Source organism: Bacillus sp. 3255, assembly GCF_031456485.1.
Taxonomy (GTDB): Bacteria; Bacillota; Bacilli; order Paenibacillales; family NBRC-103111; genus Paenibacillus_E.
Genome location: NZ_JAVDUS010000007.1, coordinates 288,358 through 377,571 on the forward strand (window position 1 = coordinate 288,358; position 89,214 = coordinate 377,571).

Annotated in this window: 66 protein-coding genes and 1 riboswitch (1 of these 67 only partly in view); of the genes, 59 read left to right on the forward strand and 7 right to left on the reverse strand. The window is 49.6% G+C overall.

The annotated features are described in order from the left end of the window. The 8 genes from J2X61_RS13350 to J2X61_RS13385 form a co-directional block, all read left to right on the forward strand. Positions 1-853, forward strand: the 3' portion of a protein-coding gene (locus tag J2X61_RS13350; protein ID WP_274470215.1) for an ABC transporter permease. Its footprint begins 59 nt before the window's first position; 853 of the gene's 912 nt are visible here — the last part of the coding sequence; its start codon lies off the left edge, out of view; the stop codon is at positions 851-853. Between the two features lie 14 nt (positions 854-867). Then, the gene (locus tag J2X61_RS13355) at positions 868-1,743 is read left to right on the forward strand and encodes a carbohydrate ABC transporter permease (RefSeq protein ID WP_310188278.1); all 876 of its coding nucleotides are present in this window, start codon (positions 868-870) and stop codon (positions 1,741-1,743) included. A gap of 64 nt (positions 1,744-1,807) precedes the next feature. Continuing rightward, positions 1,808-2,755: a dihydrodipicolinate synthase family protein gene (locus tag J2X61_RS13360; protein ID WP_310188279.1), complete on the forward strand. Its 948-nt coding sequence runs from the start codon at positions 1,808-1,810 to the stop codon at positions 2,753-2,755. A gap of 236 nt (positions 2,756-2,991) precedes the next feature. Beyond that, positions 2,992-5,331, forward strand: a complete 2,340-nt coding sequence (locus J2X61_RS13365; protein WP_310188280.1) for a helix-turn-helix transcriptional regulator — start codon at positions 2,992-2,994, stop codon at positions 5,329-5,331. Between the two features lie 60 nt (positions 5,332-5,391). Continuing rightward, positions 5,392-6,981, forward strand: a complete 1,590-nt coding sequence (locus tag J2X61_RS13370; RefSeq protein ID WP_310188281.1) for an extracellular solute-binding protein — start codon at positions 5,392-5,394, stop codon at positions 6,979-6,981. 20 nt (positions 6,982-7,001) lie between these two features. Beyond that, positions 7,002-8,681 carry a ribulokinase gene (locus J2X61_RS13375; RefSeq protein WP_310188282.1) on the forward strand — a complete coding sequence of 560 codons (1,680 nt, stop codon included), beginning with the start codon at positions 7,002-7,004 and terminating at the stop codon, positions 8,679-8,681. Positions 8,682-8,798: 117 nt separating this feature from the next. Then, positions 8,799-9,005: a hypothetical protein gene (locus J2X61_RS13380; RefSeq protein ID WP_274470206.1), complete on the forward strand. Its 207-nt coding sequence runs from the start codon at positions 8,799-8,801 to the stop codon at positions 9,003-9,005. Between the two features lie 227 nt (positions 9,006-9,232). Then, the gene (locus tag J2X61_RS13385; RefSeq protein ID WP_310188283.1) at positions 9,233-10,240 is read left to right on the forward strand and encodes an ABC transporter substrate-binding protein; all 1,008 of its coding nucleotides are present in this window, start codon (positions 9,233-9,235) and stop codon (positions 10,238-10,240) included. 49 nt (positions 10,241-10,289) lie between these two features. On the opposite strand, the gene J2X61_RS13390 is transcribed toward J2X61_RS13385, so the two are convergent. Further along, complete coding sequence (locus J2X61_RS13390; RefSeq protein WP_274470204.1) at positions 10,290-11,009, reverse strand: response regulator; 720 nt, start codon at positions 11,007-11,009, stop codon at positions 10,290-10,292. Next, positions 10,978-12,615 (reverse strand): ATP-binding protein, encoded by a 1,638-nt coding sequence (locus tag J2X61_RS13395; protein ID WP_274470203.1) that lies wholly within the window; start codon positions 12,613-12,615, stop codon positions 10,978-10,980. The genes J2X61_RS13390 and J2X61_RS13395 overlap by 32 nt, the downstream gene beginning before the upstream one ends. Before the next feature lie 219 nt (positions 12,616-12,834). On the opposite strand from J2X61_RS13395, the gene J2X61_RS13400 reads away from it, so the two are divergent. The 10 genes from J2X61_RS13400 to J2X61_RS13445 all read left to right on the forward strand — a co-directional run bounded on the left by J2X61_RS13400 (position 12,835) and on the right by J2X61_RS13445 (position 22,903). Next, complete coding sequence (locus J2X61_RS13400) at positions 12,835-13,908, forward strand: Bug family tripartite tricarboxylate transporter substrate binding protein (RefSeq protein ID WP_310188284.1); 1,074 nt, start codon at positions 12,835-12,837, stop codon at positions 13,906-13,908. 56 nt (positions 13,909-13,964) lie between these two features. Beyond that, a complete protein-coding gene (locus tag J2X61_RS13405) occupies positions 13,965-14,426 on the forward strand; it encodes a tripartite tricarboxylate transporter TctB family protein (RefSeq protein ID WP_274470201.1) in 462 nt (153 codons plus the stop codon). Between the two features lies 1 nt (position 14,427). Next, positions 14,428-15,954: a tripartite tricarboxylate transporter permease gene (locus J2X61_RS13410; RefSeq protein ID WP_274470200.1), complete on the forward strand. Its 1,527-nt coding sequence runs from the start codon at positions 14,428-14,430 to the stop codon at positions 15,952-15,954. Positions 15,955-16,027: 73 nt separating this feature from the next. After that, on the forward strand, positions 16,028-16,951 hold the full coding sequence (locus J2X61_RS13415) for an AEC family transporter (RefSeq protein ID WP_274470198.1): 924 nt from the start codon (positions 16,028-16,030) through the stop codon (positions 16,949-16,951). 56 nt (positions 16,952-17,007) lie between these two features. Beyond that, complete coding sequence (locus J2X61_RS13420; RefSeq protein WP_274470197.1) at positions 17,008-18,462, forward strand: NAD-dependent malic enzyme; 1,455 nt, start codon at positions 17,008-17,010, stop codon at positions 18,460-18,462. A gap of 173 nt (positions 18,463-18,635) precedes the next feature. Continuing rightward, positions 18,636-19,643 carry a DUF3231 family protein gene (locus J2X61_RS13425; protein WP_310188285.1) on the forward strand — a complete coding sequence of 336 codons (1,008 nt, stop codon included), beginning with the start codon at positions 18,636-18,638 and terminating at the stop codon, positions 19,641-19,643. Positions 19,644-19,666: 23 nt separating this feature from the next. Next, on the forward strand, positions 19,667-20,131 hold the full coding sequence (locus J2X61_RS13430) for a hypothetical protein (protein WP_274470195.1): 465 nt from the start codon (positions 19,667-19,669) through the stop codon (positions 20,129-20,131). A gap of 187 nt (positions 20,132-20,318) precedes the next feature. After that, positions 20,319-21,383, forward strand: coding sequence for an LLM class flavin-dependent oxidoreductase (locus J2X61_RS13435; RefSeq protein ID WP_310188286.1), 1,065 nt, complete (start codon positions 20,319-20,321; stop codon positions 21,381-21,383). A gap of 124 nt (positions 21,384-21,507) precedes the next feature. After that, positions 21,508-22,419, forward strand: coding sequence for an acetamidase/formamidase family protein (locus tag J2X61_RS13440; RefSeq protein ID WP_274470193.1), 912 nt, complete (start codon positions 21,508-21,510; stop codon positions 22,417-22,419). 286 nt (positions 22,420-22,705) lie between these two features. Further along, on the forward strand, positions 22,706-22,903 hold the full coding sequence (locus J2X61_RS13445; RefSeq protein ID WP_274470192.1) for a hypothetical protein: 198 nt from the start codon (positions 22,706-22,708) through the stop codon (positions 22,901-22,903). Here J2X61_RS13445 and pdxR read toward each other — a convergent pair. After that, positions 22,872-24,293 (reverse strand): MocR-like pyridoxine biosynthesis transcription factor PdxR, encoded by a 1,422-nt coding sequence (gene pdxR, locus J2X61_RS13450; protein ID WP_310188287.1) that lies wholly within the window; start codon positions 24,291-24,293, stop codon positions 22,872-22,874. The two genes, J2X61_RS13445 and pdxR, sit on opposite strands and share 32 nt — an antisense overlap. A 96-nt stretch (positions 24,294-24,389) precedes the next feature. On the opposite strand from pdxR, the gene J2X61_RS13455 reads away from it, so the two are divergent. From J2X61_RS13455 to J2X61_RS13500, 10 genes are all read left to right on the forward strand, one after another. Continuing rightward, complete coding sequence (locus tag J2X61_RS13455) at positions 24,390-24,935, forward strand: pyridoxamine 5'-phosphate oxidase family protein (protein WP_310188288.1); 546 nt, start codon at positions 24,390-24,392, stop codon at positions 24,933-24,935. 225 nt (positions 24,936-25,160) lie between these two features. Next, positions 25,161-26,240 carry a sensor histidine kinase gene (locus J2X61_RS13460; protein WP_310188289.1) on the forward strand — a complete coding sequence of 360 codons (1,080 nt, stop codon included), beginning with the start codon at positions 25,161-25,163 and terminating at the stop codon, positions 26,238-26,240. Further along, positions 26,218-26,883: a response regulator gene (locus J2X61_RS13465; RefSeq protein ID WP_310188290.1), complete on the forward strand. Its 666-nt coding sequence runs from the start codon at positions 26,218-26,220 to the stop codon at positions 26,881-26,883. Before J2X61_RS13460 ends, J2X61_RS13465 begins: the two co-directional genes overlap by 23 nt. 423 nt (positions 26,884-27,306) lie before the next feature. Then, complete coding sequence (gene msrA / locus J2X61_RS13470) at positions 27,307-28,302, forward strand: peptide-methionine (S)-S-oxide reductase MsrA (protein WP_274470900.1); 996 nt, start codon at positions 27,307-27,309, stop codon at positions 28,300-28,302. A gap of 76 nt (positions 28,303-28,378) precedes the next feature. After that, on the forward strand, positions 28,379-28,861 hold the full coding sequence (locus tag J2X61_RS13475) for a DinB family protein (protein WP_310188291.1): 483 nt from the start codon (positions 28,379-28,381) through the stop codon (positions 28,859-28,861). Positions 28,862-29,046: 185 nt separating this feature from the next. Further along, entirely contained in the window at positions 29,047-30,252 is a 1,206-nt protein-coding gene (locus J2X61_RS13480) for an MFS transporter (protein ID WP_310188293.1), read from the forward strand. Positions 30,253-30,467: 215 nt separating this feature from the next. Further along, positions 30,468-30,881 carry a DoxX family protein gene (locus J2X61_RS13485; RefSeq protein WP_274470184.1) on the forward strand — a complete coding sequence of 138 codons (414 nt, stop codon included), beginning with the start codon at positions 30,468-30,470 and terminating at the stop codon, positions 30,879-30,881. Between the two features lie 52 nt (positions 30,882-30,933). Then, positions 30,934-31,071, forward strand: a riboswitch (cyclic di-AMP (ydaO/yuaA leader). Positions 31,072-31,299: 228 nt separating this feature from the next. Next, on the forward strand, positions 31,300-32,457 hold the full coding sequence (locus J2X61_RS13490) for a KamA family radical SAM protein (protein WP_310188295.1): 1,158 nt from the start codon (positions 31,300-31,302) through the stop codon (positions 32,455-32,457). Between the two features lie 476 nt (positions 32,458-32,933). Beyond that, positions 32,934-34,115 (forward strand): cation:proton antiporter, encoded by a 1,182-nt coding sequence (locus tag J2X61_RS13495; RefSeq protein WP_310188296.1) that lies wholly within the window; start codon positions 32,934-32,936, stop codon positions 34,113-34,115. Between the two features lie 121 nt (positions 34,116-34,236). Further along, positions 34,237-35,769 (forward strand): glycine betaine uptake BCCT transporter, encoded by a 1,533-nt coding sequence (locus J2X61_RS13500; RefSeq protein ID WP_310188351.1) that lies wholly within the window; start codon positions 34,237-34,239, stop codon positions 35,767-35,769. Between the two features lie 88 nt (positions 35,770-35,857). Here the strand turns inward: J2X61_RS13500 and J2X61_RS13505 are convergent, their stop codons facing one another. Then, a complete protein-coding gene (locus J2X61_RS13505) occupies positions 35,858-37,138 on the reverse strand; it encodes an ArsB/NhaD family transporter (RefSeq protein WP_379240117.1) in 1,281 nt (426 codons plus the stop codon). 539 nt (positions 37,139-37,677) lie between these two features. Between J2X61_RS13505 and J2X61_RS13510 the strand changes: the two genes are divergently transcribed. The 4 genes from J2X61_RS13510 to J2X61_RS13525 all read left to right on the forward strand — a co-directional run bounded on the left by J2X61_RS13510 (position 37,678) and on the right by J2X61_RS13525 (position 54,697). Next, entirely contained in the window at positions 37,678-46,341 is an 8,664-nt protein-coding gene (locus J2X61_RS13510; RefSeq protein WP_310188298.1) for a cadherin-like beta sandwich domain-containing protein, read from the forward strand. 287 nt (positions 46,342-46,628) lie between these two features. After that, positions 46,629-48,626: an efflux RND transporter periplasmic adaptor subunit gene (locus J2X61_RS13515; protein ID WP_310188299.1), complete on the forward strand. Its 1,998-nt coding sequence runs from the start codon at positions 46,629-46,631 to the stop codon at positions 48,624-48,626. Further along, positions 48,623-51,775, forward strand: a complete 3,153-nt coding sequence (locus J2X61_RS13520) for an efflux RND transporter permease subunit (RefSeq protein WP_310188300.1) — start codon at positions 48,623-48,625, stop codon at positions 51,773-51,775. Before J2X61_RS13515 ends, J2X61_RS13520 begins: the two co-directional genes overlap by 4 nt. A gap of 69 nt (positions 51,776-51,844) precedes the next feature. Further along, complete coding sequence (locus J2X61_RS13525; protein ID WP_310188301.1) at positions 51,845-54,697, forward strand: RCC1 domain-containing protein; 2,853 nt, start codon at positions 51,845-51,847, stop codon at positions 54,695-54,697. Between the two features lie 82 nt (positions 54,698-54,779). Here the strand turns inward: J2X61_RS13525 and J2X61_RS13530 are convergent, their stop codons facing one another. Continuing rightward, a complete protein-coding gene (locus J2X61_RS13530) occupies positions 54,780-56,135 on the reverse strand; it encodes an MATE family efflux transporter (RefSeq protein ID WP_310188304.1) in 1,356 nt (451 codons plus the stop codon). 330 nt (positions 56,136-56,465) lie between these two features. Here J2X61_RS13530 and J2X61_RS13535 point away from each other — a divergent pair, with 330 nt between their 5' ends. From J2X61_RS13535 to J2X61_RS13655, 25 genes are all read left to right on the forward strand, one after another. Then, entirely contained in the window at positions 56,466-56,681 is a 216-nt protein-coding gene (locus J2X61_RS13535) for a hypothetical protein (RefSeq protein ID WP_274470174.1), read from the forward strand. Positions 56,682-56,737: 56 nt separating this feature from the next. After that, the gene (locus J2X61_RS13540; RefSeq protein WP_310188305.1) at positions 56,738-57,652 is read left to right on the forward strand and encodes a helix-turn-helix domain-containing protein; all 915 of its coding nucleotides are present in this window, start codon (positions 56,738-56,740) and stop codon (positions 57,650-57,652) included. Between the two features lie 207 nt (positions 57,653-57,859). Continuing rightward, positions 57,860-59,356, forward strand: coding sequence for a type 2 periplasmic-binding domain-containing protein (locus tag J2X61_RS13545; RefSeq protein WP_310188306.1), 1,497 nt, complete (start codon positions 57,860-57,862; stop codon positions 59,354-59,356). A 17-nt stretch (positions 59,357-59,373) separates the two neighbouring features. Then, the gene (locus J2X61_RS13550; protein ID WP_310188308.1) at positions 59,374-60,357 is read left to right on the forward strand and encodes an ABC transporter permease; all 984 of its coding nucleotides are present in this window, start codon (positions 59,374-59,376) and stop codon (positions 60,355-60,357) included. Between the two features lie 29 nt (positions 60,358-60,386). Then, positions 60,387-61,256 carry a carbohydrate ABC transporter permease gene (locus J2X61_RS13555; protein ID WP_396135445.1) on the forward strand — a complete coding sequence of 290 codons (870 nt, stop codon included), beginning with the start codon at positions 60,387-60,389 and terminating at the stop codon, positions 61,254-61,256. A 25-nt stretch (positions 61,257-61,281) separates the two neighbouring features. Continuing rightward, a complete protein-coding gene (locus J2X61_RS13560) occupies positions 61,282-62,787 on the forward strand; it encodes a sulfatase family protein (protein WP_274470169.1) in 1,506 nt (501 codons plus the stop codon). A 400-nt stretch (positions 62,788-63,187) separates the two neighbouring features. After that, the gene (locus tag J2X61_RS13565; RefSeq protein WP_274470168.1) at positions 63,188-64,543 is read left to right on the forward strand and encodes an ABC transporter substrate-binding protein; all 1,356 of its coding nucleotides are present in this window, start codon (positions 63,188-63,190) and stop codon (positions 64,541-64,543) included. Between the two features lie 75 nt (positions 64,544-64,618). After that, positions 64,619-65,509: a carbohydrate ABC transporter permease gene (locus J2X61_RS13570; RefSeq protein WP_274470167.1), complete on the forward strand. Its 891-nt coding sequence runs from the start codon at positions 64,619-64,621 to the stop codon at positions 65,507-65,509. 74 nt (positions 65,510-65,583) lie between these two features. Beyond that, the gene (locus tag J2X61_RS13575; RefSeq protein ID WP_310188310.1) at positions 65,584-66,360 is read left to right on the forward strand and encodes a carbohydrate ABC transporter permease; all 777 of its coding nucleotides are present in this window, start codon (positions 65,584-65,586) and stop codon (positions 66,358-66,360) included. Between the two features lie 108 nt (positions 66,361-66,468). Beyond that, positions 66,469-67,176, forward strand: a complete 708-nt coding sequence (locus J2X61_RS13580; RefSeq protein WP_310188312.1) for an RraA family protein — start codon at positions 66,469-66,471, stop codon at positions 67,174-67,176. Positions 67,177-67,207: 31 nt separating this feature from the next. Further along, complete coding sequence (locus J2X61_RS13585; RefSeq protein ID WP_274470164.1) at positions 67,208-67,894, forward strand: RraA family protein; 687 nt, start codon at positions 67,208-67,210, stop codon at positions 67,892-67,894. Positions 67,895-68,064: 170 nt separating this feature from the next. Then, positions 68,065-69,084 (forward strand): LacI family DNA-binding transcriptional regulator, encoded by a 1,020-nt coding sequence (locus J2X61_RS13590; RefSeq protein WP_274470163.1) that lies wholly within the window; start codon positions 68,065-68,067, stop codon positions 69,082-69,084. A gap of 277 nt (positions 69,085-69,361) precedes the next feature. After that, positions 69,362-70,042, forward strand: a complete 681-nt coding sequence (locus J2X61_RS13595; RefSeq protein WP_310188313.1) for an RraA family protein — start codon at positions 69,362-69,364, stop codon at positions 70,040-70,042. Next, on the forward strand, positions 70,039-71,133 hold the full coding sequence (locus tag J2X61_RS13600; RefSeq protein WP_310188315.1) for an Ldh family oxidoreductase: 1,095 nt from the start codon (positions 70,039-70,041) through the stop codon (positions 71,131-71,133). The genes J2X61_RS13595 and J2X61_RS13600 overlap by 4 nt, the downstream gene beginning before the upstream one ends. Positions 71,134-71,251: 118 nt before the next feature. Continuing rightward, positions 71,252-72,658 (forward strand): ABC transporter substrate-binding protein, encoded by a 1,407-nt coding sequence (locus tag J2X61_RS13605; RefSeq protein ID WP_310188316.1) that lies wholly within the window; start codon positions 71,252-71,254, stop codon positions 72,656-72,658. 42 nt (positions 72,659-72,700) lie between these two features. Then, entirely contained in the window at positions 72,701-73,654 is a 954-nt protein-coding gene (locus J2X61_RS13610) for a carbohydrate ABC transporter permease (RefSeq protein ID WP_274470159.1), read from the forward strand. A gap of 16 nt (positions 73,655-73,670) precedes the next feature. After that, positions 73,671-74,504, forward strand: a complete 834-nt coding sequence (locus tag J2X61_RS13615; protein ID WP_274470158.1) for a carbohydrate ABC transporter permease — start codon at positions 73,671-73,673, stop codon at positions 74,502-74,504. 59 nt (positions 74,505-74,563) lie between these two features. After that, complete coding sequence (locus tag J2X61_RS13620; RefSeq protein WP_310188318.1) at positions 74,564-75,280, forward strand: RraA family protein; 717 nt, start codon at positions 74,564-74,566, stop codon at positions 75,278-75,280. A gap of 73 nt (positions 75,281-75,353) precedes the next feature. Continuing rightward, on the forward strand, positions 75,354-76,223 hold the full coding sequence (locus J2X61_RS13625; protein ID WP_310188319.1) for an NAD(P)-dependent oxidoreductase: 870 nt from the start codon (positions 75,354-75,356) through the stop codon (positions 76,221-76,223). Between the two features lie 160 nt (positions 76,224-76,383). Further along, positions 76,384-77,970 (forward strand): response regulator, encoded by a 1,587-nt coding sequence (locus J2X61_RS13630; RefSeq protein WP_310188321.1) that lies wholly within the window; start codon positions 76,384-76,386, stop codon positions 77,968-77,970. Then, a complete protein-coding gene (locus tag J2X61_RS13635; protein ID WP_310188322.1) occupies positions 77,967-79,760 on the forward strand; it encodes a cache domain-containing sensor histidine kinase in 1,794 nt (597 codons plus the stop codon). Before J2X61_RS13630 ends, J2X61_RS13635 begins: the two co-directional genes overlap by 4 nt. A gap of 19 nt (positions 79,761-79,779) precedes the next feature. Beyond that, the gene (locus tag J2X61_RS13640) at positions 79,780-80,964 is read left to right on the forward strand and encodes an iron-containing alcohol dehydrogenase (RefSeq protein ID WP_310188324.1); all 1,185 of its coding nucleotides are present in this window, start codon (positions 79,780-79,782) and stop codon (positions 80,962-80,964) included. Between the two features lie 19 nt (positions 80,965-80,983). Beyond that, positions 80,984-82,471: an aldehyde dehydrogenase family protein gene (locus J2X61_RS13645; protein WP_310188325.1), complete on the forward strand. Its 1,488-nt coding sequence runs from the start codon at positions 80,984-80,986 to the stop codon at positions 82,469-82,471. Between the two features lie 15 nt (positions 82,472-82,486). Continuing rightward, the gene (locus J2X61_RS13650) at positions 82,487-83,452 is read left to right on the forward strand and encodes a D-2-hydroxyacid dehydrogenase (protein ID WP_274470150.1); all 966 of its coding nucleotides are present in this window, start codon (positions 82,487-82,489) and stop codon (positions 83,450-83,452) included. 216 nt (positions 83,453-83,668) lie between these two features. Beyond that, positions 83,669-84,868, forward strand: coding sequence for a macrolide family glycosyltransferase (locus J2X61_RS13655; RefSeq protein WP_274470149.1), 1,200 nt, complete (start codon positions 83,669-83,671; stop codon positions 84,866-84,868). 33 nt (positions 84,869-84,901) lie between these two features. Here the strand turns inward: J2X61_RS13655 and J2X61_RS13660 are convergent, their stop codons facing one another. After that, positions 84,902-85,729 carry a sugar nucleotide-binding protein gene (locus J2X61_RS13660; protein ID WP_274470148.1) on the reverse strand — a complete coding sequence of 276 codons (828 nt, stop codon included), beginning with the start codon at positions 85,727-85,729 and terminating at the stop codon, positions 84,902-84,904. A 729-nt stretch (positions 85,730-86,458) separates the two neighbouring features. On the opposite strand from J2X61_RS13660, the gene J2X61_RS13665 reads away from it, so the two are divergent. Both J2X61_RS13665 and J2X61_RS13670 read left to right on the forward strand, forming a co-directional pair. Next, complete coding sequence (locus J2X61_RS13665; protein ID WP_269868936.1) at positions 86,459-87,364, forward strand: NAD(P)/FAD-dependent oxidoreductase; 906 nt, start codon at positions 86,459-86,461, stop codon at positions 87,362-87,364. A gap of 138 nt (positions 87,365-87,502) precedes the next feature. Further along, positions 87,503-87,976 carry a suppressor of fused domain protein gene (locus tag J2X61_RS13670; protein ID WP_310188327.1) on the forward strand — a complete coding sequence of 158 codons (474 nt, stop codon included), beginning with the start codon at positions 87,503-87,505 and terminating at the stop codon, positions 87,974-87,976. A gap of 302 nt (positions 87,977-88,278) precedes the next feature. Here J2X61_RS13670 and J2X61_RS13675 read toward each other — a convergent pair whose 3' ends face one another. Then, the gene (locus J2X61_RS13675; protein ID WP_310188328.1) at positions 88,279-89,013 is read right to left on the reverse strand and encodes an MFS transporter; all 735 of its coding nucleotides are present in this window, start codon (positions 89,011-89,013) and stop codon (positions 88,279-88,281) included. Positions 89,014-89,214 lie beyond the last annotated feature (201 nt).

Consider the following 89,214-nt stretch of genomic DNA (forward strand, 5'->3'; position numbering starts at 1 on the left):
GTTTTCATTGCCTTTTGCTTATTTTGTTATTTTCCATTATGCACCCATGGTTGGGAATTTGATGGCATTTGAAGATTATTCGATCGTCAAAGGTTTCTTCCATAGCCCGTGGGCAGGGACGAAGTATTTCCGCCAATTTCTGACGGATCCGTATTTTTGGCAAGTGGTTCGCAATACCGTGCTGATCAACTTGTATTCTCTCATTTTCTATTTCCCTTCCTCTCTCATATTCGCTTTATTGTTAAACGAGCTGCAGCAAAAAGTGTTCAAAAAGTTTATTCAAAGCATCACTTATATTCCGCATTTCTTGTCCACCGTTGTCGTCGTAGGCATGCTGGTTAACTTTCTCTCCATCGATGGGCTCATTAACGAAGTCGTGAAGCTTTTTGGCGGGGAAGCCAAGACCTTCATGTCCATGCCTCAGTGGTTCCGGACCATATATGTCGGCTCTGAAATCTGGCAAGGAATTGGCTGGAACTCGATCATTTATTTGGCGGCATTGACCACGATCGACCCGCAGCTCTATGAGGCGGCAACGATGGACGGGGCTAACCGCTGGCGTAAACTGCTGCACATTACACTGCCCGGGATTTCAACCGTTGTTACGATTATGCTGCTTTTAACTTTGGGCAAAATGCTCTCGGTCGGATTTGAGAAAATTCTATTGCTGTACAGCGGTCCCACCTATGAAACCGCGGATGTGATCCAAACCTTTGTTTATCGCAGAGGGCTGATTGACAGTGACTTCAGCTTCGCTGCGGCTGTGGGCATTTTCCAATCGGTATTGGCGTTTGCGCTTGTCATTTCAGCGAACCAAATATCCAAAAAAATCAACGGATCCAGGTTGTTCTAGCAGGAGGGATTGAAATGCGAGCTCGTAACTTTTCTATATTCGATACGGTGAACCTCATTTTTATGCTGGTTATGATCTTTATTACGCTATACCCGCTTTATTATATGGGAATTATATCCATCAGTTCCGGATCGTCGGCTAGCAGCGGTGAAGTGTTTTGGCGGCCTATCGATATTAATTTTAAAGCCTACAGCGTTATTTTTAATGATCCTGCTATTGTGCGCTCCTACCTCAATACCATTTTCTATACGGCCTTCGGAGTGCTGATCAATTTGGTGATGACGGCTCTCTGCGCGTACCCTTTGTCGCGTAAGCATATGTATGGACGTTCCATGCTTGCTCTGTTTGTCGTCTTCACCATGTTCTTCGACGGTGGTCTGATCCCGCGGTATATGGTGGTTCATGCGTTAGGGATGGTCAATACGATCTGGGCCATATTAATTCCGACTGCGATCAATGTTTTCAATATGATTCTGATGAGAACATTTTTTGAAGATATTCCAGAAGCGCTGCACGAGTCTGCGATTATGGACGGCGCCGGAGAATTTCGAGTTTTCACCAAAATTGTGCTGCCGCTTTCTTTGCCGGTCATGGCGACTATGTTTCTGTTCTACGCAGTGGCGCACTGGAACAGCTTCTTCCCTGCACTTATTTACTTAAACGAGAAGAATCTATATCCGATGCAAATCATCCTGCGGAATATCGTCATCTCGGGAGATATGGCTACGCAATCGGCGCAGCTTGGCGCAGCGGAGGCAGGGTTGGCCGTCATGACGGAAAATATCAAGTACGCCTGCGTATTCGTTGCCATCCTGCCCGTGCTTGCCATATACCCGTTCGTGCAAAAATACTTCGTACAAGGAGCAATGCTGGGCTCCGTCAAAGGTTAAGGTTTGCTCATAGCACAGTGTGATTTTATCGAGATGAAATCGATCCGGGAAAGAGAGATGTCGAATGAAAATTAATAACCCAGATGGCGTATGGCCAACCATGATTACCTTATATAAGGAGTCGGGAGACATTGACTTTGATGCGATGGAACGAATGATTGATTGGTTTATTCAAAATAAGGTTGATGGATTATTCGCTGTATGCCAGTCAAGCGAAATGTTCTTTCTGAGTTTGGAAGAGCGTGTGAAGCTTGCTGCATTCGTTGTCGAGAAGGCGGCAGGGCGCGTCCCGGTCATTGCTTCGGGACACATCTCGGATTCGCTGGAAGACCAGGTCCGGGAATTGACGGCGATATCGGAGACAGGCGTCGAAGCCGTCATCTTAATCTCGAACCGGATGGCGGCGCAGGAGGAGTCCGATGACGTGTGGAAGTCTAACGCCCAGCGGCTGCTGGATCAACTGCCGGAGCATGTCGCGCTTGGCATCTATGAGTGTCCTTTTCCATATAAAAGACTGCTATCCCCCTCTGAATTGAAATGGTGCGCGGATACCGGCCGATTTTTCTTTTTGAAGGATACTTCGTGTGACGTAGAGTTGATCAAAGAAAAGCTGGCAGTCATTCAAGGAACTCCTTTGAAGCTTTACAATGCGAATACAGCTACGCTTCTCGAATCATTGAAATTAGGAGTCAACGGTTATAGTGGAGTTATGGCGAACTTCCATCCGGATCTGTATGTATGGTTTTTGCACAATTGGGAGACGAAGCCTGAGGAAGCTGAATACTTAATGAGCATACTGGCTGTAGCGTCATTCATTGAGCGCCAGCTATATCCCGTTAACGCCAAATATGCTCAAATGATGGATGGGATCGCCAAGAGTTACTATTCACGGGCAAGAAATCACGAGGAATTTACAGCCACGAACCGGCTGGAGGTCGAGCATCTTTACCGTGTATCCAAACAGTTGTCCCAACAATTTCCGGCTGCATCGGCGCCGTATGCAGGGGATTGAGCAATAGTCAAACGAGGAGCATGTTTGAGCTGTAAACGTTCCGCATTTTCGGTCTAGTTCGCAGACAGGAAACGTAGGCATGCAAGAGCCCTGCGTTTCTTTTGTTTTACAATTTCAAATTTTTTCCTGCTCGGCAACAAATGAAAGAACAGGATTTTAAGTTCCCTTGGCGAAATTAACATAAATCAGAGTGAATGCGTTTCCAATTGAGTCGCATGGTAAATGGGGGATTAATCTTGGGCTGGAAGAATCTTAAGCAATCTTTGAATAAAAACAGACTATTCTTTAAGATTCTGCTGTATTTCTTCTCCTTGTTGATTCCAATTGTGATTATTGGAGTTATCGCTTACTATAACGCCGACCAATTAATTAAGAAGGATGTTTCAGAGAAGTTAACGGATAATTTGATCGCCTCCTCCAAAACAGTGGATATTTATTTAGGTATGGCGCAGGCCACCAATAATAATTTGCTGCTCAGCGATACGCTTCAGCAAAATTTACGGCCTTATCCGTTACTGACAGATGAAGAGAAAATTAAGATGCCGTCAATTGTAAAATCAATCGCCGGCAATCGGAATACAATCAGTCATTTTGTAGATAATATCTTCTTGTTCATTGACGACCAGCGCGTTTATTTGAGTGACGGTATTGTTGACTTTGATGTCTTCTTTGATAAATTTTATAAATTTAATGGGTACAATAAAGATTTTTGGCGCAAACGTTTATCTCAGAGCAGCCTATTCGAGCTGCTGACGCCTACGACAGTCATCAATGCCAATATGAATTCGAACCGCGATGTGATCCCGAGCATTACGACCCAATATTTGAATGGGCATTTGGCCACGATGGTAACGACAATTTCGATCCCGACCATTATGACAACCTTACAGAACAATTCGATCTACTCGGCCACCCAATATGTCGTGTTGGATAAAAATAACCAAACGATTCTGCAAAGCAGCGGGCTGGATAAAAAGGTTCTCGATCAAATCACAGCTAGTTCCTCAGCGGATCAGCGCGGTAACAAATGGGCGATTCAAATAGGCGACGAGCAGCATTGGATCGCTCAAGCCGTCTCGGAGTATGGTTGGAGATATCTGTCCATAACTCCTGTGAGCTCTTTTAATCAGGAATCCTCTAATATTTTCAGTTTGATTATCTGGATTTGCCTAAGTTTAATCATCATCAGCATCGTGTTCTCTTTCCTATTTAGTGTTCGCCTATATAATCCGATCAAAAATATTAAAGATATTTTACAAAAAACGGAAACCCCTGAGGAATGGGGCCATGTAACGGACCGCAGCGGTGAGCTTCAGCGGATCGGAGACAGTATCAATCATTTGGTTCAGCAGAATATGAATGCGAGTGTGAAGATAAGCACCTATTCGGACGAAATCCTTGAGCAGTTTTTCAAAAACTTAATTAAAGGGTTTCGCGTGGGGCAGGCCAATACGGTGCACCAAGTGTTAAATGAACTGGATTTTCATTCAGGTAGTTATCTATGCTGCTGTTTTATGTTTATGTTCAGGGATAAATTTTATCATGATATCTTGGAAGCAGACCGATTGCTAATATTGGAGAAAATGAAAAATGTTCTGTCGGGCACGATGAGAAAGTATGTGAACTGTTATTTGCTGGAATATGAGCCTTACTTATATGTCAGTATGGTCAATCTGAAAGATGAGGAAGACCGCAAAAAATTGTACCAGTCTTTGGAGATGATACAACGGACCTTCGCTTATGACATGATGTATTGTGAATTAGTGATTGGTTTAGGCAAAAAATACGAGAAGATTGATGACTTGTCGAAGTCGTATAGCGATGCGGTTACTGCTATTGATAAACGGACTGATGCGTCTACAATGGCTATTCTGGATGCGACCGATCTTGTTATTGATCAGAACTATTACTATTCATTTCTCGAGCAGAACAAAATTGTAAACGGACTGAAATCAGGCGATATGGATGCCTTGAAAGTAGAAGTGGAAGAAATTATTGCTTTGAATAAAACGAGAGGCGTCTCTTATCATTATCTTGGTGCTCTGCTAGTGGAGTTATTTCAAACAGGTAACCGTTACATGAAGGAAAAGAGACTTAATGTCTACGAGCTCCTTGATGCAGATGAATATGCTTCCTTGGATCATAAGGAGCTTTTACCCAATGAGTTTGATGGCAGACTGCAAATGATTTTTGAATTCTACGAGAAAATTATTGCAGTGACATTAGATAAGCCTGAAAGCAAATCAGGTGTTGTCGTTTCGTTGATTACGACTTATATCGAGAAGCATTATGAAAAAGATTTATACCTAGAGGTGATTGCTAACGAGATAGGCTTATCCGCCAAGTATGTATCGAGAATGTTTAAAGAGGCGACAGGGACGAATATTTCCGACTACATCAGCCTGATTCGAATTGAAAAAGCCAAGGAATTATTAGCGAACAGCGATATGAAAATTAGCGATATTTCCACACAGATCGGTATCTTTAGCCGTACGACCTTTCTGCGCTTATTCAAGAAATACGAAGGGATTTCACCGAACGAATACCGTAGTGCACATGGATTGAAGCAGAAATAGGTGGCGGATAGCCTGTAGAATGAAATGGCTGAGCAAATGCAGGTTCGTGAGGGGGACAACATGGTTAAAAAGATAAACTTACTAACCGTTTGCTGCTCACTGGCGGTAGCCGGAAGCTTACTGGCAGGCTGCAGCAGCTTAGTTAAGTCTATGGCTGCGGCGGACACTTCATCGGCAGCAGCTAAACTGAGAACGCTTTCTTGGATGAGATATGAGCATTCATCACAAGCGTTAGAAGCGAATTCGCTCGTTGTTCAAGAAATTCAAAAAAGAAAACATGTAAAGATTGATTTGCAAAGTGTCCCCCAGAGTAATTATGAGGATAAGAAGAAAACATTAATCGCGACGAACTCGATCCCGGATGTCATCATGGTGAATCAGAATGATCTTTCGAATTACGCAGATTCCGGTATTTTTCTAGACCTGACACCTTATCTGGATAAAATGCCTAATTTCCAAAAGATCGTGAATGAGAAGCCTGAAATCAACAAGACCAAAGTCGATGGCAAGCTGTATGGCTTTCCTCTTGTAACCAAGTGGAGCGCCCAATCCGGTCTGCTTCCTATGATGCGGACAGATCTGCTCAGCAAGCTGAACTTAAAAACCCCCACCACCTATGAGGAGCTCTATCAGGTGCTCAAAAAGCTTAAGGAGGCCTATCCGGATTCCTATCCTTTCACTAGCCGGGCAGCGAACGGCAAAACCGGAACGGAAAATTTGATCAATCCGATTGCCTTTGGATTTGGCAGTGGTTTTACCAATATTACGGGAACGAAAATTTATTTCGAGCCGTCTGCCAATCAATATAAATTCGGCCCATTCGCGCCGGAGTTTAAAGAGGCTATTACTTATCTGCATAAGCTCTACAAAGAAAAACTGCTGGATCCGGATTATGCGGTAGCCACTTCACAGATCTGGCAGGAGAAGTTAAGCGCGGGCAAGTCGTTCTTTTTCCAAGATAACAATGGATTCGGAGCCAACTTTAATAAAGTTCTTCAGTCTAAGGATGCGAATGCCAAGTTCGATATGCTGCCGGTATTGGCCAGTGATAAAGGGGTTAAACGGAATAACATTTATCAACAAGATCATCTGGGTGAGATGTATGCCGTTAGCTCAAAAGTGAAGAATCCCGAGGAAGTTATAAGGCTGATAGACTGGATGTATGGAGAAGAGGGGACGAATCTTACAAGCTTTGGAGTCGAGAATGTGGACTACACACTGGTGAACGGCGAGTATACGATGTCTGAAGCGACGAAAGTGAAGTATATGAATAAACAAGATCCGTTTCGTGCGATGCAGTCTGCACTCGGGACCGGCTATCTAGGTTTAGCGCTTCATTCTGACGATCATCCTCTCCTTCATTCTTCTGCCCCTGAATTAATGAAGTGGTCTGACAAGGCTCTGCAGGATCTTGCTGACGGTATTAACTATAAGGAAGTTAATGATCCGCCATTTAATCAAGAAGAAAGAGAACTGCTCAGGCGGATCCGCACCCAATTAGATGCCTATGTCACTCAGCATATGGACAGATTTATTGTGAGTGAGGGGGCCTTGACGGAATGGGATACTTTCATCCAAGCGTGCAAGGACAAAGGGGCCGTAGAGCTTGAGACTATTTATAATCGTGCACTAGCGAGAGTTAATCAATAACAGGCGGAGGGATAAACGCAATGGGGAAAAAGTATGCAATCGGCGTTGACTATGGTACGGGGTCAGGACGCGCAGTTTTAGTTGATCTGAGCAATGGAGAAGAGGTTGCTGATCATGTTACACCGTATGCACACAATGTTATTGATGAAGCATTGCCGGGATCGGGTGTCAGATTGGGACACGATTGGGCCTTGCAGCATCCTGGTGATTACCTCGAGGTTCTGAAGCAATCCATACCTGCGGTACTGAACCAGTCGAACGTCGATTCTTCCGATGTAGTGGGAATCGGCATTGATTTCACGGCCTGTACGATACTGCCTGTAGATGAGAAGTGCCATCCGTTATGTTTCTACCCGGACTTTAAGGACATGCCTCACAGCTGGGTCAAGCTATGGAAACATCATGCGGCCCAGCAAGAGGCCGATCGGATTAATGCTGCAGCTCTGGCTAACGGTGAAGATTTCCTTCCCAGATATGGCGGGAAAATTTCGTCGGAGTGGATGCTGGCTAAGGTATGGCAAATTTTGAATGAAGCGCCAGAGCTGTATGAGCGAACGGACCAATTCCTGGAAGCAGCCGATTGGGTTACTGCAATAATGACCGGGACTATTGCAAGAAACAGCTGCACAGCCGGGTATAAGTCGTTGTGGCACAAGCAAGACGGTTATCCGAGTCCGGCATTTCTTCAACAACTGGATCCGCGGCTGGAAACGCTCTATACGACGAAGCTGCGCGGACATGTGTTTCCGCTCGGAACCAAGGCCGGCGAACTGACCGCCGAGATGGCGGCAGCTCTCGGTCTCCAGCCAGGGACTGCCGTTGCGGTCGGTAATATAGATGCCCACGCAGCCGTGCCTGCAGTAGGTGTTGTAACGCCTGGCAAACTCGTCATGGCAATGGGAACTTCGGTCTGCCATTTGGTTCTTCATGCTGAAGAGAAGCAGGTTGAAGGCATGTGCGGTGTTGTAGAAGACGGAATCATACCGGGGTATTTTGGTTATGAAGCAGGACAAGCGGCCGTTGGCGATATTTTCGCTTGGTATGTGGAGCAGGGGGTACCCGCTTACGTGCATGAAGCAGCACATCACCGGGGAGTGAGCGTTCATCAATGGCTGGAGGAGCAGGCCGCCCAATACCAACCGGCTGAGACAGGGCTTATGGCGCTTGACTGGTGGAACGGGAACCGTTCCGTATTGGTTGACACGGATCTGACAGGCGTGATTCTGGGACTTCATTTGTTGACGAAGCCTGAGGAGATTTATCGAGCTTTACTGGAAGCAACCGCATTCGGGACAAGGAAGATTATCGATGCCTTCCAGAAGAGCGGTGTCCAAATCGAGGAGCTTTACGCATGTGGCGGTTTACCCCAGCGAAATCGATTGCTCATGCAGATTTATGCCGACGTTACCAATCGTGAAATCAAGGTGGCGGCCTCGAAACATACACCGGCCCTTGGTGCAGCGATGTTCGGCGCCGTGGCAGCCGGGGAAGCAAGAGGCGGCTATCGCACGATTGTCGAAGCTGCAGAACATATGGCGCGCGTTCGAGAAGAGACTTTCAAACCAATACCGGCAAACGTCCGGATATATAACCAGCTGTATGAAGAGTATTGCCTGCTGCACGATTACTTTGGCAGCGGCGTTAATGATGTGATGAAGAGATTGAAACAATTGAAGGTTCGTTCTCGCAGCGATGGTTAAATAAGCTTATCTTCGCTTGACCCTAACACTGAGGGCAGGGTTTATAATGGAATTATTCTCAGGCAGAAAGAGAAGCGCCAGTGAAAATTCGCTATTAGAAAGGGCGAAAGATGGGTTATGGATATTACCCTTCAAGAAGAAATCATGATTAAGGCTCTCCGTGAAGCTGCACTGCCTCCATTATACGTGCTTATACGAATTAGAAATGAGATTTCTAATGACATTGTCAATGTTGAAGAGGGCCGCAGAGTTGAAGTCGTAGAAACTTTAGAAAAATACATCGCCCCCCTATGGGAAGATTATCACGACGGGAAGAAATCATAAGCTTAAGAGGTGTTGAATCTATTTTTGGGAGCTGCCGGACGTTGGACCCGGCAGCTTTTGTTGCGTTACCAGACCATAGAATCTTCAACGGTTGGAAACAAAAGCCTCCTGAAATGTGAACAACTTATGAAGATACATGCCGTATACCTTGACACGCCTAGACTACTTAGATAGTATTAATGACAATGATAATTATTCTCATTTTATCGAGGGGGCTTTAACACATCATGCATGCATCACAAGTTTACCGACTCCGCACTTGGAGAAGTTCGCTGCTCGGACTCGTCACAGCGTGCGTCCTCCTTGTTGCCGGTTGCGGACAATCGGCCGCGACGGACAACAAGGCCGCTGCGCCTGCGCCAACAACCGCAGCAGCGTCTAACGCGCCCGCTGAATATACGGTCAAGCACGCGATGGGAGAGGCCAAAATCTCCGGTACGCCGAAGAGAATCGTCGTCCTCACCAACGAGGGTACGGAAGCTGTCTTAAGCTTGGGCGTCAAACCGGTTGGGGCCGTGAAATCTTTTACGAGTACAGGGGAATGGTACGACCATATTAAAAAAGACATGGAAGGCGTGCAAATCGTCGGGGATGAGAATCAGCCGAACCTGGAGCTTATCGCGTCCTTGAAGCCGGACCTCATTCTGGGTAACAAATTGCGGCAAGAAAAGGTATATCAGCAATTATCGGCTATCGCGCCAACGGTCTTCTCCGAGAAGCTTATGGGCGACTGGCAAGTGAACTACCGATTGTATGCAGAAGCGATGAACAAGAAAGCCGAAGGCGATAAGATAATCGGCGACTTCGAGAACCGCATCACGGCGTTCAAACAAAAAGCCGGCGATAAGCTGAACACGAAGGTATCGATCGTGCGATTCATGCCGGGCAAGGTCCGGATCTATATGAAGGACACCTTCTCCGGCGTCGTATTGAAGAAGCTCGGTTTACATCGTCCGGCTCCACAAGATCAGGAGAAGTTCGCGGACGATGTGCAGAAAGAGCGCATCCCGGATATGAACGGCGACATCCTGTTCTACTTCACCTATGATAACGATAAAGGCGAAGGCAACAAAATTGAGGAAGAATGGTTGAAGGATCCGCTTTGGAAAAATCTCGAGGTTGTCCAAAAAGGCAATGTTCACAAAGTGAGTGACGCGGTCTGGAATACAGCCGGCGGAATCCGCGCGGCTAACCTGCTGCTGGACGACCTGGAAGGCTATTTCCTCCAGAAATAAGAAAAATCAAGGCTCGGACACTAATGTCCGAGCCTTTGTTGTTCGGATTTCATGATCCCTTTTTGCGGTACACTCTTTCCGGACGTCCGACGAGGCCGTAGGAAAGATCCGCAAACACTTCGCCCGAGGAAACCAGATGCTCCAAATAACGGCGTCCTGTCGAGCGGCTGACGCCAATTTCTTTGGCAATTTGCTCGGCGGTCATGCCGTCGGCTGCCGTGGAAATCGCTTGAACGATTTTGACCAGCGTCAATTTGTCGATCCCTTTGGGGAGGAATGAAGCCTCGGAGCGGGGCTCCTTTTTGCCCGAACCGGCCAATAGGCGATCGACATCCCCTTGATTGATGGTGCTGCTGCTATTCAATCGATTCAGCTCGCGGTGAAAATCCAGATAACGCAGCAGCGTCTCCTGCAGCCGGTTGAAAATGAGCGGTTTCATAATATAGTCGAACGCTCCGCCGCGAACGGCTTCCTTGATGGTCTCGACTTCCTTGGCCGCGGTGATCATAATGACGTCGCTATCCCGGTAATGCTGGCGGATATATGAGAGCATATCCAATCCGCTGGCACCTGGGAAATAAACATCAAGAAGGACGAGGTCTGGCCGCAAGATGTCCAGCTGCTCTTTGGCCTGGACGTCGTCCGTAGCGATTCCGACTACGCGAAAGCCTTCCACCTTCTCAATGAATCGGCGATTAATTTCGGCGATTTTCACATCGTCCTCGATTATTAAAACTTCAATGGCTGGTTGTTGGCGGTCCGGGATCATCGATATGACTCCTTACTGAGGGATTGGGATGTTTCGGTATGGCGACGGTGAAGATGGTGCCCCCTGCGGGATTTCTATGATAAGTGATATAGCCGTTCAGCTTGTGTACGGCGTGCTGGACTAATGCCAGACCTATGCCCCGATGTTCGCCAGCCTTGGTCGAGAATCCTTTGGTGAACACGAACCCGCCTACGTCGTCAGAAATGCCGACACCGCGGTCCTCGCATTCAATAATCAAATCATCGCCGAGATCGGTTAAAAATAATTTGACCTGCGGGCTAGCAGGTTCCCCGCCTGCAAGTACGGCTTCCATGGCATTGTCCACCAAATTCCCGATAATCGTGACGAGCAGGTTTCGATCGATAGCCGGAGGAATATCCGCGAACGAACTTTCGTGGTCGAGCTCGAACTTCAGCTTAAGCTCTTGCGCATGATTGAATTTGCCGATCAATAGTCCCCCAATCATTGGATCAGGAATTTCCTGCATAATGAATTGTACCCAATTCTGATGTAAATCCGATTCCTTGGAGATGAGGTCGACGGCCTCTTGGTACGATTCCAGCTGGATAAGCCCGGAAATGACATAAAGTTTATTGGAAAATTCATGCGTCTGAGCACGCAGCGCTTCGGCGAAGCGTTTCACCTGCGAGAGCTCCTCGGCGAGACGATAGAGATCGGACTTGCTTCGAAAGCTGGAGACGGCACCTGTGACGCCATGCTTCTTGCTCACGATCGGCACCCGGTTCACGATGACGTCATGGTCTCCGATCAGCATTTCATGGTCGAATTCGGCTTCCCCCGTTCGTACCACCTCATACAGACGAGTGTTGGGGATGACGTCTTCAATGTGTCTGCCTGTAATTTTGGCGGTGGCGGGCAGTTCCAGAAGCTGCAAGGCATAGCGGTTCGCCATCGTAATGATGCCGTCGCGATTGATGGCGATAATGCCTTCGCGGATGGTTTGCAGAATAGCCTGCTTCTCCGTGTAGAGTTCGCCAATTTCCTTGGGCTCCAGGCCATGAATAGAGCTTCTGACGTTGCGCGCAATAAGGACGGAGCCAATAAGTCCAACAACCAGTACGATGAGAGAGATTAGTTCAATGCGCGATTGGTATGCGGTGGTAATGGTGGCAATGTCCTTGGTCAGGAAGCCAACGGATACGATACCGATGACGGCGCCGCGGTCATCGAGAACGGGAGCTTTCCCGCGGAGGGAGGGACCTAGGGAACCAACGGCTTTGGAAATAATCGAGTGTCCCTCCAGCACAGGACCGTTGTCGCCGCCGACCATTTCATGGCCGATTCGCTCGGGAAGCGGATGTGAATAGCGAATGCCTTCGCGATTCCCTACAACGATGTACTCGGCATCGATTTTCTCACGGACACTCTCGGCGATAGGCTGGATGATCCGGGGAGGATCGGCCGTTTGAAAGGCATGACGAATGTCGGGCATACTGGCAACGGTTTCTGCGACCTTGAGCGCCCGTGTTCCGATCTGGTCTTCAAGGGCACTTGTCATGATGTAATAAAAGATGCTGCCTAAACTGACAATGACCAAGAACAGGAGTGAGCAAATGACTAAAATTAGCTTCGTTTGCAGTTTCATTGCCGAGTAGGCCCTCCTTTTTTGCTTGTATTGTATCATAAAGCGCTATCATTTTGATGGTTATAGGGTGTCCGAATCCGTGAACAATATGAACAAAATGCTCAAATTAGCTTTAATACAACTAATCGTCAGAAACTTCCCAAGAAGCGCTAACGAATGGTATTCTGAAAACGCTTCAAAGAAAGCGCATACAAAAAACGAAAACCGGAGGGGTTCATTTTGATAAAACAATTGGTGTTAGCTTCGTGGAAAGTAACGGCTGTGAGTCTTCTTGCCGTCAGTCTGGCCGCTTGCGGCAGCAACACGGCCAAACCGGCGGCATCGACCGCAGCGGCGGATAAAAGCAAGGAATCTACGGCGCCGGCAGCGGCGAAATCCAATTATCCGGAGAAAGCGGTAAGCATCATTGCTCCTTCCGGTGCAGGCGGCGGTTGGGACATGACGGCTCGGACCATCGCCAAAGTATTAACGGAAACGAAAGCCATCGATAAGCCGGTTACCGTCGAGAACAAACCGGGCGGCGGCGGCGCCGTATTCATGGCGGAATACGCGACGAAAGACGTGAAAGACAATTACAAGCTGTTCGTCAGTTCACCTCCGATCCTGATTAATCATCTGAAGAAAGAAGGCAATACGCCGTACGGCTACAACGATACGACGCCTTTGGCCCAGCTCACGAAAGACTATGGTGCGGTTGCCGTAGCGGCAAATTCCAAATATAAAGATTTGAAATCGCTGCTCGACGACATGAAGGCGGATCCAACGAAGCTTACGGTAGCCGGCGGTTCGGCGCCCGGATCGATGGATCATCTCGTTTCGATTCTGCCGGCGTTCAAATATGGCATTGACCCGAAGAAGGTCAAATACGTGTCCTATGACGGCGGCGGAGAAGCCGTTACCGCGCTGCTCGGCGGCAACGCCGATGTATTGGGAACGGATGCTTCCTCCCTGGATCAATATGTGAAAGCAGGGAAGATCCGCATCCTTGCAGTAGCCGCGCCGTCCAGGCTCGGCGGCAGCCTGAAGGACGTTCCAACGATGAAAGAACAGGGCGTCGATGCGGAGTTCATGATCTGGCGCGGTTTCTTCGGACCGAAGAACATGAGTGCGGATGCCAAAGGCTACTGGGAAGCGACGATTGCGAAAATGGTAGAGTCCGATGCTTGGAAAAAAGAAGTGCAGGCGAACAACTGGGAAACGGATTATAAGAAAGCGGATGATTTCAAAGCTTATTTGAGCCAGCAAGAAGCCCAGCTTAAAGACATGCTGACAGCGCTCGGCATGCAGAAATAAAAAGACAAGGGAGAAGAGGCCTCTTCTCCCTTGCCCTTAGGATTGGAGGCAGCGAGATGAGTACGACGTTTGACCGTTATGCCGGCATTGCTTTTTTCGCCATCGGCTTGGCATTTGTTATTGGATCTTTAGGCATTTCCACTAGTGCTTACGGCAGTCATGTAGGGGCCAATATTTTTCCTATGATTCTAGGATCATTCTTGTCATTGATGAGCATTCGTCTCATTTATGAGACTTTCCGCAAGCAGCGTGCGGAGAAACGTGAAGAAAGTTTGGATTACAAAAGATTCGGTATCATTTTTATCGCGGCTGTCTTATATGCCTTATTCCTTGAAGATATCGGCTTCGTCATTTCCACATTCCTGTTCCTGATGATCGGGTTCCAAACGATGCAAAAGGGGAGAGTTGGAATTTCCTTCGTCATTGCCGCCTGTTTCTCTTATGGCGTTTATTATTTATACGTCCATGTGCTCGATGGATCGCTCCCCGGGTTTCCGACATGGTTAGGGGGCGCTTAATATGAGTACGGTTGATTATGTATTACACGGACTAAGTACGGCCATGCAGTGGCATAATGTCATGTTCGTCTTCCTTGGTGTTTTGATTGGCACCGTCGTCGGGGTGCTTCCCGGCATCGGTCCGATGAGCGGCGTTGCCCTGTTGATCCCGATCACGGCAACGATGACGGCGGGCTTAAGCCCGGAGGAAGCGGCCACGAGTTCCATCATTTTGTTGGCAGGCGTGTATTACGGAGCGATGTACGGGGGTTCGACGACTTCGATCCTTCTGAACACGCCGGGGGAGTCATCGTCTGTCGTCACAACGCTGGACGGTTACCAAATGGCGAAGCAAGGCAGAGCCGGAGCAGCGCTTGCGATATCGGCAATCGGTTCCTTCGCAGCCGGGATTATTTCGTTAATCGGGTTGATCTTCTTGGCGCGTCCCTTATCGGCAGTAGCCATCAAATTCGGACCGGCCGAATATTTCTCCCTCATGGTGCTCGGCCTGCTTGCCATTAGCGGACTAGCCGGCAAATCCATGGTGAAAGCGCTCATGATGACGGCTTTCGGGCTATTGCTGGCGACGATCGGCATCGACAGCGTTTCGGGCGTGGAACGATTCACCTTCGGCGTTCCCGAGCTGTATCAGGGCCTGGAGTTCCTAACCGTGGCCGTGGGTACCTTCGCCGTCGGAGAAGTATTCAAGACGATTCTCCAGCGCGAGGGCAATGACGGCGAGTTGGCCAAAATCAATCGCATTCTGCCGACGAAGCAGGATTTGAAAGATAGCGCGGCACCGATCGCACGCGGTTCCGTGCTCGGCTTCTTCATCGGTTTGCTGCCTGGCGCAGGCGCTATTCTGGCTTCGTTCTTCGCCTATATTGTGGAGAAGAAGATTAGTAAAAATCCTGAGAAATTCGGCAAAGGAGCCATCGAAGGTGTAGCCTCGCCGGAATCTGCGAACAATGCCGCCTCCGGTGGCGCGATGATTCCGCTGTTAACGCTGGGCATTCCATCCTCCGGCACCACGGCGATTCTGATGGGGGCTTTCATTATGTACAATGTACAGCCAGGTCCTTTATTATTCCAGGATCACCCGCAGCTTGCGTGGGGCGTCATCGCCAGCATGTTCGTCGGCAATCTGATGCTGTTGATTCTTAATATGCCTTTGGTCAAAGTGTTTGCCAAGGTTATTGAAACTCCAACGAAATATTTAATTCCGTTGATTATCGTTTTCTCCGTATTTGGCGTATACGCCGTTCAGTATTCGACGTTCGATCTGATGCTCATCATGGGCTGCGGTCTTGTCGGTTACTTCCTGGCTAAGAATGATTACCCGCTGGCGCCGCTAGTCCTCGGTCTTATTCTCGGTCCAATGATGGAAAACAATATGCGAAGAGCGCTGACCATCTCCAACGGCGATTTCATGATCTTCCTGCAAAAGCCGGTCTCGCTCGTTTTCCTGATCATCGGACTTCTGTGGATCTGCATTCCGCTGATCATGAAATGGAGAGGCAAAAATGTTCTTGTGAACGAGGAAGGATAAAAGCTCCCGTCAGCCTCTGATCAAGTCAGTTACGCTCCAACGATCAGGGGTTGGCATTGGAGAGTAAACGGCCATGGATATTCTGTTCTTAATCTTACTGAATGTAATCGTCCCCGTTTTTTTACTTATTGGGGCCGGCGTGCTGATGCACCGTGTCTTTCACTTTGAGATGAACACGCTCTCCAAGCTCAATGCTTATTTCCTGCTGCCGGCTGTTAGCTTTACCAACATTTATGAAAGTAAATTTGAAGCGGCTCTTCTATTTCAGATCGTGGGCTTCCTGTTGCTGCAAAGCGCGATGCTTATCTTGATGAGCAAGATGACGGCCAAATTAGCCAATTTTGATAAAGGGCTGTCTTCGAGCTTTGCCAACAGCGTTGTCCTTAGCAATTCCGGCAATTTTGGACTTCCCGTCTCGCAGCTTGTTTTTCACAATAGTCCTCTTGGGCTATCCGTGCAAATTGTCGTATCGATTTATCAGAACATGCTGACGAATACGTACGGTCTAATGAACGCGGCATCGGCGCAAAGCCAGGGGCAGAAGCTGCTCAAAGAGCTGATGAGAAATCCGATGATCTATGCATTCATTCTGGGCATGGTTATGCATGCTCTCGCGGTTCCCATACCCGGATTTATCTGGAATCCCTTGCAGAACGTCGCTAATGCGTTTCTTGCGATTGCACTGGTGACATTGGGGGCACAATCCGCATACATGCAATTCAAGCACTTCAGTCCGGCACTTCTCTTCAGCTTGCTGGGCAGACTCATCGTTTCACCGGTAATTGCACTAGGATTTATATGGCTTCTCCAATTGGAAGGTCCGGCGGCGCAAGCCTTGTTCATTGCTAGCAGCTTTCCAACGTCCAGGAATAGCGCCGCATTCGCCTTGGAGTACGGGAATCATCCGGAGTACGCGGCGCAAGCCGTCTTGCTATCCACCTTGCTGAGCAGCGTGACGGTAACCGGAGTTGTCTTTATGGCTAAAATCTTATTCTAACATCAACAACGTGCAGCGTACTGCTGCGTAATCGTACGAAACACTGGAGGCTTGCTATGAATCGGACAATGGGTGGTAAAAACATTATTTTACGCGTGGAACTGCAGACGGAGCAGATCCACTTCGGGCAATTGATTACGGTCATTACGGAAAACGGCGGGGACGTTATCGCGATTGACGTCATCCAAACCGGTCCGAATTGGACGGTTCGCGACATTACGGTATCCGCAACGGAGCAAGCCCAGCTGGACAAAATAACAGCCAGGATGAAAGATCTGGCCGGCGTGCGGCTCGTTCATGTGTCGGATCGCACCTTTCTGCTCCACCTCGGCGGTAAAATCGAGATGAAGCCCAAGGCGCCCATTCAGAACAGGGACGATCTCTCCCGGGTGTACACACCGGATGTTGCCAGAGTTTGCATGGCCATCCATGAAAATGCCGATAATGCCTATAAGCTTACGATTAAACGCAATACGGTCGCCGTCGTTTCCGACGGCAGCGCCGTCCTCGGGCTCGGCAATATCGGGCCTTACGCCGCGATGCCGGTTATGGAGGGCAAAGCCATGCTGTTCAAGCAGTTTGCGGACGTTGACGCGATCCCTATTTGCTTGAGCACTCAGAGCACCGATGAAATCGTCGCGACAATCAAGCATCTGTCGCCGGGCTTCGGCGGCATCAACCTGGAGGATATTTCCTCACCGCGGTGCTTTGAGATTGAAGAGCGGCTGCGCAATGAATTGGACATTCCTGTGTTTCACGACGACCAGCACGGTACGGCCGTTGTCTTATACGCCGGGCTTATCAACGCCTTGAAGGTTGTCGGCAAACGGATTCAGGACGCCAAGGTCGTCATCTGCGGGATCGGTGCAGCAGGTATTGCCTGCTCCAACATTTTGCTTGCTGCAGGCGTGAAAGAGCTGATCGGGGTTGACCGGGAAGGTGCATTGGTTCGTACTGCGGATTACACGAATCCGATGTGGAATGGGTACGCGGAACGGACAAACCCAAACTTGCGCGAAGGTTCCCTGCATGAAGTGATCGATGGGGCTGATGTGTTCATCGGCTTATCTGCCGGAGGCGTGCTGAAGCGGCGGGATGTGGAGCGGATGTCGGAGAACCCGATCGTATTCGTGATGGCGAACCCTACGCCTGAGATTCAACCGGACGAAATCGAAGATATAGCCGGCGTTATTGCAACGGGCCGTTCGGACTTCCCTAACCAAATTAATAACGTACTTTGTTTTCCGGGCATTTTCCGTGCGGCACTGGACTGTCAGGCTGCCGCGATCAACGAGGAGATGAAGCTTGCGGCTTCCGCAGCGATCGCTTCCGTCGTCACGCAGCAGGAATTGAACAAGCTTTATATTATCCCGAGCGTATTTAATCAGGAGGTTGTGAGACGAATTCGAGAAGCTGTCATTCAAGCCGCCATTCAGACGGGGGTGGCACGGCGTATCCCGCGAGAGTTCCGGCAGACGGAACCGTCGGGTACGAACATGGCTTTCCGCTAAACATCCTAAAGCGCTGCTGTCACAGGTTTTCTGTGGCAGCTTTTTTTTATTGTACCATTCGGACCGTCCGATTTTGCTCAGGTTGCATTTCATTACAATTCACCGAGCGGGTTAGTATAGGGCTGACAATTCTGATAATACTAAGGTAAAGGCTCTTGGAGGTACTCATAACAATGGCATCGAAAGCGGAATCAATCAGCGCATCAGAGTTAGGGACACTTTGGCTGACTTATCAGCAAAAAACGCTCATTCTTAGGATCCTGGAATATTTCATGGAGAAAACAGATGATCCCGAAGCAAGAAATATTATGGGAGGCTTATGGCAGGATCTGAGTCATTATGTGGACAAAATTGTTGATTTATTTGACACGCAAGGGATCGTCGTGCCCGTAGGCTTTTCCAAGGGGGATGTCAATTTAGAAGCACCGAAACTGTTTGATAATGGATTCGATATTATGCTTCTTCGGGTCTTAAAAGAAATAAGCATGGGGATGTACACACTGAATTTAAATATGGCTTATCAGGGGGTCGTGATGGATATTTATGAGGGATTAACTGCTGTTACTCAGAATGTCTATAAACGATCAACGGAGTATTTGCTTAAAAAGGGGATTCTCACTACGCCGCCCAAAGTAACGCTGCCTCATGCCAATGAGTTTGTTGAGAGTGAAGACTATCTGAGCGGCTTTCATCTCTTTGGCAGCAAAAGAGCCTTGAATACCATTGAAGTAGGCATTCTTCATCATGGGATCGAGACAAACAATATTGGCTTACAGCTCATTTCAGGCTTTGCCCAATGTGCGAATACCGCCGAATTAAGGGAATATTTCGCAAAAGGAATGGAACTTGCCAAGAAGCAAATAAAAACCTTTGAAGATATTCTCCTTGAGAGCGACATTCAGTTCTCGGCCACTTCCGGGAGCACGGTAACAACTTCAACCTTGGCCCCCTTTTCAGAGAAGCTCATGATGTTTTGTATTCACCTGCTGAATACGTTCGGGATGGTGAGCTGCAGCTTCGGAACCATTTTTACATTACGAAATGACTTGAGCTTGAAATCAGGATTAATCACCAAAGATGTCTATGTATATACCCGTGAAGGAATTAAGTTGATGATTAAACACGGTTGGCTGGAGGAACCGCCGCAAATGGAGGACCGCAGACAGTTGATTAAGCAGTAATATTAAGCAAAGAAGAGATCACTATGACAAAAGACGAACTTGAGAAGATGTTGTGGAGTATCGCTTTGCCGGGTTTCCCTCAACTTTTGGATGGCAAATTTGCAAAAGGGGTTCTATTCATTGGATTAGAAATATTAATCAATGTTCAATCCAATTTCAATACCGCTATCATGTTAAGTTTTCAAGGGAAGATGGAGCAAGCAACCCAGCAAACTAATTATCAATGGTTAATGTTTTATCCTTGTCTGTACTTTTTTGCTATGTGGGATGCTTACAGAGAGGCTCTAGGCGAAAAAAGACCGTTCATATTTTTGCCGTTCGCTTTCTGTGCATACTTTGTTACGGTCGGATTGATGTACTCTTCAACGTTTCGTATCAAGAATGTGCTGCTTGGTCCAATATGGCTCCCGATACTTTGCGTTCCGCTGGGGATATGCTCGGGACTTATTCTTATGAAAGTATTTGAGCGTTTGATCAAGAATGGATAACTACGCCAGACCAGACGATTATAGCTGAAAGCCAGGTTCAGATCCCATTGACCTGGCTTTTTTGTCATTTTATTTTTTTGATTTTTTTCCTGTTGACAGAAATAAATCATCGTCATATAGTTTAAATTATTGAATTAAATAATTTTAGAATAAATAATATTAGTGTATATGATAGGGGGATATAACCATGGAAATTGGAGTCGATACATTTGTCGAAACAACGCCCGATGTTCATACGGGTGAGACGATCAGTCATGCGCAGCGAATTCGTGAGGTCGTTGAGGAGATGGTCCTCGCCGATCAGGTGGGGTTGGATGTATTCGGTGTCGGCGAGCATCACCGCAAGGAATTTGGGGATTCGGCGACTGCGGTTATTCTAGCGGCTGGGGCGGCCATGACCCAAAGGATACGTTTAACGAGCTCGGTAACGGTGCTCTCTGCTGTCGATCCCGTACGTTTATTCCAGCAATTCGCCACACTAGACGGCATTTCCAACGGACGTGCGGAAATTATCGCGGGTAGAGGCTCTATGGTCGATGCGTTCCCTTTGTTTGGCTACGATCTCCAAGATTATGAAGAACTGTTCGAGGAGAAGCTGGAATTATTATTGCAATTAAGGGATTCGGAGAAAGTGACTTGGAGAGGGGGACATCGGCCGGCTTTTACCAACCTCGGTGTGTATCCGCGTCCGGTACAGCCCTCATTACCGATTTGGCTTGGCAGCGGAGGGAATGCGGAATCCGTCATACGAGCAGGTTTACTTGGACTGCCTCTTGTTCTGGCGATCATTGGCGGGAGTCCCCTGCACTTCGCCCCATTAGTGCCGCTTTACAAGAAGGCGGCTGCTCAAGCAGGTCATGATGTATCCAAATTACCAATAGCCGTACACTCCCTGGGCTTCGTTGCAGAGAGCACTTCGCTTGCGGTGGACAAGTATTTCCCTCCGACGCAGGCATCGTTTAATTATTTTGGCAAAGAACGCGGTTGGAGACCCTATACCCGGTCAGGCTTCGACGCCTCGCGCAGTTTAGACGGCGCGCTCTATGTAGGCGACCCGGAAACCGTCGCCAACAAAATCCTCTATATGCGCGAACAGTTAGGGTTCTCGCGATTCTTCCTGCATCTTCCCGTCGGCACGATGCCGCATGAGGAAGTGATGAGGGCCATTGAGCTGCTGGGAACGGAAGTCGCCCCGCGAGTCCGCGAAGAGGTGGCAAGATTGAAAGCTGAGCAAGGTATGCCGAGAGGATAAGGATAAACACGATCGACGGCCGTTGTGTGCTGCTGTCCAACGGGCAGGATAATCCGGGGGCGTTATGGAATATATGGGGTGGCATGCAGGAACTGTTAAATCATGCACATGAGGAGGAGTAACCGTGATTCATTCGTTCATACCTCAGCATTATTTCAACACGTTAGGCAGTCATCCGCCAATCATGACAATTCGCGACGGGGATACGGTCATTACGACGACCGTCGATGCGAGAGGCTGGGACGACAAGGGGGAAAGTGCGGCAGCCCGCGGAAATCCGATGACCGGGCCTTTCTATGTAGAAGGAGCGATGCCCGGCGATACGCTGGCGGTTCGATTCGATTCCATCACACCGAACCGCGATTGGGCTTGGACAACGAACATGCTTGCTCCCGGAGTCGTCGACCCCTCGTTTGCCGCTGCGCTGCCGGCATCGGATATCGTACGCTGGACGGTGGATGTGCAGCAGGGCGTTGCTTATCTGGAGGATCCGACGCCGGGACTGGCTGAATGGAAGCTGCCTTTGCGGCCTTTTCTAGGTTGCTTCGGTGTGGCGCCTGCCAACGGGCAGTTCATCACAACGGCGACGAGCGGTATGTACGGGGGGAACATGGACTACAAAGGCCTGGTGGCAGGCACGACAGTCTATTTACCGGTATCGGTTGAAGGCGGCTTGTTTTATTTGGGTGACGGACATGCCTTGCAAGGTGACGGCGAGATCATCGGGACAGGTCTCGAAATCTCCATGAATGTCCAGTTCACACTCAGCGTACGGAAAGGTACGCCGATCAGTTGGCCGCGGGGAGAAACCGACACGCATTGGTTCTGTATCGGCAATGCCCGGCCGCTCGACCAGGCGCTTCAACATGCGACGACCGAGATGTTCCGGCTGCTGCAGGCAGATTGCGGCTTAACGCCTTCGGAAGCCAGTCTGCTGCTGGGCCAGGCCGTTGAATATGAAATCGCCAATATGTTCAACCCCGCTTACAGCGTCGTCTGCAAGGTGCCGAAATCCGTCATACCCGTACCGAACTAAGTCATACGTTAACTTTTTATGCAAACGGAGCTCCGCCAATGAAGCGGACTCCGTTTTTTTATATACCAAATTATTTCGTACAGCGCGTTAAAAGAGATGCTCTATTGTATTTGCTCTTACTGCTGTCATTGGCCTATATCATGTATGTCGCTATCGGGATCTGGGAAATTCATGCATACATATTGGGCGAATTTTACATATTAATTATTAGTCATATAGGAATGAGAAGTAGATGTGTCGATCAATCCAGTAAACGGTTCGAAGTTTATATGACAAGGAGCGCGGCATGGATAAAACAGATCACTTGAACGAGCTCAACCAATGGATCGGCGTCATTAGCCATAATTACATTTTAATTATTGTTGCGGCCATTATTTTCTTTGCTTGCAAATCGCTGCTTGGCTACCTGACTTACCGGAAATTTACACGACAACTGAATGAGATCAAGCAGCTCATTGCCGATAGGGGGAAGGAAGGCAGCTAGCGAGCATCCGGATGCCTGTCTCAATGGCTTCAACCGTTAATCCACCGAATCCTAGCATGATATAGGAGCTGCTCTCGGGCGGGGGACTATGCCAAAACCTGACCGGAGCATAAACTTTGACCCCCTTCTGCCCGGCTTTCTCGATGAGTTCGGAAGCTGTTATGCCACTAAGTCGCAATAGGATATGCAAACCCGATCTCTCCCCCACAATAGTGACGCCGGTACCCATATCGTGTTGAATACATCTAAGCAGAGCTTGATGCTTTCTTTGATACATCTTGCGCATTCGCCGAATGTGTCTCTCGAATTCACCGGTCTGCATGAAGCGGGCCATAGCCCGCTGAATGATAGGAGAGGCAGATTGGGAATACGCCGCGAACTTGCTTGAATATTCGACCAAGAGCGAAGGGGGAAGCACGATATAACTTAACCGGCATGAAGGCAGGAATGATTTGGAGAACGTACCCAAATAAATAACACGCTCCTCTTCGTCCAGGGATTTTAACGAAGGAATGGGTTGACCCTGGTAACGAAATTCGCCGTCATAATCATCCTCGATGATGTATCCCCCCGTTTGATAGGCCCACTTTAGCAATTTCAACCTTTTCGAAATGCTCAGAACCATACCGACCGGAAACTGGTGGGAAGGCGTTACATATACGGCTTGCGCCACACTCGATTGCAGCTGCTCCACGGACAATCCATCCTTCTCGAGCGCAATGGGCTCAATATGGCATCCCTGATCCTCAAAGACGGATCGAACCCCGCTGTATCCCGGTTCCTCCATGGCCACGGTTAGTTCCCTTAGCGTTAGAAGCTGACAGATCAACGCGATAGAGGCCTGTGTTCCGGCCGTTATAATGATCTGTTCCGGCGTAGAGCGGACACCTCGGGATTGCAGCAAATAGTTGGCAATTTCCCTCCGCAAAACCAACTCGCCTTGATTCTCCGTATACTGAAACATCCAGTCATTCTCTTGATCGAGCACATCCGACAAACATTTCTTCCACTGCTTCATGGGGAATTTCTCAACATCGACATTCCCGTATTCGAAATCCACCATGGTGCCGCTGGGCGGCTGACATGCCGCGATCGCGGGGCGTTCGGCTGCACTCGGATGCAGGAGGGGTTGCTCGATGCTTGCAACCCAGATGCCGCTTTTGGGGATACTTTCGAGGTATCCCTCTGATTGCAATTGTTGATAAGCCGCTTCAATGGTGTTCCGGCTAACCTTGAGATGGACGGTGAGCTGGCGAATGGACGGCATTTTCATACCTGGCACGAATCGGCCTTCTTCGATTTCTTTCTTAATCCAATGATATAATTGGCTGTATAGCGGCTCTGGCAATTCTTTATGCAAGAACGGGGTGAATTCCACGGTAACCTCCATCTGTCCCTATTCATTTTTCTGATTCTGGATCTTTTCTCATGTACAGAACTTTTCTACAATGATTTTATCATTTATTTAGAAGGATGGGATGGAAACATGCAGAAAGTTCGCCTAGAAAAATTGGTATGTACAGATGAAATGCGCATTGAGCAATTCCTAAGCAGCGCACGGACAGGGTATCTTGGATTAACGGATGGGGTTACGCCCTATGTGGTGCCTTTAAATTATGTCTGGATGAATGGAGCCGTATATATTCATGGAGCAGCGCAAGGAAGAAAAGTGGAGATGATTCATGCCAATCCCAACTGCTGTTTCACCGTATCTGAAGTTTACGGAACCATGGTAAGTCCTATCCCCGCCAAAACGGATACAGCTTACATGAGCGTGATGCTATTCGGGGCACTCGAGAAGGTGACGGATCTCCAAGAAGCTACCGCGGCCATGCAAGGCATGTTGGATAAGTACGTTCCGGGGTATTACGAGCAAAGCCTTGCACAGTCCCATGTCGAGAGGTACCGCTCATCGCTGGGAAGCTATACCGCAGTATACAAGCTTATTCCCAGCGCACGAACCGCCAAAGAAAATCAAATGGATCCGAATTTGTCTTACTACCCAGGCAGGAAGGTAGAGATGGATATCTAATCTTATAAATGACCGTGCTTTGATAACGTATGTATCCACCAGACGAGAGGAGAGGCGATCATGCTCCAAGGAACGGATCTTATGCAAAAGGCGCCGCTCTCATTGCGATTGTTTTTTGGATTAAAGCTTGTCTTCGAATTGGTCCTGACAAGTGTTTATTATTATGAGAATTCGATTGCGATTTTTTGGCGATTCAGTTTTTTAGTCTTTTCTTTGGGGGTATTCTTGGCAGTTAGTTTGTTCTACACCAAAATGAACAAGCGGAGAAATTGGCTTTTTCACCTGCTCATCATCGATTTCTTAGTATCAGCTTCTTATGGCTATGTCTATGTGAGCGGAGATCTCCCCAATCACTTGTTTGTCGGCATTACGGCACTGGCCATTCTGATGTTTCTGAAGAAGATCCGCATCCTCATCGCAGCGTGTATTTTGTTGCTTATCGTCTATCTTGTTACAATGGGCAGTATTGATTGGTACTTGTATCAGCATCTGGATAAAAACAGCTATTTTATTACGTGTTCCTTTATTGTTTTCGCCGGGATCGTGAGCTCTTTGATTAATTTCTATCAAGGTGCGCGCAAGGAAACGGTGCAGTTGTATGAACAATTGAAGCAATCCCATGAGCGGCTGCAGATATACGCCCTCAAGGCGGAAGAGTTGGCGGCGGCGAGAGAAAGAGTAAGAATTGCACGCGATATTCACGATACGGTGGGGCATAAATTAACGGCATTGCTGGTTCAAATGCAAGTGGCTCGCAAGCTCAACCAAGCGGACCCTTCGCGCAGCGAGCAAGCCTACCTGATGTGCGAGGAGCTAGTCAGGTCCTCTTTGCAAGAATTACGTCTTTCCGTAAGGGCGATCCGTGATGAACCTGTACAGTCCACTTCGTTCGAGGAGCGTCTTCGGGCGCTTGCCGAAGAGTTCACCCAATTCGCCAACGTACATACCGTGCTTGAAGTGGAGGGAGAGCCTGTCACTCTCCCTGCCGATCTGCAGCTAACTGCTTATCGAATTGTACAAGAATCTCTTACGAACGCCAAAAAACATGGACAGGCCAAACATGCCTACATCATGTTAACTTACTCCGAAGCGGCATTTACCTTATGCATTCGGAACGACGGGGAGCTGCCTCACGAGCTCAAACCGGGATTCGGGTTAATGAATCTGCAGGAGAGGGTGCGGGAGTGGCACGGCGATGTGCATTTTCGGACGGATCAGAGAACGGGATTCACGGTTGAAGTGCAATTCCCTTATTCTGTAACAGAAATGGAGCGAGTATGGATTGAAGAAGATATTAATCGTTGACGATCAACGTCTGATGAGAGAAGGACTTGCGACCATCATCGGGTTGGAACCGGATATGGAAGTGGTGGGAACGGCCGTGGACGGGAGAGACGCCTATGCCAAGACAGCCGAGTGGCTGCCGGATGTGGTGCTGATGGACATTCGAATGCCCGGCATGGACGGGGTCGAAGGGGCGGAGTTAATTCTCAAGTATTTTCCGGAGACCAAAGTATTGATTCTGACCACCTTCGACGATGCCGAGCTCATTATGAAGGCGCTGGAGAAAGGCGTTCATGGCTACTTATTAAAGGATATGCCATCAGAGGCGATCGTAAGCGCCATCCAAACGGTATATAATGGCGGGACCGTTTTTCAACACGAGATTACGGCAGTGCTGCTGCAAGAGATCAAGAAAATAACGGAAGTGAATCCGGGCAAGGTCCATTCGGCTCAGCGCACCGAGCCTGACGAGCTTAGGCATTTAACGGACCGGGAGAGAGAGGTATTGGCTCTGCTCGGTCAAGGACTCAATAATAAAGAAATGGCGGACTTGCTTTTTGTTACGGAAGGCACAGTGAAGAATCACGTTTCGAACCTGATTGCGAAGCTTGGGCTGCGCGATAGAACGCAAGCGGCGTTATTCTCCGTTCGTCATCTGAGCTGATGAAGAGGGCATGACTTTTGGCATAGAGCATGAATGATATCATGCTTTAGCGATCAAAGGTCGTGCCCTTTTTGCTGTGAATTCATGACTTTCCACAGGTTTGCTTGCGATTCATTCTTGTTACAATCCAAGTAGCGAAAAACAAAAGGAGGATAGACGTGAAAAAATCGACGGTGCGTTTCGTCCTTGTGGCTGTTCTTCTTACGTTAGTGGTTGGAACTTTCTATGAAGTCAATTGTTTTCTGAACTATTAAGGGATACCCGGGTGTATACGACTCCCTTATGTACCGTGGAGGTGAAAGGATCATGAAGCTAACAAACCGCAATTTTATGGTGTTATCCGTCACGCTGCTTGGCTTACTTGGCTATTCCTTATTCAGTGCCAGTCACAAAAAGGATATCGTCAAAGCGCAAGCTGCGGTGATGACGAATGAAGTTTCGAACACGCCTTATGAAACGGCGACTTTCGCAGGCGGCTGCTTCTGGTTGATGGAAGAGGTGTTCGAGAAGCTTGACGGTGTGTTAAGTGTTGAAAATGGCTATACGGGAGGTCATACGGAGAATCCCACGTATGAAGAAGTAGGCTCCGGCAGGACAGGACATCTCGAAGCGGTGGAAGTTCGTTATAATCCGGATCAAATTTCGTATGACAACCTGCTGCAAGTTTTCTGGCGAAACGTTGATCCTACGGATGCTAACGGTCAGTTCGCCAACCGCGGCAGCGAATATCAATCCGTCTTGTTCTATATGAACAATGAACAGCAAGCGTTGGCGGAGGCATCCAGAGATGCGTTAGCGGCTTCAGCAAGGTTCGGTAAACCGATTGTAACGAAAATTGAGCCTGCCACGACGTTTTACAAGGCGGAAGAAGAGCATCAAAACTTTTATAAGAAGAACCCGATCGCTTTCAAAATTAATCTGCTCGGTTCCGGCCGCGAGGCAAGCTTAGATCCAATCTGGGGGAGTGACAGGATCGTGAACATGCAGCAAGATGGGGACAAGGAAGCTAAGCTCCAAACACTGACCAAGCTCCAATATGAAGTCACTCAACATGGAAGGGACGAAGAGCCGTTTCACAACGAGTACTGGGACAACCACGAAGAGGGCATTTATGTGGATATCGTGTCCGGCGAGCCGCTGTTCAGTTCCAAGGACAAATTCGATGCAGGTGTGGGTTGGCCGAATTTCACCAAACCGCTGGAGCCCAACAATCTGGTTGTGACGCATAGCGGCGGCTTCTTGTCTGTCGCTCCTGAGGTTAGAAGCAAGAAGGCTGATTCCTTCTTGGGTCACAAGTTCAATAACGGACCCCAACCGGCGGGCGTTCGATACTGTATAAATTCTGCATCGTTACAGTTTATCCCCAAGCAAGCGCTCGAAGACCAAGGCTACGGTGCATATGCCAAGCTGTTTGACTAATCACCCGATTCATTCGGTTTCCATATATACGCGGGCAAGAACATCATCCTACTAATATCATTCTGGAGGGCTAACTATGAGAGAACCATTCGTATTCCATTCGTTTAACAAACAACATGACGCTTTTATTGACCTGGTAAGCAAATGTCCCGCCGAGTTACGCCAAGTTGTGTCTGCAGGCTTTGAAACAAATCTTCTATGGCATGTCGGGCATGTGCTTGTCGTGACGGAGTTCCACGTGTTCGCTCTTGCGGACCTGCCGCAAGTTATCCCGGCTACTTATCAAAATATGTTCGCTTACCGGACCAAAGCTTCGGATTGGACCGAAGAGCCGCCAACCTGGGATATACTTATCGCGCAATTAAAAGAACAGCGTTATTTGATCAATGAGACGTTGAGAGGGAAATTGGAAGTGCCTGTGAAAGAGAACTTTCTGAAAGCGGACAACCGGGGAGAGCTCCTGCTTGCAACCTCCGAGCATTTGGCCACGCATATTGGTGTCGCGTCCGCTATGATCCAGCTTCTGCAAGAAGTCAACCGATCTGCCAGTAGGAATTGAACGCACAACTTAAGTTCCGCCATGAAGAGGCTGCCGCGAGCAGCCTCTTTTTATTTTCGAGCCGCAGACAAGTCAGAAAGGAGAACATGCGGATGCCATCGAAATAGGTAATCAAAGCGATGAGGCAAGAAGCACGCAATTCAAGTTGAAAGCGGTGGGATGCATGATACATAAGGGAATGCGGCATGCTGCAGGTGTGGACGACGATGAATAAAATCATGATGCAGACGTCTTTGTTTTACGCGCTGATCTATATGAGTACCGGTGCTTTCTTCTCCTACATCAGTGTGTATTATACGGAGATCGGGCTTGGGAATTTCGAGGTTGGGATCCTGACCTCAGTCGGCGCCGTTATCGGCTTGATTGCACAACCGCTATGGGGAATTATAAGTGACCGTTCAAGGTACAAAAACAACGTGCTTGTATGCTGCATTCTGCTGGCCGCGCTATCGGTCTGGCTCGTACAGTGGTCCGGCATCTCGTTCGGGCTGCTGCTGCTCGCCATGGTCGTGTTCAGCTTCTTCCAAGTGGCGATTAACCCGCTAAGCGATGCCATTACGCTGGAGCTTTCCTCGAAAGGAATCGTCAAGTTTTCCGGAGTGCGTACATTCGGCTCCGTTGGGTATGCGGTCATGTCCGTATTGGCGGGTTGGATGTTCGCCCGGAATATTCACAGCATCTTTCTCGTAACTTCCGTCGTGATGTTCGTTTCGTTCGTCATATCGCTGCTATTGCCCAAGGTCGAAGGCCATCAGAACGGCAAGAAGAAGGTCAAGGTGACAGAACTGTTCAAACATCGGCCCCTTATGGTGCTATATACGTATGCTTTCATCCTGTCTTCGACGTTAGGGTTCTTCTTCTCATTTCATGCGATCTATAGTCAGGAGCAAGGCGTCAGTATGGAGATCATTGGTCTGGGAATTGCGATCGGTTCGATCAGTCAGTTTCCGTTCATGATTTGGTTCGATTGGATTTTCCGGCGCTTCGGTATGGTCAACATCCTGCTGTTTTCGGGCTTGATTCATGTGATCCGCTGGCTGCTATATGCAACGGCACTGACGCCGCAGACGGTTGTGATCATGTGGGCGCTCCACGGCGGGACGTATATTCTGTTTTACTTGTGCCTCTCGCATTATGTGAACGAGCATGTGATGAAAGAACTGAAGGCAACGGGCCTGATGTTCAATTCGATTATCTTGTTAGGTGCGGGCAAAATTGTCGGCGCCGTGCTGGGCGGATGGTATTCGTCCAGATTTGGCTTCGCCTCGGCGTTCATATTATGCACGGTGCTTAGTTTGGCGGCGACTGCAGCCTTCTGGTGGGTGAGCTTGCGAACCCCGCTGCTGCGGACGTTCGCCAAGGAACGGCACGCACCGTCCGAGAGCGTCTGAGCAGGGCAACACAAGATCATAAGCGGCAGTCCGGGACTAGGTTTTCGTCCTGTGCTGTCGTTTTCTTTTTTTTTGCCGTACGTACAGTGGTTTTCGAAAGTTGCGATTAAAAGAGGTTGACGTGACACCGAATGGTGTCATATAATCAATATGACACTGAATGGTGTCCAATTATAAATCGTCATTTGGCACGTTAAAATAGGAGGAGATCATGAATGAGTAAGATGATCGGTACGGAAACAATCGCGAGAGTAGAAGCAAGACCCGGAGGAAGAAGCATCGGTTATTGGATCGTCACTTCACTGCTGGCAGCATCTATGACGATAAGCGGTATCGGGCAGCTGATGCAGTTAGAGGGGAACCTGGAGCTAGTGGCCAAACTTGAATACCCCGTGTATGTCTTGACGATCCTTGGGATTTGGAAAGTGCTGGGCTCCATCGCTCTCGTCGTGCCGGGTTTCCCGCGGCTCAAAGAATGGGCTTATGCCGGAATCTTCTTCGTCATGACCGGTGCGGCTTTCTCTCATGTGTTTGCTGCCGACTACGGGTTTCCACTTATCCTTCCGCTTTGCTATGCGGCCCTGAATATGGTCTCGTGGGCTTTACGTCCGGAGAACCGCAAGCTTTAAAATGTGTCGGACCAACCGGACTTCCGTTGACGAATACAACATAGTTGTGTAAGATAAAACTACGCTTAATTTCCGGAATCTAACAATTTCGGGAAGCGGGGGAACCAATTTTTTGGGGCGAATCTTTATGTAGGGAACCATCTTTCCCGAGCCCGGCAGCTAACCTCGTCAGCAGTGGATGGGTCAATGATTTACTATGCAAATAATTGCATGTTGACCCGCATGACGGGTCTTTTTATTTGATTAGACCTGTCGTTGAAGGACTAGACCGTACGTTTACGGTTTGCGCCCTCATGCGGGTCTATTTTATTTGTCTACATACGCCCATCCATAGCCATCATGCCGCAAAGGAGGTAATGGGGAATCCGTAATCCCGACAGATCGTTAGTCAGAATCTGAATTTCGAGGAGGATCATCTATGGCACAGCCGAAATATATTACCGATATTGAGAAAATCACGGAAATTCCTGAACAGGAACGAAGGAAGCTAAAAGCAATAACGGAAAAGTTCGTATTTCGTGTGAATGATTATTACTTGAATTTGATTAATTGGTCGGACCCGAATGATCCGATTAAGAAGCTGATCATTCCGAATGAGGGAGAGCTTCAGGAGTACGGACGCTGGGATGCATCCGATGAAGATACCAACTATGTGGTTCCCGGCTGTCAGCATAAATATAGGACGACGGCATTATTGCTGGTTTCTGAGGTGTGTGGAGCTTACTGCCGATATTGCTTCCGCAAAAGACTGTTTCGGCATGATGTGAATGAAGCGATGGCGAATGTCGATCCGGGTATTGCCTATATTGAAGGCCGCCCCGAGATTAACAATGTATTGTTGACCGGTGGAGACAGCTTAATACTCGCGACATCCAAACTAAAGAACATCGTAGAGCGATTGCGTGAAATCGATCATGTGAAGATAGTGCGGCTAGGCTCCAAAATTCCTGTTTTTAACCCAATGCGAATATACGAAGATGATGCCTTGCTTGAACTTATTAAATCCTATTCTACTGTTGATAAACGAATCTATGTAATGGCTCATATCAATCATCCCAGAGAAATTACGAATGAAGCCAAGAAAGCCTTCGATGCCTTACATAATGCCGGTGCAATCGTAGTGAATCAGACGCCGATCCTTAAAGGAATTAATGATGATCCATCCGTGCTCGCGGAGTTACTTGATAAGTTATCGTGGGCTGGCGTTACGCCTTATTACTTCTTTGTTAATCGTCCGGTTGCCGGTAACCGGGAGTTCGTATTGCCTTTAGAGAAGGTTTATCGGTTGGTCGAAGCAGCCAAATCATTAACATCGGGTCTTGGCAAAAGAGTGAGGTTGTCTATGAGCCATACCTCGGGCAAGATTGAGATTCTTGCGATCGAAGGCGGCAAGGCCTACTTGAAATACCATCAATCGCGCGATGAGCAGTATGGGAAGTTCATGATACTCGAATGTCCCCCCGATGCCGCCTGGTTCGATGATTTGCCAGGCAGTGAGAACCTGTGGAAGAAGCCGAGGAAGCTGGCGGAAGACATTATTTCCGTTAATGATCTTCCGGATTTGCCTTGCCGATAAATGTTGAGAGGAGTCCTTCCCTGGAGGGACTCCTCTATTTTGTATGAGAGCTAGCCTCCACCTTCGACACTTCAATTCGGCTTGAGCGGAAATAGGATACGCTATTTCCAACAATCAGGTGGATTTGAGGAATCAGAAGGAAATACAAGCCTTTATTTCACCAATTCTCCTCTCTTCGGGTAGGAAATCTGCGAAATAGCGGATCGTATTTCCCTATCCGTCCCCGACAGGCGGTTTGGGGGCAAAATAACGCACTGTATTTCCGCTTTCGCTGCTTAACCGCGATTAATCGCATCTATCGTCAGACCTCACTTCAGCGGACGGATCCCAACCGCTTCGGCAAGCTTGCTTGCAGATACCCGGTCCGGTCGAATTTCTAGCGTACAAGTCCCTTACAGAGGGGAGGAGGGCGCAGTAATAATAAGGAAGGACCAACCTACGCATAATAGCGGAAAAGGGTTATTTAGGGGGCCTTCATGTTTCACTATTGGCTGGTTCTGCTGGGAATCGCAGTTGCAATCGCGTATGTGGCGGATAAAATAAAACAACCGTATCCAACTTTACTTGTCGTTGCAGGACTTCTGTTAGGCCTATTCCCCATCGAGGCTCTTCACGAAATCAAAACGTTCGTGGTTTCCGATCATGTCTTTCAGACGGCCGTGATTCTGATTTTCTTATCGGCTCTGATCGGAGATGCTGCGCTCAAACTGCCTTTTGGTGAAATCGTAGACCATAAGCGTTCGATACTGCTGCTTGCTTTGTTAGGAACCTTTCTGACCTTTGTTCTGATAACAGCGCTGTCATCTTGGTTATTAGGTCTTGATTTGCAAAAAGCGCTCGTCTTTGGTGCGTTGATGGCGGCGACAGACCCTGTTTCCGTTTTAACGATTTTCAAATCAATGGGCTTAAACCAGAAGTTATCGATCATTGTGGAGGGAGAGAGCTTGGCGAATGACGGTGTAGCGGTTGTTCTTTTTAAAATAGCCCTAGGGACAACCGTACTGACCATGTCAGGCGTACTGCACGGCTCATTGGAGTTTGTTAAGATTATTCTAGGGGGTGTAACAATCGGCGTTGCAACAGGTTATATCGCCTCGAAAATCACCTCCAGTATTGATAATTACCTTGTGGAGATCGGCCTCTCCATCATCCTCTTCTATGGCGCCTTCGAGTTGGCGGAAATGTTTCATTTCTCCGGGGTTATAGCGGTTGTATTTGCAGGGCTTTTGCTTGGCACCTATGGCAGGAACACGGGAATGTCGGACTTAACGCATGACAAGATGGATTCTTTCTGGGAAACAATTGCGTTTATCGCCAATGCATTGATTTTCCTGATGGTGGGGCTTGAGATTTCAAATATTCATTTCGCCGAGAAATGGGTTGAAATTAGCGGCAGTATTCTGATTGTCCTTGCAGCGAGGTTCATAGCTGTATATGTAAGTCTTATTTTTGACCAAGAAGTCCCGCGGATCTGGAAACCGGTCATTGCCTGGGGAGGGTTAAAAGGCTCATTGTCCATTGCGTTGATATTGGGCATTTCCCCCAACTTTGAAGGGCGCGATTTGCTGTTAGCTATGACGTTCAGCAATGTCGTGTTCTCGCTGCTGGTTCAAGGGACAACGATCGGCCGACTTGTTAAGAAACTCAACGTGACCTAATACGAATGTACATAGACCACTTTAAGATCGGATGATCTTAGAGTGGTTCTTCTATACGCATTATTTGTATTTCCAAGGTAAATATTACAAGTAAGTCCGGATGAAAGGAAGATTTGAGAAGATGGTGCTTTATATTTCGATAGGTATTATTCTGATATTCGTACTTTGGGGGGCTTTTGCTCCTGTACAGCTTGCTGCAACAGCAACTTCAATGTTTGACCTGTCCATAAAAAATTTCGGTTGGTTTTTTTTAATTTCAACGTTTGCTTTTTTAGTTTTCGCTTTTTATTTGGCCTTTAGCAAATATGGCCGGATCCGGCTGGGGAAGGACGATGACGAGCCAGAATATTCAACCGTCTCTTGGTTTGCTATGTTATTCAGTGCAGGAATGGGGATAGGTCTTGTATTTTGGGGAGTTGCGGAGCCGTTATCGCATTATTTATCTCCACCTGAAGGAGCAACCGGAGCTACTACGGAAGCAGCCCGATTGGCCATGCGTTATTCGTTCTTTCATTGGGGGGTTCATCCTTGGGCGATCTATACCCTCATCTCGCTAGCTATTGCCTATTTTCAGTTCAGGAAAGATAAACAGGGTCTCATCAGCTCTGCATTTTCACCTTTACTTGGGAAATTAGCAGAGGGAGGTGTCGGAGCTTTAATCGATACACTTGCGATTATTGCTACAGCATTCGGCGTAGCTACGTCACTTGGGCTTGGAGCCCTTCAAATAAACGGCGGGTTGAATCATATGTTGGGAATATCAATAAATCCCATGGTTCAAGTGATTATAATAGCCGTGGTAACTGTCTTATTTTTAATTTCTGCCACGACGGGGCTGGATAAAGGAATCCGACTGATAAGCAACATCAATCTGCTCATTGCCGTATTACTCATGGCATTCGTCTTTGTTGTCGGCCCCACTTCCTTTATCTTGGATCTGTTTACTTCGACACTAGGAGGGTATCTGCAAAATCTTGTGTATATGAGTTTGAGAATGACACCTTTTACACAAGGCTCCTGGGTAGGCGTTTGGACCTTATTCTATTGGGCATGGTGGATTGCTTGGGGGCCTTTCGTTGGAACCTTTATTGCCCGAGTATCCAAAGGCAGAACGATTAAGGAGTTCGTTCTAGGCGTTCTTTTGGTACCAAGCCTCTTTAGCTTCATCTGGTTTTCCGTTTTTGGGGGGACGGGGCTGCATATCGAGTTGTTTGATCATTATCCAATCGCTGCCGCGGCTGAGAAGGATGTCACATCCGCCTTGTTCTTAACGCTGGAGCAATTGCCCTTAGGTCATATCATAGCCTTTATGGCTACTTTATTGATTATCACTTTCTTTGTTACATCAGCGGACTCGGCTACTTTCGTTCTCGGTATGCTATCTACGAAAGGGAATCCCAATCCTTCGAACAAAGTTAAAATTGTCTGGGGACTCCTACAATCGTCTATCGCTATTGTGCTGTTGATTAGCGGTGGCTTAAGCGGACTGCAAACCGCATCGATTGTTGCAGCAGTTCCCTTCGCCATCATTATTATCGGGATGTGCATATCCTTAATGATCGCGCTCAGGCAAGATGAAAAAACATTAAGAAGCAGAGACCAAAGGCGTATGAAGAAATTAGATGAGCTTCTAAGCAAGCAAAATGAAATTTAACGCCTGTGGTTAAAAAAAACGCCCAGTCGAGTTAAATTCACGCATGCGCTGACTGAGCGCAAATGGAAAGTTCATAAGGAACTCCCGCTTATAGGAAGTAACGAATGTAAATATAAATACTGGCTAAACCAACAGACAAGATCATGAGCGGGAAGCCGTATTTCATAAATGTAACGAACTTAATCGGGTGGCCTTCCTTGCCCGACAAGCCTGCTACGATCAGGTTGGCGCTCGCCCCGATCAGGGTACCGTTGCCGCCCAGACATGCGCCAAGTGCGAGACTCCACCATAGTGGTTCAAGGTTATCTACGCCCATATTGCCCATCTCCTGGATCATTGGAATCATCGTAGCTACGAAGGGAATGTTGTCCAGAAAGGCCGATGCAATCGCGCTGAGCCATAGGATGAGCATGGAGGTCGCGACGGGGTCCCCTCCGGTCAGTTCAATGGCGTGAGCGGCTAATCGGGTGATGACGCCGGTTTCCACAAGGCCGGAGACCAGGACGAACAACCCGACGAAGAAGAAAATCGTGGTCCACTCTACTTTGGTAAACGCATTTTCCATGGCATGTTCACCGGTTAGCAGAAGCAGGATGAACGCGCCTGTCAAGGCAACAGTGGCGGACTCCAAATGTAACATTTGATGCAGGAAGAAGCCGACAATTGTAAGCGCTAAGACGGAAACACTTTTCAATAGCAAGGGCTTATTCGTGATGACTTCTTTTTCGTCTAATTCCAGAATACCCCTTCGCAGCTCCGGCGTAGTCTGAATTTGCTTGCGAAACAGGAGCACGAATAGGGGAAGCATACAGGCCATAATAACCACAACGATAGGTGTAAGGTTATAGATGAAGGCCATGAAGGTTAACTCTTTCACCGCGCTCCCGATCATGATGTTCGGCGGATCCCCGATTAATGTCGCGGTCCCCCCAATGTTGGATGCTAAGATTTGTGTGATTAAGTAAGGTACCGGATTTACACGCAGTTGCCGGGTAATGCTGAATGTAACGGGCACCATCAAAAGCACGGTCGTCACGTTGTCTAGAAAGGCGGATCCAACCGCAGTAATGAGCACGAGTGCCACCATAATGCGCACGGGATCGCCTTTCGCCTTTTTGGCCGAGAGAAGAGCGATATATTTGAAAAGTCCGGTTTCAGCGGTAATGCTTACGATGATCATCATCCCGATCAGAAGTCCTAAGGTATTAAAATCAATATGATGCAAAGCCTCTTCCTGATTGACAATGCCGAGGACGACCATAAGGACGCCGCCGAGCATAGCGATGATCGTACGATGGATTTTCTCGGCAATGATCATGCCGTAAGTGACTAGAAAGATACCAATAGCTAGAATTGCTTGCTGTTCCATAATTCCTCCTATATGTTGGTTTTGGGTTGGCTTACAACGGGCGATCTCCTTTCTCTGCACAAAAAAAGAGCCCAATCAAGGGCTCGGCATGGCCAAAAAAGACCAAAAGGAGCCCTTGGTGACAGGCTCCTCCAACTTACAGTATTTATGCAATTGATTCATGATATGAACGGCGCGATTCAAACATTCGCCGCGTTATTAATTTACAATGATGCCGCGATCGTGTCAAGTCATTCATCCATTTTTGAAGCCTTGGGAAACTTCCAGGGCTTTTTATTTTGGGTTTGAACCTTGGACCTAAGTCCTATACGGAGAGTTTAGGTAATATATGTATTTTTATTAAATTAATGACTTATATGTGGCTATTTCTATAAAAACCATCATATATCTAATACTTTTCTAATAAAAGAATGAGAGAATACCGATATAGCTTGTACAACCATCGACAAAATTCAACAAAAGGTAGGTATTAAGGAGGGTGGCATAGGAACTACCTCGTAGGGCTGTTTGGTGGATATTTAGGAAAAGGGGAATAAACGTTGAATCAACGTCGGAATGCCGGATGGGCGAAGTTATTGATTGCTGCGTTATTGTTGCAGTATATACCTTTCTTGCACGGTGGGTCGAGTGTGGCTCAAGCGAACGGCAGCGACTCCGTGATGCTGAATACATACGCTGGGACTAGCACCGTGCTGCAAAATACATATGGGCCCTCAACCCAAATTACGGACTACACATGGAAGAGGGTAACAACGAATCTGGCTCCCGCTGCCAGACAAGCGGCATCCATGGTCTTTGACGAGAATGCCGAGAATGTGGTCATGTTCGGGGGCCAAGGCAACAATGGGCCGCTCGATGAGACATGGATTTGGGACGGCTATAAGAAAACTTGGCAGGAAATGAGGAATCTTCCTACTTATCCACCCAGCCGCAAAGGGGCTGCCATGGCTTTTGATCCAGCCACAGGCAAAGTGCTTCTGTTCGGAGGCGAAGGCCAGTCCGGTGTGCTGGGGGATACATGGCTGTGGGACGGTTTGGCTGCCAAATGGCAGCAGGTAACGGGGCTTGCGGCTTCCCCGTCAGCTCGAGGCGGCGCGCAGCTTGCCTTTGACGGCGAACAGCTGGTGCTGTTCGGCGGATATACGGGCAGCGGCAGCTCGAAGACGCCGATAGGCGAGACTTGGCTGTGGAACGGTACCGATTGGACACAGGCTAGTCCTGCCGCGTCGCCGCCACCTGCCTATAGCGGGCAGATGGCTTATGACGGCACGACGGCTGTGCTGTACGGCGGAAACGCCGGCACGGTGACGAAAGATTACACGAGCGAAGGTACGAAAGTAACGAAGTCGATCACGCACGATGACAGCTCTCCATTATTGTGGAAGTGGGACCGTGAAGCCAAGTCGTGGACTTCGACGAATGGTCCAGAGGCTTACGGGCGTTGGGGGCAAGCAATGGCTTATGACGGGCGCCGTGTTCTCTTTTTTGGCGGAGAACGCGACTATGTCCATAATTACAATAACGAATTGGTTGAAAATTTGAAGCTGCCATCGAGCACGTACCCTCCGACAAGGGGGAGTATGGCTTATGGTTGGTCAAAAGGCAAATGGGAATACGCGCCATTGAAAGTATCCACTGGAACGATGTACAAGAGCAATGTGGATAAGGATGGCAAGGTATATGAGGTCCAAGGGGTTCCCAATCAGCTGCCATTTCCGTTAAGCTATGCCAACATGGCTTTTGACGGCAAAAATTTCGTCATGTTCGGCGGGAGCCGCGATCAAATTAGTATTATGGACAAAGTGTTCGGCTCCGTCGTCGATCATGTTGCAGCCGGGATGATGAACGAAACTTGGCTGTATGGCTATACGCCGCCGACAGCGCCGGGTGTTAAGTTGACGGTGGATCCGATCCTGAAGTTTGATCCGCAGCATACGGATGATACCGTTAGCGTAGTTGGCAATGTCTATGATGACGGAACACGGGCAATTAAAGCGCAAGGAGTAGAGTACCGTACGTATTCCGAGGATGGCGTCGGCGAATGGGTTCAAGTACCTTATACAGCTGCAGCTGCGACTGCGGCTACGGATGAGGAAGTAGGGACAAGCTCCTTCACGGTTATTTTGAAGGGTCTGACGTGGCATCAAGAATACGAAACCCGCGGCTATGCGGTGAATGATGTTGGTAAAGGTTATACGGAAATAAAACGTTTCATTCTGAAAGATGATCCGAACATGAAACCGCCGGATGTTGATTATGACCGTGTAGGGGCTTCGGTTCTTCATGTGAAGGACAAGAAGCGATTGGTTGCGGTAGGTACAGGTATTCCTAACTTGTTGCGTAAGCCTCTAACAGCCATTCATTATTATTTGCAGAGTAAAGACGGAGCTCAATACCCGCTTACTTACAATGTTATTAATGAACGTCAATTGGAACTGACGTGGAAGGCTGATCTGCCTCCGGGAAAATATGATGTACACCTGGACCATACTTTCTATGGTAATTACGTATTCACAGACGGCCTAATGATTACGGCATTAGACTTCTACAAACCAAGAAACTTCGCCAGAGTCGATATACCAAGTACGTCTGCCAGCAACGAGGTGAACAGTCTTGGTCTGCAAGGCCCGTTCACGGAAGATCCGTCAGCGCCTAACGTCTATGTGCTGAACGACACTTCCGAACCGGTAGTTATCAATGAATCGGTTATGTTCAAGGGCACCAGCCTTGTCGTGAATAAAGCGGCTTCCCCAGCCACGATAACCGGCAATGGCCGGCTATACGTCAATGGCGGCGGAGAGTTAGGGGCGAACTTGTCCTATACGATTCAAGACGGGCCGTTCACCATCACGTCCGACAATTTCTCTTTCCCTTTGAGCAGCTCGGAAGCGGCGGACTATTTGAATATTGATATGCCCGTCAAAACAAGCTCGCTTATTTTCACGAAGGACGGCCTGCGTCTGACCGGCGATCTGGAGCTCGGCTTGCAGGTAGGGAATCAGAAGGTCAAGGAAACGGTACCTGTCGATGCCCTGAAATACCGCAATAACCGGTTTGATTTGTCAGGAAGCTATGTCATGAAGAATGGCTTTAAGATTGGTCCGATCAATGCCAGCAATACGAAATTCGTTGTCGACAGCCGCATTCCTTATGTCGGCGTTCAGGGAACCGGCACCTTGCCGGATACAGATTTAAGCTTTGATTTGAATATGAAGACCAAACAGGGCCGTTTGGATGGCGTCAGCTTCGGCATGTACAAGAAAGTGAAGCTTGCGTCTACTGGGCTGCAAGTCAATTATCTGTTTGGCAATGTAACCAATCTTGCGGAGAAATCCCAGCTTCCGCAGAAGTTCAGTGTCACCGGCTCGGTGAACGATGTAATTGTGCCTGAATTGAAACATCCGCAAGTGGATTACAAGTTCAATTTGACCGGTACCGATTCCATTGATATGGATCTGACTACCTATGGTTTTAACGCCACCGGAACGGAATACTACTACTGGCTGCCAGTGAAGAACATGAACATGCAGACGGTTGTGAATCCAGCAACTGCCGGAATCAAAGGGTTTTCGGCACCGGGCTATTCCACGAAAGGTGACATTAACCTTTTTGAGGTAGTAAAAGGCGCTATCGGTACGTACTCCTTCAATAAAAAAGGCTATAACGGCGTTATCAAAGGAACGGTTTATGTGCCTAAAGGGATTCCGCGCATTGGCGGAGCGACGGTGAACAACGTTGTGCTTAGTGTGAATGAGACCGGTATTTACGGTACTTTCAGACATAACGGTGTAGGCGCTAATCTCAAGTATACGTTCGATAACAATACGATTCTGTTTGAAGTGGAAGCGGAACCGCCTAAGAAATCTTGGTGGGAAAAAGGTCTGGACTTCATGAATAATGTTTCCGATTTCATGGATGCAGCAGAGCCTTGGCTGGACATTGCCGAAGAGTTGTTGTTAAGGAAGTCGGATTCCGGCCGTGAGGTCAGCATCGCTTCGGCGAATCCGCTGAAGCGGGTCTTTGAACTGAAGCCGGTTAGCTTGTCGATCCAACCGGAGGAGCCGGTGCATACCGATGCCAAAGCGCGCATTGTAGACGGACAGCTTACATCGCTGGATCGAACGCCGTTAATCACAACCGGAACCAATGCTGCGAACGGCAAAATGACAGCCTCTTTTGCGGTGGAGCGTACTATCGACGCACTAATGGTTCTAACAGGTGATCAACGGGCTGCCGTTCTGAAAGCTGCGCCTTCCGGTACAAGCTTTGAACAAATCGTACGCCCGGAAGCAAGTTATGACGCTGCGACCAATACAACCTATATGCGCCTATCGTTGTTCGCGGGGAACTGGAACCTGACAACAAGCGGCAGCAGTCTCATCCAAGTGAATGAACTGTTGTTTGCCAACGAATCGCTGAAATTGATCGAATTGGCACAGCTATGGTCGAAGACGCCGGAGCGCTCGGTAACATCACTGACGATGAAGGAGCGCGGCAGCTACGTACTGAAAGTTGGCGAAGCGCAGGGCGACGTCATTGTGTATAAGCCGGACGGACGGCCTTACAGTCTGCACACGGAGCAGAATGAACCGGATTGGAACGCTCTCCGCGATGCGAACGGCAATGTGTATACATTGTTGGATGCGGTCGAGGCTGGAACCTGGATGATTAGTGCAGGTACGAGCCCAACGGCACAATTAAGCGGCGTACCGGCATTAACGAAGATGAACGATGTCATGCAATGGGTACAGGAGCAAGCTTATCCTACCGTTTTCGATATGACCCCGACAGATAATGGTCAGGTGATTGTTGAAATTTATGGAGCGAATGAGCAGACCAAGCTGTATGGGCCAAGCGGCGAGCTTTATCCCCTGCAGGCTGATCCCAATTTGCCTGGTATGAATGTCCTGTATGATGAGTCTCAGCATAAGAAAATGATTTTCTTATCCGGAATCAACTTGACCGGACAGTGGAAAGTCGTCAGCAGCAGCTTTACTGACGTTGTTGCCTACAAGTCAACAAGGAAGTTTAAATCCATTAAGCCATTGACAATGGGAGGCCGTTACGGCAAGTACTTCGAATTGCCGGAGAAGGGCGATTATATGCTGGCGGTCAGCGGTGGCAATACCGATACCTTGCTTACAGCGCCAGACGGTTCGACGTATGCCCTGAATTTTGATGCTCCTGACGGCAACGCCTACTTGCAGCCCGCATCAGACCGGGTTTCCAGTGCAAGCCCTGGCGGAGACCCCGTTGACCAAACGAAGATTGCCACGCCGAATCCGGTAACCGACGGCAGGGATACGCTTTACGTTTCCCTCTTGAACGCACCGGCGGGCAAATGGCTGGTTAAGAACGCGAATCAAGTTGATTTGCAAATTCAGAAATTAATGCCTCAACCTGAGATGAAGGCTTCCGTATCGGCTGTAGCCGGTGTGGAGAATCGCATTCAAGTCACGTGGGCGATGAAGAATATGTCGCCGGATACGCAAGTAACCTTGATGCTGACGGACAGCGCGGATCAGTTGATTGGCGAAGTGATCCAGAGCGGCTTGCCGGCTTCCGGCAGCCAAGCCATTGACATTCCGGGTTCCATGATGCCGGGAACCTATCATCTAACCGCAGCCGGCGTGAGTGCGGACCAAGCGCCATTGTACGCGATTGCGGAAGGAACCGTAGAAGTGACGGCGCCTGCTACGCTGAACAAACCCGAGCAGCCGGAGGTGCTTGCAACGGGGAATGGTGACATCTCGCTGCGCTTTGCTTCAATCGCAGGGAATGTGGAAGCATATCGCATCTGGGTCGGTGAAAGTGCGAAGGGCAATGCGGTTCCGATGATGGATCTAGAGCCTCAAGCGGGGAATGAGCAGAGTGCTGTGATTTCCGGTTTACGTGCAGGTGCTGCTTACGATATTTCGGTCTCCGCGATCGGTCACGAGCAAGGACGTATCGTGCTGAGTCCACAGTCAGCAAGTGTGACGACAGAACTGCCAATTCCGCAGCCGGCAGCACTGGCAGTGACGCTGGACGGCAGCTCGCATGCCGTTGCTGAAGAAGCCTATACCGCCTATGACGGGAATGCAGAGACATTGCTGCTTACAGCAGCAGAGCAAGCTTCCTTGAAGGTAACGGCCGATCAGAAGGCAGCTGTTACGCTGGTTGTGAACGGCCAGCAGCTTGACAGGCAACAAGTGTCGGCAGGGGGAACTTCAACGTTCGTTTTGCAAGATCTTCTTCAAGTTGCTGCCTTGAAAGAGCGGGAATATAACCTGCTGATTGAAGCAGTCAATGAGCGCGGGGACCGCAGTACGGCCTACCGCAAGTTGTTTATCGACCGCACCGGACCGATGTTGATCGCCTCCGGAGGGAACGATGCGCAAGGCAAACCGATTTCGCTCAATGGCTTGGTTATTGAGGACAGCAGGTTGTATATAACCGGTCAAACAGACGCGGGAGCTCAGCTTGTCGTTAACGGGATTACGGTCCCATTGGATGACAGAGGAAATTTCCATTACTACGCGCCATTGAATTGGGAACCGACGACGGACCGGGTACCGTTCTCGATGACGGCAACGGACCGGACTGGCAACCGAACGGAGTATGGCTTTGAAGTCTTGCGAGGTGTGCCAGGTGCGATTCCGGCAACCCCTAGCGACCTTGCCGCATTGACGACAGGAAACGCTGAGATGTATGCTCCTTATCAATTCGGCACAATGTCTTATGAAGCTTTGGCTTATTCGGATCATGTCCGCGTATATGCAGTACCGATGGCCGTTGCTTCTGAAGTAACGATCGATGGGAAATCGGTTCCTGATAGCGGTTATGTCGATATCGCCGTACCTGCTGCAGGGAAGACAGTGTCCATCAAAGTTCATTCCGAGAGCGCAGGAGATAAATTCTACTCGCTGAAACTCGATGGCACAGGCTCCAACGATGCCTTATTACGTACATTGAAGCTTCATAACGCGACGGCTTCGCAAGCGGGAGATGAGCTTCCGGCACAAGCCTTCACAGGAACGGAAGAAAGCTATGCCGTCTATGTTGACAACAGCGTGGACAGCGTGACCCTGACGCCCGGTGCTTGGACGGCAGGATCCGGCATTCAAGTGAAGGGTCAAGCCGTTCAGAGCGGACAAGCGTCTCAATCGATCCAACTGCAAGTTGGCGAGAATCTAATCCCAGTTGCGGTTACGTCTCCGGACGGATCGGCAACCAGACAATATCAAGTATCCGTATTCCGGGAGCTTAACGGCAATGCCCTGCTGCAAAGCTTGGGGCTTGCCACAGAAGGGGCTGAGCTGTTAGCTGATTTTAACCCGGCAGTGAGCCATTACGAGGTGCTAGTACCTCATGCTACGGGAACGTTCAAGCTTCTTCCGGTTCCGGATGGTTCCGGCGCTGCAGTAAGTATCGATGGCCAACCCGTAACAGGCGGCTCGATCGCATCGCTGCCGTTCACGAAGGATGAACAAACCTTTGCTATTGAAGTAACAGCTCAAGACGGTACTGCACACTCGTACACGGTTACTGTGCTGCGCAAGCAATCATTGCCGAAGAATCCGCCTTTATTGGCAAGCTTACAGGTAAACACGCTCTTGGATAGTGCCTTTACGCCTTACAAGCTTAAATATGGAACGATTTCAACAACGGAGAATGCGAATGTCCAAATAACGGCAATGACCAATGATCCGCAAGCAACTGTAACGGTACAGAATGTAACGCAAAAAGGCGGCGGCACCTTCTCACCAGCGGTCGGGATCGGAAAAAATACGATTATCGTGAGTGTGGAATCCGCTGACCTTATTTCCTCACAGACGTATTCCATCGATGTAACCCGTATCGAAGAATCCAGTACAGGTCCTGCCGTTCGCCAAACGACGATTGCAGGAGGCACCGGCGGCTGGACTTTCGAAACGTCCATCGTACGGACCGTATCGGCGGACGGCAAATCCCTGGATACGGTGAAGGTTGATTTTGCGTCTGCACAGACGATCCTGGAGAAAGCTGCGCAGAACAAAGATCATGTGGCTCGCATCTATGTAACCGACTTGGCTGACGATCCTGCCGACGAGCGGATTGTGAGCTTGGACGCCAAATCGGTAAGTATGCTTTCCGATGGGGGCATGTCGCTGCAGGTGATGCTGCCCGATGCGCAGATCGCGATACCGGCAGCTTCCCTCCGGCAGATGGGCCAAGACGGGAAAGACGCTTACTTCCGAATTGTTCCCGTTCGTGCGGATGCCGAACGCAGCGAAGTGACAACGCGTGTTCAATCGGCCGAGCTTGTGCTCAAAGCTGCTGGCGGCCATACGGTCTCCGTGATCGGCCAGCCGCTTAAGATTGAAACCAACTACACGGGTTACCAAACGGAAATCGTGTTCCCGTTGAATAACTTAAGCCTGCCGGAGAATGCAGCAGCGGCCAAACAAATTCTAGACGAGCTGGCTGTATACATCGAACATAGCGACGGCGAAAAGGTGCTAACGCACGGAGAGATCCGTTATGATGCGGAAGGCAAACCAGTCGGTATCGCTATTGAAATCAATAAGTTCAGTACCTTTACCATTATCCAGACCCATGGAGCAGGCTCGCTTGCACCTTACTTATCCGGGTACCCGGACGGGACGTTCAAGCCAGCACAAGCAATTACACGTGCGGAGCTGGCAACGATTCTGAATCGTATCGGCGCGGTCAAAGCCAATAGCGCATCCGTATCGGCACAGCCTGCCGGCTATCCGGATGTTGCCAAAGGGCATTGGGCGGAAGAAGCCATTGCGAACATGCAGCGCTCAGGCTTGATGCTTGGCGATGACGCCGGATTCCGTCCGGATGACGCGATTACCCGCGCCGAGATAGCCAGCATTGCTGCAAGGCTGCTTCCAGCGGACGCGGCTGGCGGCTCTGTAGGTGTCGAGTACAGCGACACGCAGAAGCATTGGGCTTTCGAAGCGATCAGGCAAGCCTCGCAAGCAGGCATTTTGCAAGGCTATGCCGACGGCACCTTCCTGCCGGATCATAAGCTGAATCGTGCGGAAGCGGTGACGGTGTTGAACCGGATGTTCAAACGACCGACAGCGGACGTAAAAGTTCCAAGCTGGCCGGATGTACCGCTGGAGCATTGGGCTCTGCGTGAAATTGAATCGGCCTCGGGCACCGTGCAAGTGTTGTCGGATGGCAGCGTGTATGTGGTACCTAATCATTAATGAATAAAAAAAGCCCATGAGCCTTTATAAGCTCATGGGCTTTTCGCATGTCCTCCAGGGGAGATAACCGAATAAATTGTCGATAAAATAACCTATATTGTTCGACGAATATTACATATACTGGATTATTATTTGTTTTTACCAGGCCCATTGGCCTAAAAAACCAGGTGATTGTCCTGGTTTTTACATATTTTTCACATTTCGATCACACTTCTATCATCAATGTCAAATATGGTGAGAGAGAGTATTTGCCCAAATGAAATGAAGCAGACGGAGGTTTCCATCCCATGAGGAAGTACAGTTCACTCAAGAGTACCACAATCATCGCAGTCGTTACCGCGATAACCGTCACCATAGCGGGCTGCAGCACGCCGGCAAGCACCGCTAAACCAGGGGCTAACGGCAGATCGGGAACACGCCAGATGACAGTAGAAACACAAGTTGTTAAATTGTCGGACATCGGTGGCGGGCAAATATTTACGGGCTCGATCACGCCAACATTCACGACGAATCTTTCTTCCAAAGTGAATGGCCGCATTACTTCTCTTGATGTTAACATCGGGGATAAAGTGGAGGTTGGACAAGCTTTAGCGCACATTGATACAACTTCGCTGCAGCAATCCGTCGAGCAGACCAAGAGCGAACTTGCTTTGAGTCAAGTGCAGTACAACAAAGTTGTGAATGATCAAGCGAATAGCTTAGCTATGGCACAGAAAACGCTAGCCGTTCAGCAAGCCGCTTATGAGAAAACGATTAATGACCAGAAGAATGCGGTAGCTCTGGCGCAAACGCAATTAAACAATGCGATTACAGCACAGCAAAACTCCATTGAAACGGCCAAACAAGGGGTCTCTTCTGCGCAGGCAGGCTTCAGCAAGGCACATGCCGATGCGGCTACGGCTGTGACTGTCGCCCAGGCGAACTTGAACTCCCAATTGGACAGCTTATTAACAACACAGAATAATAATATAGATTCTTCACAACTGAGCGTTCAGCAAGCGGTTGCAGCCTATAATACAGCACTTCAATCCGGTAAGGACGTGGACAGTGCATTCGCCAAGCTGCAAACGGCCCAGCTTGCGCTGCAGCAGGCGCAGCAGGCGCAATACAAAGATACGCAGTCGGCGCAGCAGTCGTTGACGAACCTGCAGAATGCGTTGCTGACTGCACAAAGCTCGCAATCCGTGCAAGTGGCTCAGGAGACTCTAAACTCAGCGCTTCTAACACTTGCTAACACGCAGGCGACAGCTGCAGCTCAGCTGGATCTCAGCCGTACCCAACTAGCGCAAACACAATCCGCGCAGGATCTTTCCAAGAACAGTGCGGAGGCTGCGCTTGAGCAATCCAAGCAGTCGCTGAAAGCCGCCCAGTCAACGGATGCCTTGCAAGTCAGCGCAGCCCAGCTTCAGCAAGCTCAAACCAAGTTGGCTATATTAAGCGAACAGCTGCAAGACGGTGTGTTAACGAGCCCGGTTTCAGGGATCGTCAGTGCCATTATGGTGCCTGTCGGACAGAATACGGGACAAGCTGCCGTCATGTCGATTGCTACGGTAGATCCGTTATTGGCAACCGTCAACGTATCTGAAGCCTCCATCGGTAAAATTAAAACCGGTCTGCCCATGTCGGTGAAAATTCCTACTTTGAACAAATCGTTTGACGGAACGGTGTATGCCGTTCATCCCACCATGGATGCAACCTCCAAATCTTTTCTGGTAGACATTAAAATTAAAGATGATAAACATGAAATATTACCCGGCATGTTTGCAGAATCTTCTCTCAAGAGCGAAGGTAAACAATCCATTGTTGTGCCGGCAGATGCCGTTCTCAGTCAACCAAGCGGTAACGCGGTATACATCGTGAAAGACGGGAAAGCGTCGAAGGTGCTTGTGAAAATCGGTGTGATGACCAGTTCGTCCTTTGAAATTACGAGCGGTCTGAAGGTCGGAGACGAGCTTGTGGTGAAAGGGCAAGAGCTGCTCTCCGATAATGTTCCGGTGCAGATTACGCAACCCGGGCAAGGGAATGGTGCAGGCAAAGGACAGGGCCAAGCCGGTCAAGGCCAAGGCCAAGGTCAAGGCAGGAGCGGCGGCCAAGGGCAGGGCGGACCGAATGGCCAGGGCCAAGGTCAGGGCCAGAATGGAGCCCAAGGACCAAGCAGAAGCGGCGGCCAAGGACCAAATGGGCAAGGCACCCAAGGTAAGGGAGCGGACCCGTCAGGGGCCAAGCCAAGCGGCAATGGCGCTGGCGCTGATGCAGCTGCTCCGAAAGCGGGGGCTGGACAGTGAAATTAGCTAATTTCTCCGTTCATCGCCCGGTCACCATTTTGATGATCATGATCTCGCTCGTGATCGTGGGCTCGATTGCGATTCCGCTTTTACCCGTGGATCTATATCCGAATCTGGAAGTGCCGTCGGCAACCGTATCGGTCTCTTGGAGCGGTGCATCGCCAGGCCAGATCGAACAGCAAATTACCAAACCGATTGAGAATGCGATGGCTACCGTTACAGGCGTAACGAGCATATCCTCTAACTCTCGAACAGGCTCGGGTAACGTGACCTTGCAATTTAATTACGGCACGAACATTGATCAGGCAACCCTAACCATGAGGGACAAGTTAGATCGTGTGCGAAGGCAGCTTCCATCGGATGCAGATGCCCCCGTCGTTTCACGCGTAGATCCGAACAGCACACCGATCATGACATTAGCCCTGTATGGCAAGACGGATCTGGTCACCCTGCGTGATATAGCCGACAATATTGTGAGTCCGGATGTTCAGCGTTCGGATGGTGTCGCATCGGTTGGCGTCACCGGCGGGCGCGTCAGACAAATTCAAATCCTTGTAGAGCCGAGCCGACTGCAGCAATACAATATCTCTTTCAGCACCTTGGTGTCAGCGCTCGGGAATGATAACTCTTCAACCGATGCCGGACTTGTCAATAAAGGAAGCCAATTGGTGCCCTTACATATTGACGGGGAATTTAAGTCAACGGCTGATATCGGCAAAGTACAAGTGCAGCTGGGGCGCGGACAAACGATTGCGCTAAGCGAGCTCGGCACAATTATAGATACCTATCAAGATGTTACGCTAGAAGCGCGTAAAGACGGAGAAGCCAGCGTATCCCTCTCTGTACTCAAGCAATCGGACGGTAACACGGTGTCCGTGTCCAGCAACATCCAGAAGTCGCTTCAGGATATTCAAGCCAAGCTTCCTGAAGGCGTACATATCGCCGTATTGAATGACTCCGCCAAGTTCATTCGAGATTCCTTACGTACCGTTGTAGAGCATACTTTGCTCGGTGGCGTTTTCTCGGTCATCATCTTGCTCTTCTTTCTGCGAAGCGTAAGGGCGACGATTATTATCGGCGTCGTGATCCCGATTTCAATCATAAGCACATTCAGTATGATGTACTTCGGTCATCAAACGATTAATACCATCACACTTGGCGGGCTGGCGCTTGGTCTCGGTTCACTCGTAGACTTTGCGGTCGTTGTCTTGGAAAGTATTTTCCGTAAACGGCATGAAGGCTTGTCTCCTGAGGAAGCGGCCAAAGTGGGAACGGCCGAGGTGGGCACGGCGGTGATGGCTTCGGCGTTGGCACAGATAGCGGTTTTTGCGCCGACGGCGTTCATCAGCGGCTTAGTGAAACAATTCTTCTGGCCGATGGCGCTTGTGGTTTGTTTTTCTCATATCGCGGCATGGTTTGCAGCCGTCACTTTGGTGCCGATGCTAGCGGCCAAAATTTTGCGCCGCAAGGTCGATGAAGAGCTGCCGGCCGGCAGAACCTTCAATCCTTTCATTTTGTTCGGCAGAGGGATGCAGTTTATCACCCAAGTGTACAGCAGGCTGCTCCGGTGGTCCTTGCTTCATCGATGGGTCATTATTTCCCTGACTGTGCTTCTCTTCGCTGCCAGCGTGTACTCGGTTCGATTCGTAGGCAGTGAATTAACGCCTAAGACCGATCAAGGACAAGTCAATTTGAATATTAATCTCCCGCAGGGGACGGACTTTGCCGTGACGAATCAAGTGGCTGCTACGCTCGAGACGAGATTGAAGGATGTGCCGGAAATTGACACCGTCTTTACTTCAGTCGGGTCGGCAGGCGGCGGAGCCTTTCAGTCAGCGGCAACGAATACGGGCAGTATTCAAATCAGGTTAAAACCGCTCAGTGAAAGGACGAAGAGCACCGATCAAGTTGCGGAACAAATTCGGACGCTTACAACGGGCTTTGCGGGAGCGCAAATTGGTGTGAGTGTGCCGTCGGGTGTCCGGTTACCGGGTCTCGGCGGTGGCGGCAACTTTGGCGGCGGTGATATTTCCGTTAATTTATCCGGACCGGATTTGGCGGTCTTACAGAAGCTTGGCGATCTCGTCGCACAGGAAATCACTTCCGTAGAAGGCACACGCAATGTGCAAAATACGCTGGACCGTTCGATCCCCCAATTTAACTTAACGATTGATCGTGATGCTGCAGCCCATTACGGCGTTTCCTTAAGAGACGTGATGACGGCTTTGCGAACGGCTTATCAGGGAAGCGTGGCTACACAGTTCAAAACCGCCAGTTCGCAAATTGCTGTTCTGGTGAAATATCCGAATGATTTTACGAACAAGCTCGAGAACTTCAACAATGTGACGATTAATACGGCAAGCGGCACGATTGTGCCTGTCAGCCTTATAGCCAAAGTGGAACCGGGTACAGGTCCGGCGCAAATTCGCCGCCAAGATCAGAACCGTGTGGCAACGGTGCAGGCGTCCATATTCGGCGCTTCTGCCGGTGAGGTATCGGCCTTGGTCAAGGAGAAGATTGATGCGATTCAACCGCCTGACGGCTATCAGGTGACGATGGGCGGCCAGCAGGCTAGCCAGAATGATTCCTTTAAGAGCCTGTACTTGGTTCTTATTCTATCCGTTGCCTTGGTTTATATGGTTATGGCGAGTCAATTTGAATCCTTATATGGCCCGTTCATCATCATGTTCGCTCTGCCGCCGACTTTTATCGGCGCTATATTGGGGCTTCTGGTCACACATCGAACGATTAACATGAATTCCATCATCGGGATGATTATGCTCGTGGGCATTGTCGTGAATAATGCCATCGTGTTAATTGATTATACGAATCAATTGCGTGCCAAAGGAATGCCGCTGTTCGATGCTTTAATAGAAGCGGGGAAAGTGCGCTTGCGGCCTATTCTGATGACTACAGCGACTACCGTCCTTGCGATGCTGCCGCTCGTTATCGGGTTTGGGGAAGGAGCGGAGACACAGGCTTCGATGGCAACCGTTGTAGCCTTTGGTTTGACCTTATCCACACTAATCACCTTAGTCTTGGTTCCTGTTGTATACACTTTGTTGGATAGCTGGAAAAATGGCATCACGCGCAGATTTAAACGCAAATCTGCCGTTATCCAGGAGCTAGGCAGTCCATCTTCTTCATAGCGATTAGAACCCTCAGTACGTGTTAACGAAGATAGCTTTCCTCATGGAAAAGCTTTAAGGAGAAGGAACATGAAAACAGTGCAACGTAACGTTATTTTCTGGCTCCTAGTTTTTTTGCTTTTTAGTTCCTTTACAGCTTTCTCGGTATTTCCCGGGAAAGCTTTCGGGGAAACGAACACGCCGATGGCCGGAACGTCCGGGTTGAAGCCTGCTTCGATACAGGAAATACGGGGCGGCAAAGGTTTCACGGTTATTTTGAAGAAAGACGGTACGGTCTGGACATGGGGAAATAATCTGCGCGGTAAACTGGGATCCGGCCTGAGTAACCGCAATCAAGCGACACCCGTAAGCGGGTTGTCCGGTATTACCGCCATTGCGGTTGGTTCGTCTCACTCCTTAGCGCTCAAATCGGACGGCACCGTCTGGTCCTGGGGGGAGAACACATTCGGCCAGTTGGGCGATGGCTCGACGATCGACCGGTCAACGCCTGTTCAGGTGTCTGGTCTGACCCATGTCACTGCGATTTCTGCAGGCAATTTCCACTCTGTTGCAATTAAAGACGATGGCACCGCTTGGAGTTGGGGAGACAATACGTACGGCCAATTAGGCGACGGTACGAATAATAGCACGAATAAGCCTGTCCAAGTAACGGGAAACATCGTATCGGTTAAAGCGGTGGCGAGCGGTGCTTACCACACCTTGGCGCTTGACCAGGACGGCATTGTATGGGCTTGGGGCGATAATTTCTTCGGCGAGCTTGGCTATGGCTATGACCAGAACCGTTTGAATACGCCCATAATGGCTACGAACTCCAACTGGCATATTACCCAGATCGCCGCCGGATTCGACTTCTCCTTAGCGCTTAAGGACGACGGCACCGTATTAACTTGGGGACTGATCGATTCGGATCCAGCCACTATGTATAGCGCGATTACGACCAATACGCAGGATATTCATAAGTTTCCCGTTCTGATCACCGGGTTGGATCACGTCGCTCAAATAACGGCTGGAAGCTCGCACGCCATTGCTTTAAAGGATGATGGCAGTGTCTATACGTGGGGGAACAATACCTCCGGGCAGCTGGGCGTAGGAACCGGATATGACGGGAAAACGTGGAACCGCGTATTCCCTAGCCATGTCAGTGATCTGCCCGAAATTGCCGGAATCGGGGCAGGCTCTAATTTCACCTTCGCGATCGACCAAGAGGGCATGCTCTGGGCATGGGGGAACAACAGTTACAGCCAACTCGGTGACAAGACGCTGAACAACCAAGCCGCACCGGTGCAAACCCAGGTGAACGAATGGCTGAATCCGCCAGTGGTAAAGCCTGGTGAAGGAACGGTTCTAATGAAAGCTCCCAAAGTACAGAACCTTACGGCGAGTGAAAGTGATACATTTCTTATCCAAAATAACAGGCTGTACGGTTGGGGCAGTAATACGTTCGGCCAATTGGGAGACGGAACTCATACCTCCGCCATCTCTCCGAAAGCCTTAAGTATGGACGGCATTGCGGCGATTGAAAGCGGGGATACGCACATAGTTGCCGTCAAACAGGATGAAACCCTCTGGACGTGGGGACAGAATTTCTTCGGTCAGTTAGGCGACGGAACGACGACACCGGGCGCTTCCCCCGTTCAAGTGAAGGCATTGAATGGTGTTGTAGCCGCAGCAGCAGGCAGTAACCATACGCTTGCTCTGCTGAATAATGGTTCCGTGTGGAGTTTCGGAGACAATACATTTGGGCAATTGGGGCATGACGCCGCAGCTTCTTCCAACCAGGTCATTCAGCTTTCTAATATTATCGCCATCGCGGCTGGAGCCAATTTCAACTTGGCTTTAGAGAATACCGGGAAAATATGGGCCTGGGGAGATAATACGAGCGGACAGCTCGGAGACGGGACGCTTGCCAGTAAGCAGCAGCCTGTGCAAATTTCCGATATCGCCGGCGTTATCGCAATCCGTGCAGGGAAGAACTTCGCCCTTGCCCTGAAGGATGATGGCACCGTATGGGCATGGGGGTATAACGCCTTCGGACAATTAGGCAACGGAACGACGGCCAACCAATTGAAGCCGGTTCAAGTCGCTTCCCTGCCTGCCATGAAATCGATATCCGCAGGCTCTTACCATAGTTTGGCGATCGCCAGGAACGGGAGTGTATGGGCTTGGGGCCAGAACCTTTTCGGTCAATTAGGGGATGGTACTAAGAGCAATTCCAATAAACCGGTACAAGTCAAAGGGATTGCCCAAGCCGATGCCGCTGCCGCAGGCGGTACGCATAGCGTGGTGAAAGGCATGGACGGCGCGATCTGGACGTGGGGCGGCAACTACACGGGCCAGCTGGGGAACAATTCCTTAGCCAATCGCAACCTGCCGGCTGTCGTGACCGGACTGGGCGCTTCGTACAATGATTTGGAAGGGCATTGGGCGAAGGAACAGATTTTGCAAGCAGCGGAAAAAGGGATCGTGAATGGCTATAGCGATGGCAGCTTCCTGCCAGACCGCCAGATTACCAGAGGGGAATTTGTGAAGCTTGCCGCTGCGGCTCTGCATCTGCCTGCTGCTTCAGACAATGCGGTCTGGTATCAACCGTATATCGATGCATTGCAAAAAGCGGGCATTCTCCAAGCGGGGGACCTGCAGCAGGGCTGGGATCTTCCCATTACACGCCAGGAGATTGCCGCTGTTGCCCTTCGTGCGGTGAGCCCGGACTTGCATAAAGCGAACACGGTACTTGATCCGGGCTTTGTGATGAGCGAGGCGGTCGGCAAAGGTATTTTGCAAGGTTTAAGCGATGGAAAGCTGGCGCCGGACGAGGCAACGACGAGAGCGCAAGCGGTAGTTGTTATTGAGCGAATCGGCAGCGTTCTGCAAGGTATGACGCTGCCGGTAGATCCGCTGGCTGTAGAGCAAAGTCAACGGTAAACAAACGGATAGAACAATAGGCTGCCGCGGGCAGCCTATTGTTTATATCCGTTTGTTTGCTAGTATGAGAAAGAACTCTCGGCTAGGTCGCCTCCTCCCGATAGACCAATGCTTTCTTCTCCCAAGCTTTGCTTCTCCAACGCAATAACAGAAGCAGCCCCCTCAATCCTTCGTCCATGATGAACACGCCCCACATCCCGACCAACCCGTACCCCAGATGAACGCCAATCCAATAGGTCAGCGGGACGCTGAGTCCCAATATGGAAGCAGCCCCAATAACGAGAATGAACCGCGCATCGCCGGCTGCCCGGAGCGCTTCGCCGATCACAATGTTCAAGCAGCGTACCGGCTCCAGCAAGAAACCGAATGTCAGCAGAAAAGTGCCTAATGCAATGATTCCTACGTTATCGGTGAACAAACCGATCAACTGCTTGCCGAATATGACGGTCAATGTAACCGCGGTAAGGGAGAGCAGTAAGCTCAGGAGCAGGCTGCGGAACAACTGCCTGTAGGCTTCCTCCTTTTCGCCTGCGCCTACCAGCCGGCCTATGATAATTTGGGTTCCCCGGCCTAAGGAAACAGCCAGTACGATAATGAACGTCATGATATTCTGCGTATAGATGCGGGTCGATAACATTTCAGCGCCCAGCTGAGTGATGAAATAGGTCGTCAGCAGTTGGCTGATGGAATAAACGAGCTGGCTCCCGGCTGTAGGAATACCGATCGTCAATATTTTTTTCATATCGGCGAATCTTGCTTTATAGAAGTCGCTGAAGGATAAGTTCAAACGAACGATCTTTTTTAATAAAAGAACATAGATAATCAATCCGAGCGACTGGCTGCACACGGCCGATATGGCGACACCCGGAATCCCCAGCTTAGGAAAGCCGAAGGGACCGTAAATAAACAAAATGCTGCCGGTTAAATTCAGAAGGTTAACGCCGAGGCTGACCGCCATCGTATATCGGGTGTAACCATGCACTTGCGTTATGGCTGCAATAGTCAAATTCACCGCTTGAATGAATAAGGCGCCGCCAACGATGGATAGGAAGATGCGCGCCTGCTCGAGTGTGTCTGCTTCCAAGCCGAAGGGCTGGAGCAATTGCTTGCTGAAGCACACGATACACAGGCTGATGATGAAACCGAACAGGCAATTCAGCGAGATGGCACCGGCGGCGAACTGCTTGACATCGCGGATTTTATTCGCACCCAAGTATTGCGAGATGACAATGGCCGAACCGGTTGAAATCACTTGCAGCAGCAGGAATAAAAAAATAATGAGTTGATTGCTGACGCCTACCGCTGCAACGGCTTCATCCGATACATGGCTCACGATGAAAGTATCCGATGTTCGCATGAACACTTGCAGGGAAGATTCGATGAATAAAGGCCATGTAATGGCAAACAGACTCAGCTTTTTCGGATTCGTCATGGTCATGGGGGAAGAACTCCTTCTGCATTACCCGCTGCGTAGATTACATACTGATCTCCTCTTTATCTTGGGGCATTGTGAAATCGTTTTCTATGCGAAACTTGGGCAAATGATTGCTTATATTGACTCCAATTTTCGAAGAAACATCGGTAGCGAAGCGAATGGTGAATATGCAAGTTTTACATTGACAAGTTTCGATGCAGAGTGTTATTATACCTAATACCTAGTAAACTTATTGGAATATACATAATTACTTATCTGACCGGAAAACCGGAAGCGTGGATGCTGCATCCATGCTTTTTTTCATCTATTCATTAATGAAGGAGTGAATGAGACATGCTGCAAATTAACATTACTTACAATGAGGCTGCTGTGCCCGTTCATTTGATCGGAACGACGGCCAAGCTGATTCCAGCCCTCTTATCAGCTTTGAAGCTCAACAAAATTACATTGGCCTCTATTCAGCAGCCGCCTCTGTACATTGATCTTTTTAACTCGGAGGCGATTGTATATTCAAGCGAAGGAAATAAATGCCGGATCCCTATTTTCTAATAGGGGCCTCTCAACGGAGCTGAGCTCTTTAAACAAGGAAGGCAGGTACAGGCTGGATGCAGATCAAGCTTTTTCAAGAATACGAGAGATATGAGAATCAGGTTTGGGCGCAGCGATCCTCGCATGGACAACATAATCTGTTTGAGGAGCATGGGCACGACTTTATTGAATTGGTTTATGTCGTACAGGGCGGGGGCAGGCATAGGATCCAAGGGATCGACTATGAATTGCGGACAGGGGATGTCTTTATCATTATGCCGGGGGAAAGTCACGACTTCCCGGATGTCAAGGATTTCAGTCTGGAGATCGTCAATTGTCTGTTTCGCCGTGAAGCCATCGCTTCCTTGCTGCCGACGAATGAGGAGGCCTTGCTCGAGCTGCCATATATTCTTCCCTTCTATAAGGCTAACGAGCGCTTCCCGAAGAAGCTATCCTTATCGTCCATTGACTCTACAGATGTGCTGGATCAACTGGAAACCATTATTCGGGAGCAAAAGAGGAATGAGGCCGGGGCCAACCTGATCGTCTCGCATTTGTTAATCCACCTCATGATTCGTCTGTCGAGAATAGCCAATCGTCCGAACCCGGTCGATATGAACAAGCCTTTCATGATCGGACACGAAATATTGGCCCGCAATGTCAACACCTACCTCGAAAACAATTTCGAACAGAAAATCACAACAGATATGCTGGCCGGCAGGTTTACGATAAGCCCAAGGCATTTGCACCGTATCTTCCGTCAACAAACCGGCAAAAGCATTACGGAAACTCTCCAATTGATCCGCATCGAACGAGCCAAGCAAATGCTAACCGAAACTAGCAGGAGCATCGATTCCATCGCTTCGTTTGTCGGCTTCAGCGATCCCTCTCATTTTAACCGGCTGTTCGTTAGAATAGCAGGCAGTACGCCGAGCGGATACCGTAAGCAAGCGCGGAAAGACGCATATTATCCGAAATCGGGAAGGATATAGTCCTTCCTGTTTTTTTTATTTTTTTGGCATGATTAGCAAGATATCTGTCCTTATTGAACAAAATGGATGCCGGCTTTTAGGATAATATAAACGTATAAATAATACAAAACCTAGCAGAATACTATGTTTTGTTGATGGGAGATGGATAACATGCAATTTAACGGACAGAAGCCACTGAAAATGAGGATTGTTCCGGTCCTTGCGCTAATGGCATTAGCGTTAACGGCTTGCGGAGGCCCCGCGTCTTCAACGGCCGGCAAAGATCAGGCGAAGAGCGCAGCCGGCGGATCGGCACAGTCGGGTCCTGTCGAGGTCAGCATCATGACCATTACGCCAAGCACCCCTCCGGCCGCAGACGATAACGTACTGAAGCGTGAGATTGAAAAATTAACCCATTCCAAGTTGAACATCCAATGGATATCTAACAATGTTTATAATGACAAGTTGAACATTACGCTGGCTTCAGGGCAAATAGCCGATCTGACCTATATTAGCGATCCGTTTAATCCATCCTTTCGAAGCTTGGTCAGACAAGGGGCTATCTGGGATCTTACACCCTATCTGAAGGATTACCCGAACTTGAAGAACGGGGTTCCCGATGTAGCGTGGGAGCTGACCAAGCTAGAGGATGGGAAAAATTACGGCATTCCCAGAGGACGTGACGCTAACGATGTCTCTTTCCTCATTCTGCGCAAGGATTGGCTCGATAAGCTAGAGCTGAAGCCGCCGGCAACGACGGATGAGCTCTATGGGGTGCTGAAAGCATTCGCTGAACAAGACCCTGATGGGAACGGCAAAAAGGACACGTTCGGGCTTTCCACGGATATGGATACTTTGACGGGGACGTTTCAGGGCATCTTCACCGGAGTAACCGGATCGTGGAAGGAAGCCGCAGGCAAGCTGACCTATGCGCCGTTTCTGCCGGAAACGAGAAATTCAATTGAATACTTGGCAAAGCTGTATAAAGAAAAGATTTTGCCGGAGGATCAATTATCTTTGAAAATCACGCAAATACGGGACCTCTACAAGGGGAACAGAGCCGGGGCCGTTATTGACAAGACGGGTACGGGACCCAAAATTTTTGCGCCGGATCTCAAAAAAATAGTTCCTGCGTATAAGGAAGCAGACTTTTACCCGCTGGCATCTATTAACGGTTATGTGCCTAAGGGGACTGGCTTCAATGGAATTCTTGCCATACCGAAGTCGGTGCCGGAAGAGAAGCTGAAGAGCATTCTCAAGCTTGTCGACACCTGGTTAACGACAGAGGTATCATCCGTCCAGCGCTTTGGCATAGAGGGCGTTCATTACCAAGTGAAAGACGGCGTGAAGGTTACGATTCCGGAGAAGCTGCAAGCGGACAATGCTTCGGACTTCAATCAGATCGTGAATTCGATCGATCCTGCATTAAACCCTCCTCCAGCGAATCAGCAGTTGAAGGATTTGGAAGATTTGAGGGCCAAGGTGGATGCCGAACGCGTCAAAGTAAGCGTACCGGATATTGGCGTAGGACTGTATTCGCCGGCAGCTGAGAAGCTGCTCCCTGATTTGGAGAAGCGGATCGCCGACCTCAAAGCCAAAATTATTATTGGTCAGGAGCCTTTATCCTCATGGGACGCTTTGGTTAAAAAGACGGAAAGCGATCCGCAGTTTATTAAAGCGACCGAAGAAATATCAAGCGCGTACCAGAAGCGAAGCGGAAAATAGAGGGAGGCTAGTCGATCATGGAGCAAACGGGACTGCGATACGAAACCCAATACGCACATCGGGCCCGTCCCGGCAAAGCTAACAAGCAATCCTATATCCGGAAATTAATCCGCGATGTTCGCCACAATCCGTATCTTTATTTGCTGGCCTTGCCGGGCATGGTGTTCTTCCTCTTTTTCAAATACGTTCCGATGTGGGGGGTCATCATTGCCTTTCAGGACTATTCACCATTTGCGGGAATTTCGGGAAGTTCATGGGTAGGTCTGGAGCATTTCCGCACATTTTTTGCCACACCGGACTTCGGGACATTGCTCCGGAATACGCTGGCTATTAATTTGCTCAATTTATTGTTCTTTTTCCCGCTCCCGCTCCTCCTGGCAATCATGTTGAACGAGCTGCAAAGCATGATTTATAAACGGCTTGTTCAAACGGTGCTGTATTTACCGCACTTCTTGTCCTGGGTCATCATCGCCAGCTTGACTTTCACGCTGTTCGCCAAGGGAGAAGGCCTTGTCAATCATCTCCTCGAAGCGATGGGGAGAGAGCGAATCGGCTTCTTAACCAATCCGGATTTCTTCTGGGTGATAGTGACCTTGCAGTCGATGTGGAAAGAAGCGGGATGGGGGACGATCGTTTTCCTGGCTGCGATAGCCGGGATCGATCCTCAAATCTACGAAGCGGCACGCATGGACGGAGCCGGAAGGCTCAGACAGATCTGGCACGTAACGCTGCCTGCTCTGCGAGGTGTCGTCGTCATTCTCTTGATTCTCCGGCTGGGCGATATCATGGATGTAGGGTTTGAACAAATCTTCCTGATGTATAACGGTGCGGTTTCGCAGGTTGCGGAAGTATTCGATACGTACGTATACCGAACCGGTATTCAGCGCGGGCAGTTCAGTTACAGTATGGCTGTCGGGTTATTCAAATCATTGATAGGACTTATCCTTGTCCTGATCTCCAACCATATAGCCAAGAGGCTGGGACAGGGTGGAATTTATTAGGAAAGGGGGATATCTGTTCCGTGAGAAGGATTAAAGCTGGATGGGGAGACAGAACGTTACAAATTCTCAATGCCATGGCACTTGGAGCCATGGCGCTGGTCACATGCTTTCCCTTCTATTACGTACTGATCGTATCGTTGTCGGAGCCCTCTGAATTTCTTCAGCGGCGCTGGATGCTTTTTCCGAACCATTGGAGTTTGGACTCCTATTACTATTTGCTGTCGGCCAAGGCTTTCGTTCGCTCGGTCAGCAATAGTGCTTTCTTAGCTGTCGTCGGTACGGCGCTGTCGCTAGTCGTAACCTCCATGCTCGCATACGCTCTATCTCGCCGAAGAATGCGTGGAAGAAGGAAGGTGCTGGTGCTCGTTCTGATTACCATACTGTTCAGTCCAGGCATAATTCCAGCCTATATGCTCGTCCGTCAAATAGGGCTAATTAACAGCATATGGTCGCTGATCATACCGGCGCTGGCTAATGGCTGGAGCGTACTGCTTATGAAGGCATTCTTTGAACAGATACCGGCAGAGCTGGATGAGTCCGCATCGATAGACGGCAGCAACGAGCTCAGAACATGGTTTACGATCATCCTGCCGCTCTCGATGCCGGCACTGGCCGCTTTTGGCTTGTTTTATGCAGTCGTCTATTGGAATCAGTTCTTTTCGGCACTCATCTATTTGAATGACCCCAGCAAGTGGCCGATTCAAGTGCTGCTGCAAAATATGTTGATCAGTGCAAGCAATACCGATCTCGAAGCTTTCGATGTTTCCACGCAGCCGCCGCCTTCGGAAATGTTAAAAATGGCGGCGGTTATGGTGGCGACGGTACCGATTCTGATCGTATACCCTTTCTTGCAAAAGCATTTTGCCAAGGGAGCGATGATCGGTTCTATCAAAGGTTGATGACCTGGAGGAAAGAGGAAATACAATGTCTCATCATAGACCCAATATTATCTTTCTGATGACGGACCAGCAGCGTTGGGACTGCATCGGAAAATTCAACGAGCATATTTACACACCTACACTGGATAAATTAGCGGAGAACGGCATTGTATTCAGCCAGGCGGTTTGCCAAGCGCCGATGTGCGTCCCCAGCCGCAGCTCCATGATGTTCGGCTTGTATCCTTCGCAGCTCGGCGTGCGGACGAATCACGGCGGGCTTTATGACGAAGATCAATTGCCGGCGCTGCCCCTGGCGGAGCTGCTTCGTCGGGAGGGCTATCAGACGGCCGGCTTCGGCAAAACCCATTGGAACCATGGGCTGCGAAACGCCAATCCGCCGACTCGCGGCTTCGAAGTACGGGCGGTGGGCTTGTCACGGGATAGCGGCCATTATGAAGAGGGGGCCGTCATGATGGGAGACGACGATCCCGAAGGGCTTCAGGCTTATTCCGAGGAAACGCGTCACTATGGGAGCGGGGAAGAGAATGCGCTGGGCTATATCGGCTGTACCAGCCAAGTGCCGATGCACCGGCATCGGGACGGTTGGGTTGCGGAGCAGTGCAAAAGCTTCATCGCGAACGGGATCGATTCCTCGAGACCGCTATTCCTGTATCTGTCTTTCCTTAAACCGCATGCAGGATTCAATGTGCCCAAGGAATTCGAGGATTGGTACCGGCTGGAGGATATCCCTGACATAGAACAACCCCCTTGGGAGACGGAACCGGATACCCATGTATCGGAGCCGGATGTTCCTGGCAGCACATACTGGGAGAGGAGGAAAGTATGGGAAGGCATGAGCCGTATGGAGCGGAGAAGAACCACACTGCGTTACTGGGCGAATTGCTCTTGGCTGGACCACTACTTCGGGCAGGTCCTGGAGGGGCTTGAAGCCAAGGGCATTCTGGATAATGCCTTGATTGTTTTCGTTTCCGATCACGGGGAGATGCTGGGTGAACGGCAATTCCGCTTCAGCAAATACTGCTTGTATGAGAGCAGCGTCAGGGTCCCGATGATGCTTGCCGGCAGTTGGGTACCCGAAGCGAAGCGGGGGACGGTCGATGAACGTCCGGCAGAGCTCATCGATCTTGTGCCGACACTGGCGAGGGCGGCGGGTGCGGAGAGCAATCCACTGCTTCCCGGGCTGGACCTGCTCGGCGATCAACAACGGGTGGGAGCCTTCTGCGAGTTCCATCGCAAGACGGAGAGCGGGTTGTTCGCCGCTCCGGCTTTCATGTGGCGCAAGCAGGACTGGAAGCTGATTCTGTATTTGCCGGGAACTCTGCAGGATGCCGTGACCAGGATCGATGAGCTTAAAGGGGAATTATACCACCTGAAGGAGGATCCCCACGAATGGCATAACGGATTCCAGGATGAACGCTGGCACGCAATTCGGGAACGAATGACCGCAGAACTCCTTATGCATCTGATGTGCGCTTGGACACGCGGGCCTTTCTTCTATGATAACCAAGGTGTGAAAGCGTTGGGGCATTGATTTTGACAACCTTATAGTGGACATATAGTGAAACCATCGTTGCAGGAACCGGGCGATGGTTTTTGGCATTCGTTCATGCGTAGCTTAGGGAATGAACGAAATATCGAGAAATGCTCACGTTCGGCAAAGTTAGGAAAACGATTTAGTGTATCGATTTCCTGTTGACAATCGTGAAGTTTGTGTTTTAGAATGAGGGAAGAAATCGATTTACTAAATCGATTAACCTCATGAAACTCACCGCAAATCAACTGTTTGAGGCAACCCGTCTCATCCTCCATCCTCAGAATTCTCACAACGCAGCAAGCTATGAAGATTGATCTAAGCTATTTCAGGAACCAAGCAGGGCAACGGTTAAAGGAATAGTGCGGATACAAGGGTTATCCAAAAAGGAGGGCTTTACATGAAGAAAATGAAAGCGCTTTTATTTATTCCTCTACTTGCTTCTTTCGGGCTGACAGCATGCAGCAGCGGCTCCGCTCCAGCCGGTACGACCTCGTCTGCGGCGCCAGCCCAGACGGCGGCTCCGGCCCAGACGGCAGCGGCAGCCAACAAGAGCGAAGAGAAGGTATCCATCCGCTTCGCGTGGTGGGGGGATGGGAAGCGGCACGAGAAGTATAACGCCATCGCGGACATGTATGAGAAGCAGCATCCGAACGTCAAAATCGTGAGGGAGTTCGGTTCCTTTAATGATTATTGGGATAAAATGGCTACCCAAACGGCGGGCGGGAACATGCCGGATGTCGTGGGCATGCATGCGACTTATGTGGCGGATTACGCACGCCGCAATACGCTGCTTGATTTGGGCTCATTCGTTCAGGACGGCACCATCAATCTGAAGGACTTTCCGGAAGCGGTGCAGGCGGCCGGCAAAGTGAACGGGAAAACGCTAATGGTTGCGCAGGGCGTGACGATGACCGGTTGGGAATACAATACGGCGATGTTTGATAAATTAGGCGTCAAATATCCTGATTACAACTGGACGTGGGACGACTTCACCGCGAAGGTGACGGAGCTTCAACAAGCGATCAAAGAGCCCGGTGTCTGGGCGGCAGGCGACAACAGCAGCGATATCACAGGCCTTCAGGTTTTTGCCCGCCAGAGAGGGAAGGAGCTGTTTACAGGGGAAGGCAAATTGGGGATCAGCCAAGACGATATGGTCGCATGGTTCACGATCTGGGATAAGCTTCGCCGAATCAAAGCGATACCGGATGCGGCTACAACCGAGCAGTATTCAACGGTATCGCTTGACCAAGGCTTATTCGTTAAAGGGAAGCTTGCCCTGACGGTATTCCCGTTCAATCAGATCCCGCTGTACCAGAACTATATCAAAGATGGTGAGGTTCGCGCGCTTCGGAGGCCGTCTGATCCGAAGGGCAAGGAAGGCGAATTCGTCGAAGGCGCTTACTTAGCCGTCTCGGCCAACTCCAAGCAGGCCAAAACAGCCGCAAGCTTCATCGATTTCTTCGTTAACAACGAGGAAGCCGAGAAGGTGTTTAAATTGGAGCAGGGCGCTCTCGGTTCGACCAAGGGGAATGAAACAATCAAGCCGCTGCTGACTCCAGCCGAGCAAAGAACAACGGATGCGATTCAGACGAGCCTTAAGACGGCAGGTCAGCTTCCGCTTCCGCCTGCAGGCCAAGGCGCCGTTCGTTCCCTGCTGCTCGAGACTGCACAGTCGGTTGCGTTCGGCAAAAGCACCGTTGATCAGGGAGCCAAGGATTTTATCGCCAAAGCAACCGCTATATTGAATAAATAAATGATCGCATTCATTCTTGCGGCCGGATGTTAACGGCATACAGGCGCATCCGGCCGCAACCTTGGGAGTGAAGTCATGACGGCTATTAAGACGTTCTTGAGAAACAACTGGATCGGTTATTTATTTTTGACGCCTTGGCTGATCGGATTGATTGGTTTAAGTGCATTCCCTATGGGGTTCTCGCTGTACTTGGCATTTACCAAGTATGATTTGTTCTCACAGCCGCAATGGATAGGCTTCGGCAATTTCAGCGATATGTTTCACGACAAGAAATACATGGAAAGCATTCGAGTGACAACCGGTTACGTCCTCTTGGCCGTGCCGCTTGCTCTGTCATTTGCCCTTTCCGTTGCGCTGCTATTGAACAAAGGGATACGCGGTTTACGCATATACCGGGCCATCTATTATGTCCCGTCATTATTTGGGGGCAGTGTAGCCATTGCTTTGCTATGGCGGCAAATTTTTGGCGGGGAAGGATTGATTAACAAGATTCTGCATGTTTTCGGGATGGAAGGCATGAACTGGATCGCTACCCCGAGCACGGCGCTCTACACGTTGATCGTATTGTCAACCTGGCAATTCGGCTCCGCCATGGTCATTTTCTTAGCCGGCTTAAAGCAAATTCCGGTCGATTTATATGAATCGGCGACAATCGATGGGGCAGGCGGGTTCAGGCAATTCCGGAGTATTACGTTCCCCATGCTGACTCCAATTCTATTTTTCAACCTTGTCATGCAGATCATTCACGCGTTTCAGGCTTTCACGCCTGCTTTTATCGTAAGCGGCGGCACCGGCGGTCCGTTGAATTCCACCTTATTCTATACCTTGTATCTGTACCAGAAAGGGTTTGCCCAATTCGATATGGGCTATGCTGCGGCTATGGCATGGATGCTCCTCGCTACCATTGCGTTTGTCACATCGCTGCTTTTCGTTACATCGAAAAAATGGGTCTATTATCAAGAATAGAGGTGATCCCTTTGGTTAAGCGCAGAACCTCCCGATATGTCCTCCATGCCTGTATTATAGCGGGTTGCGTCATTATGATTTATCCGCTGTTATGGATGCTCGTAAGCTCCTTCAAAGAGAATACGGAGATTTTTACGAATACGTCGCTGATTCCGGATAAAATCACATTGGATAACTATAAACAAGGCTGGACCGGATTATCCGGAGTGACGTTCGGCCATTTTTTTCTCAATACCTTCTTCCTGGTAGCCATGTGCATCATCGGAAATCTGATCTCCAGCTCGATGGCGGCTTACGCTTTCGGCCGGCTGCATTTCTTTCTCAAAAAAGCGCTGTTCGCCATCATGCTGATGACGTTGATGCTGCCTTTTCACGTCACTGTCATCCCGCAGTATATCATGTTTAATAAATTCGGCTGGATCAATACGTATCTGCCGTTAATTTTGCCGAAATTCCTCGGCGTTGAAGCTTTCTTCATCTTCTTAATCGTACAATTCATCCGTTCTCTGCCCCGGGAATTGGATCAGGCGGCTGAGATCGACGGGTGCGGCCCGATCAAGATGTATTGGTATCTAATCATCCCGCTCACGGTTCCAGCCTTAATGACAACTTCGATCTTTACGTTCATCTGGACCTGGAACGATTTCTTCAGCCAGCTGCTGTATATCAGCGATATCCGCTTATTTCCGATTGCTTTGGCGCTTCGAATGTTTACCGATTCCATGGGGGATAACTCATGGGGGGCACTGTTTGCGATGTCCATCCTGTCCCTTGTCCCTGTATTTGCGATGTTCATCTTCTTCCAAAGATATCTGATTGAAGGCATTTCGACAGGCGGATTGAAAGGCTAGAAGCTTGTGTTTAAACAAGCATGGCGACAGATTTTTATTCCTTGAAGATGCTGCTGTACACCATTTTCGAGGATGAAAATATAAATCCAGGCAATGGAGAGTGAGCAAATGAGCAAGGATCAAATGTCCAAAGAGGAAAAGCAGGAATTGTTGGCGCTTTACCAAGATTTACGTGTGGCCGACGTCCGCGATGGCATGGATTGGAACATGATGCATCATTATGGTACCGTACACCACGAAATCCGTCCGCTTTACCGTACAAGAGCGGTTGGTATTGCGCAAACCTCCAGATACATTCCTTATCAGGGGGAAATCCCGAAGATGACGCCGGACGAATATACGGAGTGGGCCAAATGGTACTATGCCAACATTACGAATAATAAAGGGATGAAAGCTTCCGAGCCGGGCGACTTCGTCGTGATTGACCAGAGCGGTGTGGATGTAGGCATTCTGGGCTCCAATAATGCCCTGCAATATTTCTCCCAAGGAGCGGTTGGCTTCATCACGAACGGCGGTGTTCGCGATACGGACGAATTGATTCTTCAGGAGGTTCCGGTTTGGTCCAAGTTCGTCTCTCAGAAAATGAATCAGGGACGCATCCAATTCGATGCGAACGATGTGCCGGTTCAGATCGGCGGCGTCGTTGTGCATCCGGGGGATGTGATCGTGGCCGACGGCGACGGCGTCATCGTCGTACCGAGGAAAATAGCTGTAGAGGTAGCGAAGTACGCGCACCAGGAATTGAAGAACGATAAGGCAGGCAGACGCCGCATCTACGAAGCGATGAATAGGGAACTGGATCATACCGTCATTTGAACATAAAAAACGAGCGAAGGGATGAATGAACATGGATGACAGAGAGAAGATTTTGGAGCTATATCAAGATCTAAGGGTTGCCGATGTCCGCGATGGCATGGATTGGAACATGATGCATCATTATGGGTCCGTCCATTATGAGATTCGTCCGCTGTTCAGAACCCGTGTGGTCGGGATTGCCCGGACAGCCCGATATGTCCCTTATGAAGAAGCCGTGCCTAGCATGACACCTGAAGAATATACGAAGTGGGCGAGTTGGTACTATAAGGAAGTATGCTACGACCCATGGCATAAGAGCATCACGAAGGGCGATTTCATGGTTATTGACCAAAATGGCGTCGACGTGGGCATCCTGGGCTCCAATAATACATTAGGCGGGATGAAAGACGGGATCGTCGGTTATTTGACCAACGGCGGTGTGAGGGATACGGATGAGTGCATCCTGCAGGGAGTGCCCGTGTGGTCCAAATTCATATCGCAGAAAATGGATCAAGGGCGTATCCGCTTCGACGCGCTCGATGTGCCGGTCAATATCGGCGGTGTTGTCGTTCGAACCGGCGACGTTGTCGTAGCGGACGGCGACGGCGTTATCGTTGTTCCTCGCAAGCTTGCCTATGAAGTGGCCAAATATGCGCATCAAGAATTGAAGAACGACAAGGCGGGACGCAAAAGAATCTATGAGGCAATGGGCAAGGCGTTGGATCATACGGTTATTTAAGAACAAAGAGCTGAACCGAAGGTTCTTTGTACCAAGCGGATATTTACCTGCCGATCTGACCATCGGGCAAGAAAATATCCGCCTTTTATTGTACAGAGCAATCTGGTATATTTATTAGATGAAAACGTTGCTATATGCAGCGTATACACGGAATGAAATGAGGAATTTCATTGAAAGTAACCATCGATGATGTGGCTAAAATGGCCGGAGTATCCAAAACAACGGTCTCACGAATCCTCAACGGGAACTATTCGCAAGCGACGGAAGAAACCAAAGAGCGGGTTCTTAAGATCATTCGCGATCTGAACTATCGTCCGAACCCGATGGCACGGGGATTAAAGCAGATGAGGACGAACATTATCGGCATTGTTCTATCCAATTTAAGCAACCCGTTCTGGTCCCGGGTGTTGGAAGGTGTTGAGGATACGTGCCGGCTGTCAGGGTATAGTCTCATGGTCTGCAACTCCAATGAAGATTCCGAACGTGAAGCAGGTTTGATCGAAGGCTTGCAGATGCGCCAGGTGGATGGCATCATTGTCAATCCGACTGTCAACAATAAAGAGTTATATACCGAAATCGTACAGAAGAAGTATCCTCTCCTCGTCATTAACCGCCGCATATCGGACTTGGATGTTGACGACGTTGTCGTAGATAATATGCAGGGCGCCCGGCTGGCCGTCGAACATTTCATCCAGATGGGCAGACGGAGGCCGGTCTGCTTCGTCTACGAGCCGGAAGGCATCAGCACATGGCAGGAGCGCATCCTCGGCTTCCAAGAAGCGATGAGGGACAATGGGCTTGAAGTCACGGAGCAATCGGTTATTCGCGTCGAGAATGCAGCCGGTAGGGCCAAGAAGAGCGCGTTGGATTTCTTTAGGCAAGAGCCGGATGCAGATGCCATTTTTTCCACGAATAATATGATGACGCTCGAAATTCTGGAGGGCTTGAAGGAGCTTGGCATCGAAGTTCCGGGGCGGATCGCCTTAATCGGATACGATGAGACGGTTTGGGCCAAGCATCTCAATCCGCCGTTAACGACGATCGAGCAGCCGGCTTATGAGATGGGCAGGATTGCAGCCAAGAACCTGATCCAGAGAATCGGCTCCAAGACCGTGCGCAAACCGAAGCATGTCGTGTTGAAGCCGAATTTGATCGCTAGAAGCTCGAGCGGTAATCATTCCAGTTCCTAGAACCATGATTAGCGGATAGAACCGGCAGCTTGCATTCCCGCAAGACCGCTATTGCCTGTTACGCATATTCACCACATAGAAGCAGCCTATAAAGACCCGACGGATAGTTTCCGCCGGGTCTTTTTTTTGCCGAAATCGCTTGCCGAATTGAAATAAACATGTTAAATTTTACTTGTAAATCGATTTCCTAAAACGATAAACCTAAGAAGCAACGGAATTGTACTTCCTATTTATCCAAACGAACGAACTCAAACAAATTCTCAAGGAGTGTGCTATGATGCCCAATTTAGGTTTTCGTATTCTGCAGCGGTCCGAGCGCCCGAGCTCATCTTTGCTTCATCAGTTCCAAGATGTCGTTACCCCGCATATCAGTGATAATTTAAATCGCTTACATGCTATATGCTCAGGGCTGCGTCCTTATCACCAGGCAGGCAGCAGGCTCGTGGGCGCCGCTTTGACCGTGAAGACTAGACCCGGTGACAATCTGATGGTACACAAGGCGATCGACTTGGCGGAGCCTGGAGACGTTATCGTCGTTGATGCCGGCGGTGATACGACGAATGCGATCGTTGGTGAAATTATGCTTCGTCTAGCGCAGAAGAAGCAGATCGCCGGCTTCGTCATAGACGGCGCGATTCGTGATACGGCGGCCTTTGGTAACGACACGTTCCCCGTTTACGCAAGAGGGATCACTCACCGTGGACCCTATAAAGACGGTCCTGGAGAAATTAACGTCCCTGTTTCTGTCGGCGGGATGGTTATTGAGCCGGGCGACATTATCGTTGGCGACGAGGACGGTTTGGCCGTCGTTCCGCTGAGAGAAGCGGAAGGCTTGCTGAAGCTCATTCGCGAACAGCAGGTACGCGAGCAGCTTATTTTACAGTCCATCGAGGAGGGTACGGTGAACCGCGATTGGGTGGATCAAACGTTACAACAGAAGGGCTGTGAAGGGCTATGAGCTTGCCGCTTACGTATGATTGGGAGAAATTGCAGTCCTTCTGTAGGGACGTATTCATTCGCGCCGGCGTGCCTGAAGGCCGTGCCTCTATCGTCTCGGAGTCCTTGATTCAAGCGGATCTTCGCGGAGTCGAATCGCATGGCGTCGTGCGAACGGGCATCTATCTGAAGCGTGTGGAAAAAGGGATGATGGATCCTCAGGCTGAGCCGGAGATTGTATCCGAGCATGGCAGCACCGCCCTGATCGACGGGCGTAACAACTTCGGCTCTGTCGTAGGCAGCTACGCTCTGGATATCGCGATGGCGCGAGCTAAGCAATATGGTGCGGCTATCGTGGGGGTGAAGGGCTCCAATCACTTCGGTACGGGAGCTTATTATGCGCAGAAAGCGATTGAACAAGATTTGATTCTGCTCGTGATGTCGAACGCCTCCCAGACGATGCCGCCGACAGGGGGAATTCGCCCGTTCATCGGCACCAATCCGCTATGTATCGGGGTTCCGGCGGGTGAAGAGAATCCCTTCATTCTGGACATGGCCACGAGCGTTGTAGCCCGAGGCAAAATTATCGTGGCGGCACAGAAGGGGGAAGCGATTCCCCTGGGCTGGGCCATCGATAAAGAGGGCCGCCCGACGACGGATGCGGAGGCTGCCTTGGAAGGCTCCGTGCTGCCGGTCGGAGGTCCGAAGGGCTACGCGATTTCGATGTTCATCGATATTTTATCAGGGGTGCTAACGGGAGCCGGCTATGGGCAGTACGTGAACAACATGTATGAGAATTGGGATGAACCGCAGAATGTAGGCCACTTTTTCATAGCTGTAGATATCAGCCGTTTCCTTCCGCTTGAGCTGTTCAAACAAAGGGTGGACCAGTATATCCGCCAAATAAAAAGTGAACCGAAAGCGCCCGGCGTGACGGAGATTATGGTTCCCGGGGATATGGAGCGGAGACAGACGGAAGACCGCAAGCGGGAAGGCATCCTCCTTCCGCCCAAAGTAGCCGCCGAGCTCAATGAAATCGGCATGAAATACGGCTTGCGGCTCGACGAAGCCGCTCTGCTTAACCTTCCGGTCGGCGAAGGCGCCGCCGATTAGCAACTAGCCAAACATAACCCACATAATCCAAACAAGGCCGCCTAACAATCTTGTCCGGTCTCCGCTACAATAAGGATGTAAGCGGTACCGTATACAGAAGAACGAGGGAGGCCGAATCATGAAACGCAAATGGCTAACGTTATCGATGGCAGCATTGCTGCTAGTAACTTCCGCAGGCTGCGGCACTGGAGAGAGCAAGGATGCTGCACAAGGCGGAAGCGCAGCAGGAGAGGCGGCGGGGAAGTCGACATCTCCGATTAAACCGAAGCCGGAGCTGAAGGGGAAAATTCGAATCGGGTATGTCGGCCTGAACGATCAAACCGCGCCGGATCCCCTCACGGGGGAAATGGTCTACGGGGCAGACGAGCTGAAGAAACGGCTCAAGCAGGATTATCCCAACATCGACTTCGAGGTTGTGACTTACCCGTACAAGGACCATCAAGCCAAAGCGAAAGCGCTGGTCGAATCGCGCCAAATCGATGTTTCCATAGAGTCGGACAGTAAATTCATGTGGAACCAGGGGTTGAGCGAGGACCTGACGCCGTTCCTGGAAAAAGATAAGGAATGGAGCAAAGAATTGTATTTATCGCCGACGCTCCTGACCGGTCCATTAGAAGTGGATCAGAATGGGATGACGGTTAATAATGCACTGCCGATCGCCGTAGACGGCTCGGGGATTTATTTTGACAAGACGATATTCGCTGATTACGGCGTTCCGCCTCTATCTGAGAATCCGACCTGGGATGAAGTGCTCGAGAAGGCGAAGAAGCTGACGGGCAAAAATCCCAAAACAGGCGAGCAAACCTTCGGCATATACACCCGGATTCCCGGCGACCAGGCCGGCTACGCAGTCTCTATTATCGCCAATACATTCGGAGCGGACATGGGCAAAATGGGCAACAAGGAATATCTCAACCAAGTCACGCTGAACAGCGAAGGCATGATCAAAGCGGTTGAGTATTACAAATCACTGATGCCTTATACCCCTCCGGGCATGATGCAGGGGCAAGGTGCCGAGAAGTGGTCCACACCGAAGAATAACATTGCCATGTACATTAATCTGCCGGCGATCCAGCTGCAGAAATTTAAATCGCTCAAAATGCTTGATAAGTACGATGTGTCCATGATTCCCAAAGGGCCTCAAGGAACCGGCGGTTTCCTCGGCGGCATTCGCGTACAGATGGTCAAGAACACGCAAGACAAAGACCTTGCTTGGGAAATCGTCAAGTGGATGTCTGTCGGTAACGGCCAGCGCTTCCTCTGGGAAACGAAGAACACGATGCCGGTTTCGACGAAATCGCTTGGACCGGACTATAAGCCGGATGGCAACGACGAGAAGATGTTCAAGATGGTAAGCCAAGCGCAGTACATGTCGCCAATCTGGTTCACGACAGCGAAATTTGCACTGACACGCGGCATGGAGAAGGTGCTGCTGAAAAGTACGCCGGCTAAAGAAGCACTGGATACCGCACAAAAAGAGGTCCTGGATGAATTCGCCAAGAACAAAGCTGCTGATCAGAAGTAACCCGTTCACTTACCGTAAAGCCGTTATAAGGAGGGTTCATCCATGAAACCGACGAGATACGGGAGTGCGGTCACAGATGCGAGGCAGGCTCTTCAGGCTTCCAAGCGGAGCTCTCCGGCCATGGGTCAATTCGTGAAGGAATGTACCTGGTACCTTTATCTGCTTCCGACCGTAGGTGTACTTGCATTGATCAGCTACTACCCGATGGTCAAAACATTACTTCTCAGCTTCTACGTTTCGAATGACGGAAGTCTGGATAATTTCGCCGGGTTGTTTAACTACAGGCACCTTCTGACAGATCCGAACTTCTTCCTGGCTATCTATAACACCTTGTACATGGGATTGTTCGGACTACTGCTTGGGCTGCCGTTGTCGTTCCTGCTGGCTGCTCTGATCAACCGGGCTGTGTACGGGAAAGGACTGCTTAAGGTCATTTACTTCTTGCCGAATGTGACTTCAGCGGTAGCCGTCGTGCTGGTGTTCAAGGTCCTGTTCTTCCCCGACCAGTCAGGTACGGTCAATTATGTACTCTCCTGGTTCGGCATCGAGGCGAAGCCATGGGTGAATGATCCGACGCTGATCAAATGGGTTGTCATTGCATTAGCGCTGTGGCAGTCGGTCGGCTTTAATATCTTGATCTGGATGGCGGGCTTGCAGTCGATTTCCAAAGATTATTACGAAGCGGCAAGGGTGGACGGCGCCTCGCGCTGGGAGGAAATGAAGTATATCACGATACCTGGCGTCAAACCCATTCTGTGGTTCTTATTAATCACAGGCGTGATCGGCGCCTTCCAGCGATTCGATGATGTGTATACGTTCGGCGGGGCTTCCGGCAGTCCGCTCCGCTCACTGCAAACCATCGTTCTCTTCTTCTATGAAGAAACGATGGAGAAGTCCCAGTACGGGTACGGTTCAGCGGCTTCGGTCGCACTGTTCCTCATGATTCTGATCATCACCATCATCAATCTGAAGATCTCCCGGAGATCGGAACGATGAAAGGAGGCAGGTTCGAATGACAAGACGCAATCAAGCGTTGGAAATGGTCCGGCTGCTCGTACTTTCGGCGCTGGCCGTGGTCTTTCTCTATCCGTTCGTGCTTATGATAGGCATCTCGCTGGACGTGAATGCGAATTTCGGGCTCAGCTTCCCGCCCCGCATCGTTCCGGAAGAGTTCGGGTGGAAGAACTTCTCATTGATTTTCAAATCCTTGCCGATTGGCACGTACTATCTCAATTCGCTTATTATAGTTGCCGGTTCCGTGGCAGGTCATATCGCGGGCGCCACGCTAGCAGGGTATGCCCTGGCCAAAGGGGAGTTCAGGGGGAAGAAAATATGGCTCCTCCTTATTCTCACCGCTATGATGGTGCCTGATCAAGTTATCGTATTTACACGATTTCTAGTGTTCAATCAGCTGCATCTGATCAATTCCTTCGTTGGGGTTATTCTTCCGACACTCGCGTATCCGTTCGGCGTCTTCCTCGTGAAGCAGTTTATGGATTCGCTGCCGAATGAGTTGGGGGAAGCCGCCAAAATGGATGGAGCTCATCATTTTAAGATCTTCATGCGCATTTATTTGCCGCTAACGGCACCGATCATCGCGACTTTGTCGATCATTACGGTGATGCATAAGTGGAACGAGCTGCTTTGGCCGCTTCTCATGTTATCGAAGAGCAGCATGTTCACCGTCTCCATCGGCGTGGCGAATTTTACGCTAGGGCCGAACGGAACCTATATCGGGAGCAGCCTTGCCCTTGCAACTTTAACCATTATCCCGATGGTTGTCTTGTTCCTTATCCTGCAGCGTTATGTCATTGAAAGTGTGGCATCGAGCGGTTTGAAGCTTTGATCCGAATCGCTCTTGGATATAGCTTGCCAATGTAACAACCAAATCCATTGTTGAGGTGAATGAAAATGATCGAATTGACCAAAGAAGAAAAGCAAAAATTGATGGAAGTATACCGTAAGCTGCGCGTTGCAGACGTGCGTGACGGCATGGATTGGAACATGATGCATTTCGTGGGCAGTATCTACACAGATACGATCAAGCCTCTCTTCCGCACAAACTTCTGCGGCTTTGCCAAAACGGTTCAATTCGTGCCGACAAACCGCACGATCCCTACGATGGATCCGGAAGCTTATACGAAATTCTCCAATCACTGGTACGGCAACGTTGCCACCTATCATTGGGGTAAGGAAATCGGCGAAGACGATGTGCTTGTGCTTGACGCCAGCGATACGAACGTCGGCATTATCGGCTCCAATAACGGCTTGGAATACAAAAGCCAAGGCTGTCGTGGCATCATCACGAATGGCGGAGCGCGCGATACGGATGAGCTGATCCTGAATCAAGTGCCGGTATTCTCCCGTTATGTGTCACAAACGATGGTGCAAGGGCGCGTTGAGTTCCAGGCCAAAGATATCCCGGTTAACATTAACGGCCAGCTCGTGCGGCCGAACGATATCATCGTAGCGGACGGCGACGGCATCGTAGTTGTGCCTATTGAAAAAGCGTGGGAAGTTGCCAAATATGCCACTCAGGAAATGGAAGCGGATAAGAAGAGCCGCCGCAAGCTGTACGATAAAATGGGCATATCCGTCGATGCGTCCGTTGCCGGCTACTAAGTACGAAAATCCCGGTTACGCCGGGGTTTTTCCTTATTCCATCATTACATTCACATCCAAGGGGGAAATCACGATGAATCCGCTAGATATGCGTCAAATTGCCTTTCTCGGGCTGGGCGCGATGGGTTTGCCGATGGCCAAAAACTTGGCGAGAGCAGGCTTTAAGCTGCATGTAGCCGTTCACCGGGACCCGGCTCCCGCAGATGAGCTCCGCAGGCTCGGGGCCGAGGTGCACGCTTCCCCGGCGGAGGCGATTGCCGCTGCCGGCGCGGTCATTAGCATATTGCCGGAGGACCGGCAAATGCGGCAGGTGCTGCTCGCTAGCGAGGTGCTGGCCGAGGTGCGCGAAGACCAATTGCTGATGGAGATGACATCCGGATCTCCAGGCGCGATGAAGGAGGTTGCGGAGGCTTATGCTGCCAGAGGGGCGTTGGTTTTGGACGCTCCCGTCAGCGGAGGCACGATCGGGGCGGAGAAGGGAACGCTCACGGTGATGGTTGGAGGCAGCGAGGAGGCGTTGGAGCTGGCACAGCCCATCCTTGGCGCGATCGCCCAAACGGTGCACTCCGTCGGTGCGATCGGCGCAGGCAAGGCGGTGAAGGCAATCAACCAGATGCTCGCCGCCGTGCATATGCTGGCTGCCTCCGAGGCAATCGCATTAGCAGAGAAGCTGGATGTGGACTTGGCCGCCTTGCAGAAAGTGATTGGCAGCAGCTCCGGCGGGTCCTGGATGTTCGCGAACAAAGCCCAGGCAATTGCTGAGCGTAATTTCCAGCCGGGCTTTAAGCTTCATCTCATGAAGAAGGACATCGGTATTGCCCTTCAGGAAGCGGCCGGTCAGCCGATGCCGGTGACTTCACATGCATTTCAGCTGTATGAAATGGCTGCCAAGGAAAGCGGTGAGCTGGATTTTGCGGCGGTGAGCCGTATAGCCAGAGGGTGACGGTCAGAAGGTGATCCCAAGGGTCATCCCTGCCCACGCCTTGTTCAGGAAATAGCGGGACGCAGGCAATTCTAAAGGGAAAGGAGCAGCTTCGTTGAATTCTATAGTTAGCAACGCGATCGTCCGAAATCAAGTATCCATTGCAGGAGGGAACAAGAGTATGTTGACAGCATTAATCGTAGATGATGAACCGTTGATGCGGATGGGTATTCAGAAGGCGATAAATTGGAGCAGCTATGGAATCGGCGAAATTCAAACGGCCCCGAACGGAAGAATTGCCCTGCAGATGGTCGAGGAGCGGCAGCCGGACTTGCTGCTGACAGACGTCCGGATGCCGGGATTAGACGGTTTGGAGCTGTCGCGAGCCGTTAAAGAACGATGGCCAGCTATCAAAATCGTCATTATTTCAGGCTATGATGAATTCAGCTATGCCAAGAAGTCCATTGCGATCGGAGTGACGGACTATCTGCTCAAGCCGATTGACAGCAAATCGCTGGGACAAACGATCGACAAAGTGACGCAAGAAATTGTTGACGAACGGGGTAAGCTTCGTGAGCAGGATCAACTGTCACACCTTCTGCAGCAATCGGTCGGCATAGCCAGACAGAAAGTGCTGAAGGAGCTGTTGTTCGGCGAATCCGGTGTGAAAGAGCTTAAGCGTTATGAGCATGTGGTCGGCTTAAATGATTCCATTTGCGGCAGAAATGCCGTTGCCCTGGTGAAAATCAATTCGTTCAAAGAGAAAAGCACCCTGTTCCGGGATGGCGGATTGCTTCATTATGCCGTACAAAATATTCTCGAAGAACTGCTTCGGACAGAGGGGACCGGCGAGCTTGTCGATCTTCGTCCCGGAAGTCTCGTGTTAGTTATAAATCAAGATGAGAGCGATTACAAAAAGATGGAGGAATTTGTAGTCAAGGCGCAAGCGGCAGTGCTGGAATATTTGCGCGTGCCGACCACCTGGGGCTTCGGCAGTATCGCTTCCGGCCTTCAGGGGCTGCGCCGGTCTTATCGCGATGCCGACCGCGCGTTGAAATTACGCTGGCTGTACCCGGCCAAACGGATCTTCGCTTTCGCGGGTGAGGAAGCGGGCAAAGCCTTCTCAGGTAACGATATCATTCAGACGATCATGCAGTCGCTGCAGTTGGGCAGTACGAAGGCGATGCTTGACGAAATGGAGAAATTGAAGGTTCGTTTTGCCAAAGACTGCATGTACGATCCGGAGAGCATCGAAGCTTTTTATTTGAAGCTGGCGGAATCACTGGAACTGCTGCTGAAGGAACGGAGCCGTGAAATCCAGACGGACTTGCATGAGCGGGTGCGTGAAGTCTTGTACTTGTCCGATACGCTGAATGAAGCCGTGATAAGCTTGGAAGCTTTATTTCAGGAATCCGTGCACACCCTACATCAGCATTTGCCCAAACCGTACAGTAAAGTCATTCGCGATGTGATCGAGTTTCTTCATCTGCATTACAAGGATGATATATCGCTTGCTGACGCAGCGAACCGAGTGTTCTTAAACCGCAGCTATCTCAGCTATTTATTCGTTCAAGAAACGGGAAGCAACTTCTCCGATTTTCTGGCTGTACTGCGGCTTGAGAAGGCGAAGGAATTACTTGCCGGAGGCGGCATGAAGAACTATGAGGTTGCGGAAGCGGTAGGCTACAAGGATTTTCGCCACTTCGGGCAGATGTTTAAGAAGCATACGGGGATGACGCCTGGTGAATTCAGGAAGCTTGCGCCATGAAAAAGGTGCGTTTGAATTTATTCACCAAGCTGATGCTATCTTTTCTAAGTCTGGTCGTACTGCCTTTGACGGTCGTCAGTTATTTTGCCTACAGTGTAGCGACGCATATTATCAACAATAACTTGAGCCGTTCGATCCAGCAAACCGTTCATCAGCTTTCCATCAACTCGGAAGTCATTTTGGAGGATGCCGAGAAGGCGGCCAATACGGCTTTCTACGACTCTTTCAACCTGCCTAACCCGATCAAAAAGCAAATTGAAGCGTATCCGTATGCCTCCGATTATGAAAAAAGCCAAATCAGCCGAAGCGTTGAAGATGAGATGAATAAATATACGATTTACCGTAACGATATTAACGGCATGTATTTCATCGATACGAACGGAACCTATTTCTCCTCGGCCAATCAACTAAGAGAGAAGCCGAATTTCACTGATTTTCCATGGTTTCAGGCATTTAGCCAATCCGATTCGGCGGATGCCAAGTGGTCGCCTTCCCACAAAGTAAGCGGGTATACGATTAGCTCGAATGCCAATGTAGTCACTTTCCTGAAGAAAGTTCGCAACTCATACGGCCGGCAAATCGGTATCCTGTGGATGGACGTCAATGAGAGAACCTTAGAGAACATCTATACAACCGGCCGTGTGGCTCCGAACGGATACACGATGATTCTGGATGATGTGAACAACGTAATCTCCATCAGCGACAAATTGCTTGTTACCCAGCAGCTGGAAGCGGCGAAGAGCGCGCTGTTCAAGCCTGTGTTCGCGGAGGATAACGGCTACTATTTCACCGATGAACCCGATGTTCGAAAGCTGGTCGCGTTCGCAACGATCCATACAACTGGATGGAAAATAATTACAGTTGTTCCTGCCAACGAATTGTTCGTCGATGCATCCAGAGTCAAAAATATTATATTGATCTCCGTCTGTATCATGACGGTGATGAGCACCATTATCGCTTACTTGCTAAGCCGGCGCATCACACGGCCCATTTCCAACTTGATCCGGCTCATGGAGAAGGTGGCGGAAGGCAACATGTCAGTCCGCGCCAGAGTGGACAATTCGGATGAAATTGGAAAGCTCAACAAGCATTTCAATATTATGATCGGCGACATTCAGAACTTGATCTCAACGGTATTCGTCTCTAATTTGAAGCAAAAAGAAGCTGAACTGGCGTCGCTGGAAGCGCAAATTAACCCGCACTTTCTGTATAACACGCTGCAGTCCATCAAATGGCTGTCGGACATTCATCAAGCTCCTGATATTGGGGAGATGGCGGTCAGTCTGGCGAAAATTTTCCGTTTTAGTATCAAGGGCGCGCCTATTGTCAGCCTCTATGAGGAGCTACAGCATGTCAAAGATTACATCAGCATCCAGAAGTTCCGGTATGGAGACCGCTTCGAGCTCGAAACCCGTATTCCTGAGGAGACGTTAAATTACCAGATTCCGAAGCTTATCATTCAGCCGCTGGTGGAGAACGCCATCTTTCACGGGATTGAGATGAAGGAAGAGCAAGGAACGATTACGATCTGGGCGGCTGTCGATGAGCAAGCGCTTCATATCGGTGTGGAGGATGACGGAGCGGAGATCAGCGATGAGAAATTGGCGGCTATTCGCAGCGCTTTGCACAAGCATGCCGGACAATATGCCGAGCCGAAGAAGAGTCTTGGCTTGAAGAACATTCACGATCGTTTGCAAATGCTGTACGGAACTGAATACGGTCTCCATATAGACCGGAGGCCGGACCGGGGATTTAGCGTGGTAGCCTCGCTGCCCAAAAATATGGATTGAACATAAAGGAGGAAATAAGATGATCAACCGGATATTCCGATATGAGCTGCCGACGGCCATAGAGTTCGGCCATGGAGCTGCGAAGACATTGCCACGCCATGTTCGTGAGCTTGGCGGAAGCAAGGTGCTTATCGTCAGTGATCCCGGCGTCCTTAAAGCAGGCGGCGTCGACCGGCTAACAGCACCGTTAAGTGAAGAAGAAATTCCATATGTCATCTACTCGGACATTGAACCCGATCCGAATATTGAATCGGTTGCAGCGGCAACGGAGCTGGCCCAATCCGAAGGCTGCGACCTGGTTGTCGGCATTGGCGGCGGAAGCTCGCTCGATACGGCGAAGGCTGTCGGCTTGATGCTAGGCAACGAAGGCAACATTCGCGACTATGTAGGCATCAACAAAGTGCCGCGCAAAGGAGCTCCAGTCATTGCGGTTCCAACGACTGCAGGGACCGGTAGTGAGCTTACGATTTGGTCGGTGCTTTCCGACAAGAAAGCGAAGGTCAAGCTGAGCGTGGGCAGCCCGTATAATTGTCCGTCATTGGCATTATGCGATCCGGAACTGACGGTCTCTTTACCGGTTGCGCTCACGGCTTCCACGGGAATGGACGCTTTGACGCACGCATTGGAATCCTACGTTAATAAAGCAACACAGCCGATATCCGAGGGCATGTCGATCCAGGCGATGAAGATGATTGCCCGCAGTCTGCGGACTGCCGTCGTCCAAGGAGAGAATTTGCAAGCGCGGCACGATATGCTGCTTGCCAGTCTGATCGCGGCCATGGCGTTCAATCCGACGCGTCTCGGGCTTTCGCATGCGCTTGCTATTCCGCTGGGCGCACATTTCAAAATTCCACACGGTGTCGTTAACGCGATCCTGCTGCCTGAAGTTATGGCCTTCAATCTGATTGGAAATTTGGAGAAATTCAAGGAAATTGCCGTCATTTTCGGTGAGAAGACCGACGATCTTTCCTTGCGGGAGGGTGCAGAGCTGTCAGTTGCTGCGATTCGCCGGTTGAAAGCGGATATCGGCATTACACAGACGCTTTCGGATTATGGCGTAACGGAGGAGGCACTGGATATGATTGCCGAAGAAGCGATGCAATCGGGCAACGTGCCGGTTAATCCTGTGAAACCGACCCATGAAGATCTCAAACAGCTATGCCGCGCCGCAATGTCCAAGTCCACTACCGTTACGGTCAGGTAACGAAAGGAGCGAATGTGTGATGTCAGAGCATGAAATGCTTAGTTGGCTGCAGGAAGCGGCCGGTAAAAACTATGGCAACTACATCAACGGCGAGTGGACGCCTGCAGAGGGAGGACGTTCATTCCCTATCTTTCACGCTGCAGAGCGCGAAAGGGTACTCGGGCGCTTCGCCGATTCCGACGCCGCAGACGTGAACAGAGCCGTTGAGGCGGCGGATGCCGCCTCCTCAAGCTGGTCCGCGGTGCCGGGCCCGGAGCGGGGGCAGATGCTGCTGCGGTTCGCAGACCTGCTGGAGCTTGACCGCGACGAGCTGGCTTATCGCTTGTCTGCCGAGCAGGGCAAGACGATCGCCGAATCCCGTGGCGAAGTGGCCCGGGCGGCGAAGGAAGCGCGGTTTGCCGCCGGCGAAGCCTCGCGGATCTTGGGCGAAACAGCTCCAAGCGAACGCCGGAATGTCAGCAATACGGTTGTCCGTTATCCGATTGGCGTCGTTGCGGCCATTGCCCCATGGAATTTCCCGGTAGTTACCCCGGTTCGCAAGATCGCTCCCGCACTGGCCTACGGCTGTACCGTCGTGTTCAAGCCTGCTTCTGCAACGCCTTGGGCGTCGGCAAGGCTCATGGAGCTGTTCACAGAAGCCGGAGTTCCGAGCGGAGTCGTGAACATGGTGACAGGCGGAGGCTCCCGCGTGGGAGATCCGCTTACGAAGCATCGCCGTGTCAAAGGGATCAGCTTCACGGGATCTACGGAGCTCGGCTTGCGCATTCAACAGATAGCTGCCGAGCGTTTGGTGCGCACGCAGCTGGAGCTCGGCGGTAAGAATGCCGCCGTGGTATTGAACTATGCGGACCTTGCGGGCGCAGCGAAGCAGATCGTATCTGCAGCATTTGCTTGCTCCGGTCAGCGGTGCACATCCATCAGCCGGGTAGTGGTACTTAAATCGCAGGCACAGCAACTCACAGCGGCATTGCTGGAGGAAGTGAAGGGGCTGCGCGTAGGCCCGGCCTGGGAACCAGGCATTCATATGGGCCCGCTCGTGAACCAAGATCAGCTGGAATCCGTGCAGCGTTACGTCCGACTGGGCAAGGAAGAGGGAGCGGAGCTGCTGTATGGCGGCGCTGTGCTCAGCGGCGGAACGTACCAAACGGGCGCTTACATGGAGCCGGCATTGTTCGTGAAGGTAACCGAAGACATGACGATTGCCCGCGAGGAAATTTTCGGTCCGGTGCTTTCGGTCATTGAAGCCGATACGAAGGAAGACGCATTGCGGATCGCCAATGGGACCGAGTATGGCCTGGCCGCATCGGTATTCACGGATGAATTGAACGATGCGAATGCGTTCGCCGCACGTCTCGAAGCCGGGATGGTACACATTAATCATGGTACGGCAAGCGAAGCGCATATGCCGTTCGGCGGCGTGAAGCTGTCCGGCTTTGGGGCTTTCTCCATCGGCAGTACCAATCAGCAGTTCTACACGGAAAATAAAGTCATTTATACGCAGTACTGATCAAGAGGTGAAAGCATGCACATCGTAGTGCTTGACGGGTATACGCTCAATCCCGGGGATTTGAGCTGGGCAGAGCTGGAGAGGCTGGGAACGATGACGGTGTACGATCGCACGCCGCCGGAGCTCGTTAAGGAACGCATTCAAGGAGCGGACATCGTGTTAACGAACAAAACGCCGCTTACCAAAGAGGCATTTACCGGTCTAAACCGACTGAAATATATCGGGGTTTTGGCGACTGGTTACAATGTTGTTGATGTCGAAGCGGCTGCCGCCCAAGGCATTTGCGTGACCAACGTGCCGAAATATGGGACGGATTCCGTGGCTCAATTCGTATTTGCTCTGATTCTGGAGCTATGTCACAGGGTAGGCCAACATGGGGAAAGCGTGCGTTCAGGCGGATGGGCGGAATCGCCGGACTTCAGCTATACGCTTGGCAGGCAGATCGCTTTGGCGGGGAAAACAATCGGCATTGTCGGCTATGGGCGAATTGGCAAACAGGTCTCCCGTTTGGCTCAGGCGTTCGGGATGCGCGTCCTGGTTGCCGGCAGAGAAGGCCGATTGCCGGAAGCAGGGGAAGAAGGCGTGGAACGGGTACCGCTGGAGCAGCTGCTCGCCGCTTCGGACTTCGTAAGCCTGCACTGCCCGCTCACCCCCGAGACGGAAGGGCTGCTGAATTCGGTGAGGATCGCCCTGATGAAGCCTTCCGCTTTCCTCATCAATACATCGCGAGGGGGCTTGTTGGCCGAGCGCCATGTGGCTGAAGCGCTGAACGCGGGGGCGATTGCTGGAGCCGCCTTGGATGTACTCACCATAGAACCGCCAGGCAAGGACAATCCGCTCGTGCATGCCAGGAACTGCATCGTAACGCCGCATATGGCATGGGCCACCTTCGAGGCCAGGAGCCGGTTGATGGACATCGCTGTAGGGAATGTGGCCGCTTATTTACAGGGGAATGCCAGGAATGAGGTTAATCCTGCTTAGGACTAAGGCGGTGAAATGGAATCATGACGGATCGATTGAGGAAGTGAGGCCTCATTCGAGTGGACTGCTTGCTCTTACGGCAGATCAAGTGCTGTGCACTTGCCTGCTGCCGGCTCGGTACGTATTTATGCGGACTTTCTTGTACAAGAAGGTCCGCTTTTTTATGCTTTGCGGTATATGATAAACTTAGAGAACAATAACTAAGGAGGGCTAGCGATGGCGCGTGTATTATTTATTAACGCCGGATCAGAGGGGCATATCAATCCTACGATTGGCGTTGTGCAGGAGCTTGTTTCGCGTGGAGAAGAAGTCGTATATTTCGCTATAGAAGCATATCGCGAGCGTTTGGAGAAGGCGGGAGCTTCCGTACGTACATTTGACGAAACTAAATTTATTAAAGCTTTTCTGTCAGGCGGAAGAAACTATGCACTTGAAAGAATCAACGGTCTATTACATACGGCAGACATCGTCATACCTAGCGTTCTTGACCAGATCCAAGATGAACATTTCGATTACATGATCCATGATTCCATGTTCGGTTGCGGACGCATCCTTGCTCAAATCCTTAAGCTTCCTGCTATCAACTCTTGTACATCCTTTGCACAGACGCAAGAAGCATTCGATTCCATGTTAGAGCGATTTAAAGCGGAAGTCCCAGCGGAAATCGTTACACCTATCTATGATCAATTTCAGAGCCTTGCGGGAAGGATTAGCGATCGATACGCTGTGGAGATTCAAACGCCTTACGAGGTGTTCTGTAACCCGGCGCCGCTTACAATCGTCTATACAACAAGGGAGTTCCAGCCTGATGGGCAAGCGTTCGACCAATCTTACACATTTGTCGGCCCCTCTATCGCTCCACGAGTGCATGAAAGCATCGACTTACCTGCAATCCAAGGCAAGAAATGCATTTACATTTCGCTGGGGACCGTCTTTAACCAAGCTGTTGAGTTCTATAAGCTTTGTATGGAGGCTTTCGGAAATACGGAACATTCCATTGTCATGTCGGTTGGGAATAGAACTCCCATTACCGATCTTGGAGAAATTCCACCCAATTTCATCGTCCGAAATTATGTTCCGCAGACAGATGTCCTGCAGAACGCTGCTTTATTTATTACGCATGGCGGAATGAACAGTACCCATGAAGGTCTCTATTATGGGGTTCCTCTCATCGTCATCCCGCAAAGCGCGGACCAGCCGATCATAGCGGGGCGGGTTGCCGGCATCGGTGCAGGCATTCGCTTGCACATGCAGAGCTTGACGGCGAATCAGCTGCGGGAAGCTGCAGAGCGTGTGTTGAATGACGCCTTTTTCAAAGAAGCGGTTTTCATGATGAAGGAAACCTTTCAGAAGTCAGGCGGGTACCGGCAAGCGGTCGATGAGATTTTCCAATTCACAAGTCAGTACCGGATTTAAAATCAGAAGCAGGTCGCAGCCGGGCCTTTTTTGTTATGATAAAAATGCAATCAACTGCTCGTGCGTGAGCTGCAGCTTCTTCGGCCAAGGTTTACGGGTTAGCAGGGAGTTATCATATCTATCGGGAATGACGGAGTGAAAAGTATCCTGCTTCAATACCTCGCATACCGCATCGTGATAACCCCATCGTGTCAACAGTTTCCTCGTGAATTCGGCATGATTCATAGAATCAGCAGTGCCGAGGTGGTAGATGCCCGTCAGCTCATGCTCCATCAAATAGATAAGTTGCAAGGCCAAATGATGGTCCGTGTTTCTGGTGGAATATAAATTGCTATAGAGCTTGATAGGCTCACCGGTCTGGAGCTGTTGTCGCAACTCGTTCGTTCGAGGCGTATCCCGGCCATAAAGTGCCGGAATCCGCGCGATGATTAACTTGTCTGCCAGCAGCTCGGCCAATACTTTTTCACATTCCGCTTTAAATCGTCCATAATCGCTTGCAGCCGAGGGAAGATCCTCTTCATAATGCGGGGAATCGATACTGGCATCAAAGACATTCGAGGTTGAACACAACACCATTCGACCGCCTGCATGTCTCAAGTAGTCAGCAGTTCTCACATGGAACTGAAGCTGCTTCGCATAATCACCGCGCAATGCCATTACGACGAAATCGGGCTTCACTTCATGTAGAAAGGTGTCCAGTAAATCCAGATCAGCGATTGCAAGCTGAATCGAACGATCGGAAGGTAAAAATGATGGTATATTCGAATGATAGCTTCCATAGACATCATGGTGCTTAACGGCAAGATCCTTCGTTAATGCTTTTCCGACGGTTCCGCTTACTCCGAAAATGATTGTTTTCATATTTGGATGAGTCTCCTTTGTGTGGAAATATTTTTACGTAAAAATATTTTATTGCGTGGAGCGGGGATTGTCAACGCGGGTTTTGAAATAAAAATGTTGGATGACAAATTGGTTTTGAAATGACAAATAAAGTTTTGAAATTACAAATGAAGTTTTGAAAAGACAAACAAAGTTTTGAAATAAAAAAGCGTTCACTCATTAACTCTGGGTGAACGTTTTTTTGCTGAGTTAAAGCGTATGATTAACAACAATTTAGTTGCAATGGGGCATTAAGCTAACGGGCAGTTATACGCAACAAAACCTTATCCATATCTGCAGAAAAAGGACTTGACTTTAACGCTAGTGTCATACTTTATGATGAAACTAATCATTACAAAGAAGGGAGTTCATGATTTGAAAATAAGTAAAATCGCTAAACTAACCGGGATCAGTGCCAGATCCGTCCGGTATTATTAGCAGAAAGGATTACTCACGGTTTCTTGTCATGCCAATAATTAACGTGAGTTTGATGATTCTATTGTTGATCTGATAAATACGATTCAACTGTATCTTGATTTAGGTTTAACAACGGATCAGATCAAGGATATTTTATATTGTAAGAATTACAGGATTCCGGAAACGGACTACATGAGGTTCAGCCAACAAAACGCGGATTTCGTACGTTAAGCGGCCCGTAAAATAATTGAATATAGTTTTGTTCCTGCAACCATACTGAGAAGGAGGATTAACATGATTTACGATTGTGCAATCATTGGCGGGGGCCCGGCTGGACTCAATGCAGCATTAGTTCTAGGCAGGGCAAGGAGAAACGTAGCTTTGTTCGATCATAACAAGCCACGAAATGCCGTTACGCATGCTTCACATGGTTTTCTTACACGCGATGGTGTTACACCAGCAGAATTTCGGCGTGTCGCGTACGAGGAGGTGCTGAAGTATCCGTCAGTAGAGCATCATCCCGTTGAAGTTACGGATATTCGCAAGCTTAATGCAGGATTTTTAATATCTACACACGAGGGGGAACAAATTCAAGCTCGCAAGCTATTGTTCGCTTCAGGCCTGCAAGAAACATTGCCAGATATCCCAGGTGTCAGGAATTTATATGGAAAAAGCCTCTTTTACTGTCCATATTGTGACGGCTGGGAACTCAGGGACAAATCGTTATTTGTGTTGTGGGATCATCCCCGCGTGTTCCAACATGCAAAGTTGCTCTATAATTGGAGTCGCGATCTTATCGTCTGTACCAATGGCCCTGGCATTCTGACTAATGAACAAAAGCAAATATTAGCTTCCCGTGACATCGTTGTCTCTGAACAATCTGTATCTGCTTTTCATGGTAGTGATGGCAAGTTGCGGCTAGTGGAGTTCACGGACGGATCTAGAATAGAGAGAACAGGCGGATTCATTGCACCTAAGTGGGTCCCACGGGCTGGTTTTCAACAAGAACTTGGTTATGCGGTAAACGATCTAGGTGGAATCCTAACCGATGGAATGGGAAAAAGCACGGTACCTGGTTTATTTGCAGCTGGGGAAGTGACCACTGGATTCCCCTCACAACTCATCGTGGCTGCTGCGGCTGGCAGTATTGCTGCCGCCAGCATTAATCTGGAATTGACAGAAGAAGCCTTTAGTTCCTGAAGGGCTTGACGGTCTCACCGATGAAAGGAAATAGGAGGAGATATGAATGATTTATTATAATTTTTGGAAAGGCATCCGGGTACAATCCAATATTGTTGGAGTAAGGACGCAGATGGTAATAAACTTCCATTTCAAATAGTGAAATACAGTAATGGCCATCCGTTTTCTGGAACTACGACATATTCAACTTTAGGTTTGAGTAATGACACGTTAAAATCATCTGTTTCAGGAAAACAAATTCGACAAGAATTAGTTTTTGTTTCGGATTCAACGTTTGGAGATAAAAATATTCCCGGAATCATCCAACAAGTTGGTTTAAAGGCGTTAAACAATAAAATGGCGTACTTAAGAGGGGACGTAATTGGCCCATATGGTTCTTTATTTGATAATTCAAGATTAGAAGCATTGTATGTTACACTTCCTATTTATTTTCCAAATTCGTTTCATACATTTTTCGGGAATGACAACTTTCCAATTGTTATGTCATGGTTAGTTCCAATCACATTAGAGGAAGCAAATTTTGCGAAATTAAATGGGTGGGATAAGTTTGAAGATATGCTTGAGGAGGCAAACCCTGATTTGATTGATTTCAATCGCAAGGGCTTACTCTAATTCATTCATATAGATAAGAAGCTTGATTCAAGGAAAAGCATTGAACTAATAGAACGTTAGTTCAAAAGTAGGGAGTAGATTGCCGCGGCCGGCAACTGCTCCCTGTTTTATTGAAGTAACGGGCAGATTAACGTAGCTTCAGATTAAACTTATGATATGGTTCACCGGACATTATCAAAACACCAAACATCATCTAAACACAACAAGATGTTTATAAGATAGCGAATAGGCCACTCCGAATTCTGGAGTGGCTCTTTCATCTGTTAGTTCAACTATTCCGTAGGAAAGGATGTGTACCTTACTTATTCGCTATCCATCTTTTCGTTCTTAACCATTTTAGCTACACGCCCAAATTGTACATAATAAAATGCGACGATCACAACGACCAGAATGGCTAATACCAGGAAAATGTTGCTATATACGAAAGTAGTGCTATTTTGAGGTATCGGATTTAAGCGAACGGTCGATGTGCCGTAATCCAGTACCTTGCCGAGTGCAGCTGTAGATGCAGCCGTAGAAATAAAAGTGATCATGGAGAACAGTCCCATTCCTATTCCTATATGCTCTTTTGATAGCGTTCGTGAAACGGTGTTCGACATTGCAATTTGCATGAACGATTGACCAAGGACACCGAAAATAAGAAAGATCGCAATAAAGACTGGCGACATGCCAACGACTGAAGACAAACAAATGAAACCGATCATAAGAAGTGCTGCTGCTATATACATAAGAAACGGATTTCCCTTTTCATCAGCTAACTTGCCGCCCCGTCGCCCCAAAAGCGCTGCCACTAGGGATGACGGCAACATAACCATTCCGATGAAAACCGGTGACAAATGGTTTACAGAAGAAAGCAGCTGAGGTGTAATGAATGGAATAGCAAAGCTAATCCCGATCATTACGAAAGTAATAATTAGACCGAATGAAAACGGTTTGTTTCGAAATATAGCCGGGTTTATGAACGGCGCTGAAGCATAGCGAATACGTACTAAGAAGAAAATGAAAAAAATAGCACCCGCGACAGCTATAATGTGCACCCCTTAGAATAGACATTGGAAAAACCCCCTGGTTAATCCGATGAATTCTAAGGGGTGTTTTTTATGGGGTTTAAGGGACAAACGTACAATACTTATCCAGAGGAAACGAAGCTTGAGGCGATACGTCTGCATCTAGTGGAAAAATGGACGTACCGACAAATCACGGAGCATCTAGCCATTCAAGATAAAGATCGTGTAAAG

What these genes read in the sequence shown, in the direction of transcription:
- J2X61_RS13355 (WP_310188278.1), top strand. Translation starts at nt 868, where the DNA reads ATGCGAGCTCGTAACTTTTCTATATTCGATACGGTGAACCTCATTTTT.
- J2X61_RS13360 (WP_310188279.1), top strand. Translation starts at nt 1,808, where the DNA reads ATGAAAATTAATAACCCAGATGGCGTATGGCCAACCATGATTACCTTA.
- J2X61_RS13370 (WP_310188281.1), top strand. Translation starts at nt 5,392, where the DNA reads ATGGTTAAAAAGATAAACTTACTAACCGTTTGCTGCTCACTGGCGGTA.
- J2X61_RS13375 (WP_310188282.1), top strand. Translation starts at nt 7,002, where the DNA reads ATGGGGAAAAAGTATGCAATCGGCGTTGACTATGGTACGGGGTCAGGA.
- J2X61_RS13380 (WP_274470206.1), top strand. Translation starts at nt 8,799, where the DNA reads ATGGATATTACCCTTCAAGAAGAAATCATGATTAAGGCTCTCCGTGAA.
- J2X61_RS13385 (WP_310188283.1), top strand. Translation starts at nt 9,233, where the DNA reads ATGCATGCATCACAAGTTTACCGACTCCGCACTTGGAGAAGTTCGCTG.
- J2X61_RS13390 (WP_274470204.1), bottom strand. Translation starts at nt 11,009, where the DNA reads ATGATCCCGGACCGCCAACAACCAGCCATTGAAGTTTTAATAATCGAG.
- J2X61_RS13395 (WP_274470203.1), bottom strand. Translation starts at nt 12,615, where the DNA reads ATGAAACTGCAAACGAAGCTAATTTTAGTCATTTGCTCACTCCTGTTC.
- J2X61_RS13405 (WP_274470201.1), top strand. Translation starts at nt 13,965, where the DNA reads ATGAGTACGACGTTTGACCGTTATGCCGGCATTGCTTTTTTCGCCATC.
- J2X61_RS13410 (WP_274470200.1), top strand. Translation starts at nt 14,428, where the DNA reads ATGAGTACGGTTGATTATGTATTACACGGACTAAGTACGGCCATGCAG.
- J2X61_RS13415 (WP_274470198.1), top strand. Translation starts at nt 16,028, where the DNA reads ATGGATATTCTGTTCTTAATCTTACTGAATGTAATCGTCCCCGTTTTT.
- J2X61_RS13420 (WP_274470197.1), top strand. Translation starts at nt 17,008, where the DNA reads ATGAATCGGACAATGGGTGGTAAAAACATTATTTTACGCGTGGAACTG.
- J2X61_RS13425 (WP_310188285.1), top strand. Translation starts at nt 18,636, where the DNA reads ATGGCATCGAAAGCGGAATCAATCAGCGCATCAGAGTTAGGGACACTT.
- J2X61_RS13430 (WP_274470195.1), top strand. Translation starts at nt 19,667, where the DNA reads ATGACAAAAGACGAACTTGAGAAGATGTTGTGGAGTATCGCTTTGCCG.
- J2X61_RS13435 (WP_310188286.1), top strand. Translation starts at nt 20,319, where the DNA reads ATGGAAATTGGAGTCGATACATTTGTCGAAACAACGCCCGATGTTCAT.
- J2X61_RS13445 (WP_274470192.1), top strand. Translation starts at nt 22,706, where the DNA reads ATGGATAAAACAGATCACTTGAACGAGCTCAACCAATGGATCGGCGTC.
- pdxR (WP_310188287.1), bottom strand. Translation starts at nt 24,293, where the DNA reads ATGGAGGTTACCGTGGAATTCACCCCGTTCTTGCATAAAGAATTGCCA.
- J2X61_RS13455 (WP_310188288.1), top strand. Translation starts at nt 24,390, where the DNA reads ATGCAGAAAGTTCGCCTAGAAAAATTGGTATGTACAGATGAAATGCGC.
- msrA (WP_274470900.1), top strand. Translation starts at nt 27,307, where the DNA reads ATGACGAATGAAGTTTCGAACACGCCTTATGAAACGGCGACTTTCGCA.
- J2X61_RS13475 (WP_310188291.1), top strand. Translation starts at nt 28,379, where the DNA reads ATGAGAGAACCATTCGTATTCCATTCGTTTAACAAACAACATGACGCT.
- J2X61_RS13480 (WP_310188293.1), top strand. Translation starts at nt 29,047, where the DNA reads ATGCTGCAGGTGTGGACGACGATGAATAAAATCATGATGCAGACGTCT.
- J2X61_RS13485 (WP_274470184.1), top strand. Translation starts at nt 30,468, where the DNA reads ATGAGTAAGATGATCGGTACGGAAACAATCGCGAGAGTAGAAGCAAGA.
- J2X61_RS13490 (WP_310188295.1), top strand. Translation starts at nt 31,300, where the DNA reads ATGGCACAGCCGAAATATATTACCGATATTGAGAAAATCACGGAAATT.
- J2X61_RS13495 (WP_310188296.1), top strand. Translation starts at nt 32,934, where the DNA reads ATGTTTCACTATTGGCTGGTTCTGCTGGGAATCGCAGTTGCAATCGCG.
- J2X61_RS13500 (WP_310188351.1), top strand. Translation starts at nt 34,237, where the DNA reads ATGGTGCTTTATATTTCGATAGGTATTATTCTGATATTCGTACTTTGG.
- J2X61_RS13505 (WP_379240117.1), bottom strand. Translation starts at nt 37,138, where the DNA reads ATGGAACAGCAAGCAATTCTAGCTATTGGTATCTTTCTAGTCACTTAC.
- J2X61_RS13515 (WP_310188299.1), top strand. Translation starts at nt 46,629, where the DNA reads ATGAGGAAGTACAGTTCACTCAAGAGTACCACAATCATCGCAGTCGTT.
- J2X61_RS13525 (WP_310188301.1), top strand. Translation starts at nt 51,845, where the DNA reads ATGAAAACAGTGCAACGTAACGTTATTTTCTGGCTCCTAGTTTTTTTG.
- J2X61_RS13530 (WP_310188304.1), bottom strand. Translation starts at nt 56,135, where the DNA reads ATGACCATGACGAATCCGAAAAAGCTGAGTCTGTTTGCCATTACATGG.
- J2X61_RS13535 (WP_274470174.1), top strand. Translation starts at nt 56,466, where the DNA reads ATGCTGCAAATTAACATTACTTACAATGAGGCTGCTGTGCCCGTTCAT.
- J2X61_RS13540 (WP_310188305.1), top strand. Translation starts at nt 56,738, where the DNA reads ATGCAGATCAAGCTTTTTCAAGAATACGAGAGATATGAGAATCAGGTT.
- J2X61_RS13545 (WP_310188306.1), top strand. Translation starts at nt 57,860, where the DNA reads ATGGCATTAGCGTTAACGGCTTGCGGAGGCCCCGCGTCTTCAACGGCC.
- J2X61_RS13550 (WP_310188308.1), top strand. Translation starts at nt 59,374, where the DNA reads ATGGAGCAAACGGGACTGCGATACGAAACCCAATACGCACATCGGGCC.
- J2X61_RS13560 (WP_274470169.1), top strand. Translation starts at nt 61,282, where the DNA reads ATGTCTCATCATAGACCCAATATTATCTTTCTGATGACGGACCAGCAG.
- J2X61_RS13565 (WP_274470168.1), top strand. Translation starts at nt 63,188, where the DNA reads ATGAAGAAAATGAAAGCGCTTTTATTTATTCCTCTACTTGCTTCTTTC.
- J2X61_RS13570 (WP_274470167.1), top strand. Translation starts at nt 64,619, where the DNA reads ATGACGGCTATTAAGACGTTCTTGAGAAACAACTGGATCGGTTATTTA.
- J2X61_RS13575 (WP_310188310.1), top strand. Translation starts at nt 65,584, where the DNA reads ATGATTTATCCGCTGTTATGGATGCTCGTAAGCTCCTTCAAAGAGAAT.
- J2X61_RS13580 (WP_310188312.1), top strand. Translation starts at nt 66,469, where the DNA reads ATGAGCAAGGATCAAATGTCCAAAGAGGAAAAGCAGGAATTGTTGGCG.
- J2X61_RS13585 (WP_274470164.1), top strand. Translation starts at nt 67,208, where the DNA reads ATGGATGACAGAGAGAAGATTTTGGAGCTATATCAAGATCTAAGGGTT.
- J2X61_RS13595 (WP_310188313.1), top strand. Translation starts at nt 69,362, where the DNA reads ATGCCCAATTTAGGTTTTCGTATTCTGCAGCGGTCCGAGCGCCCGAGC.
- J2X61_RS13600 (WP_310188315.1), top strand. Translation starts at nt 70,039, where the DNA reads ATGAGCTTGCCGCTTACGTATGATTGGGAGAAATTGCAGTCCTTCTGT.
- J2X61_RS13605 (WP_310188316.1), top strand. Translation starts at nt 71,252, where the DNA reads ATGAAACGCAAATGGCTAACGTTATCGATGGCAGCATTGCTGCTAGTA.
- J2X61_RS13610 (WP_274470159.1), top strand. Translation starts at nt 72,701, where the DNA reads ATGAAACCGACGAGATACGGGAGTGCGGTCACAGATGCGAGGCAGGCT.
- J2X61_RS13615 (WP_274470158.1), top strand. Translation starts at nt 73,671, where the DNA reads ATGACAAGACGCAATCAAGCGTTGGAAATGGTCCGGCTGCTCGTACTT.
- J2X61_RS13620 (WP_310188318.1), top strand. Translation starts at nt 74,564, where the DNA reads ATGAAAATGATCGAATTGACCAAAGAAGAAAAGCAAAAATTGATGGAA.
- J2X61_RS13625 (WP_310188319.1), top strand. Translation starts at nt 75,354, where the DNA reads ATGAATCCGCTAGATATGCGTCAAATTGCCTTTCTCGGGCTGGGCGCG.
- J2X61_RS13630 (WP_310188321.1), top strand. Translation starts at nt 76,384, where the DNA reads ATGTTGACAGCATTAATCGTAGATGATGAACCGTTGATGCGGATGGGT.
- J2X61_RS13635 (WP_310188322.1), top strand. Translation starts at nt 77,967, where the DNA reads ATGAAAAAGGTGCGTTTGAATTTATTCACCAAGCTGATGCTATCTTTT.
- J2X61_RS13640 (WP_310188324.1), top strand. Translation starts at nt 79,780, where the DNA reads ATGATCAACCGGATATTCCGATATGAGCTGCCGACGGCCATAGAGTTC.
- J2X61_RS13645 (WP_310188325.1), top strand. Translation starts at nt 80,984, where the DNA reads ATGTCAGAGCATGAAATGCTTAGTTGGCTGCAGGAAGCGGCCGGTAAA.
- J2X61_RS13650 (WP_274470150.1), top strand. Translation starts at nt 82,487, where the DNA reads ATGCACATCGTAGTGCTTGACGGGTATACGCTCAATCCCGGGGATTTG.
- J2X61_RS13655 (WP_274470149.1), top strand. Translation starts at nt 83,669, where the DNA reads ATGGCGCGTGTATTATTTATTAACGCCGGATCAGAGGGGCATATCAAT.
- J2X61_RS13660 (WP_274470148.1), bottom strand. Translation starts at nt 85,729, where the DNA reads ATGAAAACAATCATTTTCGGAGTAAGCGGAACCGTCGGAAAAGCATTA.
- J2X61_RS13665 (WP_269868936.1), top strand. Translation starts at nt 86,459, where the DNA reads ATGATTTACGATTGTGCAATCATTGGCGGGGGCCCGGCTGGACTCAAT.